Below are 111,440 nucleotides of genomic sequence, written 5' to 3'. Positions count from 1 at the left end.
TAACCGCCGGCGATCCAGCCGATCTCGGCCGCCCCGGACAGGGTGCGGCGCAGCCGGGACAGGTAGGTGCGCACGGTGCTGACCGCGGAGTCCGGTGGCGCGTCCGGCCACAGCGCGTCGACCAGGTCCTCGGTGGTGGTGATCCGGCTGCCGCGCAGCAGCAGGACGGCCAGCGTGGTGCGCTGCTGCGGGCTGCCCAGTTGCAGCTCGACCCCGTCCCGCCAGGCCCGCACCGGCCCGAGCAGGGAGAACGCCAGGGTGTTCACGAGGTCGCGCCGCGCAGCTCGTCGACGTACCGCCGGTACTGCCGGCGGCCGACGAGCTGCCACAGCACGCGGCCGGGGGCCGGCACCTTGCCGAGGAAGTAGCGCTGCTCCTCGGGGGTGGCGTCCTCCAGGATCGCGCCGAGGGCCAGCATCACCTTGCTCTTCGGAATGGTCTCCAGCCCCCGCCGGCCGACCTCGTCCCACTCGTCGACGGTGAGGTGGTCGGCGATCAGCGGCAGGATCTGCGCCTCCTCGTCGTCGAGGTGCTCGGTGAGCACGCAGATGTGGTCGTGCAGGGCCTCGACCAGCGCGGCCCGGACGTGCGCGGCGGCCCCGGCCTCCCACCGCGGCAGGATCCCCCCGATCACCGTCAGCGTGCCGTCGAGCAGTTTGTGCTGCGTTTCCATCCGTTCGACGAGGTCGTCGTAGAGGCGGGCCCGCTGGTACAGCTTGGGCCAGATCAGCTCGTCCTCGAGCTGGTGATGGTGGTGCAGGCCGCCGGTGTACTCGCGGACCGCGTCGGCGATCCGGGCGGCCCGGACGGTGTCGCCGGTGCGCACCGCATCGGCCAGGCGCGGCAGGATGGCGGCCTCGCGGCGGAACACCCGGTGGATGATCACCATTTCGTGTGTGTACGGCGTAGTCATGACAGGCACAGACTCCCCCTCGGGTCTTGGTCGGGTCAGGACGCCCGGGAGTCTGTCGGAGCCCACTTGCTCGCCACTTGCACGGCGGTCGTCAGTGTCCTGGCCGGCGGTCGACGAATGATCGACGACTGCAAACTTCCTGCGTCGTTTCGAGCATTGACTGCGGGCGATCTCCGTGTGACGGTAGCCAGGCAAGCGCTTTCCTGATGCTTTCACGGAGCCAGCCATGCCCAAGACTCGTTCTGCCGCCGCCGTCCTCATCGCTGTCGCCGCGCTGGGAGTGGCCGGCGCCGCCCCGGCGGACGCTGCCACAGTGTCCGCCGGGGCCCTGGTCCTCGGTCAGCAGGTGCTCCCACCGAACGACGGCTGGGCCGCGTCCGGCGCCGGCACGACCGGAGGCGCCGCGGCCACCGCCGGCGTCGTCGTGCACAACCGGGACGAACTGGTGGCCGCGGTCGCCGGTAACGACCCGAAGATCGTCTACGTGAGTGGCCGGATCGACATGCTCGAGGGGCAGCCGTGCTCCGCCTTCGCCGACCCGGCGTACACCCTCGACACGTTCCTGGCCACGTACGACCCGGCCGTGTGGGGCCGGGCCGCGAAGCCGACCGGTCCGGTCGAGGAAGCCCGGGTGCGGTCGGCCAAGGCGCAGGGTGACCAGATCAAGGCGATCGTCGGCAGCAACACCACGATCATCGGCATCAACAACGGCCGGATCAGCCACGGCAGCCTCGTGCTCACCAACGTCAGCAACGTGATCGTGCGCAACCTCGAGGTCGTCGACGCGGCCGACTGCTTCCCGGCCTGGGACCCGACCGACGGCGCGGCCGGCAACTGGAACTCCCTTTACGACCTGGTGTCGCTGTCCGGCGCGACAAACGTGTGGATCGACCACAACACGTTCAGCGACGGCAACAACCACGACGCGGACCAGCCGCTCTACTTCGGCCGGCCGTACCAGGTGCACGACGGCGCCTCCGACATCATCCGGGGCTCGGACCTGGTCACCGTGTCGTACAACGACTACTACGACCACGACAAGACGATGCTGATCGGCTCGACCGACACCCCCGGCGTCGACGTGGGCAAGCTGCGGGTCACCGTGCACCACAACCGTTTCGGCAACGTCGGCCAGCGCGCGCCGCGGGTCCGGTTCGGCCAGGTCGACGTGTACGACAACCTGTTCGTCGCCACCGACGAGGACACGTATCAGTACTCGTTGGGCGTCGGCGTCGAGTCGGCCATCTACGCCGAGAACAACTACTTCAAGCTCAGCGCGGACGTGCCCACCGCCGACGTGATCCACTACTGGAAGGGCACGAAGATCACCGCGATCGGCTCGCTCGTCCAGTACGGCAGCCGCCGCCCCCAGCCGGTCGACCTGGTCGCCGACTACAACCTGGCCTACGACCCCGACCTGACCGCCGACGCCGGCTGGACCCCCACCCTGCGTCCCCGGGTCGACCCGGCCGCCGCGGTGCCCGGCATCGTCGCCGCGAATGTCGGGATTCGGCACTTGGGCTGCTGAAGTTTGGCACGCTGACTACATGCACATCGGCGTCATCGGAGCAGGACAGCTAGGCGCGACCCTGGCCGGGTGGTGCGCGCAGAGCGGTCACGACGTGGCGGTCACCTCGCGGCATCCGGAGCAGCTGGCCGACCTGGCCGGCCGCCTCGGTGACCACGTGACCGCCATGCCGGTGGCGGACGCGGCGGCGTACGCGGATGCCGTCCTGTTCGCCCCGACCTGGGAGTCGGCGCACGAGGCGATCGACCTGACCGCCGGGAACCTGGCCGGCAAGGTCGTGATCGACGCGACCAACCCGCCGGAGGCCACCCCGGACGGCCGCAGCGGCCTCGAGCAGCTGATGGAGTGGGCGCCGGACGCGTTCTGGGCCAAGGCGTTCAACACCCTGCCCACCGGCGTGCTGTCCCGGCGCCGCGGCCACGACCCGCTGCTGGCCGAGTTCGTCTGCACCGACCGGCCGGCCGCCCGGCTGACCGCCGCCCGCCTGATCAAGGACCTCGGCTTCGCCCCGTACTACGCGGGCGGCGCGGAGAACGCCCGCCTCACCGAGACGGGCGGTCCGCTGCAGCTGGCCGAGTGCGACGTCATCGACGCCAAGGACATCCTGGCCCAGGCGCTCAGTCTTTGAGCAGCCGGCCGAGCCACTCCGTGCGGGTGCGGCGGGCCGCGACGGAGATCGGCGCGGCCGGGAACAGGGCGTCGAAGCCGTGGAACCCGCCGGTCCACACGTGCAGGTCGGCGCGGCCACCGGCGGCCCAGATCCGGCTGGCGTAGGCGACGTTCTCGTCCCGGAACAGCTCGGCCGACCCGGCATCGAGGTAGGCGGGCGGCAGGCCGGACAGATCCTCGGCCAGCGCGGGGGAGACGTAGGTGCCGTCCAGCACGCTGCGCCAGCCGAACTCGTTCATCTCCCGGGTCCAGACCACCGCGTCACCACGGGCCTCGTTGCGCTGATCGAGCATGGCCCCGATCAGCACCTGACCGGCGATCGCCAGGTCCCCGCGGTCGCGAGCCAGCAGCGTCACCCCGGCGGCCAGCCCACCACCGGCACTGGCCCCGGCCACGACCACCCGGGCCGGGTCGATCCCCAGGTTCTCGACCGCCCAGGCCAGCCCGCGGTAGCAGTCCTCGACCAGCTCGGTGCCCCGGGCCTCGGGCGCCAGCCGGTATTCGACCGAGGCCACCGTGACCCCGAGTTCCGTGAGCCACTCCAGGGGGATGTCGAGCTGCGAGTAACGATTCCCCATGACCATGCCGCCGCCGTGGATCCAGAACACCAGCGCCGGGGCCGGCCCGGCCGGGCGCAGCACCGTCAGCGGCACCGGCCCGTCGATCTCCTGCCGTTCCACTCCGGGGTGGTCCAGCGGCGGCGGCGCGGCATAGGGCCGGATCTGCGCGAGGGTCTCGTCGTTGAGCGGCGGCATCGCCGGCATGGCGGCGAGCAGGGCCTTCAGGTCGGCATCGAGTTCCATCTCAGAACGCCTTTCCACCGACGGGAACCTCATCCGAGTACGCCGAGCCGGCCAGCAGCGGCTGCAGCGCCGCGACCAGGGCCTGGGCCGGCGCGGTGGCGAAGAACGCGGCGTGCGCCTCCGGGCTGGTCCAGCCCTCGGTGACGTGCACGACGTCGGGGTCGCCGGCCGAGCGGCCGACCAGGAAGACAACGCAGTCGGGGTGCGGCAGCGAGGGTGCGTCCAGCAGCAGCGCGACCACCTCGTCGCCCTTGCCGGGTTGCGCATTCATCGTGGCGTGGAAACCGTGGTTGATTCTCATGAGAAGAATTCAACCGCCCTGAGCTGCCCAATCGTTAGAACGATCGCGTCGAGGTCTTGCCCGATCCTCTCAGCAGCGGGAGGATCGGGTCATGAGCCTCGACGAGCTGCGCAGCCTGTGCAACCGCCACGCCCGGCCCGACCAGCGCACGCCCATCGAGGACGTGCTCATCTCGAAGACCGACCACAGCACCCCGCCCGCGCCGGCCATGTCCGGGGCGATCCTCGCCGTCATCGCGCAGGGCTCGAAGCGCATCGCCCTCGGCGACCGCGTCTACGAATACGGCGCGGGTCAATATCTGATCGCCTCGGTCGACATGCCGGTCACCGGCGAGTTCCTGCAGGCCAGCCCCGACCTCCCGGCGCTCGGCGTCGGCCTGCTGCTGCGCCCGGCCGCCATCGCCGAGCTGCTGCTCCAAGCCGGTCCCGGCGACCTGCCGGCCGCGCCCGGGGGCACACCCAGCGGCCTTGCGGTCAGCGACGCCCCGGCCGAGCTGCTCGACGCGGTGGTCCGGCTGCTGCGCCTGATCGAGCGCCCGCGGGACATCGCCGTGCTGGCCCCGCTGATCAAACGCGAGATCCTCTGGCGGGTCCTGACCGGCGAGCAGAGCGCCCCGGTGCGCCAGCTCGGCCTGGCCGACAGCAGCCTCACCCACGTGGCCCGGGTGATCCACTGGATCCGCGACCACTACAACGAGCCGTTCCGGGTGGAAGACCTGGCCCAGCTGGCCGGGATGAGCGTCTCCGCCTTCTACCGCAACTTCCAGGGCGTCACCGCGACCAGCCCACTGCAGTTCCAGAAGCAGATCCGCCTGCAGCAGGCGCGGCTGTTGCTGGCCGCCCGGCCCGGCGACGTCACCGGCGTCGGCCGCACCGTCGGTTACGACAGCCCGTCGCAGTTCAGCCGCGAATACCACCGCCAGTTCGGCGCCCCGCCCAGCCAGGACGCGAGCCGGCTCCGCGACCCGGAGCCGGCCCTGCCCTAGCTTCTTACTGCTGAGCGGTTGCGGTGAAGGTTGCCGAGGCGAGGGCGTTGTGCCCGATGACGTAACCGACCACCGCCTGCGACGTGTCGGCCGGCAGCTCCAGGGTGGGCACGCTCAGCGCCACGACGGTGAACTCGTAGCGGTGGGTGATGTCACCGGTCGGCGGGCACGGCCCGGTGTAGCCGATCCCGCCACCGTCGTTGGTGCCGTTCACGGCGCCGGCCGGGAGCACCGCACCGGTCGCCAGGGACGTCGTGGTGGCCGGGATGTCCCAGGCCTGCCAGTGCCAGAAGCCGCTGCCGGTGGGCGCATCCGGATCAAAAAGCGTCACCGCGAAACTGCGAGTGCCGGCCGGCGCACCCCGCCAGGACAGCTGCGGGGAGAGGCCGGCGTCGTCACAACCCCAGAACGGCGCCGGGATGGGCTTGCCGGACCGCAGGTCGGTGCTGGTGAGCTTGAAGTACCTGATGCCACTGGGCAGCCCACTGCGGATCTCTTTGAAGCCGAAGTGCAGGACGGTGGCCGCGGACGCGCCGGCGGCGGCCCCCACCACGACCAGGACGACCGCGAGGAGCACGGCCAGGCGACGGGAAATACGGTTCATGATCGACCCCCATGAATCTTCGATTGCTCGAGATTCTTCTCCCGGGGGTCGATCTACTTCAATCGGATGATCAGACGTCCACGTCGACGTACTGCTTGCCGGCCATGTTGACCACCCGCACCGAGGCCACCTCGGCCGGATCGATCAGGGCGCTGCCGTTCAGCGTCGTACCGTTCGCCTCGCCGGCGTCGGAGACCAGCCAGCTGCCGGCCAGGATCGGCTCGCCGTTCTTGCCGACCACCTCGAGCCGGCAGCGCTCACCGGCCGGGACGCCACCGACGGTGGCGGTCAGCCGCACCCACCCGGCCGCCGGGATCACGGTCGCGTCGATGCTGGCCCCGGTGCCCGAGTCCACCGCCGACACGACCCGCGTACCCGGCGCGACCGAGGCCGGGGCCGACGTGCCCTGAGCCTGCGGCGTACCGGTCGGAGCCGTACCCCGCCCGAGAATGACCCCGCCGCCGATCGCCACCGCGACCACCGCGGCCGCGGCCGTGGTCAGCACGGCCAGGCGGCGCAGCCGGCCGCCGCTGGATTCCTGCCGCACCTGGCGCAGCGTGCGCTGCAACAGCAGGTCGGCGTCCTCCGGCGGGCCGTCCAGCAGCATCTCGTCGGGGATCTCGCGCAGCGCCGACGACCACTCGGTCAGCGACTCGATCTCGTCCCGGCAGGCGGCACAGGACGCCAGGTGCTCGTCGGCCCGGCGCTTCTCGCCGGGGGTGAGCATCTCCATCAGGTACCCGGCCATGTCGACGTGGTCGTTGGTCGGGTTCGTGCTCTCGGGCGTGCTCATGATGCCAACCGTTCTCTGCCGCCGGCCTCGCGTAGGGCCCGCAATGCGTAGTAGGACCGGGACTTCACCGTTCCCGGCGGGATGCCGAGCACCTCGGCCGCCTCGGAGACCGTGCTGCCCCGCAGGTAGACCTGCTCGAGCACGGCTCGATGTTCGTCGGAGAGAGTGCTGAGCGCGTCGACCACGATCATCGAGTTGACCACCTGATCGGCGTGGTCGCCCTCGACCGCGGCGTCCGGCGGTGACTCACGCACCTCGGGCGGCCGGCGATTGCGGGCGCGGATCTGATCCAGCACGATGTTGCGCACGACGGTGAGCAGCCAGCCGCGCACCGATCCCTTGCCGCTGTCCAGGCTCTCCGGGTGCCGCCAGGCACGCAGCAGAGCCTCCTGGACGACGTCCTCGGCGGCCGGGCGGTCGCGGGTCAGCTGGGTCGCGTACGCCAGCATGGCCCGTCCGTGCTCCTGGAACAACGATCTGACCAGTGCCTCATCGGCCACCTCCCGGCGGGGTCTGCTGCTAGTCGACGGCATCGCGTCTCTCTTTGTCCGCGGCACTTGGTAGTCGCGCCGATCCGGTCTGACATCGACGAACGTACTGTGCTGCGGCTACTTGAGATACGTGCAGGTAGCCCACCCGGATCAAAGATCTTGGCAAAGTGGCACGCCCGGGTGAACCACCCTTGCGCCGGCGTCGTGTGGATGACACCAGCGAAGAGAGGGACGGCCATGACGACGCTCAGCAGGACGACGAAGGTAGTGGTCGGGCTGACCGGCCTGGCGTTCCTGGCAGCCTGCGGCAGCCAGTCGAATTCCCCGGACGACCTGATCGCGAAGCAGCTCCCGGTGGCCGAAACCAGGACGGTAGCCCCCTCGCCCACCAGCACCCCCGCCGACCTGGCCGGGGTAGCGGAACCGTCCGCGTCCGGCCAGGGCGCCGAACAGCAGGCCCCCGACGCCAAGCCCACCGTCGCCAAGACCCAGAAGTGGGTCAAGATCTTCAGCGGCCCGTCCGACAAGGACATCAAGCCCAACGAGGACAAGGCCAAGGGCAGCAACACGGTAGAGCTGAACGCGACCCTGAACGAGCAGATCGGCACCTACGTGACGGACGGCGCCGGCCGCACCCTTTACCGCTTCGACAACGACAACGCCAAGCCGCCCAAGGCGACCTGCAACGGCTCGTGCGCCACCGCGTGGCCCCCGCTGCTGATCAAGTCCCCCGGCAAGATCTTCCCGAAGGGCATCGACCCGAAGATCATCGGCTACGTCGAACGCGCCGACGGCCACTGCCAGGTAACCATCGGCGGCTGGCCGGTCTATTACTTCATCGCCGACGCGAAACCCGGCGACATCAACGGCCAGGGCGTCAACGGCAAGTGGTTCGCCATCGCCCCCACCGGCGGCAAGACCAAGCCCATCCCCGGCTTCCCGCTGACCAGCCCCACCAACTGAAAAACCATCGGGGGTCCACCCGGTTGCCTTCCCGGCAGCCGGGTGGGTCATTTATAAATACGGCCATCGAAGAGGGTCCCGTGCGAAGAGGCCCGGCCAGACGGTGGTCCGGCCGATCACCCGGCTTCCGGCCCGCCCCCGCTGGTCACCCTCCCAAACCCGCCCGCCGCGGCACCGGCCGCGTCGCCCGCCGGCCGCCGGCCGCGCGACCTTCCGCGATCTTGTTGACGTCCCGTTCTCTGCTGACGGGAATTCAACAGCCTCGGGGAGTCGCGGGCGGACGGGCGCCCCACGCGCCAGGCCGACCCGTAGGCTGCGCTGGTGGTGACCGAAGTCGACGTCCGCGCGAGCGACGGGCGCACCCTGCACACCTACTCCCGCGGCGACGGCGACCGGGTAGTCATGTGGCATCACGGCACCCCGAACATCGGATCCCCGCCGGCGCCGCTGTTCGCCGCGGCCGACCGGCTCGGCATCCGGTTCATCGGCTACGACCGCCCCGGCTACGGCGGCTCGACCCCACGCCCCGGCCGCGACATCGCCTCCGCCGCCGGCGACGCCGAGGCGGTAGCCGACGCGCTGGGCGTCGGCGAGTTCGCGGTGTTCGGCCACTCCGGCGGCGGCCCGTGCGCGCTGGCCTGCGCCGCCCTGCTACCCGGCCGGGTAACCGCCGCGGTATCGATCTCCGGCCTGGCCCCCTACGACGCGGCCGACCTGGACTGGTTCGCCGGAACAGGCCCGGCCGGCCAGGCCGGTCTGCGCGCCGCCACGGCCGGCCGCGCAGCCAAGGAGCTGCACGAGAAGGCGAACACCGACACCGCCCCCGACTTCCAGCCCGCCGACTGGGCCGCTCTGGAGGGGGAGTGGGGCTGGTTCGGCAGCGTCGTCGAGCCGGCCCTGGCCGCCGGCCCGGCCCCACTGATCGACGACGACCTCAGCTACGTGACCCCGTGGGGCTTCGCCCCGGCGTCGATCACCGCCCGGGTGCTGCTGGCCCACGGCACCGCCGACCGCGTGGTCCCGCCCGCCCACAGCTCCTGGCTGGCCACCCACATCCCCAACGCCACGTTGCGCCTGATCGAAGACGCCGGCCACATCTCAGTCCTGCCTTCCACGGCCGTACCAGCCCTGGAATGGATTTGACCTGGTAGTTGCGGTGCGGCCGGGTGGCCCGGGCACCCGCATGCCTGGGCCACCCGGCCGCAACTCGCGCCCCGTGGGGTTAGGGCCTGTCCTGCCGATCACGCGGGGCTGCGGCGTGGCCCAGCCGCCGCCTGGCCGCACGGCGCGAACACCCAGATACAACACCGGTATCCGGGCGCCCGCGCCGCGCACCCAGACGACACCTGGACCTCGCCTCGCTCCCACGCGATCGGCAGGACAGGCCCTAATCGTTGTCGCGGTCGGTGGAGAACGCGCGGGCCAGCATCGCCGCCACCGCTACGCCGATGATGGCGATGCCTACCTGGACCGCTACCACCAGCCAGTCGAAGCTGCGGCCGGTCACCTCGAACAGGTGACCACTGTGCCAGTCCCAGCGGTCGGCCGCCCAGGTGCCGGCGACCGCCGCGCCCATGCCGATCAGCACGGTCAGGATCACCCCGATCCGCTGGCGGCCCGGCAACAGGAGACGGGCCACCACGCCGATCAGCGCGCCGAAGATGATTGCCACCACATAGTCCTGTGCCTGCACGGCTGCCTCCCCACACCCTGGTGAGATCGACTTGCCCGTTCGGCGGGCCCGCTCAAACACCCCGCCAGGCGTTGCGCAGCGCCCGTGCGAAACGGGACGGCCGGTCGTTCTGCCAGCCGGAATCGCGCCACACCAGGGCCGGCAGGTGGCCGTGCTCGAAGATCTCGGCCTCGTCGTCAAGCAGCATGCGCAGGCTGGCCACCGCCGCGTTGACCGGTTCTATGTTCGGTGTGTCCATCACTGTCACCCCCGGTCAGCTGTCGCAGGCGATGCCGTCGCCGTCCCGGTCCAGGTCGTAGATGTCGTCGCCGATCACCCGGATCGGTCCGTCCACGAAGGCCGGGCCGTTGCCCCGGCCGCGCGCGCAGTCGACGTCGCTGGCAATCGGGACGCAGGGCTCGTAGTTGGGGTCGCAGCTGTCGCCGGCCGTCTTGGTGCCGATCGCGACCACCTTGGCCACCGGCTTGGTGGTGACGACGTCGCTGACCAGCTTGCGGCCCGTCTCCTTACCGCCCGAGAGAGTGACCTGGTAGGTGCGGGTGCGGACGCCGGTGACGCCGTTCGTCCGTACCCGTGTCTTGCCTTCTTCCAGGTTCTCGTCCTCGACGGTCTTGGTCGAGAAACCGATCGCCTTGGTGACCTTGACGGTCTTGGTCGTGGCGGCCGCGACGGTGGCCACCGGGGCGGTCGCCGGAGTGGCCGTGGCCGCCTCGGTGGTCGGCGTGGCCGGCGCGGCGGCCGGCGTGGTCAGCGTGTCGTACGCCCCGGCTCGGGTGTCGTCCGGCGGGGCGGACGGCTCGCCGGACAGTTGCTCGGCGACCGGCACGTCGATCGTGCCCGGGTTCGACGAGTCGGTCAGCGCGCCGATCGCGACCAGCCCGCCGCAACATGGCAGGATCAGGGCCGCCGCGATCAGCCCGACTCGCTGGACCCGCTGGACCGGCGTGAGCCGCGACCAGAAGCCACGCTTTTGCGGTGGCATCCAGATCGGTGTCTGATTCATCACCGGGCCAGTTTGGAAGCCCGAGCCGTGGACGAGAACCAGCCGTTCGGCCGAAAGATGCAAAACCTCTATGCCTATTACGGCCGTAGGGTGGTCAGCGGCACGATTGCGGGCGCCACCCGTCGGTGCCGCGCAGGAACGCCGCGACCGTGTAGGTGTCCGCCTCGGCCTTGGACAGTTGCGGCCGGTCGGCGGTGACGGCAGCGCCCGGCCCGCGGTTGCGGAATTCGCCGAATCGGGCGTCCTGCCAGGGCCAAGTCCCGAAATCCGACCAGGGGGTGGCGCCGATGTGCGACCCGATCCACGACTCCCGGATGATCGTCTGCCCGATCGCGTTCGGGTCGTTGCTGGGATGCCAGGGCCGGCCGAGGAAGACCGTTCCGGCCGGTGCGTCCGAGGTGAGCATGCAGCGGTGGAAGAGCAGCCCGTACGGGTTGGTGATGTCGGTGCTGGGTGCCGTCACGTACCCGTTCGGGGTACTTCCGCGGTTGAGCGAGTGGATCCGGCAGCCGTCGAGCACGGCGGTGGCCCGCCCGAAGATGAAATCGACGTCGCCTTCGACGTAGCAGTCCCGGAAGTACGCGCGGGCGACAACGCCGGCCGCCTTGCTGTTGATGTAGAGCGTGTCCTGATTGGCCAGGAACCGCACCCGGTCGAACTCGATCCGGTCGGCCCGGGTCAGGATCGCCACCGCCTGCTTCGAGGTGATCTCCGGGTGCGCCGCCTCGTCGAAGAGATTGGCGAAGGTGAGGTTCCGGGCCCGGAACCCGGCCCCGTCGACGGTGACCGACGCGCTGCCGGAGGTGCCCCAGGTGCCGCTGCCGTCCGGCTTGGGCGTCCCGTTGGCCCGGTCGTCGGCGATCACCACGGAGTGCGGCGTGCCACCCAGCCCGGCGAGGGTGATGAACGGCTTGGCGGTCGGCACGATCACCTGCCCGCGATAGACGCCCGGCTTGACCGCGATGGTCAGCGGCTCGGTGTTGCCGTCCGGCACCGCGTCGACGGCCGCCTGGATCGAGGCGAAGTCCCCGCTGCCGTCCCCGGCGACGACCGCGAACGGGGGAGCGGCGGCCCGGGCGGGCGACGCCACGGTAGCGGTGAGGACGGCGCCGGCGGCCCCGCCACCGGCAAGTTCGAGAAACCTACGACGGCGCATCGGAACTCCTTGGGAAAGGCCTTTCCCGGCGACGCTAGAGCCACCCATCGCCGATAGTCAATGCCCAATCGGAGTCTTGTTTCCGGGCGATACACCGCACGCTGAATACAGGATCCGGTGTACTGTCCGGCTGTGGAGACCATGACCCATGGACAGGTTCTCGCTCGCTTCGGCCACGCGCTGTCCGACGCCACCCGGGCCCGGCTGCTGCTCGCCCTGCGTGCGGCGCCCGGATATCCGGCCGAGCTGGCCGACCTGCTCGGGGTCACCCGGCAGAACCTGTCCAACCATCTCGCCTGCCTGCGCGGCTGCGGCCTGGTCGTCGCCGTCCCGGAAGGGCGGCGCACCCGCTACGAGCTCGCCGACACCCGGATCCGGCACGCGCTGGACGACCTGCTCGGCCTGGTCCTGGCGGTCGACCCGGCCGGGTGCCCGGACGCCGCCGAGAAGGGCTGCTGCTGATGAACCTGCCGCTGATCGCGCTGACCCCGGCCGGCCCGGCCGCGGCGCGCCGGGCGGTTCTCGGCCGCCGGATCCGGCTGCTGGTGGCCGCGACCATCGCCTACAACGTGATCGAGGCCGTGGTCGCGATCAGCGCGGGCCGGGCGGCCGGCTCGACCGCGCTGATCGGCTTCGGCCTGGACTCGATCATCGAGGTCTCGTCGGCCGCCGCCGTCGCGTGGCAGTTCGCCGGCCGGGACCCCGAGGCCCGGGAGAGGACCGCGCTGCGGATCATCGCGGTCTCGTTCTTCGCGCTGGCCGCCTACGTCACCGTCGCCTCCGTCCGCGCCCTGTTCGGCGGCGGCGAGGCCGGTCACTCGACCGCCGGCATCGTCCTGGCGGCGATCTCGCTCGCGATCATGCCCGGCCTGTCCTGGGCCCAGCGCCGGGCCGGCCGGGAACTCGGCTCCCGCACCGCGGTCGCCGACTCGAAGCAGACTCTGCTGTGCACGTACCTGTCCGCGGTCCTGCTGGTCGGCCTGGTGCTCAACAGTCTTTTCGGGTGGAGCTGGGCCGACCCGATCGCCGCGCTGGTCATCGCCGCGGTCGCGGTGAAGGAGGGCCGGGAGGCCTGGCGTGGTGACAGCTGCTGCGTGCCGGCCTTTGCCGCGGGGTGCGAGGACGGGTGCTGCCCGGCCGGTTCAGTCAGTGGCTCGGGGCGCATACATGATCACGGCGACGCCGATCAGGCAGATCGCCGCGCCGATGATGTCCCAGCGGTCGGGGCGAAACTTGTCGACGGCCATGCCCCAGGCGAGTGAGCCGGCGACGAAGATCCCGCCGTACGCGGCCAGGATGCGCCCGAAATTCGCATCCGGCTGCAGCGTGGCGACGAAACCGTAGGCGCCCAGCGCGACGACCCCGGCGGCGATCCACCACAGGCCGCGGCTCTCCCGCCAGCCCTGCCAGATGAGCCAGCAGCCGCCGATCTCGGCCAGCGCGGCCAGCACGAACAGCAGGATGGAACGGGCGACGGTCATCGGGCTTCGTGGGGCCAGGTGCTCTCGCGGACCACCAGTTCGGCCTCCACGTGTTCGACTCGTGGGCTCTCGCCGGCCGCGCCCAGGGCCAGGGTCATCGCTCGCTCGCCCAGCTCGGTCAGGGGCAGGCGGACCGAGGTCAGGGACGGTGTCACGTCGCGGGCGATCGGCATGTCGTCGAAGCCGATCACGGCTACCCGCCGGTCGGCGGAGGTGCGCAGCGCGGCCAGGGCGCCCACGGCCATCGAGTCGTTCAGGGCGGCGATCGCGGTCACCTCCGGCTCCTCGGCCAGCACCCGGGTGGCCAGGTCCTCGCCGCCGTCGCGGGTGAAGTCGGCGTGGTAGACCCGCTTCTTGGGCAGCTTGATGCCGTATTTCTTGGCGGCTCGCTGCAGGCCCTTCAGGCGGTCGGCGGTCGTCGTCAGGTAGGACGGGCCGGCTATCACCGCGATCTCGGTGTGGCCCAGCGTGAACAGGTGTTCGCCGGCCAGGAAGCCGCCCTGCTCGTTGTCGGGCAACACCGCGTCGCCGGTGTGTTCGTGCCGGCCGATCACCGCGATCCGGCCGCCGGTGGCCTCGAAGGCTCGCAGCCGATCGTCCAGCCGGGCGGCGGTGGCCGGGTCGAGGTAGCCCGAGCCGGCAATCACGATCGCCGCCACCTGGTGGGCGTGCAGCAGGTCGATGTACTCCAGCTCGCGGTCCGGCTCGCGGAAGCTGTTGCAGATGATGACCAGCCGGCCGTCGGCGGTGGCGACCCGTTGCAGGCCGCGGGTGATCTCGGCGAAGTACGGGTCGGAGACGTCGTGCACGATCACCCCGACCGCGCTGCGGTGCGAACGGGCCAGCATCTGGGCGTGCGCGTTGGGCACGTATTTTAGCTCGGCCACGGCGGCGAGCACCCGGGTGCGTAACGCGTCCGCTACCGGCTTGGAGCTGCCGTTGATGATCCGGGACGCGGTCGCGGTGGAAACTCCGGCGTGCCGCGCGACGTCCGCCAATGTGGCCATGACCGGGGAGGATACCGTCGTCGCTCTTGCCCGGGGGGTGACGCGCCCGTTACGGTCTAGGAAAGCGCTTACCTCAAGCGTTCAGACCATCGTGGGAGGACCTCCAGCATGGGCCGGACGACCATCGGAATCGTGCTCAACGGCGTCACCGGGCGGATGGGGCTGCGTCAGCACCTGCTCCGCTCGGTGCTCGCCATCCGCCAGGACGGCGGCCTGCCGCTACGCGACGGGTCGGTGCTCTGGCCCGAGCCGGTGCTGGTCGGCCGCAGCGAGACCAAGCTGCGCGACATCGCCGAGCGGCACGGCCTCACCGACTGGACCACTGACCTGCCGGCCGCGCTCGCCCGGCCCGACGTGCAGGTCTACTTCGACGCCCAGGTCACCTCGGCCCGGGTCAAGGCACTGCAGATGGCGATCGACGCCGGCAAGCACATCTACACCGAGAAGCCGGTCGCCGAGACTCTCGAGCAGGCGATCGACCTGGCCCGGCTGGCCGACGCGGCGGGCGTGAAGCACGGCGTGGTGCAGGACAAGCTGTTCCTGCCGGGACTGCGCAAACTCGCCCGTCTGGTGCAGGGTGGATTTTTCGGCAAGATTCTCTCCGTACGCGGGGAATTCGGTTATTGGGTGTTTGAAGGCAATTGGCAGGCGGCCCAGCGTCCGAGCTGGAACTACCGGGCGGCCGACGGCGGCGGCATCGTGCTCGACATGTTCCCGCACTGGCACTACGTGCTGGAGCAGCTGTTCGGGCCGGTCCGGGCGGTGACCGCGCGGGCGGTCACGCACATCGACCGGCGCTGGGACGAGGAAAACACGGCCTACGACGCGACCGCCGACGACGCCGCCTACGGCATTTTCGAGCTGGACAACGGCATCGTCGCGCAGATCAACTCGTCGTGGGCGGTGCGGGTCAACCGCGACGAACTGGTCGAGTTCCAGGTCGACGGCACGCACGGCAGCGCCGTGGCCGGCCTGCACCACTGCCGCATCCAGCCGCGGGCCGCCACCCCGAAGCCGGTCTGGGACCCGGACGTGCCCACCACCCAGCGTTTCCGCGAGCAGTGGCAGGAGGTGCCGGACAACGACACCTTCCCCAACGGCTTCCGTGCGCAGTGGGAGCAGTTCCTGCGCTACGTCGCCGCCGACGAGCCCTACGCGGGTGACCTGTGGGCCGGCGCCCGCGGTGTGCAGGTGGCCGAGCTCGGCCTGCAGTCGTCGCGGGAGGGCCGCCGCCTCGAGATCCCGGAGCTGGACCGATGATCACCTTCAGCGGGCGGGGTTCCGAGTTCGTCACCGAGGCCGGCTTCAGCAGCCGGATCGCCTACGCGGCGGCGCCGGTCACCGCCGACCAGCACGCCGAGAACATCCCCGGCGCGCCGGCCGCCCTCGACTGGGACGCCACGCTGCGTTTCCGGCACCACCTCTGGTCGTACGGGTTCGGCGTGGCCGAGGCGATGGACACCGCCCAGCGCGGGGCCGGCCTCGACTACGCCGCCACCCGGGAACTGATCCGCCGCAGCGCGGCCGAGGCGACCGGCCCGATCGTGGCCGGCGTGGCCACCGATCAGTTGCCGCCGGGCCCGGCGACGATCGACGACATCCGCAAGGCGTACGCCGAACAGCTGGCCGATGTGCAGGAAGCCGGCGCCCAGCCGGTTCTGATGTGTTCGCGGCATCTCGCGGCGGCCGCCCGCGACGCCGACGACTACCGCCAGGTCTACGGCGAACTGCTGACCCAGGCGGATGGGCCGGTGCTGCTGCACTGGCTGGGGGAGGCCTTCGATCCGCTGCTGGCCGGCTATTGGGGCGGTGATGATGTCGTGCTCGACATCATCCGATCGCACCCCGACAAGGTCGACGGGATCAAAATGTCCCTTCTGGACGCGTCCCGGGAGATCTCGATGCGCCAGTCGTTGCCGCCGGGCGTCCGGATGTACACGGGTGACGACTTCAACTACCCGACCCTGATCAAGGGCGACGCGTCGGGTTATTCGGACGCGCTGCTCGGTGTTTTTGCGGTGATCGCGCCGCCGGCCGGTGCCGCCCTGCGAGCTCTCGACGCCGGTGACATCTCGACATATGACCGCATCATGGATGCCACGGTGCCGCTCGCCCGGCACCTGTTCGCCGCGCCGACCTACCACTACAAGACCGGCATCGTGTTCCTGAACTGGCTGGCCGGCCACCAGGACCACCTGACCATGGTGGCCGGTGCCCAGGCCGGCCGCTCGCCGAGCCACCTGCTCACCCTCATGCGCCTGGCCGACGAGGCCGGCATCCTCCCCGACGCCGACCTGGCCGCGGCCCGCGCCCGGGCCTGGCTCACCACGGTTGGACTGGACAAATGACCCGCTTCTCGCTCAACCAGGCCACCACCAAGCGCTGGCCGCTGGACGAACTGGTAGCCGGCTGCGTCGCGGCCGGCGTCCCCGCGGTCGGCCTGTGGCGCGAGGAGGTGGCCGAGTACGGCCTGGACAAGGCGGCCACCCTGGTCCGCGACGCCGGCCTGACGGTGTCGTCGCTGTGCCGCAGCGGCTTCTTCCACGAGCCCGACTGGTACGACAACAACCGCCGTGCCATCGACGAGGCCGCCGCCCTGGGCACCGACACCCTGGTCCTGGTCAGCGGCGGCCTGCCCGGCAAATCCCGGGACATCGACGGCGCCCGCCGGCACGTGTCCGACGCGATCGGCGCCCTGGTGCCGGACGCCCAGGCGGCCGGCGTACGCCTGGCGATCGAGGCCCTGCACCCGATGTTCGCCTCGGACCGCTGCGTGGTCTCCACCCTCGGCCAGGCCTTGCAGATCGCCGCGCCCCATCCGGCCGACGCGGTCGGCGTCGTGATCGACACCTACCACCTGTGGTGGGACGACCAGGTCTGGCACCAGATCGAGCAGGCCGGTGAACAGGGCCGGATCGCCGCCTTCCAGCTGGCCGACTGGATCACCCCGCTGCCCGAGGGCGTCCTGCTGGGCCGCGGCCTGCCCGGCACCGGCTGCGTGGACCTGCGCCGTTTCGCCACCGCCGTGGGCGAGGCCGGCTACCAGGGTTGGGTCGAGGTGGAGGTCTTCCACGAGGACGTCTGGTCCCGCCCCGGCGCCGAGGTCCTGGCCGAGGCGTTCGCCGGCTACCGGAAGTACGCGGAATGAGCACCCTCCGCGTCGGCGGCGTACCAGTCGTCACCTACGTCGAGGACCCGGACCTGGACATTCGCCTGGCGCCCCGCCCCTACCTGCACCCCGTCCGCACCCTCTCCGGCGTGGTGGTCACCGACGCCCTCTGCCAGGACCACCCGTGGCATATGGGCGCCTCGGTGACCATGTCGGACGTGTCCGGCTACAACCTGTGGGGCGGCCGCACCTACGTCCGCGACGAGGGCTACGTCTGGCTGGACGACCACGGTCGAGTCCGCCCGATCTCCACGGTTCTTGCCGCCGGCGGTTTCACCGAGGACCTGGAATGGCGCGCCGCCGACGGCGCCGCACTGCTGCGCGAGCATCGTTCGGTGACCGCCAGTGCCGCGGCGCATGGTTGGGAGCTTTCCTTCGCGTACGCCCTGAGCGCCCCCGCCACGGCCGAAGTCACCCTGGGGAGCCCGGCCACCCACGGCCGTCCCGGGGACGCCGGCTACGGCGGCTTCTTCTGGCGGGCCACCCCCGGCCCCGCGGTCGCTTTCACCGCCACCTCCGACAGCCCGCACGGTTCCGCCGACCCATGGCTGGCCTTGGTCGTAGCCGACCGCTACACCCTGGTCTTCCGCGGCCTGGCCGACGCGGACCGCTGGTTCGTCCGCACCGACGATTACGTGGGCGTGTGCGCCGCACTGGCCTTCACCGACCCGCTGACGATAAAGCCCGCCGAGCCGCTGACCAGACACCTCCGGGTCCTGGTAGCAGACGGCGCCCTGACCCGAGCCCAGATAACCGAAGCCCTGTCCTGACCGCAGCGTTCGCCGAGCGCGACGGCGGGCGTCGCCCCGACCGGGCCGAACGCGGGGGCTTACGCGGGGCGTGGCTCTCGCGGTTTGAGGTGCCGCTGTGCCGGACCGAGGCGAATGCGGGGGTAAACGCGGGGTGTGTTCCTCGCGGTTTGAGGTGCCGCTGTGCCGGACCGAGGCGAATGTGGGGCGGACGCGGGGCGTGGCCCTCGCGGCTCGAGCCGCCGCCGTGCTCGACCGGGCTCTGCTCGATCTTGCGGGCTTGTTGCGCGGGCCGAGCAGCAAGCCCGCAAGATCGGAAGCGGGGCGACGGACGGGCGCAAGGCGCGGCGTCGACCTACGTCGTGGGCTGCGCGAAGCGCGAGACAGCATCTGCCGGCGCCGTCAGGCAAGCAGGGTTGCCAGAGGGCCCTGCAGGCACAGGAAGCCCAGGGCAGCCGCGGTGGCGGAGCCCAGGCCGATGGCGGCAGCCTGGGCGCCCAAACCCGCGGTCGTGCGGGCGTTGCCGGGCTTGCGGGCCACCCAGATGCCGGCGCCGAGCAGGGCGATCGGCAGCAGGATGGCCGCCCAGATCAGGATGACCAGGATGACGAGGCCGGGGCTGCCGAACATCCCCGGGCTCTCGTGCGGGTCGCTCTCCGGGAGCAGCACCACCAGGGCGAGGAGGCCGGCCAGCGAGCCGAGCGCGAGCACGATCCAGCCGCAGGCGATGGCGAAGGCCCGGCTCCGGCTGACCATGCCGCGATCCTCCCAGCCCGACCGAGCCAGGTCCAGAGTGGACGATCAGAACACTGACCGGCCCGCATGCCTGCTGGCCCTGGTTCGAAGCGGGCGATCGGAGCGCTGACCTGCCGCGTGCCTGCCGCCCTTGTCCAAGGCGGGCGGTCAGAACGCTGAGCGGCCGAGTGCCTGTTCCAGGACTGCCAGCAGGAGCACTGCGACCAGCACGCCGGCCAGGCCGAACAGGGCCGCCTGGCCGCCGAGCGACGCCGACGAGCGGGCGTTGCGGGCGCCGAGCGCCACCCACAGGCCGGCCACGATCAGGCTGCCGAGCAGGAAGACGGTGATGGACGGCAGGCTGCTGAGCAGGGTGCCGCGGAAGTCGGTGTTGCCGGTGGCGGCGGCGAGGCCGAGGACACCGGCCAGCAGCCCGGCCACAAGCCAGGCGACGGCGATCGTCATGGCGCGCGGTCGGCTCACCATGGCGGGCAGACTACCCCGAGGGCTGCGGCTCCGACGCCAACGAATCGATATCGATCGTTGGGTGAGCGCGGGTGACCAGGGCGGCGGCCACGAGTCCGAACAGTGTGATGGCCACGCCGCAGGCCAGCATCGCGTGCCGGGCGCCGAGCAGCCCGACCAGCGGGCCGCCGAGGATCGTTCCGGCCGGCACCGCGACGACGGTGACGGCGCCGTTGGCGGCCAGCACCGGCGCCCGGTTGCCGGGAGTGGTGCTGCGCTGGAACAGTGCCATCGCGGTCGGCATGTACGGCGCCCAGATCGCCCCGCCCGCGGCCAGCGCGGCCAGCGACACCACCACCGGCGCGCCGAGGCCGATCGGCATCAGGCTGAGCCCGAACGCGATGACCACCCCGATGGTGACCGGCCACAGCGGCAGCCGGCGCAGGTAACCGGTGAACAGCGCCCCGCCCAGCGCGCCCGCCCCGAACGCGGTGAAGAACCAGCCGAGCAGCGCCGCCGAGCCACCCAGGTCGTCGGCCACGTACAGCGGGAGCGCCACGTAGACCGGGCCGAACAGGAAGAAGAACCCGAAGCTGAGGGCGAGCAGCCCGAGCAGCCGCCGCTGACGCAGGATCACCCGGAAACCGGCGGTCCGGGAGGCGGTGGCCGGCGGGGGAGCGGCCCGGACCGCGCGCGGCACCGCGAACCGGTAGCTGACCGCCAGTACCGCGAAGGTGGCCGCGTCGGCCGCGATCACCCACACCGGGCCGGCCGTGGCGGTGAGGAACCCGGCCAGCGGCGGGCCGCCGATCGCCGCGGCCTCGGCGATCGCACCGATCAGGGCGTTGCCGGCGAGGTGATGCTTGGCCGGCAGCAGCTCGGCGATCAGCGTGTAGCGGCCGGCCGAGCCCCACGAGTGCAGCAGCGACGAGCAGGCGAGCAGCACGACGTAGAGGAGCGGCGTGAGCGCGCCCACGGCGTACGCCAGGGGAATCGCCGCCAGGCTGGCGGCGCGCAGCGTGGCGTCCCAACCGGCCAGCCTCGCGCCGTCCCGATGGCCGAGCCAGCGGGCGAGGACGATCGTGCCGAGCACGCTGGGCAGCGTGTAGGCGGCCACCGCGACGGCCACCCAGGTGCCGCGGGTGCCGGGCGCGGCCAGTTGCAGCGCCAGCCAGCTGACCGCGACGATCGCCATGCCGTCGCCGAGCGCGGAGACGGCCAGACCGGGCAGCAGCCGGCGCAGCACCGGGTTGCTGATCACGGGCCAGTAGGGCGTCATGCGACCACCAGACACCAGACCGGCCCCGAAGATCCAGGGGGATCTGCTCTACGCAGAAAACCTAGGTGACCGGGAGGCGCTGGGTGAAGGGGCGGACCCCCCAGGGAACCCCCATCTCGGACGGCAGGGCGAGGGTCTCGACGACCTTGCGGATTAGGTCGTTGATGCCGGGGATGGTCCGTTTCGGTCCCTCGATCACCACCACGCTGTCGTCGAGCAGGTGCGGCTCGGGCACGTCGGGCACGGTGAGCGCCTCGAGAACCGCGGTGAAGTCGGCGGTCACCGAGAGCGGCACGAGCAGCGGCGTCCGCGAGGAGCGGTGGTCGAGCAGGTTGGTCAGCAGGTCGGTGCGCCCCGGCACCTCCTGGAGGGGGGATCCGCCCAGTGCCAGCCGGTCGGTCGGGTATTCGAGCAGGGCGCTGCCGTTCGCGCCGCGCGCCCCGATCTCGCCGGCGATGAAGTCCTCGCCGGCCAGGGTGACCGCGATCATCACCTGCAGCCCGTCGTCGAAGGTGATCCGGGCGAACGCGGTGTCCTCGACCTCGATCGGCCGCACCCGGTACCGCTCGGCGACCAGCTGCCGCGGCCGCCCGGCGCCGAGTGCCTGCGCGCTCGCGATGGCCTGCATGACCGCGTGCGCGAGCGGATTGACCAGGGCGCCGTCGATCACCGGACGGCCGCCGACGACGCGCCGGCCGGCCCACGGCGACCGCGCGTAGTAGATGTCGTCGCGCTGCCAGGACGCGGTCGCGGTGATGCCGTTCACCGGCCCGAGACCGGGCAGGGCGTCCCGGAACCGCTGCCACGCCACCGATCCGAGCGCCTGGAACCCGACCTGGCAGGACCTTCCGGCCGAGTCCAGCGCGGCGGCCAGGGTGCGGTGCGCGGCGAGCGACGCCACCGGCGGTTTCTCCAGCATCAGGTCGCTGCCGGCGGCGATCGCGTCGAGCGCGATCTGCAGGTGGGTGTGCGGCGGGGTGCAGATCACCACCACGTCGGGGGCGCTCTCGGCGAGAAGGTCGCGGTGGTCGGTGAAAATCGGCACCCCGGCGGGTACGGGCGGGTCCGGCTCGAGTGGCCGCAGGTCGACGAGGCCGGTCAGCCGTACCCGGCCGGTTGCCTCCAGTTCGGCGATGCGCCGCCGGTGCCACCGGCCGTGCCCGTTCGCGCCGACCAGCGCGATGGTCGGGGTCATCGCACACCGGCCAGGGTCGCTTCCACGCCGTGCTTGTCCAATTCGGTCAGCCAATCCACGAGCAGTTGCCGGACGACGTCGTCGCCGGCCAGCTCGGGCGCGAAGATCGTGTCCAGTCCGAGCAGCGCGTCCACGGTGCCGGCCGGGGTGGCCGGGGAGGCGGCCAGCCGCTGCCGGATCCGGTCGGCAAGAGGGTCGTCGAGGGGCAACGGGCACCCGTCGTCGGTGCTGCCCCGCACGAAGCGCATCCATGCGGCCACCGCGAGGGTCGCCCACTGCGGGGTGGCGCCGGCCCGGCGCCGGTCGAGGATGGTGTGCAGGATCCGCTGCGGCAGCTTCTGCGAGCCGTCCATCGCGACCTGCACGGTGCGGTGCCCGATGGCCGGGTTGGCGAAGCGATGCAGCACCTGTTCGCCGTACTCGACGGTGGTGGTTCCGGGTGGGGGTTGGAAGCTGGGTGCGACGTCCTCGGCGATGAACCGCCGCATGGCGGTGGCCAGCCCGGGGATGGTGAGGGCTTCGTTGATGGTCGGTTTGCCGGCCACCGCGCCGAGGTAGGCGATCGCCGAGTGCACGCCGTTGAGGGTGCGCAGCTTGAGGTGTTCCCAGGGGCGGGGGTCGCCGGTGAGGACGGCGCCGGCCTGGTCCCAGGCGGGCCGGCCGGCGGGGAAGTCGTCCTCGATGATCCACTGCCGGAACGGCTCGCCGTGCACGCCGGCCTCGTCGCGGACCCCGAGCTCGGCGGCGGCGATGGCCAGGGTCTCGGCCGTGCTCGCCGGGACGATCCGGTCGACCATGGTTCCCGGGAACGTCACGTTCGCGTGTACCCAGGCGGTCAGGCCGGTCGCGGTCGCGAGGTAGTCGACCAGGCCGCGTAGCCGATGGCCGTTGGACGGCAGGTTGTCGCAGCTCACCAGGGCGATCGGGCCGCCGTCGGCCCGACGGCGGGCGGCCAGGCCGCGAATCAGAAGACCGGGGACGGTACGGGGATCCCGGTCGGTCTCCAGGTCGCCGCGCAGGTCGTCGTCGAGCAGCAGGCGGCCGGTGGCCGGGTCGAGCCGGTAGGCCTTCTCGGTCACGGTGAGCGTGACGATCTTGATAGCCGGATCGGCCAGCAGGGCTACCACGGCGGCCGGGTCGGCGGCGGCGTGCCGCAACCCGGCGAGTGCGCCGATCACCCGGGTGGACCGGCCCTCGGCGGCGAGCGTGGTGACGCTGTAGAGGGCGTCCTGGGCGCGCAACTGCTCGATGACCGTGGCCGAGCGGGGCGCGACGCCGATGATGCCCCAGTCGCCGCCGGCCGCCGCCATCGCGTCCTCGGTGTAGATGGCCTGGTGGGCCCGGTGGAACGCGCCGAGGCCGAGGTGCACGATCCCGGCGCCGGCCGCGCCGGGGGTGATCCGGGGACGGCTCGCCTCGGGGATGCGGGGGAGGGTGGCCAGGCCCAGGCGATCGCTCACTGCCACACCGGCCCGTCCGGGAAGGAGTATTCGGCGATCGACTCCGCCTTGAGGTCGGAGCTGTAGCCGGGGGCCTCGGGCACCAGGTAGCGGCCGTTCCGGGTGCGCACCGGGTCGGTGAAGTGCTCGTGCAGGTGATCGACGTACTCGACCATCCGGCCGTCCAGCGACGTGCCAACCCGCAGGTAGTCGAAGATCGCCAGGTGCTGGACCAGTTCGCAGAGGCCGACGCCGCCGGAGTGCGGGCAGACCGGCACCCCGAACTTGGCCGCGAGGAGCAGTTCGGCGAGCACCTCGGGAACGCCGGCGACCCGGCAGGAGTCGATCTGCATCACCCGGATCGCGTCGGCCTGCAGCAGCTGCTTGAAGATCACCCGGTTGGCCGCGACCTCGCCGGTGGCGACCCGGATCGGCGCGACCGCCTGCTGGATGCGAGCGTGTCCGAGGATGTCGTCGGGGTGCGTCGGCTCCTCGATCCAGTAGGGATCGAATTCGGCCAGCCGGGCCATGTTGTCGATCGACTCGCCGACCCCCCAGATCTGGTTGGCGTCCATCATCAGCAGCGCGTCGGGGCCGATCTCGTCGCGGATGATCCGGGCCCGCCGGACGTCGTCCTCGATCGGGCCGCCGACCTTCATCTTCATCGCCCGCCAGCCCTGGGCGTACGCCTCGCGGGTCAGCGCCCGGACCTTGTCGTCCGGGTAGCCGAGCCAGCCCACACTGGTGGTGTACGACGGGAAGCCATCGCTCCGCAACTGCGCGAGGCGGTCCTCGAGGCCGACCCGGCCCTTGTCGAGGATGGCGGCCGCGTCCTCCGGGGTGAGCGCGTCGTCGATGTGCCGGAAGTCGATGGCGGCGACCAGTTCGGCGGTCGGCAGCTCGGCGAGGAGCTGCCACATCGGCTTGCCCTCGACCTTCGCCCGCAGGTCCCAGACGGCGTTGAGGATCGCGCCGGTGGCCATCTGGATGACCCCCTTCTCCGGGCCCAGCCAGCGCAGTTGCACGTCGGCGGTGAGGCTGCGCAGGGCGTTCACGTCGAACAGCTCGCCGAGGTTCTTGCCCTCGACGTGGTGGGCGAGGGCTCGCACGGCCGCGCAGGTGATCTCGTTGCCGCGGCCGTTGGTGAAGGTGAAGCCGGTGCCGGTGTGCGGCCCGTCGGTGGTCAGCTCGACGTAGGTGGCCGAGTAGTCGCCCTTGTTGATCGAGTCGGATCCATCGCCGGCGGCTGCGGTCGGGAACCGTACGTCGTGGACCTTGACGCTGTTGATCGTTGTCATTTCGTTGCCCCGTCGAATTTGGTCCCGTCGAGCTTGAAGATGCGCTTCGGCAGGTGGTAGGCGAGGTCGGCCATGGTCTCGGCGGCCTCGTCCAGCGGCAGCCGGTCCTGCGCGACAAGCGACGCCAGGTAGGCGGCGTCGGAGCGGCGGGCCACGTCGTGCCGCACCGGGATCGAGCAGAACGCCCGGGTGTCGTCGACGAACCCGGCCGTGTTGTAGAAGCCGGCCGCGTCGGTGACCGCCTCCCGGAAGCGGCGCATCGCGTCGGGGGTGTCCAGGAACCACCACGGCGCGCCCAGGAAGAGAGCCGGGTAACCACCGGCCAGCGGGGCCAGCTCGCGGCTGAACGTGTACTCGTCCAGGGTGTAGACCACCAGCCGCAACTTCGGATCCATGCCGTACGCGTCCAGCAGCGGCCGCAGCGCGTGCACGTAATCGGTGGCCTGCGGGATGTCGCCGCCCACGTCCAGGCCGTGCTCGGCGTACAGCCGGCGGTTGTGGTTGCGGTTCGCGCCCGGGTGGATCTGCATGACCAGGCCGTCGTCGAGCGACATCCGGGCGAACTCCAGCAGCATGTGCGCCCGGAACGTCTCGGCGTCCTCGGCCGTGGCCGTCCCGTGCAGACCGCGTTCGTAGAGGGCCGCAGCCTCGGCCGGGGTCAGCGACAGGGTTCGGGCCGTCGGGTGGCCGTGGTCGGTGCAGGTGGTGCCGGCCGCGATGAATGCCTCTCGGCGGCTGCGCAGCGCGTCCAGATAACCCGGGTAGGTGCCGGTGTCCTCGCCGGCGATCTCGCCGAGTGCATCGATCGCGTCGCGCCAGTCCGGGCGCTCCATGTCGACCACGTTGTCCGGCCGGAACGTCGAGATCACCCGGCCGCCCGGGCCGCCCCAGCCGTCGGCCGCCAGCTTGGCGTGCTGGGCCAGGTCGTCGGTCGGCGACTCGGTGGTGGCCAGGACCTCGATGCCGAACCGCTCGAACAGTGCCCGCGGCCGGAAGCTCGGCTCGGCGAGCTTGGCGGCGATCGCGTCGTACACCTCGTCGGCGGTCTCCGCCCGCAGCCGCGTCTCCACCCCGAAGACCGTGCGGAAGGTCTGCTCCAGCCAGAGCCGCGAGGGGGTGCCGCGGAACAGGTGCCAGTTGTCGGCGAGCAGCCGCCAGATCGTCCGCCCGTCCGACTCCACCGGGCCGCCGTCCCGCCGGGGGACGCCCAGGCGGGACGGCGGAATGCCCTGGCTGAGCAGCATCCGGGTGACGTAGTGATCGGGCACGATGAGCAGTCGCGCCGGATCGGGGAACGGCTCGTCGTCGGCGAGCAGGCGGGGATCGACATGGCCGTGCGGCGAGAGCAACGGCATTTCCCGTACGGCTTCGTAGAGCTCGCGGGCGATGCCGGCCTGGCGCGTGTCGATGGCGAACGTCGGGTCGGACACGGTCACCTCGGTGATCAGTTCAGGTCGAGCAGGTCGGAGACCCGTACCGGCTCGGCGGTCTGCAGGGAGCGGTTGGCGGCGAGGCCGGTGAGCAGCGCCAGGGCGCCGTCGCGGGCGGTCGCGGAACGGTTCATCGGGTCGGTCTGCCCGCCGAGCAGGACCGCGGTCATCCGGTGGTCGGCGCCCCCGTGTCCCTCGCGGCGGTGCGGTTGCAGCTCGACCTTGTACGGCGGGGCCCAGTACGGCCGGATGGTCAGGGTTACGCCGCCCTGCTCGGGTGCGGCCTCGATGCCGTGCACGGCGGCCCCTTTCAGCTCCCCGGCGGCGGCCGGGCTGACGTGGTCGGACTCGACGACCTCGAGCTCGAGCCGGCCCTTGCTGCCGTTGACCATGAGCCGGTAGCCCTCCCACGGCGCGTAGGCCGTCAGGTGGTAGGTCATCCGCGCCCCGGTGTCGTAGCGGACCAGCACCGACAGGTCGTCCTCGATCGTGATGCCGGGCGCGAAGACGTTGCGGTCGCGCAGGTAGCCGTCCTCGGACTCGGCGTCGAGATAGAGCTCGCGCAGCCGGTCGTTGGCGGCCAGGTCGAGGGCGAACGGGTCGCCCTGCGCCGCGGGACTGCCGTGCACCCGATCGTAGTCGCGGGCGTACCCGTGCCGCTGGCCGTTCTCGCCGTAGAAGAAGAGCCGGCCGGACGCGTACACCTCCTCGGGTGCCGCTCCGAGCCACCAGTTGACCAGGTCGAAGTGGTGCCCGGACTTGTGCACCAGCAGGCCGCCGGAGTTGGCCTTGTCGCGGTGCCAGCGGCGGAAGTAGTCGGCGCCGTGCCGCACGTCGAGCAGCCACTCGAAGTGCACCGAGCCGATCTCGCCGATCTCACCGCCGGCCAGGAGGGTGCGCACCATCTCGTGCACCGGGTTGTAGCGGTAGTTGAACGTCACTTGCACTCGTTTGCCGCTGCGCTTCTGCGCGTCGAGGATGCGCCGTGCGCTCTCGGCGTCGACGGTCATCGGCTTCTCGGTGATCACGTCGCAGCCGGCGTCGAGGGCGGTGACCATGTGCCCGGCATGGGTGCTGTCCATGCTGGTCACGATCACCTCGTCGACGCGCTCCTCGGCGATCAGGCTGGCCAGGTCGGCGGCCTGGTAGGTGGGGACGGGCGTTTTCAGCCAGCGGTTGTGTGCGTCCATCCGGTGCTGGTTGACGTCGGCCAGCGCCACCAGCGTGGTGGTGTCGGCGTGGTCCTCGGTGATCGCTCGGACGAACATCTCGGCGCGGGCGCCGGCGCCGACCAGGGCGATCCGGCGGCGCTGATCTCGGGACACGTCTCCTCCAGCCGGCTGACTACAAAGGTTTGCAGCGAAGTTAGGCGGATCGATGCGTAGCAGTCAATGACTGAGGCGATTATCGTCCGGATTTGCCCGGCTAAGAGCGCCTTTCGGGTGCCCGTCTGCAATCTTTATGCAACACAACGACATTGACAGTTGTGCAACCGCTTGCATTAATTGTGGCTGCCAGTGACCGCGGCCACATCGTCCACAGTGCTTTGAAAGAGGAGGCCCGCAGCGTGTCCGTCACCATTCGCGACGTCGCTCGGGCGTCCGGTGTGCACATCTCCACCGTGTCGCGCACGTTCTCGGCGCCCCACCTGGTCAACCCGAACACCCGCAGTCGTGTGCTGGCGTGCGCCGAACAGCTGGGCTACCGGCCCAACCGGGCGGCCCGCGCGCTGATCACCGGCCGCACGTACAACATCGGCCTGATCGTGGCCGACATCGCCAACCCGTTCTTCCCCCCGCTCATCAAGGCCGCCGAGAGCCAGGCCCGCAAGCACGACCACCACATCTTCGTCGCCGACACCAACGAGGACCCGGCGCTCGAGGAAGAGGTGGTGCGAGCCCTGGCCAAGCAGGTCGACGGCGTCCTGTTGTGCAGCCCCCGCATGAGCAACACGCTGATCGAGCAGCTCAGCCGCGAGGTGCCGCTCGTCGTCGTCAACCGCCAGATCACCGGCATCCCCGCCGTCGTGATGGACGTGGCCCAGGGCGCGAGGCTCGCCATCGAGCACCTCACCGCCCGGGGCCACCGCGAGATCGCACTACTGAGTGGGCCGCGCGGCTCGTGGACCAGCCGGGAGATCCGGCGCTCCGCGACCGCCACGGCCCGGGCCGGCCACGCCGAGCTGACCGTCATCGGGCCCAACCCGCCCACCGAGACCGGCGGCCTCAGCGTCGCCGAGGACGTGTTGCGGGCCGGGGCCACCGCCGTGCTCGCCTACAACGACCTGATGGCGATCGGCCTCATCGAGGGGCTGCTCACCGCGGGGGCTCGTGTCCCCGAGGACGTCAGCGTCATCGGCATCGACGACATCATGCTCAGCCGGCTCACCCGTCCGAAGCTGACCACGGTGGCGACACCCACCGCCGCCGCGGGTCGGGCGGCCGTCGACATGCTCCTCGCGCATGGCGACGACCGCCGTTCCACCGCACACCTACACCTGCAGACCGAGTTGGTCATTCGCGACTCGACGGGGCCGGGCCCGGGTCCGCACAGCCCTGCGGACCCGGGCGACGTGATCGTCCCCGGAGGTGTCGCTTCCTAAAAAGGAGCCACACGACATGAATCCCATCACGAGGAGCGCCACGCCAGATCAACCTACCCCGGCACCCCACCGGACTCGCCGCCGCCTGCTCGCCGCCGCCCTGGCGCTGCCCCTGATCCTCGGGGCCGCCGCCTGTGGCGACGACTCCAGTGAAGGTGGCAGCAGTGACAAGGTCGAGCTCTCCATCTTCTGGTGGGGCGCCGACAAGCGCGCCGAGCTGACCGATAAAGCGCTCGCTCTCTACACCACGAAGCACCCGAACGTGACGTTCAAGAAGACCTGGCAGGCCAACCAGGGCTACTTCGACAAGCTCGCCACGCTGACCGCCGGCGGCAACGCGCCGGACGTCTTCCAGATCGACGACAACTTCATCGCGGAGTACGCGCAACGCGGCGTCACCCTCGACCTGACCTCGTACGCCAGCAGCGGCAAGCTCGACGTCAGCAAGTTCCCGAAGAGCCTCAAGGAGTACGGCGAGGTCGACGGAAAGCTGGCCGGCGTCGCCATGGGCGAGAACACCCAGGGCCTGGTGTACGACAAGACCCTGCTCGACAAGTTCAAGCTGCCCGCGCCGACCACCGGCATGAGCTGGGAGGACTTCGTCGCGTGGGCGGCCAACGTCTCCAAGGTCTCGAAGGTGCCCGGCACCCAGGACCCGAGTGCCGTCTACCAGGCCCTCTGGGTCTACCTGCGGCAGAACGGCAAGGACCTCTACAAGGACAACAAGCTCGCGTTCGACGAGGCCGACATCGCCAAGTGGTTCACGCTGTGGAAGAACGCCCGCGCGGCCGGGGCCACCCCGACCCCGGACGTCATCCACGAGGGCAACGACTCCAGCGTCGCCAAGCAGTTGGTGGTGACCGGCAAGGCGGGCACCTCCTGGGTCTGGGTCAACCAGATGCCCGAACTGAAGAAGAACACCAAGAGCGAGCTCGGCGTCATCGCCTACCCCGGTGACCCGAGTGCCCAGTGGGCGCGCGCCTCGATGTACTTCTCGGTCTTCAAGGGCAGCCCCAAGAAGGACGCCGCGGTCGACGTGGTCAACTTCCTGGCCAACGACCCGGAGGCCGGCAAGATCCTCGGCACCGACCGGGGCCTGCCGCCCAACCTCGACGTCCGCAAGCAGGTGTCCGAGTCGGTGACCGACCCGAGCATGAAGCAGACCATCCAGGTGCAGGACGAACTCGGCACCAAATTCGGCCCGACCTCACCGAGCGTGCCGCCCAAGGGCCACAGCAAGGTGAAGTCCGAGCTGATCCGGATCGCTGAAGAGGTCACCTACGGCCGATCGACCCCCGAGGCAGGTGCCACGGCGTTCGTCACCGCCGCCAAGGCGGCCATCGGGCAGAGCTGAGGAACATTTCCGTGACAATGGCTCAGATGCCGGTCCGTCCGACCGAGCCCGCCCCGCCCGTCCCCGCCGCACATCGGCGGGGCCGGGCGGTCCGCCGGCGACGACGCGAGGACCTGGCCGGATACGTATTTCTCTCCCCGTGGCTGCTCGGCCTCCTGGGGATCACCGCGATCCCGATGCTGCTCTCGCTGTATCTCAGCTTCACCGACTACAGCCCGCTCATCCCGGTCACCGAGGCCAACTGGATCGGCCTGGAGAACTACCGGCGGATGTTCACCGCCGACCCGCAGTACTGGCACGCGGTGCGGGTCACCGCGACCTTCGCGCTGATCGCGGTGCCGCTGAAGCTGGCCGCCGCACTCGGTGTCGCGCTGCTGCTCAACAAGGCGATGCGTGGCATCGCCGCGTTCCGTGGCCTGTTCTACCTGCCGTCGCTGCTGGGCGGCAGCGTGGCGGTGGCGATCGTCTGGCGCAGCATGTTCAACGGTGACGGCGCCGTGAACTCGTTCCTGTCGCTGTTCGGGATCGAGGGCAAGGCCTGGGTCAACGACCCGACCTGGGCGCTGCCCACCCTGATGCTGCTGGCCATCTGGCAGTTCGGCGCACCGATGGTGATCTTCCTGGCCGGCCTGAAACAGGTGCCGATCGAGCTGTACGAGGCCGCGTCGGTGGACGGTGCCAGCGCCTGGCGCCGGTTCGTGCACATCACGCTGCCGATGCTGTCGCCGGTCATCTTCTTCAACCTGGTCCTGGAGACCATCCACGGCTTCCAGGGCTTCACGTCGGCGTTCGTGCTGAGCAACGGCACCGGCGGACCGGTCGACTCCACGCTGATGTACACCCTGCGGCTCTACAACGCGGGCTTCGTGGAACTGAACATGGGTTACGCGTCCGCGATGGCCTGGGTCTTCCTGGTGGTGATCGGCACGATCACCGTTCTGCTGTTCAGCACCGGGCGGTTCTGGGTCCACTACTCCGACTCCGAGGCGAAGTGATGCGCTCGAAGGTGCGCCTGCTGGCGCTGATCGTGATCCTGGCGGTCGTCCTCTACCCGCTGGTCTGGATGGTCGGCACGTCGTTCAAATCGCCCGAGGAGATCGCGAGCAACATCGGGCTGTTCCCGACCGAGTTCACGCCGGGAAACTTCGCCGAGGGCTGGCAGAAGTTCGATGTGGCGTTCGGGCGGTTCTTCCTGAACAGCGCGATGGTGGCGGTCCTGACCGTGCTCGGCAACACGCTCTCGTGCTTGCTCGCCGCCTACGCTCTCGGCCGTTTGCGTTTCCGCCTGCGCGGTGTCTGGTTCGCCGTCATGATCGGCACCCTGCTGCTGCCCGGGCACGTGCTGATCATCCCGCAGTACATCCTGTTCCGGACCCTCGGCTGGGTCGGCGGCGAATGGCCGTACCTCCCGCTGCTCGTGCCACACTTCCTGGCCACCGAGGCGTTCTTCGTGTTCCTGATGGTCCAGTTCATGCGGGGCATCCCGCGCGAGCTGGACGAGGCCGCGGTGATCGACGGCGCTTCGCCGTACGGCGTGTTCCGGCATGTCGTGCTGCCGCTGAGCCGGCCCGCCCTGGTCACCACGGCGATCTTCTCGTTCATCTGGACCTGGAACGACTTCTTCCGGCAACTGGTGTACCTCTCCGACCTCAAGGACTACACCGCGCCGGTGGCGCTGACCCTGTTCATCGACTCGACAAGCGAGAGCTCGGTCGGCCCGATGTTCGCCATGAGCCTGCTGTCGCTGGTTCCGGTGTTCCTCTTCTTCGTCGCCTTCCAGCGACTGCTCGTCGAGGGCATCAACACCAGCGGCCTGAAGGGGTGACCCGATGCCACACTCCGTCCGCCTGGCCGCCGATCTGGCGCTGCTCGGCATCGTCGTGACGCTGCTGTCGCTCCCGCTGTTCACAGCGGGAGCGGCGGTGGCGGCCGGCAGCTACGCGATCGGCTTTTTCATTGCTGAAGGCCGGTGGCCGTCGTTCGCCGACCTGTGGGCGGTCTTCCGCCGCCGCCTGTTACCCGGCCTCGTCGCCGGTCCGGTGGTGGCCGCCGCCATCGTCCTGGTCGTCATCGACGTGGCGGCCCTCCGCCGGGGCGCCGTCCCCGGCGGTGCCCCGGTGCTGACCGCGGTGCTGGCCGCCGCGGCCCTGGTGGCCGGTTACACCGCCCTGGTCGCGGTGCGCGCGGGCCTCGCGGACGGCGGGGACCCGGGTGATGCGGCTTCGAACAGGGGAGCGGCGCGGTCGGCGCTGACCATCGCGATGGCCCGCCCGGCCGTTCCGCTCGTCGCGGCCGGGGTGCTGGGGCTCGGGGGCTTGCTCGCCTGGTTCGTGCACCCGGTGCTGGTGCCGGTGCTCACGGGTTACGTCCTGTTCGCCCTGCACGTGGTGACACCCCGGGTGTCCGGCCGATCGCCACGGCCTGAAGCTCACACTGTGTAGTTGTCAAGAAACGACGGTTCGGGCCGGTCAGACGCCGGCCGTGCGGGCGGCGGCCAGTAGGTTTTCGGCGGCCTGGCGCAGGCCCTCGATCTGGTCGAGTTCGGTGTCCTCGTGTTCGATGTTCACTGCCATGTCGGGGTCGATGGCGTGCAGCGCGCGCAGGAACGGCACCCAGAACTCCTCGCCGTGGCCGCGGCCGACCGCGACGAACTGCCAGGACGGGCGGGACGGCCACTCGTTGAGGGTGTTCTTGCCGCCCAGGTTGAGTGGGTTGCGGTCGGCCGGGACGCGGGTGAACCGGTCGTCGAGGACGCCGAAGCGGCGGACGTTGTCGTCGTTGATGCGGGTGTCCTTGGCGGCGGCGTGGAAGACCAGGTCGCCCAGGTGTTCGACGGCGGCGACCGGGTCGATGCCCTGCCAGAAGAGGTGGCTCGGGTCCATCTCGGCGCCGATGTGGGTGGCGTTGGTCTGCTCGGCCAGCCGCTGCATGGTTGGCGGGTTGAAGACCAGGTTGTGCGGGTGCATCTCGATACAGATCTTGACGTCGGCGTCGGCGGCGCGGGCCTGGATGTCCTTCCAGAACGGCACGGCCACCTCGGTCCACTGGTAGTCGAGGATGTCCAGCCATTGGCTGTCCCACGGGTTGACCACCCAGTTGGCCGTCGTGCAGCCGGGGTGACCGCCGGGCAGGCCGGACATGGTGACGACCCGCTTGACCCCGAGCAGCGCGGCCAGGTCGATGGTGCGATGCAGATCGGCCGCGTGCCGGGGGCCGACCAGTGGGTCGGGGTTGAGCGGATTGCCGTTGACGTTGAGGCCGGTCAGTGTGATGCCGGCCTGGGCGAAGCGGCCGAGGTAGTCCTCGCGGGCGGCGGGGCTGGTCAGGATGTCGTCGATCGGGAGGTGCGGCGCGCCGATGAAGCCGCCGGTGTTGATCTCGGCGCTGTTCAGGCCCAGTTCGCCGAGGATCTTCAGGGTCTCGTCGAGGGAACGGTCGTGCAGGCAGGCGGTGTAGGCACCGAGTTTCATCAGGGGTCTCTCCTCAGAGCTGGACGGGCTTGTCGGTGGCGGACACGACCGCCTCGAGGACGCGCAGGTTGTGCAGGCCGTGGGCCATGTCGGGGCAGGGCGGCAGGGTGGTGTCGCCGGCGATCTGGTCGAGGAACGCGCGGGCCTGGTAGACGAAGAAGTCGTTCTGCCCGTGGCCGACGGTGGGGAAATCCATCGGCAGGCCCTGCGCGATGTAGGGGTGCCAGGGGCCGACGAAGACCGTGCGCACGCCGTTGACCTCCGGGGCCGGCGCGGCGTCGGCGATGGTGAACTCGGCCGGCCTGGTCAGGTCGAACGACGCCGTGCCGTTCTCGCAGAACAGGTCGATACGCAGGGTGTTGGCGTGCCCGAAGGCGATGCGCGACAGCGAGAACGTGCCGACGGCGCCGTCGCCGTAGGAGGTCGTGAAGGTGCACACGTCCTCGTTCTCCACCGGGGTGCGCTCGGTGCTCACCTGCACGCCACCGGCGTGGCCGACGGCCACCCCGAGCGGTTTCGGCCGGTCGGTGACCACCGTGGTCAGTGTTGTGCCCTGCACGCCGGCGGTCGGGCCGCAGAAGAACTCGGCCAGGTCGACCATGTGGCTGCCGATGTCGGCGAGCACACCGCTGCCGGGGCCACCGAGGTAGCGCCAGCTCATCGGGCGCTGCGGGTCGTAGCCGTAGTCGCACCAGTAGTTGCCGACGAAGTGCCGGACCCGGCCGAGCCGGCCCTCGACCTGCTGTTTGATCGCGTTGATGGCGGGGGAGCGACGGAACGTGAAGCCGACCGCGTTGACCTGGCCGGGCGCGTCGGCGGCAGCCTCCACCATGGACTGCGCCTCGGCGACGGTCGGCGCGAGCGGTTTCTCGCAGAGCACGTGCTTGCCGGCGGCCAGGGCGGCCTCGGTGATCTCGCGGTGCAGGCTGTTGGCGACGGCCACGCTGACCGCGTCGACGTCGGGCGCCTCGACGACCGCGCGCCAGTCGGTCTCGGCGCGGGCGAAGCCGTAGCGGGCGGCGGCGTCGGCCGCGAACGGCTCGTGCAGGTCGGCGATGGCGACCAGGCGGGGGGCGGGACGGCCGAGGCCGAAGACGGTGGCGGCGCTGCGGTAGGCGTTGGCGTGAGCGCTGCCGACCATGCCTGCTCCGATGACTGCCACGCCGATTTGCGGCTGGGACATGGGGATTACCTCCGAGGGGTGGCGCTCGGCTTAAAGCGCTTTAAGTCCCTGTACTATCTGAGTCGATCTCGATGTGTGTCAAGGGTGTTACCGGGAGTCATTTAGTGGATCAGCGACCGCGTCTGGCCGACGTCGCGGCCCGAGCCGGCGTCTCGACCGCATCGGTGTCCCTCGTTCTGCGCGGGGCGCCGGGGCCGGGCGCCGAGACGCGCGAGCGCGTCCTCGAGGCGGCCGCCGCGCTGGGTTACCGCGCCGACCGCACGGCCAGCCTGCTCGCCCGCCGCCGCCGTCACCTGCTCGGTGTGCTGCTCGACGTGCGCAACCCGTTCCACGCCGAGCTGGTCGAGGAGGTGCACGCCGAGGCCGACAAGTCGGGTTACGAGGTGGTGCTGTCCACGCTGACCCGCGACCGCGACGAGGACCGCGCGATCGAGACACTTCTCGACTTCCGGTGCGAGGCGCTGATCCTGCTCGGCCCCGACTCGTCCGAGGACACGCTCGATCGGCTGGCGGCGCAGGTTCCGTGCGTGGTGGTCGGCCGCACGGTGGGCACGGCCCAGGTCGACGTGGTCCGCCCGGCCGACGACGTGGGTGTCGACGCGGCACTGCTGCACCTGATCGGTCTCGGCCACGAGCGGATCGCGTTTGTGGACGGTGGGCAGGGCGCGGTGGCGGCGATCCGGCGCCGCGGCTATCGCCGCGCGATGCGCCGGGCCGGCCTGGTTCCGCTGATCGTCGCGGGCGATCACACCGAGGAGGGTGGCGTCCGGGCCGGGCGCCGGCTCCTCGCCGGGCACGACCTGCCCACGGCGGTGATGGCCTCGAACGACCGGCTCGCGGTCGGCCTGATGGACGCGTTCGTCCGGGCCGGCGTCGAGATCCCGGACCGGATCTCGGTGGTCGGTTACGACGACAGCACCCTCGCCCGCCTCGCCCACGTCGACCTGACCTCGGTCAACCAGGACGCCCCGGCGCAGGCCCGCAACGCCGTGCTGGCCGCCGTCTCCCGGCTCGACGACGGCCGCACCCAGCGGGTCGAGACCGTGCTGGTCCCGCACCTGGTGGTGCGGGGCAGCACCGCCCCGCCCTTCAGTCTGCGCAGCTGAGCAGGCCGGCCCGCTCCTTGGCCGCCAGCACGTGCCGGGCGGCATCCGCCAGCCGGGTGCGGAACGCCGGGTCGGCGGCGGCCCGGTCGATCAGCGCGTCCGCCATCGGCGCCGCGTCGGCCGGCCGGATGGTGAGCACCAGATCGCCGCCGGCCGCCACGAACCGGACGGCCCGCTGCCCGGTCGGCACCGAGCCGAGCGCCACCGCGGCACCCAGGTCGTCCGACATGATCAGCCCCTGGTAACCGAGCCGCTGGCGCAGCAGCCCCGTCACGATCGGCGCGGAGAACGCGGCGATCGCTGACGGATCGAGCCGGGGATAGCGCGCCGACGAGATCATCACCCCGCCCGAGCCGGCCTTGATGCCCGCGACGAACGGGCCGAGATAGGGATCGTCTACGGTCGCGGTGTTGTCGACGGCCTTGGCCGAGGTGTCCGTGTTGGCGGTGACCCGGCCGAGCCCCGGGAAGTGTTTGACCACGGTGAGAACACCGGCGTCCTGGCTGGCCGGCACGATCGTGCGGATGCTCGCGGCGACCTTGACCGGGTCGGAGCCGTACTGCCGGTGCCAGAAACCGATGGGCGGGTTCTTCTCGCCCAGCGAGGCCGGCACGGTGTCGGCGACCGGGGCCAGGTTGATGGTCACGCCGATCGCGGCGAGGCGCCGGGAGCTGTCCTTCGTGGTGTCCCGCAGCTTCGTGGCCGAGCCGGCGCCGAGTTTCTCCGCCGTCGGGATCAGCGGGAAGCCGGGGCCCTTGAGCGTCTGCACGTTGCCGCCCTCCTGGTCGAGCGAGACCAGCAGCGGCAGCCGCGCCTGTTTCTGCAGCCCGGCGATGTCGGAGCGCAGCTGCCCGGCGGTGTGCGTGCTGCGGCCGTGCAGGAACACCCCGCCCAGGTGGTAGCGCCGCACGGTGTCGCCGAGGCCGCTGGGTGCGTTGACCGAGGTGCCGATCATCAGCACCTGGCCGGCGAGCTCGGCCGGGCCGAGCCGGTCGAGGGTGCGCGTCACGCAGTCGGCCGGAGCCGACGGGGTGGGCGACGGCGGCAGCGAGGGCGTCGGGGAAGGCGGCGGTGACGGTGACGGCGACGGCGACGCTGACGGGGAGGCCGGTGGCGCGGACGAGGTTGCCGGCGGGTCTGTCGAGCAGCCCGCCAGGACCAGGGACAGCGTCACGGCAAGTGGGGTAACGATCCGGCTGAGCATCGGCGATCACGCTAGCCTCTCGGCGCACCCCGTCACGAGGCACTCCGCAGGTCGACGATCCGCCGTGCCTTGCCCATCGACCGCTCGACCCCATCGGGTTCGATGACTTCCACCCGTACCGAAACGCCTATGTTGTTCTTGATCTTGGCGGCCAGATCGTGGCCCGCCTGGGTGACCACCTCGGGGTTTGACCCGGCCCGGCGTTCCACCCGGACCGCGAGGGCGTCGAGGCGGCCGTCGCGGGTCAGCACGCACTGGAAATGCGGTGCGAGCGCGGGGGTGCGCAGGATCAGTTCCTCGATCTGGGTGGGGAAGACGTTGACGCCGCGGACGATCATCATGTCGTCGGTGCGGCCGGTGATCTTCTCGATCCGGCGCATCGGGCGGGCGGTGCCGGGCAGCAGGCGGGTGAGGTCGCGGGTGCGGTAGCGGATGACCGGCATGGCCTGCTTGGTGAGGGAGGTGAAGACCAGCTCGCCGAGCTCGCCGTCGGGTAGCACCTCGCCGGTGTCCGGGTCGATGATCTCGGGCAGGAAGTGGTCTTCCCAGACGTGCGGGCCGTCCTTGGTCTCGATGCACTCGGTCGCCACGCCCGGGCCCATCACCTCGGAGAGGCCGTAGATGTCGACCGCGTGGATGTCGAGGCGGTCCTCGATCTCGCGGCGCAGATCCTGCGTCCACGGTTCGGCGCCGAAGATGCCGACCTGCAAGGATGTGGCCCGCGGGTCGAGGCCCTGCCGTTCCATCTCGTCGACGATCGCCAGCAGATAGCTCGGCGTGACCATGATGATCTCCGGCTCGAAGTCCTTGATCAGCATGACCTGGCGCTCGGTCATCCCGCCGGAGACCGGGATGACGGTGCAACCCAGTTCCTCGGCACCGTAGTGCGCGCCGAGCCCACCGGTGAACAGGCCGTAACCGTAGGCGACGTGCACCCGGTCACCGGGCCGGCCACCCGAGGCACGGATCGAGCGGGCCATCAGCCGGGCCCAGACGTGCAGGTCGTCCTTTGTGTAACCGACCACGGTGGGCCGGCCGGTCGTGCCGGAGGACGCGTGCACCCGGGCTATTCGCTCGCGCGGCACGGCGAACATGCCGAACGGGTAGTTGGCCCGCAGGGTGGCCTTGTCGGTGAACGGAAACTTCGCCAGATCGGCGAGATCGCGCAGGTCACCGGGGTGCACCTGGCGCTCGTCGAACAGCTTGCGGTACTGCGGCACGTTCTCGTACGCGTGCTGAAGTGACCATTTCAGCCGGCTCAGTTGCAGGTCGCGCAGCTCGTCGACGGAGGCGCGCTCGATCGGGTCGAGATCTTCGGGGCGGGGGGAGCGATCCTGCACTTTCCATTACCTCCTACATACGCAATCCCTCGAAGGCGACGTTGCTGACGGCGTCGGCGATGGCCTCCGCGCCGCCGGGCCGCGGTTTGTACCACTCGGTCAGTGAATTGACCATGCCGAGCAGCAGGCGCGCGGCGGTGGCCGGATCGACGTCCGGCCGCACGTCTCCCTCGGCCTGCGCCTGTTTGACCAGCTCGGTCACGACCGCGTCGAATTCGCGCCGCCGGGTCAGCGCGTGTTGCTCAACCTCCGTGTTGCCCCGTACCCGCAGGAGGACGGTGACGAACTCGAAACGTTCCGCGAGCACGAGCACGCTGAGTCTGATCAGTCGCTCGAGCCGCTCGATGGCGGGGAGGTCTGCCTCACGGACATCTTCGGCCGCTTCGAACAGTCCGTCGAGTGCCCGGTCCATCGCCATCTGCAGCAACTGCTCCTTGCCGCTGATGTGGTGATAAACGCTCGACTTGGTGATGCCGAGTGACTCGGCGATGTCGAACATGCTTGTCGCGTCATACCCCTGCTCGTTGAACAGGCGGACCGCCGCGTTGAGCACGGCGTCCTGGTCGTGGCCGGGCCGGCCCCGGCGCCGCGGCGCCGTCATCCCGGCCGTCCCGGGCTGATCACGCGGCTGCGGCCGCGGAACTCGGCGACTACGTCGCCATCGCAGGTCACGGTCACGTCGTAGATCCCGCTGCGACCGCTTGTCACTCTCTCCTGGGCGTACGCCGTGAGCACGTCACCGGGTGCCGTCGGTCGCAGGAACGAAATGTCGGCCCCGGCCGCTACGGTGACCGGGCCGTGGCTGTTACAGGCACACGCGAAGGCCGTGTCGGCGAGCATGAAGACATAACCGCCGTGGGTCATTGCGTGCCCGTTGACCATCTCGCCGGTGACCAGCATGCGCACCGTGGCCTGCCCGTCGCCGGCGTCGAGCAGCTCGATGCCGAGGGCCTTGGACGCGGGGTCGCGATCGAACATCTCGTGCGCCGGAGTCCGTGCCACCTTCACTCCCACCCCTTGATAACCAACCGAACGTTCGGTAGAGATTTAAGACACAGCCAACCGCAATGGAGCGCAGATGACAACCCCCACCGAGTTGTACGAGACGCATCGCGAGCTGCTCGATCGGGCCGTCCAGGCCGCCCACGAGCGCGACTACTGGTCCGCCTTCCCGGAGTCGCCCAGCAAGTCCGTCTACGGTGAGGACGCCGCTCCGGCCGGCGAGCGGGCGTTCACCGCCCTGCTCGGCAAACAGTTCCCGATCGACGTGCCCGGCGCCGTCGGCACGGTGTCGACCGAGCGTTCCCCGTTCGGCATCGAGCTCGGCGTGAGCTACCCGAAAGCCGACCCGCTCGCCCTGGTCGCGGCGGCCCGGGCGGCCACCCCGGCGTGGCGGGCCGCCGGGCCCGAGGGCCGGGCCGGGGTCGCCGCCGAGATCATCAAGCGGATCAACGCGCGCAGCTTCGAGCTCGCCCACGCCGTGCAGCACACCACCGGCCAGGCGTTCGTGATGGCGTTCCAGGCCGGCGGCGCGCACGCGCAGGACCGCGCGCTCGAGGCGGTGGCCTACGCCCTGGCCGCCTCCACCCGGATGCCGGCCGGCGCCACCTGGGCCAAGCCGCAGCGCGGCACCGACCCGCTGCGCCTGGCCAAGACCACCACCGTGGTCGGCCGCGGCGTCGCGCTGGTCATCGGCTGCACCACGTTCCCCACCTGGAACAGCTACCCCGGCCTGTTCGCCAGCCTGGTCACCGGCAACCCGGTCATCGTCAAGCCGCACCCCGGCGCCGTCCTGCCGCTGGCCATCTCGGTGCAGATCTGCCGCGAGGTGCTCGCCGAGGCCGGCCAGAATCCCGACCTGGTCACCCTCGCCGTCGAGCAGCCCGGCGACGGCATCGCGGCCACCCTGGCCACCCACCCCGACGTGCGCATCGTCGATTTCACCGGCTCCAGCGAGTTCGGCAACTGGCTCGAGGCCAACGCGCGGCAGGCCGTCGTCTACACCGAGAAGTCCGGTCTCAACACGGTCGTGGTCGACTCGACCGACGACTACCGGGGCCTGCTGCGCAACCTCTCGTTCTCGCTGTCGCTCTACAGCGGCCAGATGTGCACCACCCCGCAAAACCTGCTCGTCCCGCGGGACGGCATCGAAACCGACGCCGGTCACAAGAGCGCCGACGAGTTCGGCGCCGACCTGGCCGCCGCGCTCGACAAGCTGCTCGGTGACCCGAAACGCGCGGCCGGCACGCTCGGCGCCATCGTCAACGACGGCGTGCGCGGCCGGCTCGCCGAGGCCGGCGACCTGCCGTCGGTGGTCCACCCGTCCGCCGAGGTCGCCGAGGAGCAGTTCCCCAACGCCACGATTCGCACCCCGGTGGTGGTCCGCCTCGACGCGGCCGACGAGAAGACCTACACCCGCGAGTGGTTCGGCCCGGTTTCGTTCCTCATCACCACCGACTCCACCCGGCACAGCCTCGAGATCTTCGTGGAGACCGTCCGGGCGCACGGCGCGCTCACCGCGGCGGTCTACTCGACCTCACCCGAGGTCCTGGCCGCCGCCAGGGAGGCCGCGCTCGACGCCGGCGTCCATCTCTCCGAAAACCTCACCGGCGGCGTCTTCGTCAACCAGACCGCGGCCTTCAGCGACCTGCACGGCACCGGCGCCAACCCGGCCGCCACCGCGTCGCTCACCGACGACTACTTCGTCACCGGCCGCTTCTTCGCGCTGCAGTCCCGGCACCACGTTCCGGCCCCGGAGGAGTCGCATGCCTGAGGCCTGCCTCACCGTCGAGGAGCTCGACGACCGGGTGGTGGTGACGTTGCGCCGGCCTGAGGCGCGCAACGCGATCAACGCCGCCATGGTCCGGGAGTTGCACGACGTGTGCGCGGACCTGGAGGAGCGGCCCCGGCTGCTCCTGCTGACCGGTGGCGGCGGTGTGTTCGCCGCCGGCGCCGACATCGGTGAGCTGCGTGAGCGCGGTCGCGATCAGGCGTTGCAGGGCATCAACAGCCGCCTGTTCGACCGCATTGCCCGGCTGCCGATGCCCACCGTCGCGGCCGTCGACGGCTACGCCCTCGGTGGCGGAGCCGAGCTGGCCTACGCGTGCGACATCCGGCTCGCCTCGCCTGCGGCGGTCTTCGGCAACCCCGAGCCGGGCCTCGGCATCCTCGCCGCGGCCGGTGCCTGCTGGCGACTGCGTGACCTGGTCGGCGCGTCCGTCGCCAAGCAGGTGCTGCTGGCCGGCCGCCGCCTGGACGCCGGCGACGCCCTGCGCCTCGGCCTGGTCGCCGAGGTGGTTTCGGCCGGTGAACTGGTCAAACAGGCCCACGCCCTGCTCGACCGGATGGCAAGGTCCGGCCCGCTCGCGCTGCGCCTGACCAAGCTGGTCGCCGACGCCCCCGGCGGCCACCCGGTCACCGACGACCTGGCCCAGGCGATCCTCTTCGAGTCCGCCGACAAGCAGGTCCGGATGGACGCTTTCCTGGCTGGGGGCCGCGCATGAGCGATCTGATCCAACCCGCGGTGCCCAAGACGGTGGGCGTCATCGGTGGCGGGCGGATGGGTGCGGGCATCGCCCAGGTCTTCGCCGTGGCCGGGTCCGTCGTCTGCCTCGCCGAGCGGGACCCGGCCGCGGCCGTCGCCTCCCGCGACCGGGTCGCGATGGGGCTGCTGCGGGCCGCCGAGAAGGGCAAGCTGACCGAGTCGGCCGACGCCGTCCTGGAACGGCTCGTCCTGGTCGACGACGTGGCGGCGCTGCCGCCCGGCGCTGACCTGGTCGTCGAGGCCGTTCCGGAGAACGTCGCGCTGAAGGTGCGGGTCCTCGCCGCGGCGGAAAACGCGGTCGGTGAGCAGACCGTGCTGGCCAGCAACACCAGCTCGCTCTCCGTCGCCGGCATCGCCGACGGTCTGCGCCGGCCCGAGCGTTTCCTCGGCATGCACTTCTTCAACCCGGTGCCGGCCAGCACCCTCGTCGAGGTGGTCGTCGGCCCGCAGACCGGCGACGGGGCGCGGGATACCGCGCGGTCCTGGGTGGCCGGCCTCGGCAAGATCGAGGTGATGGTGCGCGACTCGCCGGGCTTCGCCACCAGCCGGCTCGGCGTGCTGCTCGGCCTCGAAGCGATCCGCATGCTGGAGGAGGGCGTCGCCGACGCGATGGCGATCGACCGGGCCATGGAACTCGGCTACCGGCATCCGATGGGTCCGCTGCGCTCGACCGACCTGGTCGGGCTCGACGTGCGGCTGGCCATCGCCGAGCACCTGCACTCCGAGCTGGGCGACCGGTTCGCCCCGCCGAAGCTGCTGCGCGACAAGGTGGCCCGCGGTGAACTGGGCCGTAAGACCGGGCAAGGGTTCTTCACCTGGGAGGCATCATGACCGGCGAGCAGGTCTTCGAGGAGACCATCGCGAAGGACCAGCGGGTCGAACCCCGTGACTGGATGCCCGACGGCTACCGCAAGACGATGATCCGGCAGATCGCCCAGCACGCGCACTCCGAGATCATCGGCATGCAGCCGGAGGGTGCGTGGATCACCCGGGCGCCGACGCTGCGCCGCAAGGCGATTCTGCTGGCCAAGGTGCAGGACGAGGCCGGCCACGGGCTCTACCTCTACTCCGCGGCCGAGACTCTCGGCGCCGACCGGGGCGATCTCACCCGGCGGCTCATCGACGGCCGCCAGAAGTACTCGTCGATCTTCAACTATCCGACGCTGACCTTCGCCGACGTCGGGGTGATCGGCTGGCTGGTCGACGGTGCCGCGATCTGCAACCAGGTTCCGCTCTGCCGCAGTTCCTACGGCCCGTACGCGCGAGCGATGATCCGCATCTGCAAGGAGGAGTCCTTCCATCAGCGGCAGGGCTACGAGCTGCTGATGACCATGATGCGAGGCACCGCCGCGCAGCGGGAGATGGTGCAGGACGCCACCGATCGCTGGTGGTGGCCGTCGCTGATGATGTTCGGGCCGCCCGACGACGAATCGCCCAACAGCGCCCAGTCGATGGCCTGGAAGATCAAACGGCACAGCAACGACGACCTGCGGCAGCGGTTCGTGGACATGAGCGTCCCGCAGGCCGAGGCGCTCGGGGTCACCCTGCCCGATCCGGCGCTGCGCTGGAACGCCGACCGGGAGCACTACGACTTCGGCGAGATCGACTGGGTCGAGTTCAAGCGGGTCATCTCCGGCGGCGGCCCGATGAACGCCGAACGCATCGCCCACCGGCGGCGCGCGGACGAGGACGGCGCCTGGGTGCGGGAAGCCGCCGCGGCACACGCGGCGAAGCGAGCGAAGGTGGGCGCGGCATGAGCGACGAGATTCGGCACGAGTGGCCCCTGTTCGAGGTGTTCGTGCGGGCCAAGCGCGGCCTCAACCACGTGCACGTCGGGTCGTTGCGGGCGGCCGACCACCCGATGGCGCTGCACCACGCGCGCGACCTCTACACCCGGCGCAACGAGGGCGTCAGCATCTGGGTGGTGCGTTCCGACGACGTCGTCTCGTCCGGTCCTGACGACAAGGACGCGTTCTTCGCACCCAGCGGCGACAAGGCCTACCGACACCCGACGTACTACTCCATTCCCGACTCGGTTCCGCACATCTGAGGCCGGCCATGTCTTTCGACGACGCGTACGACGCGCTCACCGACCACGACGACGACACCCGATGGGCGTACGGGACGGGCTTTGCCGACCCGCTCGCCGGGGTGCCGACCATCGTGCCCGACGGGGTGGAACCGGCCGACCTCGTGGCCTACTGCCTGATGCTCGGCGACGACGCACTGGTCATGTCGCACCGGTTGCAGCAGTGGGTGACCCGGGCACCCGAACTCGAGGACGAGATGGCCCTCGCCAACATCGGCCTCGACCTGCTCGGCCAGGCCCGCCTCCTGCTGAGTCGCGCCGGCGAGGTCGAGCAGGCCGGGTTCGAGCAGGCCGGAGTCGCGCAGGGCGGCGGCACGGCCCGCGACGAGGACGCGCTGGCCTACCTGCGAGACCCGGGCGACTTCCGCAACGTGCGGCTGGCCGAACGCGCCGACGAGGACTTCGCCCACCTGGTCGCCCGGCTGCTGGTCTTCGCGACCTGGCGGCTCGCCTTGCTCGACCGGCTCACCGGCTCGCGCGACCCGATCCTGGCCGCGATCGGTGCCAAGGGCGTGAAGGAGGCGACCTACCACCGGGAGTACGCGGCGGGCTGGGTGGTCCGCCTCGGCGACGGCACCGACCTGTCCCACACCCGGATGCGCGCCGCGGTGGACGCGGTCGAACCGCTGGCCGGCGAACTGTTCGTACCGCATGCGATCGAGCTCCGACTCACCGCGGCCGGTGTCGCGGTCGACCCGTCGGCCCTGCGCGAGGAGTACGACGCCGTCCTCGCCGAGGTCCACCGGGTGGCGGCCCTCCCGCCGCCACCGCCGATCGAGGCCGCGACCGGCGGCGCCGGCCGGGATGGCGTGCACGGCCCGGAACTCGTCGAGATCCTCACCGAGATGCAGGAACTCGCCCGAGCCGTCCCCGGCGGTGTGTGGTGAACGCCGCCGAGGCGGCCCCGAGGCCGGTCCGAACTCCACGCCGGTCGGCGGGCAGGAGTCTGGCTGCGGCCACGAGCGCGGCTGCGGGTGCGGCTCGCGCGGCTGAGGTGGTCGGGGCCGTCGTTGATCCGGAGCTGCCGGTGGTCACGCTTGCTGAGCTGGGGATCGTGCGGGACGTGGCGATGGCCGATGACGGGGTTGTCGTGACGATTACGCCTACCTACTCCGGGTGTCCGGCCATGGAAGCCATTCGCGACGACATCGTTCGGGCGCTCGACCGGGCGGGATTTGGGCGGGCGACCGTCCGTACCGTGCTGGCGCCGGCCTGGACCACCGACTGGATCAGCGAAAGCGGGCGGGCCAAGCTCGCCGCCGCCGGGATCGCGCCACCCGGCGCGGCTCCCCGGCGTGGCGCCGGACCTGTTCCGCTCCTGCTCGGGGTCCGTCCGAATGCGGTGGCGTGCCCGCAGTGCGGGCACGCGGAGACCGAGCAGCTGGCGGCGTTCTCCGCCACCGCGTGCCGTGAGCTGCGCCGATGCCTGGCCTGCCGGGAACCGTTCGAGCACGTGAAGGAGATCTGACGTGGTCGTGCGTGACTTTCATCCGCTGCGGGTGGCCGGCATCGAACGGCTCTGCGACGACGCGGTCGCCGTCACCTTCGCGGTGCCGGACGAGCTGGCCTCGGTCTATGCGTTCCGGGCGGGGCAATCACTGACCGTGCGCCGGCCGGGCGGGGACGACGAGCGGCGCAGCTATTCGATCTGTGCGCCGGAAGGGGCGCGGCCGCGCATCGGGGTTCGGGAGGTGCCGGGCGGGCTCGTGTCCGGGTGGCTCGTGCGGGAGCTGCGGGTGGGGGACGCGGTCGAGGTGGCGCCGCCTACCGGGAGCTTCACGCCCGATCTGGACGCCGGCGGGCGGCACGTGATGATCGCGGCGGGGTCGGGGATCACGCCGGTGCTGTCCATCGCGGCGTCGCTTTTGCGGAGCAAAGAGGCACAGGTCAGCATCCTGTACGGGAATCGGCGGGCGGCCACCGTGATGTTCGCCGAGGAACTGGCCGACCTCAAGGACAGCCATCCGTCGCGGCTGGAGCTCGTGCATCTGCTGTCGCGGGAGGCTCGGGAGGTCGATCTGCTCAGCGGGCGGCTCGACGCGGCGAAGATCCGGGAGCTGCTTCCGGTGCTGATCGACGTTCGCTCCGTTGAGCACTGGTGGTTGTGCGGGCCGTTCGGGATGGTGGTCGACGCCACCGAGGTGCTGAGCGAGGCGGGGGTGCCGCCGGAGCGCATCCACCGGGAGCTGTTCTGGGTCGACGAGGTCCCGCCGGCGCCGCGGCGGGCCGACGACCGGGCGGACGGGCCGTCGAGCGAGGTCACCGTGGTGCTCGACGGACGGTCCACCGTGGTCGCGGTGCCCGACGGCGACACCGTGCTGGAAGGGGCGCAGCGGGCCCGGCCCGATCTGCCGTTCGCCTGCAAGGGAGGAGTCTGCGGGACCTGCCGGGCGCGGGTTCTGGAGGGGGAGGTGACGATGCGGCGGAACTTTGCGTTGGAGCCGAAGGAACTGGCCGCCGGGTTCGTGCTGACCTGCCAGTCAACCCCGGTCACCCCGAAGCTGGTCGTGACCTTCGACGACTGAGGCGGCCAGACACCCCGCGCGCCGGCCGCGATGGCTGCGCTGACCGCGATGGCTGCGCCGGCCGCGACAATCGTGACGGCCGCGCGACGGTGACTACTCGACGCTGAGTACTCGGGTGACGGCCTCTGCGGCGACCCGGTCGTCCAGGCGGGAGCTGTCCAGGTTGGCGCACAGCACGATGGACGCGCCTGCCGCCAGCGGCGCCACCAGCCACATCAGTGGCTGCTCGCTGCCGGCTGCGTTCAGGAGCACCCGGTCGCCGGGGCCGATTCCGTACCTCGCGGCCACGCCGGCCGCTACCTCCTCGTACTCTCCGAAGGTCGTATCGCTCACCGCCAGGTCCTCCGCACCGACCGGCGAAGCCGGCGGTGCCGCGCCCAGATAGGGGCGCACCTCGGCCGGGAAGTCGCGATAGTCCTCGGGAACCTCCGGGGTGGGCGCGCCCGCCGGCTCCAGGCCCAGCACGAACTGATGCCGGGCCGCGGGCACCTCGTCCAGCCAGCTGCCGGCCCGGCGGCGTTCCACGAACGTGGCGTCCACCGGGTCACCGGCGGGGGAGAGGCCGGCCGTCGCCCAGCCGCGATAGGACACCTCGAAGCCGGCCGACCAGGCGCCCAGCAGCACCGCCGCGGTCTGCCAGTGCGGCGGCAGCAGCACCGCCACCCGGCTGCCCTTCCCGAGGCCGCAACCCTCGGTGAGCAGCGCCGCCGTCGCCGCCGACCAGCCGCCGAGCTCGGCCGCGGTCAGGCCGGTGCGCTCGCCGGTGGCGTCGTCGTAGTAGGTGAACAACTCGCCCATGCCGGGCACGATAACGGGACCGGGTCAGGCCGCCATACCCAGGTGACGCTCGCGTACCTCGTTCGCGTAACGGACGAGCAGGTGCACCGTGTGCGGTCCGGCGACGCCGTCGACGTCGAGGCCGACTCGGGCCTGGAACGCGCGGACCATCTCGGCCAGCTCCTCGTCGCTGTCGCCGATCGTCACACCCAGATCGGCGAACAACTCACGCAGGGTGTCCGGGTCGGCGGGCGGAGGCGTCTCCGGCCAGCCGATCAGGCCACCGACGGCGGTGCCGACCGCGTTGAACATCTCTCGAGCTGACATGTCTGCCTCCTGCCGGGGACCCTGGGGGCGGGTTACCTCCAGAATCCGCAGGAAGCCTGTGCGGCACATCGGACCTTGGTCCTTAGCTTGCTGTGTGAATCTCAGACTTTCGGCCGAGAATGGCAGACGGTGGTCCGGGCCAGCGCGACCAGCTTCGCGGCATCGGCCGATTTCACACCTTGCGCGCTGAGCTCACCAGCCACGGCCGTCGCCTTCCGGCCGCCGGCCAGCGCGGCGCAGGCTTGCGATCCGAGCGCCTCCACCTCCTCGTCCCGCCGGTCGAGCGCGACCGCCGGGAGCTGGTTCTGCACGGCCGCCACGAATCGATCAAGACCGCCGTCGCCGGTGCCGGCCCCGGCCGGCTTCGGCGCCTTCGTCGCCTTTGGCGAGCGAGGGGCCGGCGATTCGGCCACCAACGGTGGCTGCGTGGTGGTCACTCCCGGTGCGGGAGACGCATCACTCTCCGGATGTACGGCGGGGAGAGCGCTCGGTTCGTCGGCACAACCACCCAGCGCGACGATCATCGCGACCGCAACGAGCAGGCGCTTCATCGGGCATCAGTCCCGTCCGCGGCGACCGCCCCGAACGGCTTCCACTCCGCAACGACCTTCGGCCATCCGACCAGCCCGGCCGGCGGCGGCGTCCGCCACCCGGAAGCAAGACCGGGAGAGGAGACGGGAGCGGAGACAGGAGCGGAGATCGGCGGCTCCGGCGGCCAGGCCCGTAGCCCGGCGGCGGTCTGCTCCGACCCGGACGACGAGCCTTCAGCCGGGGCGAACGACGGCCGACCGGCCTCGGCGGAGGAGTTGGGCGCGGCCGGCCCGACAGGCGGCATCAACGGCTCGGCGACCGACACCGGGACCGTTGCAGCGGCGGCGTTGCGCCCGGGCCCGGACAACGAGCCTTCTGCGCGGGCAGACGGCGGCCGGGCGGCCGAGGCGGATGGGGTGGCGGCTGAGGCGGTGAGGCTGGGCGCGGTCGGTTCGGTGGCCGAGGCCGGGGTCGTTGCGGCGGCGGCGTTGTGCTCGGGCTCGGACAACGAGCCCTCCGCCCGGGCATTCGATGGCCGGCCGTGATCGGCACAGCGGCCGGGCGTGCCCGGCCCGACGGCCGACATCGCGACCGTTGCGGCGGTCAGGGCCGTGTGCGTTGCGGCGGCGAGCGGTGCCGGCGGCGTCGGTGGGTGGAGTGGGCGAGGGGGCAAAGGCACCTGGATGGTCGAAAAACGGGCGAATGGCACTCGGAGAGGCTAGGGGCTGGATCGGCGGGGGAGCGGCGGCGCGCCCACCCGCGAGTGGTGACGCGACCCGGTCGAGTGATCGGCGGCATACAGGCAACCCACAGACCGCTCACCGCTGCCGAACAACTTTCCGGGCAACTGTTGGCGTACCAGCCGAACGAAGCGAGGCGTCGCCATGACCGATCTGATGAGCCGGCCCCCCTACTACCAAGGCGGCCACGAGGCGTACTCCGATGACCGCATCACGCCCCCGCCGCCGCCGGATCCGCCGTACGTCATGCCGCCCTCGTCCGGCGGTCGGCGCTGGCCGCGTCGCGTTGCCGGTGGGGCTGCGGTGCTCGCGCTGGTCGCCGGGGGCGGCACCGCCGGCGGGGTGCTCGCCGAGCGCTACCTCATCGACCACCCGACCTCGGCCGATACGACCAGCAGCAGCACCGCCGCTACCGCGACGAGCACGGCCACCGTCACCGAGGGCGACGACCTGGCGTCGGTGGTCAAGGCCGTGCAGCCGAGCATCGTGACGGTGATGGTGGACGGTCAGCAGTCGTCGGCTATCGGGTCCGGGGTGATCATCAGCTCGGACGGGCTGATCGTCACCAACAACCACGTGATCTCCGAGGACGGCACGGTGAGTGTCCGGCTGTCGTCGGGCAAGACGGTGCCGGCCAAGGTCGTCGCCACCGACACCACCCACGACCTGGCCCTGGTGCAGGCGACCGGGCTATCGGGGCTGACCCCGGCCACGTTCGCCACCAACGACTCCGTCGCGGTCGGTGACACCGTGCTTGCCTTCGGGGCGCCGCTCGGCCTGGAGAACACGGTCACCTCCGGCATCGTGTCGGCCCTCGACCGCAGCGTCGACACCGGCACCGAGAAGCTGTCCGGGCTCTTCCAGACCGACGCGGCGATCAACCAGGGCAACTCCGGTGGCGCCCTGGTCGACACGTCCGGTCACGTCATCGGCATCAACGTCGCGATCGCTACCGCGAGTGAGACCGACAGCGGCAGCATCGGGGTGGGTTTCGCGATCCCGGCCGACACCGTCACCAGCGTGATCAAGCAGCTGGAAAGCCAGATCAACTGACCGCGGCAGGTTCGCCGAACCAGCGAGTGAGCGCCGAGCGCAGGGCTTCCGCGCCCGGCGCCGCGCCCGCGCCCGCGTCCGCGCCTGCATCCGGGGAAGCGCCGAGGTCGGGGGATGCGCCCGCGTCCGGGGCGGGCAATGGGGCCGCGGCCGTCGGCAGGGCCCACGCGACGTAACTGTCGGGGCGGACCAACATCGCGGCGGGGCCCTCGACCGGCACCGACACGACGTCGACCCGATCGCGCCATGGCGCCGCGACCGAGCCGAGCAGGCCGGTGTTGTCGACAAGCAGCGGCCGCCCCGACCGGGTGACCGGTCCGAGGTCGGGCGCGAACCGGCCGACCACCGGCTCGTCCGAACCGGTCGGATAGGTGATGTCGGAACCGGCGATGAGCGCGGCGATGTGCCGCAGCACCGCCGGTTCCCGGAGCAGTTCGCCGAAGAGCGTGCGCAGCGCGGTCACCTCGGGTCCCGGCCCGACCAGCGTCCGCTGCGCCAGCGTGTGCATGGTGACGCGTTCACCGGCCGGCCGACGCTCGGTCTCGTAGGTGTCGAGCAGCCCGTCCGGCGCCCACCCGCGGACGGTTGCGGCGAGTTTCCAGCCGAGGTTCACCGCGTCCTGCAGGCCGAGGTTGAGGCCCGGCCCGCCCATCGCCGAGTGCACGTGCGCCGCGTCACCGACCAGCAGCACCCGCCCGTCGCGGTAACGCTCCGCCAGCCGGGTGTTGCCGGCCTCCAAACGGCGCAGCAGGTGCGGCCCGTCGCCGTCGGGCGGCCCGAGCGGCACCTCGATGCCGCCGAGCACGTGGGTGAGGGCCTCCTGAAGCTCGGCGAGAGTGAAGTCCGAGGCCGGAGCCGGCATGTCGTACGTGTTCACGCTGAGCAGCGTCCGCCCGTCCGGGAACGGTGCGTAGGCGATCAACCCGAACTCGGTGCGATGGTGCAGGAACGGCGGGATCACCCCGTAACCGGGCACCCGCAGACCGCCGGTGACCGCGTCGCGATAGGAGGCGGGGACGGTGACGTGCGCGGTGCGACTGACCGTGCGGTCGGTGGTCACGCCGGGAAAGCCGATGCCCGCCAGCTTGCGGGTGACGCTCCGGCCGCCGTCCGCGCCGACCAGGTAACGCGCCTCGATCCGGTAAGGCCCGTCCGGCCCGTCGACGTCGACGAGCACACGGTCGTCCTTCTGCGCCAGCCCGGAAAGCGCATGCCCGAGCCGAATGGTGACACCCAGTTCGGCGGCCCGCTCCGCGAGCGTTTCCTCGATCTTCCGCTGCGGCACCATCACCAGATAAACCGGATTATCGGAAAGCGACTGCAACGGCAGCGGAAACGCGGCGAACATGAATTGTGCCGCCGGCACGGGTGCGGAAGGGCTGAGTCGTTCGTACAATCCGCGCCGGTCGAGCAGCCGAATGACCTGCCCGACCATGCCGTTGGCGCGCTGCTCGTCCGACGGCCCGGTGCGTTGCTCCAGCACCAGCGGTTTCACTCCGGCGAGTGCCAATTCGCAGGCCAGCATGAGCCCATTGGGTCCAGCCCCGGAAATAACAACATCGAAAATCATGTCAACCCCTTCATTCGTACGAAAGGGTGGGGTTTTTATGCGGGTGGTGGCAGGCCCTTGGTGATTTGGTGGAGGGCCTCGACAAGCAAAGTGCGCATGGTGTCACTGCCGGCCATGAAATTGCGGCTGGCCACGTTCTGCGCGGCGACCATCGTCGCCGCGACCAGCTGTGGATAGATATTGGTGGCGGCGTCGGTCCCGGTGCGGTCGCCCACCGCCTCGGCCAGCGCGGCCTCGGCCATCGCCCCGGCCCGCAGATATTCCGCCTGCAGCGCCGGGACGGCGAGCATCCGGTGCAGACCTGCGGCCCAGGCCTCCCGGTCGGGGCGGGGGTGTGCGGTCACCTCGGGCCCGGGTTTGAACGTCTCGAGCATGACGTGCTCGATCGACTCCCACAGCGGCTCGCCGGCCGGGCGCGCGCGCAGCGCCTCGGCCATCCGCTCGCAGCGGTCGAGGTGCCGGAACGCGACGGCCTCGGCCTTGCTGCCGAAGTAGTTGTTGAACGTGCGGGGGGAGACACCGACTTCGGCGGCGATGTCCTCGACCAGCACCTTCTCGTAACCCCGCGCGACGATGAGCCGGATGGCCGCCCAGCTCAACGCCGTACGCGTGGCCTGTTTCTTTTCTTCCCGCAACCCCACCGCCGCAACGCTACCAAAAACTGCGGGCCACGCAAAGATGCGTGGCCCGCAGTTTTCTCAGCGTGCGCTCAGGTCGGCGCTCAGCCGGCCAGATGACCCCAGCGGTCGGCCAGCTCCGGCCAGGTGCCCTGGTCCTCGACCCGGCCACCGATCAGGATCACCACTTTGTCGGCCTGGGCCAGCGCTGCCCGCTTCGAGGTCGAGCCGACCACCGTGACGCCGTGCGCGCGCAGCGCCCGCCACAGCTCCAGCTCGGTCGTCACGTCCAGCGCCGAGGACACGTCGTCGGCGATCAGCAGCTCGGTGCGCGGCGCGAGGGCCCGGGCCAGCGCCAGCCGTTGCAGCTGACCGCCGGAGAGCCGGGTGCCCTTGTGCCCGATCAGCAGCTGCAGGCCACCGCCGGAGGCCGTCAGGTCGTGCTCCAGCTGGGCCGTCGACACCGCGTCGGCCGCGTCCAGCTCGTGGCCGAGCTGGATGTTCTCGGCGACCGTGCCGGACAGCACCCGGGGGAGCTGCGCGACGTAGCCGACCTGGTTGGGCCGCAGGAACAGCTCCGGCTCGTCGACCACGTTGCCGTTCCAGCGCAGCTCACCGGTGTGGTGCACGATGCCGGCGAGGGACCGCAGCAGCGACGACTTGCCGGCCCCGACCGGGCCGACCACCAGCACCAGCTGACCGCGGTCGACCGTGAGGTCGACATCTTGTGCGCCCACCGTGCCGTTCTCGTGGACCGCGCTGAAGTGGCGCAGTTCGAGGTGGCGCAGCGGGTTGCGGGCCGCGGTCGGCGGGGCCGGCGCCGTGCCGGCCGAGATGTCCACGCCGGGCACGTCCGCCGTGTACTCCGAGATGCCGGTCATGGCCACCGTCCGCCGGGTCCACACCCGGGCCGACGGCATCTGCGACACCAGCGACGCGGTGGTCCAGGCGAACCATCGGGCCGCGCCCAGGGTGGACACGGCGACCAGCGTCGCCGCCGCCGTGAGGTGCCCGCCCAGGTAGAGCGACCACGCCGCGATCGGCAGCAGGCCGCTCGCGAGCGCCGGGGTCGACCGGGCCCACACCTGGATGACGATCTCGCGGCGCTGGCGGTCGCTGCGGGTCGCGTCCAGTTCGGCCAGGTGGGCCAGCACCGGCACGGTCGCGCCGGCCAGCTTCACCGTGCGGGCCGCGGACAGCGTCGACACCAGCGCGGTGGCGAACGCCGCCCGGGACGCGACGGTGCGCCGGGCCGCTTTCTCCAGCCGCGGGCCGAACATGGTCGCGGCCAGGCCGGACAGCACCATCGTGCCGAGGAAGAACAGGCCCGGCACGATCGACTGGGACGCGGCCGTCATGATCGCGATGAGGATCAGGCTGCTCACGTTGTCGATCAGGTTGTCGGCCAGGAACACCACCCGCTCGGTGTCGCCACCCTGGGCCACCACCTCGGCCGGGGTGTGCTTGCTGACCCGGCGCGGGCCGACCTGCCCGTGCACCAGGCGCAGGCTGATCCGCAGCATCTGCCGCACCCACCACTCCGGGAACCAGGCCCCGGTGTAATAGAGGGCGGGGACGGCCACGATCAGGCCGGCCGCGATCCCGGCCGCCGGATAGAGCGGGTTGCCGACGCCGTCGACCACGTTCACCCACAGCAGCGGCAGGACCGCGCCGTCCAGACCCAGGACCATCAGTACGACGTACAGCGCGACGGCGCCCATGCCGTACCGCGGATCGTTGGTGGCCAGGCGCACGATCTCCCGCATGGTGCGGGCCGGGGGTTCCTCCGGCAGCGGCGGCGGTTCGACCGCCGGCAGCGTGTTGGCCAGCGCGTCGGCACCCAGCTCGACCCGGGCCGCGGTGTCCCAGTCGCGCTCGGCGACCGCCACCCCGCCACTGCCCGGCACGGTGGCCGGGACGGTCACCGAGCTGCTGGCCAGCAGCTCGGCGAAGCGGCGTGACTCGCTCAACGGGCCGGCCTCGAGCACCTCGCCGTCGGCCAGCACGACCACCTCGTCGCAGCGCTGCACGCTGGACAGGCGGTGCGCCACGATCACGCCGATCCGGCCGTCGAGCAGCCGGTCGGTGGCCCGCTGCACCCAGGTCTCGGTGACCGGGTCCATCCGCGCGGTGGCCTCGTCGAGGATCACCACGTGCGGATCGCGAACCAGGATGCGGGCGAACGCGACAAGCTGTTCCTGACCGGCCGACAGCTTGTAGCCGCCCTCGCCGAGCTTGGTGTCGATGCCGTCGGGCAGGCTCTGCGCCCACACCGTCAGGCCCAGCTCCTCGAGCGCGCCGGCGGCCTTGGGCAGCAGGTCGTGGTCGAACAGCGCGATGTTCTCGGCCAGGGTGCCGGCCAGGATCTCGGTGCGCTGCGGGACGATCGCCGTCCAGCGGCGCAGCCCCTCGACGTCGAGGTCGTTGAGGTCGACGTCGCCGAGGAACACCGTGCCGCGCGGCACGTCGACCGCCCGGGTGAGGACCTTGGCCAGGGTGGACTTGCCGGAACCGGTGCGGCCGATCAATGCGTACGACCTACCCCGTGCGAACGACAGGCTCACGTCGCGCAGCGCGGCCGGCCGGGCGCTGTCCGACTCGCCGTAGCGGAAGGTCAGGTCACGGACGGTCAGGTCGCCGTCGACCGGCGGAAGCCCGCCGGTGGGTTCCTGCGGCACGTCGCTCAGCAACTGCACCCGGCTCCAGGCGCCGAGAGCGTTCTGCAGCTCGGGAACCATCCGGGTGACGTGCTCCAGAGTGCCGCCGAAACCGAGCGCGAGCAGCCAGACCGCGGTCAGCCGGGCACCGCTGATGTGCCCGCTGAGCAGCCCCCACGCGCCCGCCACGACCAGGATCGCGATCAGCGACCGGGTGATCGTGCCGGCCGCCATGGTGATCCTCGACGAGGACCGCCAGACCAGCCGGCCGCGGCGCAGCACCTCGCTGGACCGCTGCGCGTAGAGCCGGCGGACATAGGGCGCGGCCAGGCTGGTGCGCACGTCGTCCTGCCCGTGGATGGATTCCTCCATCACGGCGGCCAGGTCGCTCCAGGACTCCTCCTCGCTGATCCGCAGCGGGGAGATGCGCTGGATCGGCTTGTTCATCGTGAAGTAGAGCAGGATCGACACCAGGACCATGCCGACGCCGGCCGGCCACCAGGCGAAGAACGCGGTGACGATGGACAGCGTGGCGACCGCCACCGACTGGGCGATCCGCACGCCGCTGCCGCGCAGCTCGGAACCGACCTGCGAGACGTCCGAGTCGATCCGGTCGAGCAACTCGCCGACCGGGGTGTTCTCCAGCGTGGGCAGGTCTTGCCCGAGAGCGACCCGGTTGAGGCCGCGCCGCACATGCGCGGCCCAGTCGGCGGTCAGGCCGGCCGAGACGAGACCGACGACGACGTCGCTGAGCACGGAGACCACCAGGGCGGCGGCGAGCACGGTGAACAGCGGAAACGATCGATTGACGAGGACGGCGCCGGCCAGCGCGAGTGCGCCGGCCTGCCCGGCGGCGCCGAGCAGGATGAGCAGGGCCACGAGGCCCGTGCGTCTCCGGGACGTGGCCCACAGGTCGCGAAGCAAGCGCATGAAACACCCCTGGGGCTTGGAACGATTAGGCGGTGACCCCATCCTCCGGATGTGCCGGAGACTCTTCAACGCAATTACGTGGCCGCCGGATATCACGTATGTCACCATCGGCTTCCGTGGGAGATATTCCGGCGGCGGTGCGGGCCAAGGCCCGCGACGCCGGCGCTGCCGCCTGGCTGAAAAACCTTCCCCAGCTGGTCGGTGATCTCTGCCGGGCGTGGGGGCTGCGGCCGGGCGTCGTCTTCAGCGACGCCACCGAGGCGTACGTCGTGAGCGTGACCAGAAAAGATGGCACGCCCGCGGTTCTCAAACTGCTGATGCCCCGCCCCGGCGCGGCTTTCGCCGCTTTCGCCGCCGAGCTGGCCGTCCTGCGGTTGGCGGCGGGGGAGGGTTGCTGCCGCCTTTACGAGTACGACGTGAGCCGGAGCGCCCTGCTTCTCGAACACCTCGGTCCCGCCATGTCCGAACTGAACCTCCCGCAGCCCCGCCGCCTGGCGATCCTCACCGACCTGGCCGCGGCCCTGTGGCAGCGCACCGACGCGGACCTGCCGACCGCCCTGACCCGCCTTGACTGGCAGATCGCTTATATCCGCCGAAAGTGGACGGATCTCGGCGAACCATGCAGCCGAGCCGCCGTCGACCAGGCCTTGGCGGCCGCCGAGAGTCGGCGCCGCGCGTGGAACCCGGACCGGGCCGTGCTGATCCACGGCGACGTGCATCAGTGGAACGCGCTGAGCGTCCATGGGGGTCCGCACCCGGCCGTCGCGCACCCCGCCGGGCATGCGGCGCCGGGCGATGGACCTAGCCTCCTAGGATGCCCTGCGAGGGGTGCGGACGCCCACGCCGACGCCCACGGCGGTTGCGACGACGGCGGTTGCGACGACGGCGGTTGCGACTACGGCGGCTGCGACGACGGCGGCTGCGCCGGCCGGTCGGGCAGGTTTCGGCTGGTCGACCCGGATGGGCTGATCGCCGAGCCGGAGGCCGACCTCGGGGTGCTGATGCGCGAGGACCCGGTCGAGCTCCTGGACGGCGATCCCTGGGATCGGGCGCGGTGGCTGGCCGCGCGGACCGGGACCGACGCGACGGCGATCTGGGAGTGGGGCCTGGTCGAGCGGGTGGCGACCGGGCTGGTGCTGACCGTGGCCGGAGTGCAGCCGGTCGCGGCGCAAATGCTGGCAGCAGCCGACGAAATCAGCCGCCGCGGCTGACGGCGCCGTGAGATGCACGGCGCCGTAGGTTTACCGGATTGGCGCGGCGGCACGGCGGTCGGTGGTCGAGCCGTGACGCTGGTGCGGCGCGCTTGGCTCAGCCGGCGTGCAGGGTCAGCAGGGTGATCTCGCTCGGGGCGAAGATGCGGAACGGCGGCCCCCAGAAACCGGTGCCTCGGCTGGTGTAGAGCTGGGTGCGGTCGGAGTGCCGGGACAGGCCCTGCAGGACCGGCTGGTCGAGGCGGACCAGGTAGTGGAACGGCCACATCTGGCCGCCGTGGGTGTGGCCGGAGATCTGCAGGTCGACGCCGTGCGCGACCGCCCCGCCGATCTGGGCGGGCTGGTGGGCCAGTAGCAGGATCGGCAGCTCGGGGTTGCTGCCGGCGAGGGCGGCCTCGTGGTCGGCGTGGTGGCCGGGGACGCCGGAACCGGCCGCGGTGCGGTCGTCGACGCCGGCGATGATCAGCGAGTCGTCGCCGCGGGTGACCACCAGGTGGCGGTTGTGCAGGGCCTCCCAGCCCAGCGACGCCATGTGTTCCACCCAGCGCTGGGCGCCGCTGAAGTACTCGTGGTTGCCGGTGACGTACACCCGGGCCATCGACGCCCGGATGTCGCCCAGCGGGGCGGCCTGCTCGCGGCGCTGGGACACCTCGCCGTCGGCGATGTCGCCGGTGTGCGCGACCACGTCCGGGTCGAGCGCGTTCACCGCCACCGTCACCCCGCGCGACCAGCGGGCCCGGTCGAGCGGGCCGTAGTGGGTGTCGGTGATCAGGACCAGGCGCAGCCCGTCCAGGCCGGGTCCGAGCCGCGGCATGGTGACGTCGATGCGCCGGATCCTCGGAACACGCATCGCCTCGGCGTACCCCCAAAGGAGCAGGACCAAGGCGATCAGGGTGACCACCGCGGTGGCGATGCGATAGCGAGCCGGGGAATCCACCCCGGCCAGGGCGAGGACGGCCGCGAGGACCTGCCCGATGATCGACCAGACGAACAGGACCCAGACCACGCCGAGCATGGTGTCGGCGATCTTGGCGGGGCCGTCCCGGTGATGGCGGCCGTGGCCGCTGAACATCAGCGCCGGGAACGCGGCGACCGCCAGCACGACCACGATCGTGCCGGTCAGGAAGACCGGGGTGGGCCAGTGGTTGCCGCCCGCGACCAGCGTCCACCAGGGCACGCCGAACAGCAGCAACAGCACGACACCGACGATGAACGCGAACCGCACGACGCGGCCACCACGCCGGCGCGGCTCAGTCTCGACCTCTTCACCCACAGACACGCTCTGAAGCATGCCACTCAGGCCGGCGGGGTGCCGACGCGGTGGATCAAAGAGGGTGGGATGAGAAGGTCGGCGCGGTCGCGGGTCGCCCGGATCACCTCGGCGTTCTGCTCGTCGGTGCCGGTGGCCCAGGCGGTCGCGGCCGACTCGTCCTTGCCGAAGCGCAGGTGCCGGGCGATCAGCCGGCCCAGGCGGGTGTCCTGGTCGAGGTCGGCGTACCAGACCTCGGTCAGCATCGGCCGGACCGTACGCCAGTGCGGGGTGTCCAGCAGCAGGTAGTTGCCCTCGCTGACGATCAGCCGGGCGGTTCGCTCGATCGGGATGGCGCCGGCGATCGGCTGCTCGATGACCCGTTCGAAGCCGGGCGCGTAGACGATCTCGTCCTCGTCCTCGTGCAGACGGCGCAGCAGGGCCGTGTAGCCGAGGGCGTCGAACGTGTCCGGTGCGCCCTTGCGGCCGCGCAGCCCGAGCCGGTCGAGTTCGACGTCGGCCAGGTGGTAACCGTCCATCGGGACGTGCGCGATCCAGCGGCCGGCCTCGAGCCCGGCCGGTGGGTTGGGGGCGAGGGCGGCGACCAACTCCTCGGCCAGTGTGGTCTTGCCGGCCGCGGGTGGGCCGGCGATGCCGAGCACCGCACGGCCGCCGCCGGCGACCAGGGCTCGCGCCCGGTCGGCCAGCGCGTCGAACGTGATGGTCATGGTCCCGAACGGTACCGGCCGGTCACCCGGTCGGGGTCGGATCGAGGACGGATCGGCGCCTGGGGCCGTTCGGGCCATGGGCCTTGACCTTCCCATGGGGTGAGGGTGCTGAATGTTCGTCAAGCACTGAGGGAGATCAGATGATCACGAAACGTATCGCTCTCACCGCCGTCCTCGCGGCCGGTGCCGTGCTCGTTTCCTCGGCACCGGCCGTGGCTGCCGGCCCCAGCTCACCGGTTCGGGTGGCGTCCGGGCTCGATGATCCGCGCGGCCTGGCCTTCGGGCCGGACGGCGCGCTCTACGTCGCCGAGGCCGGCCGGGGTGGTTCCGGGCCGTGCCAGAAGGAGGGACCCGAGGGCGGACCGGTGTGCTTCGGCCGGTCCGCGGCGATCACCCGGGTGGCGCACGGGAAGCAGAAACGGATCCTGCGCGGGCTGCCGTCGCTGGCGTCGCCGGAAGGCACCGAGGCCGGTGGCGTCTCCGATGTGGCCTTCGACCGGCGGGGCACGCTCTACTTCACGGTCGGGCTGGGCGGAAGCCCCGACCTGCGGTCGCAGATGAAAGAACTGTCCGGCATGGCGAAGCTCTATCGGGCGGGCCGGCACGGGCCGTCCGTGGTCGCCGACCTCGGGGCGTACGAGAAACGGGTCAACCCCGATCGCGTGCAACCGCCGGACACCAATCCCAACTCGGTGGCCGTGGTGCGCGACGGTCAGGTGGTCGCCGACGCGGGCGGCAACTCACTGGTGCGGGTGGGCTCGCACGGCCGGCTGTCGACGCTGGCGGTGTTCCCGTCGCGCACGGTCCCGGCACCCGCCATCCCGGGTGGGCCGCCGGCCGGCACGCCGATCCCGATGCAGGCCGTGCCGACCTCGGTGGTGCAGGGTCCGGACGGGGCCTACTACGTGGGTGAGCTGACCGGTTTCCCGTTCCTGGTGGGCAAGGCGCGGGTGTGGCGGGTTCGGCCGGGCCACCAGCCGACGGTCTACGCGTCCGGCTTCACCAACATCATCGACCTGGCGTTCGGGCCCGACCGGAAGCTCTACGTGCTGGAGATCGCCAAGAAGGGCCTGCTCTCCGGGGACCAGACCGGCGCGCTGATCCGGGTCGACCGGCACGGCCGGCAGAAGGAGATCGCGTCCAAGGGCCTGACCGTGCCGGGCGGGCTCGCGTTCCGCGGCGACTCCGCGTTCGTCAGCAACTGCAGCGTCTGCAAGGGCACCGGCTCGGTGCTCCGCATCTCACTGCGGTGACCGGCTCCCTGCGGTGACCGGCTCCCTGCGGTGACGGGCTCGCTGCGGTGACGGGCTCGGCTGGGTGACCGGCTCACCTGGGTGACCGGCTCACTTCGGTGATCGGGTCACTTCGTGGCGGGTGACAGGCCCATACGGAGTCCGGCCACGCCCGCGGGGGACAGCGGGCGGGCGGTGGCCCGGGAGAGTTCCTCGCGCACGCTTGCCGGCAGCTCGTCGGCGAGCGTCCGCAACCGGGGATACAGGTCGAGCACGTCGCGGTGGGTCAGCGCGCCGACGCCGATCAGCAGGCCGTTGACCGAGCCGCCGTCGCGGGCCAGTTCGGCGCAGAGTTCGAGGCGCCAGATCGGGTCGTGCACGTGCGAGGCGAACTCGCGGGCGATCCGGTTGCCGGCCGGCGAGGCGATCTCGAGGCGGGCGTGCCGGCCGGAGCGGGCCAGCACCGGGGCCAGGCGGCAGGCGATGCCGAGCATCCGGGCCAGTTCGGGCACGGTCAGCACCTCGAGGCCGAGCGAGCAGGTGGCGCACAGCCGCTGGTAGGTGCGGGCGTGCACGACGGACGCCGGGCGCGGGCAATCGCCGAGGGGCCCGCACAGCCGGTCCAGGATGATCTCGGCGAGGGTGCCTTCGTGGTCGAAGCGGCCCACGCCGAAGTAAGCGGCCGGGCGGCTGCGGTAGTGGGCCAGCGCGGTGCGGGCGCTGACATAGCCGTCGGCCTCGACACCGATGCGCGGAACGCCGGTCTCGGTGTGCAGTTGGATCAGTCGGAACATCTTCGTCGCTCCCGGTGGTTGAAGCGCCAACGTCTTGCCGGGGATTACGGTCGCGGCGAAAAAACGGTTCACCGTCTACTGCGGGTGAGCGAAAAATTCCGCCGACGCTGCTGACCAGTGAGCCGGAAGTAGTCGAAGGTCACGGCGTGTAGTGCATAGACACCGGCTGTGATGATCATCCACATCGTGGCGAGCACCATGCCGATCGTCGGGTCGAGCGCGTTCCAGGCGGCGGGCAGCGTCGTGGTGCCGAGAATGAGGGCTGCCGCGACGCCGGCCTCGGCCAGCCTCAGAGGATCGATGGACATGGCCGTAGCCTTCCGGTTCGCGGGCCGCCGCCGCTTCGGTCCGGAGCGGGATCTGAATCTACGACTTTCGGCAGAGGCTCCAAAACGGAGAAACCCCGCAAAGGTGACTATTTACCCCACTCGGAGGACGCCGCCCTACCTCCACCGAGCGCACCGTCCATCTGTCACGTCATCCGTCACGCGAGGACAGCCGAGACAAGGCCGGTCACCGGGGAGAGCGGCGATGGATCATCCGTCTTTCGGGGTGCCTAGAGGTGGCTTCGTACGAGGGGGTTGTCCGCGGTGGTGCGCTTGGCTTGGCGGCGGCCCTTCAGGTAGGCGCTGGGGCCCGACAGCATTCCTCGGCGTTCGGCTCGGCGTAGGTCTCGGGGGAACTCGTCGAGGGGGGTTTCGGCCGGTGGGGGCCGGCGGGCGGCCAGGTCGCGCAAGGCGCGGGGGATCAGGCTCAGCGCTCGCCAGAGCAGGGTGGGCCGGGAGAGCAGCAGGCCGGTGCAGGCGGCGGCCAGGCCCGTGCCGTGGCCGGCTATCTGGTGGCGCAGGCCGTTCAGGTCGCGGTCGTGGTAGCGGTAGGTCAGCGCGGTGGGCTGGTAGACGATCGTGCCGCCGGCCAGCAGGACCCGGGTGAAGGCGAGGGTGTCCTCGGCGGCCCGGGCGGGGGTGCCGGCGCCCAGTGCGGTGTCGAACAGGCCGATTCGCTCCAGCACGCCGGGGCGGAAAACCATGTTGGCGCCGGTGGCGAACGGGGGCACCGGGTAGAGCGGGCTCTGCCGGCGTGCGGTGTGCGGGCCGAAGATGTCGGGGGTGAAGCCGCGGCGTTTGCTGTGGCCGCCGAACTGCTCGAACCACAGCTGGGCGCGGGTCTCCAGCTCGGCCGGGAGGGCTACGCCGGCCACCACGTCGGCCTCGGGGTGGGCGGCCAGGGCCCGGGCCACCTCGGCCAGCCAGTGCGGGTCGGCCACCTCGTCGTCGTCGAGCCAGGCGAGGATCCGGCCGGGGGCGGCGCGGACCGCGGCGTTGCGGGCGTGGGACAGGCCGGGGGTGGGCTCGCGCAGGTAGTCGACCGGGCCGCGGCGGGCGGCGGAGCGCACCACCTCGGCGGTGGCATCGCTGGTCGGGGCGTTGTCGACGACCAGCACCCGGTAGGCCGGATAGTCCTGCACGAGCAGGCTGTCCAGGCAGCGGGCCAGCGCGCCCGGACGGTCCCGGGTGCAGACCACCACGGTCAGGTGCGGGGCGGTGGCCAGGATCGCTCGGCGGCCGGCCAGGAACGCGGGCTCGGTCGCGGGGACGTGGCCGTCGATCGGCAGGGGCAGGTCGCCCAGGCGGTCGCGCAGGGCGGGGCCGAGGGCGGCCTCGATGGCGATGCCGAGCGCGGCGGGGCGCAGGCCGGTGCCGGGCACGTCGACCAGGACGGTGCCGAGCGGCTCGGTGAACAGCCGGACCAGGGCCCACGCCTGGCGGACCCGGCGGCCGTCGGTGTGCACGGCCGGCACCGAGGGCAGCGGATCGGCCAGGTCGAGGTCGAGCACGACGGCCGGCAGGTCCGCCGCGGTCGGGGTGATCGGGGGAGCGGTGAGCAGCGCCTCGGCCCGCCGGACCGGCCGCCAGGGTCGCCCGAGTCCGCCGTCGCTCACCGCACCGGGCCGGCCCACGCCGCGGTCACTCACCGCGCCGGCCTGACGCAGGCGCTACCGGGCCGGCTGGCGCCGGGGGTGGTCACCGGGCCGGCTCTAGCACCCGGTGCGGGGCGCGGCGGGCGGTTACCGACTCGACTACGGTGCCGAGGCCGGCGGCGGCTACGCCGGCCAGGACGCTGCCGGCTCGCAGGACGTGGGTGGTGCGTTCGCCGCGCAGGGCGGCCGACAGGTTGCGGGTCAGGGCTCGGGGGAGCGCTCGCAGGTCGGCGGCGCCGGGGGCCAGCAGGGTGGCCATCCGGACGGTGCTGCGGCCCTCGGTGTAGCAGCGGCGCAGGAACGCGCCGAACGTCGTGGTGCGGGCCGGGACCTGGTGGCGGACCAGGGCGTCGGGGATGAACGTCCAGCGGCCGTCGGTCAGGTCGGTCATCCGGGTGTAGAGCGGGTTGCCGGTTCCGGTGCCGAAGCCGCCTACCTGGCGGAACGGGTCGCGGCGGATCACCATGCCGGCCGGGCGGGCGCCGCGGGCCGCGGTGGCGCCGCCGGCCGCCCAGAGGAACTCGTCGGGCAGCCAGCGCGGGCGGGTGCCGGGCCACTCGGGCCGGACGCCGGCGCCGGTGCCGATGACCTCGGGGTCGCCGAACGGGGCGAGCAGGTGGCTCAGCCACTCGGGGTCGGCAACCGTGTCGTCGTCCAGGAAGGCGATCAGCGACGTCTGGGCGTGGAAGGCGCCGGTGTTGCGGGTGCCGGCCATGCCGGGGAGGTAACTGCTCTCCAGGACGGTGATGCCGGCCAGGTCGCGGCGGATCCGGTGGAACAGCTTGGGGTTGTGGTCGACGACCACCACCACCTCGGCCGGGGCGACGGTCTGCGAGCGGGCCGAGGCCACGGCGCGGACCAGGGTGTGCCAGCGTTCGGCGGAGTGGGCGGGGATGACCACGGTGACGGCGGGGCGCTGCTTTTCCACGGAGTTGCTCCAGGGGGTGTTGCACGGGATGGCCGGAGCCGGATCCGCGGTGGGGGAGACGGGGAGACCGGGGAGGGGTCAGTCCTCGACGGAGGAGGGCATCGGCAGCGGCTTGATGTCGCCGGTGCGGGTGCCTACCTCGCGGGTGGACTGGTTGATCGGGGCGGTCGCCGGGGTCGGGCGGGTGATCGCCGGGCGGTTGACCATCTGGCCGTAGCCGCGGGACTCGGCGCTGGTGCGCTGCTGGTGCACGATCACTCCGCCGGGGCGGCGGATGCCCTTGCGGCGCTGGCTCTTCATCCGGCCGTACTCGCTGAAGATGGTGCGCAGCACGCGGAAGCCGTCGCGGAAGGTGTTGAGGTTGCTCTCGCCGTGGATGCGGGCGTGCTCGATGCTGCCGACCTCGCCGACCTTCATGCCGTCGGCGGCCGCCCGGATGTTGATCATCGTCTCGATCTCGAAGCCGTCGCCCCACAGCTTGCTGCCGTCGGCCGGCTGCGGCAGGCGGGTGTCGGGCAGGTCGAGGACCGGCACGACGCTGCGCCAGAAGGCGTTGTAGCCGTAGCAGAGGTCGGTGAAGCGGGTCCCGAACAGGACGTTGACCACGATGTTGAGGCCGTCGTTGCCGAGCTTGCGCAGCGAGGTGATGTCGTGGCTGTGGCCGCCGTTGGAGAACCGCGAGCCCTTCACGAAGTCGGCGCCGTCGATCAGCTGCTGCACGAACAGCGGGATCTCGCCCGGGTCGGTCGAGCCGTCGGCGTCGATCATCACGATGATGTCGCCCGAGCAGGCGGCGAAGCCACAGGCCAGCGCGTTGCCCTTGCCCTTGCGGGTCTGGTGCACGACCTTCACGTCGGGGCGCAGCTCGAGGGCCACCGCGACGGTCCGGTCCACCGAGCCGCCGTCGACCAGGATCACCTCGGTCACGCCTTCGGGGAGGGCGGCGAACACGTGCGGAAGGTTCCGCTCCTCGTTCATGGCCGGGATCACGACGCTTACCGTGGGTGACAAGCTGTCGTTACCGTGCGTGTTGTCGGCGTTGTGCGAACGCTTCATGTTGGTCCCTCCCGGGGATCAGCAAAGCAACTTCTCGGCCGGTTCCGGGAGCAGAACCGCAGGTCGTTTGCTTCAGGAGACCAACCTAGCAACTCACTACGCTGCGTCAACTGACCAAAGGGCCAGCGTGACGACGTCCGGGTGGTTTCTCCCGACCAACCGGATGACCTGGACAGTTCACCTTCGGCTCCGGAAGTAGAGCCACGTCACAGGAGTCACGCTCGGTAACGGATAGGTTCGCTGTTTATCGCTCTAAGCACTCAAAACCGCCAGAACCGGCCTTTGCCATAAAACCGCAATGAAAACGTGCAAGGTTTATATGACCGACTTGCCGTAGTGAACCCGGTCACCGCACGCCGACATCACGAAGAGTTAAGGATCGTGTACCGGATCGGGTGACGCATAGAGATTGCGACCAATGGATACTTACCGGGTATGGCGAGCCTGACAAAACGGGCCCGTAGCTTTCGGGCGCCCTTACCGTTGGTGAAGCGATGAATGCCGAGGAAGCGCTCTGTGTGTGCGGGCATCAGCGTCGTGCCCACGAACACCACCGCCGGGGAACCGACTGCGCGCTCTGCGGGCCGGGCGAATGCCCGCGGTACCGCCGGGCCAGTTGGTGGCGCCGGCTCGTTCCGTTGCGCTGAGGTTTCCGGGACGGCGGTGCGGTTTCCGGGACGTCTCAGCACGTGGAGTGGGCTCGCGAAAACCTACTAGATCTGTAGGCTTACCCTCACTTTCGGGCGGAGGGAGCCCCCATGTCACTGCCTGACTTCCTGATCGCCGGGGTGCCGAAGGCCGGCACCACGGCGCTGCATGCCGCACTGCAGCCGCACCCCGAGCTGTTCCTGTCGGCGGTCAAGGAGCCGAAGTTCTTCCTCTCCGACGGCCCGCCACCGCGCCACGGCGGCCCCGGCGACGTGCAGACATACCAGGAACACGTCTGGCGCCGGGAGGATTACGAGGCGCTGTTCGCGCCGGCCCCGGCCGGGGCCCTCCGGGGCGAGGCAACACCCTTCTATCTGTACGACGAGCAGGCCCACGAACGCATCGCGGCGCTGATCCCGGACGCGAAGATCATCCTGCTGCTGCGTGACCCGGTCGACCGGGCCCACTCGAACTGGACCCACCTGTGGATCGCCGGCCTGGAACCGGAGGCCGACTTCCTGGCCGCCTGCCGCGCCGAGGAGTCCCGGATCGCGGCCGGCTGGGCCGACTTCTGGCACTACACCCGCCAGGGCCTGTACGGCCGGCAGCTCCAGAACCTGTACAAGCACTTCCCGCGCGAGCAGGTGCTGGTCCTGCGCTACCGCGAGCTCAAGGACGATCCGGCCGTCACGCTCGACCGGGTCTGCGCGTTCCTGGGAGTGGAGACGGGGGTGCTCTCGGCGATTCCGAAGGAGAACGTGAACCGCCATGTCGTCGAGGACAACCGGGTCAACGGGGTGCTGCGGTGGCTGCTGCGCTCCGGCGGCGAGTTCGGGCACCACTTCCCGGTGCCGCTCCGGCTCGCCGCGCGCGGGCCGCTGCTGACCCTGCTGCACCGCAAGCAGGGGACCAGGCCGGTCACCACGCCGGCCGAGCGGGCCGAGCTGCTGCCGTTGTTCGCCGAGGACATCGCGTTGCTGCAGGATGTCACGGGTGCCAGTTACGACGACTGGCTGTCCGTGGACCGACACGCCAACGCCCGGTAATCCCACTTTGCCGATAGCTGATGCATCCTTGTCCGGATATTGTTCCGCCGTGCCTGCCTGACGAAGCACTGCCTGCCGATTAGGAGCCGCCTTGTCCACCGGGATCTCTACGCTGCCGCTGCCCCGCTGGGAGGAGTCCGCCGTGGTGGTCCCGCCGCCCGGCGACGAACCCGGTGCGTGGTCCGGCGCCCCCAGCTCGGTCGCCGCCGATGACGCGATCTACCTGGCGTACCGGGTGCGGTTGCCGATCGGGGAGGGCCGGGGCATCTCCAACGTGGTGGCCCGCTCGACCGACGGGGTGACCTTCACGACGGTCACCGAGGTGCACAAGGATCAGTTCGGCGCGGAATCCCTGGAGCGGCCGGCTCTGGTGCGCACGCCGGGCGGCCGCTGGCGGCTGTATGTCAGTGCCGCCACCCCGGGCACCAAGCACTGGCGGGTCGACCTGCTCGAGGCCGACACCGTCGAGGGTCTGCCGTCCGCGCCGGCCCGGACCGTGCTGGCCGGCGACGAGACCGTCGGCGTCAAGGACCCGGTGCTGCACCACGACGAGCACGGCTGGCACCTGTGGGCGTCGGTGCACCCCCTGGAGAGCTGGGACGACGCGGACCGGATGACCACCGAGTACGCGACCAGCCCGGACGGCGTGGAGTGGACCTGGCAGGGCACCGCGCTGGCCGGGCGGCCCGGCGAGTGGGACGCGCGCGGGGTGCGGGTCTCCTCGGTCCAGGTCGACGGGGACGAGATCACCGTCGCCTACGACGGGCGGGCCACGGCCGCCGAGAACTGGGAGGAGCGCACCGGGGTGGCTCGCGGGCGGCGGCTTCCCGACGGCAGCTTCGGCCCGCTGACCGCGGACCGGTCCGGGCCGGTGGGCAGCCCGAACGCGCCGCACGGCCTGCGCTACCTGAGCATCGTCGAGCTGCCGGCCGGCGGCCGGCGGATCTACTACGAGGCCACCCGGGCCGACGGCGCCCACGACCTGCGCAGCGAGCTTGCCTGACCGGGAAAGAGAAAATGGCGGAGCTTGTCCTTGTGGGACTGGCTCCGCCATCGGCAGTGCGGCCGTTTACCGCGCACACATGCTTCAGACAGAACGCTAGGCGACCCGGGCGCGGGGCACACGCCGGACCCACCCGATCGTGATCGCGCTCTCAGTACCCGGCACCGTGGGTCAAGAGCAGGTTACCCGTGAGTTAATTCGCGACCGCGACCGAAGGGACGAAGCGGCGGATAGCCCCTTTGCCCGCTGATTTCGCCGCATACATGGCGGCGTCGGCCTTGCGCACCAGCGAGTCCAGGGTTTCGCCGGGCCGGCTCACCGTCAGGCCGACGCTGCCGCCGATCTTCACGGTGGTGCCCAGCACCGGGATCGGGTCGCCGATCGAGTCGAGGATGCGGTGGGCCACCGCGAGGCCGGTCTCCTCCGCGTCGAGGTCGGCCAGGATCAGCACGAACTCGTCGCCGCCCAGCCGGGCCACCAGGTCGGCCGGCCGGATCGCGGCGCGCAGCCGGGCCGCCACCGCGATCAGCACCTCGTCGCCGGCCGCGTGCCCGAGCTCGTCGTTCACCGGCTTGAAGCCGTCCAGGTCGAGCAGCAGCACCATGCTCGAGGCGGGCCCGGCGACCACCAGTTCGGCGCCGGCCCGGTGGAAGTACGACCGGTTCGGCAGGCCGGTCAGGGCATCGTGGTCGGCCTGGTGGGCCAGCTCGGCCTGTTTGCGTTCCAGGGTCACCGCGAGCCGGCCGACGATCGCGACCGTGATGAACTGCCGCACCAGTACCAGCAGGAACGTCACCAGCAGGACCCACACCAGCACCGCGTCCAGCCGGCCGAGGCGGATCTGCTCCAGCGCGCTGGCGCCGACCGCGAGCAGGATCGGCACGTACGGCAGGAAGGCCCAGCCGCCGGAGATCATCCGCTTGGTGCCGGCCGGTTCCGACTTCGGCGTCGCCATCCGGCTGGCCACCGCGATCATGGCCGCGGCCAGCAGGTAACCGGCGCCGGCGCCCAGGTTGTACCAGGGCCGGCCGTCCGCGTTGCTGCGCAGCGACAGCATCGCGGTCAGGGCCAGCACCACCGCGGCCGCCCCCAGCATGCGCGGCGCCCGGCCGGCCCGGGTCGGCAGGTTGCGCGACATGGTGACCAGGGCCACCGAGGCCGCGACGACCTCCGGCGCGACAAGGAGTGTGGCGAACCCGTAGGTCATCCCGTCGGAGCCCTGGTCCCGGGTCGGGGCCAGGACGTACAGCCAGGTCAGGGCGTAGACGGCACCGGAGACGGCGGCCACGTCGATCAGCCGGCGGTAGCGCTCGGCGCCGGGCACCGGCGGGGCCATCAGGTGTACGCCCAGCGGCAGCAGCAGGGCGGCGACCACCGACAGGACGCTGGCCGGGGTGATCAGGAAGGTCGGCGTGGTCAGCTCGTCGATCAGGAACAGGAGGTTGGCCAGCGACCACGAGGCGGCCGACACCGCACCCACGGTCACCGCGATCCGGGCCCGCCGGGACTCCTCGATGCGGATCCGCCGGAGGTAGGTGACGGCCGCGAAGCCCAGGGCGAGCGCGATCAGCGAGTCGGAGATGGTGCGGCCGAGCCACTCGGGCAGGGCCGGCACGACGGCCTGGAAGACGACGGCGACGACCGCTGTCACCGCCAGGACCCCGCGCGAGCGCATCATCACGCTCCCCGCAACGGCGGGGGCGGCGCGGACCTGGGCTTCTTCGCACCCGTTGTGCAACGGACGTTCTTCTGCCGCCCGGGGCCGGGCCGCCGATCTTCCACGCGCTTGAACCGAACGAACCACATCCCGGTCAGGAGTACGCAGTGGTAGTAGCCGCGCCGTCCACCGTTCCCACCTTCACCGTGCCGTCCCTGTCTCTGGTGTCGCCGGTCGCCGACTGGGCCACCGACGTCGCCGAGCCCACCATCCTGGTCGCGGACGACGACGAGGGCGTTCGCGACCTGGTCGCCTTCAAGCTCAGCGCGGCCGGTTACAACGCCATCACCGCGGGGGACGGCACCTCCGCGCTGAACCTGGTCCACCGCGAGCTGCCCGACATGGTCATCCTGGACGTCGCGATGCCGGGCCTGGACGGGCTGAGCGTCTGTTACGAGCTGCACTCCTCGGCCGCGACTGCGCAGATCCCGGTGCTGATGCTCAGCGGGCGCGACCGGCAGGTGGACATCGACCTTGGGCTCACCGTGGGCGCCGACGACTACCTGGTCAAGCCGTTCAGCCCGGCCGAGTTGATCCGGCGGGTGCGCTGGCTCTTGCTGGCCAACGGTGACTGACGTCATGATCGCATTCTGTGGCCGGCGCCTGACCACGCGTCATCCGCCGAAGGTCTGCAAGAAGGCGACCAACGCGTCGTGATACGGCCGTAACGTCGGAATGTCGAGGTACTCGGCCGGGCCGTGCTGGCCGTCGCCGCCGGGGCCGAAGATCACCGCGTCGATGCCCAGCGCGTGGTAGTACCGGCCGTCGGCGGCACCGTGCTTGCGTAACAGGCTCGCCGGATGGCCGGTGGTGCGGATCGCGTCGCGCAGCGCGAGCACTCCCGGGCCGGCCGGGTCGGCCCGGTGCGGCGGGCCGAGCGCGTCGATCTGGGCCGGGGCGCCGGCCACCCGGGTCAGGTGCGCGGCGACCTGCTCGGCGGTGCGGCCCGCGAAGTCCGGATCGGACGGCGGGTAGCGGATGTCCAGCCAGGCGGTGGCCTCGGCGGGCACCTGGTTGTACGCACGGTTCGGGGTGTCGAGGCGGGCCACGTTGATGGTGGTGGTCCACGCCTCGGCTCCCGGGACCGGATAGGCGTTCAACAGCCGCGTCACCGCCTCGGTGAGCGTCAGCACCGCGTTGTGGCCGAGCCACGGATAGGCCGCGTGCGCCGCCCGGCCGGTCGTCGTCAGGCGCGCGTGGCAGATCCCCTTGGACTCGGTCACCACCCGCAGGCCGCTCTGCTCGCCGATGATCACGAAGTCGGCGCGGACGCCCGCGGCGAGCTGGTGGGCGGTGCCGTCGGCGCCGCCCACCTCCTCGTCGGTCACCAGCTGCAGCGCGATCGGGTAGGGCAGGTCGGCGGCCAGCTCGCGGAACACGCCGGCGAGGACCAGGGCGGCGGCCTTCATGTCGTGGGCGCCACGGGCGTAGAGGCGGTCGCCCTCGCGCCGGGGGACGAACTGTTCCGGTGGGGCCGGGACGACGTCGAGGTGGGCGTTGAGCACGACCCGGAACGGGCCGTCCTGGCCGGGCGCGTGCAACAGGGCGCTGGGCTTGCCGTTCGACTCGAACTCGCGGACCTTCCAGCCGGGGCCGGCCTCCTCGAGAACCAGGTCGAGGGCGCGGCGCAATTCGGTGGGACGGTCGGCGGTGGACGGGATGGAGACCAGCTCGGTAATGCGGTCGGTGATCCGGTCCGTCCACGTGGTCACCCGATCAGGATCACTCGGTTTGGGGGTTTGGGCAACGTCGATCTTCCGGCCGGAAGCCGGGTATGGCCGCAAGGGTGCAGCGAGCCGGTCCCCGATCCCGGGACTGTTCGATGCCCGTATTTATATGGTCGTGATAGACATGCGCCGTGAGTGACGTGACCAGGAACGGCGGGCGTCGCGCCGCGCGAAAGCGCGCCGACGTCCTGGCCGCCGCCTGCGCGGTCGTCGCGGAACGCGGCGCCGATGCCACCCGCTTCACCGACGTCACCGCGGCCACCGGGGTCGGGGTTTCGACGTTGCAGTACTACTTCGGCAGTCGCGAGGACATGCTGATCGCGGTGTTCCGGTTCGCGGCGCAGAGCGACTTCGACGCGGTGACGCCGCGGCTCGTCGGGATCGGCGACGCGTGGGAGAAGCTGCTGGTCATCGCCTCGCATCTGACCGGCGCGGTGGGCAGCGACGCGGGCTGGCGGCTGTGGGTCGAATCGTGGCGGTGGGCGCTGCGCGACCCGGAGTTGCGGGCCGAGGTTCTCGGCGATTACACGCGCTGGCATTCGCTGCTCGCCTCGGTCATCACGTCTGGTGTCGCCGACGAGCGCTTTGGCATCGACACGGCACCGCTGGTGGTGGCCCGGCAGGCGCTTGCCCTGATCGACGGGCTCGCGTTGCCGGTGGCCCTCGGTGATCCGCAGGTCACCGCGGTGGTGGCCGGTGACCTGCTGGCCGATGCGCTAGGCCGGCTCGTCCTTTTGCGTCCCCCGGCCCGCTAGGAGCGGAGTCGCCCGGTTCCACGGCGGGCCGCCGGCGTCCTTGCGACGGCGGGCCATGCCGGACAACGCCTCCAGGACCACCCGGTTGCCGAGCATCGCGGTGATCTCGGCGTGGTCGAACGGCGGCGAGACCTCGACGATGTCCATGCCGACCACCGGCAGTTCGTGGCAGATCCGGGAGACCGCGTCGAGCAGCTGTCGGCTGGTGAGGCCGCCCGGCTCGGGGGTGCCGGTGCCGGGGGCGTGGCCGGGGTCGCAGACGTCGATGTCGACCGAGAGGAAGACGCCCTCGCAGCCGTCCAGGGCGATCTCGAAGGCCCGGTCGAGGATGGTGTCCAGGCCCTGGACGACGATCTCGCTCATGTGGAACGAGTTCATGCCCTGGTCGGCCATCCAGTCCAGGGTCTCCGGTCCGGGCCAGTAACCGCGCAGGCCGACCTGGAGGAAGCGGTCGCCGCGGACCGCGCCGGACTCGATCAGCCGGCGCATCGGCTGGCCGTGCCCATAGAGCGAGCCGAACTCGATGTCGCCGGTGTCGGCGTGCGCGTCGAAGTGGATGACCGAGATGTTTTTATAGTTTTTCGCGACTCCGGCCACGTCCGGCCAGGTCACGGTGTGGTCGCCGCCGAGGATCACGGGGATCGCCCCGTTTTTCGCGATGAAGGCCACGGCGTCCTCGATGATTCCGCAGCTGCGCTGGATCTCGCCGGAGTAGACCTCCAGGTCGCCGGCGTCCTTGACGTTTTCCAGGGCATCCACCCGCATCGACATGTGCGGGCGGGAACCGTCGTGCGGCAGATAGTCGGTGCCCCGGATGACCTGCGGGCCGAACCGGGCGCCGGGCCGGTGCGAGGTGCCGCCGTCGAAGGGCGCGCCGACGATGACGACGTCGGCGTCCGCGTAGGTGGCCGGCTCCTGCCAGTCACAGGCCGGAACGCCGAGGAAGGTGTAGTCGGGGCCGAACATCGGGCCGTAGCGGGTCATGCTGTCGGACTGTATCGCCATACAGTATTGGAGTACAGCGTTTGTGCTCGATCTCGGGCGGGTACGGGGCGGCTCATGCGGACACTGGGTGGGCGGTACCAGCTCGTTCGGCGCATCGGCGTCGGCGGGATGTCCGAGGTGTGGTGCGGCCATGACGAGGTTCTCGATCGGCCGGTGGCGGTGAAGGTGATGGCGCCACACCAGCAGACCACAGCCGACATCGTGCAGCGGGAGGCCCGCAGTGCGGCCCGGCTCGCGCACCCGAACGTGGCCGGCGTGCACGACTTCGGAACCTCGGCCGAGCAGCCGTACATCGTGATGGAGCTGGTCGAGGGGCGCACCCTCAGCGAGCACCTGGCGACCGGGCCGCTCGACTGGCGGATCGCGGTGCGGATCTGCGCCGAGGTGGCCGCCGGGCTGGCCGCCGCGCACGGCGAGAACGTGGTGCACCGCGACATCAAGCCGGGCAACATCATGCTCACCCCGTCCGGCGCGAAGGTGCTCGACTTCGGCATCGCCGCCGCGATCGGCGAGGCCGACGAGGACCCGGACGGGCCGGTGATGGGCACCCCGGCGTACGTGGCGCCGGAACGGTTCGCCGGGCACCCGGCCACCGCGGCCAGCGACATGTTCGGCCTCGGCACCCTGCTCTACCAGTGCCTGAGCGGACGGCTGCCGTGGCTGCGGGCCACCCCCACCGAGCTGGTGCACGCCGAATGTCACGACGACCCGGACCCGTTGCCGGACATCGACGGCCTGCCCGGCGAGGTGGTCGACCTGCTGTCCCGCTGCCTGGCCAAGAACCCGGCCGAGCGGCCCACCGCGCTGGTCGCGGCGCTGCTGCTGGCCGAGGCCGTCGACGCCCGGGTGTACGTGCCGATCAGTGACCTGGAACCGGTGCCGGTGTCGCCCCGCTGGATCGACGAGCCGACCGGGCGACACCGGGCCTAGTTCTCTAGCCGCTGCGCGGGACCACCACCACCGGGCGGCGGGCCCGGCGCAGCAGCCGGGTGGACACGCCGCCGAGCAGCACCCGGCGGGCCGGGCCGTAACCGCGCGAGCCGCAGAACAGCACGTCCACCTCGTCCAGCCCGGCCAGGGTGTCGACCACGTCGCCGCTGATGATCCGCCAATCCGCCTCCACCTCGGGCACGCTGCGCGCCGCGGTGGCCAGCGAGTGCTCGTAGGTCTCCCGGGCGGTCTCGTGGAACACCCGCTCGGCGTCGTGCAGGAACGGCAACGGGCTGCGGCCCTCGGCGACCACCGTGTAGAGCCGCAGCCTCGCGCCGGCGCCCGCGGCCAGCCTCGCCGCCTCCTGCAGGGCGGCCCGCCCGTCCGGGGTGTCCACGTACGCCACACCGATCAGCCCCAGCGTGCCGGGCTGCTCGACCAGATCGCCGGGGACGACCGCGACCGGGCAGGCGTTGCCGGACAGCAGCCGTTCCGCGGTGCTGCCCAGTGCCTCCTGCCCGGAACCGATCACCACCAGGGCGGCGCCGGTCTGCTCGGCCAGGTCGTGCAGGCCGTGGGCGGCTGACGAGGACGCGACCAGGCGGTATTCGATGCTTCCGGTCTCGGGCAGGGACTCCCTGGCCTCGTCGAGCACCTGCTGGGCGGCCCGATGGCGGTCGGCCACCCACTCGGCGTCGACCCGGCCCGAGCCGAGCGCGGCCGGGGCCGGGTGCACCACCGCGACGATCAGCGGCACGCCGAGCGTCTCGGCGGTCCACCGGCCCAGGGTCAGCGCGCCCGGGCCGGGTGCGCCCGCGATCACCGGGCCGCTCATGGCTGGTTCTCCTCGGGATCCTTGTCCGAATCCGGGTCCTTGGCCCAGGCCGGGGTGCTCTGCGGCTCGGTGCGCAGTCGCGAGTTGCGGTAGCCGTAGAGCACGTAGATCACGATGCCGAGGACCAGCCACACGCCGAACCGCATCCAGGTCTCCCAGGGCAGGTCGCTCATCAGGTAGAGCGCGAACAGCACGCCGATGATCGGCAGCACCGGCGACCACGGCACCCGGTACGGCCGCGGCATCTCCGGCCGGGTCCGGCGCAGGATGATCACACCGATGTTGACCAGCACGAACGCGAACAGCGTGCCGATGTTGACCAGCTCCACGATGGTGCCCAGCGGCACCAGCGCGGCCAGGATCGCGATCAGCACGCCGAGGCCGATGGTGAGCCGGGCCGGCGTGCCGTACCGCTGGTTGACCGTGGCCAGCCGCCTCGGCATCAGGCCGTCGCGGCACATGGCGAAGAAGATGCGGGTCTGGCCGTAGAAGATGACAAGCACGACGCTGGTGATCGCGACGACCGCGCCGAGCGCCAGGATGCCGGCCGCCCAGCTGATGCCGGCGCCCTGGTCGAGCGCGGCGGCCAGCGGAGCGTCGCTGCCCTTCATCTGGTCGGGTGTGGCGATGCCGATCGCGCCGACCGCGGTGAGCACGTAGAACAGCGTGCAGATGCCCAGCGAGGCGAGGATGGCGATGGGCAGGTCCCGGCCCGGCTTCTTGGCCTCCTCACTGCCGGTGGAGACCGCGTCGAAGCCGATGTACGCGAAGAAGATGATCGCCGCGGCCGCGGTCACCCCGTCCACCCCGTCCGGCGCGAACGGCTTGAAGTTGCCGGTGCCGAAGTTCGCGAACGCCACCACCAGGAAGAAGATGAGTACGGCCAGCTTGATCACGACCATCACCAGGTTGGCGCGGGCGCTTTCGGTGACGCCCCGGACCAGCAGGAGCGTGATCGCCAGGACGATGAAGACGGCCGGCAGGTTGAACACGCCGCCCTCGGAGGGGCTCTTGGCGATCGCATCCGGCAGCTGATAGCCGAACGCGGCGTCCAGGAACGCGTTCAGGTTGCCGCCCCAGCCGACCGCGATGCCGGCCACCGAGACGCCGTATTCCAGGATCAGGTCCCAGCCGATGATCCAGGCGACGATCTCGCCCAGCGTCGCGTACGTGTAGGTGTATGCGCTGCCGGATACCGGGATGGACGAGGCCAGCTCGGCGTAGGACAGCGCGGAGAACGCGCAGGCCACCGCGGCCAGGACGAAGGAGAGGATGACGGCCGGACCGGCGATGCCGGCGCCCTTGCCGATCACCACGAAGATGCCGGTGCCGATGATCGCGCCCACACCCATGGCGGTCAGCTGGACCACGCCGACCGACTTCTTCAGCCCCTGACCTTCCTCGGCCGTCTCGGAGATCAGCGATCGGACGTCCCGGATGGCGAAGATCCCGGGTTTTCCTGATGTCGTTGCCACCGCCCACCACCTTGGCTTGATTGGCGACTACCGATCTCACTCTGTGCACGGTCGTGGATACTCCGCAAGTCGAGAGTGGTACCGAAACTCCTGGCTGCCTGCGAGGCGTCCGATCGTCGTTGTACGGTGTGGCGAACGGGCAGGATGCGGAGGTCGGTGATGGGCGAGGCGGTGATGACCACGCGCACCCAGGCCGACGGGGCGATCGTGGTGGACGTCCGCGGCAGCCTCGACGCCGCCACCGTGGACGCGTTGCGCGAGTCCCTGCTCGGCACGCTGGCCCGGGAACGCCCGATAACCCTCATCGTCGACCTGACGTTCGTGGTCTTCATGGACTCGATGGGCATCGGTGCCCTGGTCACCGGCTACCACGCGGCCCGCGAGACGGGCACCCGGTTCGTGCTGCGCAATCCCAGCGAGTTCGTGCACCGCCAGCTGCGAGTCACCGGCCTGGCCGAGATGTTCGGGCTGCCGCCGGCCTCGCCGTCGGCCCAGTCGTTCACCGGTTGACACTGGCTGATCGCGATAGCGCGCGGGCCGGGCCTCCGGCGGTTAATGTTCGGACATGGAACGGGTGGCGGAGGCTGACTGGCGTCATCTGCCCCGTGCCGACGGGGACTGGCAGGACGTGCGGCTGCCGGCGCCGGTGCTGCGGGTCGAGCTGACCGCCCGGGTGTGGTCCCCGGCCGTGCCCACCGACCGGGTGCTCGTCGCGCACGACGGGCCCGACTACGACCAGCACGCCTTCCTGGGCCAGTTCGTGGCCGCGATGGTGGCGGCCGGGCGGGTCGAGCCGTTCCGCCTGGTGCTGCTGCCGGCCGGTGACCGCCTGGAGTGGTACGCGGCCAACCCGGCCTACGCGAAAGCCCTGACCGCCGAGATCCTGCCGCGCGTCGCCGACGACCGGCCGGTGGTCGGGATCGGGGCCAGCCTCGGTGCCCTCGCCATGCTGCACGCCCAGCGCCACGACCCGACCCGGTTCGCCGGGCTGTTCCTGCAGTCCGGCAGCTTCTTCCAGCACCGTTACGACTCGCAGGAATCGGGTTTCGCCCGCTACCAGCGGATCATCCGGTTCGTCTCCGCGGTGCGCCGGGCCTCGTCGGGCCCCGCGGTGCCGGCCGTGCTCACCTGCGGCACCGTCGAGGAAAACCTGGCCAACAACCGAAGCATGGCCGACGCCCTGCGAGGGCAGGGATACGACGTGGCCTTCGCAGAGAACCGCGAGGGGCACAACTGGACCAACTGGCGGGACGCCCTCGATCCGCATCTGACCACGCTGCTGCGGCGGGTGTGGTCGTAACTCTCGAATCCCCGGGGAGGACGACGTGGCCGACGTCGAGCACACCATCGGACTGTTGCTGGGCACCGAGGACGACTGGCCCCGGGCCTACGAGGCGCTGCTGCGCCGGCTCGGGATCGTCACCGGGCCGGACGGGCGCACCCACCGGGCCGTCACCGAGCGGGTCACCATCGAACCGTTCAACCTGCGTGACAAACCGCGGCACGACCTGGTCATCGACCGGCTCGCGTACTGGTACTACCACCCCCGCGAGTGGCTCAAGAAGATCTCGCTGATGGACGACGTGTACCTGCTGAACAGCCCGTTCACGTTCCAGTCGATGGAGAAGCACGCCGCGTACTGCGCGATGATGCGGCTCGGGCTCAAGGTGCCGGAGACGGTCCTGGTGCCGTACAAGAACCCGCTCGACAACAGTCGCTACGCGTACACCGCGGCCCGCTACAACAAGGAGTTCGACCTGGACGCGGCGGCCGCGCAGGTGGGATATCCGCTCTACATGAAGCCGTACGACGGTGGCGCCTGGGTCGGTGTCTCCAAGATCCGGAACTCGGACGAGCTGCACGCCGCCTACGACGCTTCCGGCGAGCGGCTCATGCACCTGCAGGCCGCCGTCGAGAACTACGACGTGTTCGCCCGCTCGCTGACCATCGGGCCGGAGACGATGGTGATGAAGTTCCGCCCCGAGCAGCCGATGCACGCCCGCTACGAGGTCGACCACGGGTTCCTCACCGCCGACGTCGGGCACGAGGTGGTGACCATCTCGCGGCTGGTCAACGCGTTCTTCCGATGGGAATTCAACAGCTGCGAGTCATTGGTACGGGGCACCGACGTGCACCCGATCGACTACGCCAACGCCTGTCCCGACGTCGCGGTCACCTCGCTGCACTACTACTTCCCGTGGGCGATGTCGGCGCTGCTGCGCTGGACGGTGTTCTGCGTGGTCACCGGCCGCAAACCGCGGCTCGACACCGACACGTCGCGCTATTTCGCCATCGGCGACGACCCATCCCTGTCGTACGCCGAGAAGCTGGGGGAGTACCGGCGGCTCGCCGACGAGTACTTCGAGACCGAGAAGTACGAGGAGTTCTGCGAGAAGCACCTGCGCAACGTGGACGCGATCGTCTACGAGTGGGTGACCTCGGAGGAGTTCCGGTCGCTGCTGCGCGAGACGGTCCGGGCCACCTACCCGGTGCACGAGCACGAGAAGTTCCTCGCACACTTCGGCGGGTTGATCGACGCCTGGGTGCGGGATCACTCCTGAGGCGTTTTTGTCGTAGGCCCGGCCTAGAGTCGGTCGGGTGCGGATCCGGATCGAGGGACAGGATCTGCCGGGGAGCCGTTCGGGCCCGGCAGCCGATGAGTTGCGCCTGCGTAACGTGCATGTCGGGGTGCAGCGGAAGTCGGCGGTCGTGTCCTGGGTGCCGGCCTCGGCGCCGTCGGCGGTCTGGGATCTCGACGTCGACGCCCGCGAGGTCGACGAGCTGCTCGACGTCGGCGGGCCGTTCGTGCACGGCCGGCCGGGGGCGCGGTTCCTCTATCTGAGCTGGGGAAACGTCGACGGTTCTACGTTCGTGATGTTCCGGCGGGCCAAACTGATGTTTTCGGACATTCCGACCGCGTTGCTGCGGGCGGCTTTCGAGTCGGACGCGGTTTTAGGTGGCACGCTGGGTTTGACCGACTCCTTTGGTGACCCGCGCTGTGCCCGGGTCCGGCCGCCCGACATCGTCTGGGCCGTGCGATGAGCACCTCGCTGGTCCAGGCGTCGGTCCGGGTTCTCCACGGGCTCGTCGCGCGCGACGGGGCGCTGGTGCTGTGGGCCGAGTCGGATAAATCCGATTCTTCGATTATCCGGGGCGGGCATCCTTTCGCGCTTCCGGAGTCGCGGCTGCCGGCCGGGTCGGCGCGCGGGCCGGCGACCGTGATGCTGCCCTCGACCAGCGCCGGGCCGATGCCGTCGCCGCAGCTCGGGCTCCCGCCCCGGCGTGGCACACCCCGGCTGCGGCCGTGGCTGGTGCCGGTCGTCGAGGTGCCGTTCGTCGACGACGAGCTGGCCGACGAGTTCGACGGGCGGCTCGGGCCGTCGGTGGCCTGGCTGATCGAGCTGTGCGAGTTCGCCGCCGACCTGGTGCGGCGGGGCCGGGTGCTGCCGGCGGTGCTCCCCGGCGGGCCGGTCGCCCGGTGGCGGCCGGTGCTCACCGGCTTCGACGCCGTGCACCACGCCGACCTGCAGCGCCGCATGCCCCCGGCCTGCCGGGCCGAACGCGCCCGGCCCGGTGACGTGGCCGGGCTGCCCGCCGCCGATACCCTCGCCGCCGCGCTGAACCGCCTGGTCGACGGCCTGGTCCGCACCCGCCTCGCCCTGGCCGGCGTGCAGATCGGCGACGGCTGGCTGGCCGCCCTTACCGGCTTCGACGCGGAGTTCACCGCGGCCCCGGCGCTCGCCGACGACCTCGCCGACCGGCTCGACGCCTGGCACGCCGACGCGCGATCCGGCGCGGCCGTGCGACTGTGCTTCCGGCTCAGCCACCTGACCGAGCTGGAGGAGGAACCGGACGCCACCGACCAGGGTCCGCGGCCGCCCGGCCGGGACGTCTGGTTGCTGGAATTCCTGCTCCAGGCGGTCGACGAACCCAGCGCCCTGGTCACCGCGGCCGACATCTGGCGCGACGAGTACGCCCCGCTGCGCCGCTGGACCCGGCACCCGCAGGAACGCCTGCTCGGTGGCCTCGGCCGGGCCGCCCGGCTCTACCCCGACCTGCAGGCCGCGCTGCGGGTGCCGCGGCCGATCGACATGGTCCTCGACACCGCCGAGGCACACACCTTCCTCAGCCACGCCGCGATGCTCGAGGAAGCCGGCTACGGCGTGCTGCTGCCCACCTGGTGGCGCCAGCGGCAGAGCCTCGGACTCGCCCTCGAGCTGCGCGAACGCGACCCGGTCGCGCCGGTGCTGCGCGACCAGGCCGCCGACCTCGCCCACCTGGTCGACTACCAGTGGGGGCTGGCCCTGGGCGGGCGGCCGCTCACCGAGACCGAGTTGACCGACCTGGCCCGGGCCAAGGTGCCGCTGGTCCGGCTGCGTGGGCAGTGGGTCCACCTCGACCCCGAACGCCTGGCCGCCGGGCTCACCTTCCTGGAACGCGGCGGCGGGTCGATGACCGCCGGGAACGCGCTGCGGATGATCCGGCTGCTGCCGCCCGAGGAACTGCCGATGCCGGTCACCGCGGTCGGCGGCAAGGGCTGGCTGGCCGACCTGCTCGGCGGGGACCTCGACCAGAACCTCGAACTGCTGCCACCGCCGCCGGGTCTGCGGGGCGAGCTCCGGCCGTACCAGATCCGGGGTTTCTCCTGGCTCTCGTTCCTCGACTCGCTCGGGCTGGGCGCCTGCCTCGCCGATGACATGGGCCTCGGCAAGACCGTGCAGCTGCTCACCCTGCTGCTGCACCGCCGGTCCGGGCCGGCGCTGCTGATCTGCCCGCTGTCGGTGCTCGGCAACTGGCAGCGGGAGGCGGCCCGGTTCGCGCCGTCGCTGACCGTCCGGGTCCTGCACGGCGCCTCGCAACCGTCGTTCGAGGGCGCTGATCTGCTGCTCACCACCTATGCGACCGCGCTGCGGATGGCCGACGACCTGGCCGCGTTCACCTGGGACCGGGTGGTGCTCGACGAGGCGCAGCACGTCAAGAACAGCGCCGGGGCGATGGCCAAGGCGGTGCGCCGGTTCCCGGCGCGGACGAGGATCGCCCTGACGGGTACGCCGGTGGAGAACCGGCTCGCCGAGTTGTGGTCGATCCTCGACTTCGTCAACCCGGGGCTGCTCGCGTCGGCGCACACCTTCCGGGCCCGGTTCGCCGTCCCGATCGAGCGCTACGCCGACGAGGAGGCCGCGGCCCGGCTGCGCACCGCCACCCGGCCGTTCCTGCTGCGCCGGGTCAAGTCCGACCCGGCCGTCATCACCGACCTGCCCGACAAGCGGCACGTCCGGCACCTGTGCGGGCTCACCACCGAACAGGCCACGCTCTACCAGGCGATCCTCCAGGACATGACGACCCGGCTGACCGAGAGCACCGACAAGTGGAACAAGGGCATCGTGCTGGCCGCGATGACCAAGCTCAAACAGGCGTGCGTGCACCCGGCGCTGCTGCTCGGCGACGGTTCGCCGCTGCCCGGCCGGTCCGGCAAGCTGGAACGCCTGGAGGAGATCGTCGACGGCGCGCTCGCCGACGGGGAGAGCGTGCTCTGCTTCACCCAGTTCGCCAAGTTCGGGGCCATGCTCACGCCGCACCTCGCGGCCCGGTTCGGTGTGCCGGTCCGCTTCCTGCACGGCGGCACCACCCGGGCCGAGCGCGACGACCTGGTCGCCGCCTTCCAGGAGGACCAGCGGCCCGGCGTCTTCGTGCTGTCGTTGAAGGCCGGCGGCACCGGGCTCAACCTGACCGCCGCCAACCACGTCGTGCACGTCGACCGGTGGTGGAACCCGGCCACCGAGGCGCAGGCCACCGACCGGGCGTTCCGGATCGGACAGCGCCGCGACGTCCAGGTGCACACCCTGGTCTGCCTGGGCACCCTCGAGGAACGCATCGACCGGATGCTTGTCGACAAGGGTGTGCTCGCGTCGCGGGTCGTCGGCAACGGTGAGGCCTGGCTGACCGCGCTCGACACCGTCGAGCTCCGCGCTCTGCTGCGACTGGAACCGGAGGCCGTCGTTGACTGACTCCGGCATGGCGATCGAGTTCCTCGGCACCTTCGAGTCGCTGCGGATGGGGCCGACCTTCGCCCGCGGCCGGCGCGACGAGCGCGCCGGGCACGTCCGGCAGCTGACCATCTCCGGCAGCCTGGTGGTGGCGCTCGTTCGCGGGCCGGAAGACGCGACGGCGTTCCGGGCGCGGATCGCGGTGCGGTCGTTCGGCGCCTCCGAGTGGGCCCGGGTCGAACAGGACCTGGTCACCGAGGCTCGGTACGCGGCCGACCTGCTCGGCGGGCGGATGCCGGCCGGGATCGGTGCGGTGTTCGCGGCGGCCGGGCTCAGCCTGGTGCCGCTGTCGCTGGACGAGGTCGCGATGGACTGCGGCTGCGAGCGGTGGCCGATGCCCTGCGTGCACCTGGCGGCGACCTGTTACGCCCTCGCCCGGTCGTTCGAGGAGGACCCGTTCGGCGTTTTCGCGTGGCGCGGCCGGTCCCGGGACGAGCTGTTGCTGCATCTGCGAGAACTGCGCGCTGCCGCTATTCCGAAATCAGCAAATTCTTCAGCTGATTCCGAAGTTTATTCGGCCAATGATTCGGAGATCCCTTCGGGTGACCTTGGCGATCCGGCCGATTTCTGGGGCGATCAATCAGCGCCGATTGCGCCGATTGGCGGGCGCCCCGGGGCGGTGACCAGGCCGGATGCGCTTCTGGATCAACTGGATCCGCCGCGCATAACACAACAGGGCCGCCCGATTGTCGACCTTCTGCGTCCGGCGTACCGCGCAATGCCTGATGCATAATCCGAGTCAATTCTTCCACCATCGGGTTACACGTAGCGAAATCAGCCCTTGACTTTCGGCGCACGTGTTCTCCTTGTCAGGACATTTCGTTTGTCAGGAGAAGGTGTGACATGAACCGATTTACCCGGATTCTCACCATGGCCGGCCTCGGGCTGGTGACGGGCGTGACGATGGCGGCCGGACCGGCGATGGCGTCGACCAGCAGCGACCAGGGCGCCTCGAAGTCCGGTTCCAACGCCAACGAGAACCGCCGCAACGGCGACCGGCTCGTCAAGGTGTTCCGCACGTGGAGTGCCTGTGACCGCGCCGGCGAGTACGGCGAGGACAGGGGTTACTGGGAGGACTACGACTGCCAGCGCATCGGCGGCTTCAGTGGCCGTCGGGGCTTCGCTCTGGTCGTGGACTACGACAACTGGGGCCACGGCTGGAGCGGCAACTTCCCGAGCAGCTGGGGTAACTCCTGGCGCCCGTACCCGGGCAACTGGGGCCCCGGCTGGGGTGGCGGTAGCTGGGGCGGCGGCGGCTGGGGTGGCGGCGGCTGGGGTGGCGGCGGCTGGGGCGGCGGCATTCGCCCGCCGTTCGGCGGCGGCATCCGTCCGCCGTTCGGCGGCGGCGTCCGTCCGCCGTTCGTTGCTCCGACCGGCGTTGGTGCCGGCACCGCGGGACAGTTCGGCGGCGCGCCGGGCGTGGGAACCACTCCCACCCGCTAGAACCATCTCGTAACGGCAAGTCGAGCCGCACTCCCGCATCGGGGGTGCGGCTCGCACCGTTACCAGGCGACCGGGGCGTAGTCCTTGAGGAAGCAGCCGTAGACGTCCTCGCCGGCCTCGCCGCGCACGATCGGGTCGTAGACCCGGGCCGCGCCGTCGACCAGGTCGAGGGGGGCGTGGAACCCCTCCTCGTGCAGCCGCATCTTGGTCGGATGCGGGCGCTCGTCGGTGATCCAGCCGGTGTCGACGCTGGTCATCAGGATGCCGTCGGCGAACATGTCGACGCCGCTGGTGCGGGTCAGCATGTTCAGCGCGGCCTTCGCCATGTTGGTGTGCGGATGCCCGGCACCCTTGTAGCCGCGGGCGAAGATGCCCTCCATGGCCGACACGTTCACCACGTACCGGCGCGGGAACTTCGACGCCTTCATCGCTTCGCGCAGGCGGCTGACCAGCACGAACGGCGCCGTCACGTTGCACAGCTGCACTTCCAGCAGCTCCAGCGGGTCGACCTCGTGGACCCGGTCGCTCCAGCTGTTGGTCGGCGTCGTGTCCGGCACCAGGCCGCCGGCGTCGATCGCCACCGAGCGGGCGGTCAGCGCCATCTCGGTGATCTGCTGCGGGGTCAGCACCGTGCCACCCGTGGTGAGAACGGCCGCGGGGGAGGCGCCGGCGGTCCCGAAGTACTCCAACTCCGGCATGGGCCCGTCCGGCAACGCCTCCTTCTCGGCGGCCGCGATCGCCGAGTACGACCCGGGCGTACGCCGTACCGTCTGGGCTGCGTTGTTGATCAGAATGTCCAGCGGCCCGCGGGCCGCCACCGAATCGGCCAGCGCGACCACCTGCGCGGGATCGCGCAGATCCAGCCCGACCACCCGCAGCCGGTGCAGCCAGTCGCCGCTGTCCGGCATCGCCGTGAAGCGGCGGACCGCATCGTGCGGGAAGCGCGTGGTGATCGTCAGATCCGCGCCGTCGCGCAGCAGCCGCAGCGCGATGTACATGCCGATCTTGGCCCGCCCGCCGGTGAGCAGCGCCCGGCGCCCGGTCAGATCGGTGCGGGCGTCCCGTTTCGCGTGGTTCGTGGCCGCACAGTTCGGGCAGAGCTGGTGGTAGAACGCGTCCACCACGGTGAAGCGCTGCTTGCACACGTAACAGCCGCGCGCCTGCCGCAGCACCCCCGCGGTGGCGCCCCGGGTGCTGGACTTCAGCGGGATGCCCGCGGTCTCGTCGTCGATCCGGCCCGGCGCGCCGGTCGCGGTCGACTCGGTGACCTCCCGGTCGGCCGACAGGATCGCGTCCCGGCGCTCCCGGCGGCGCTGCATCTTGGCCGTTTTGAACAGCCCGGCCGTGGCCCGGCGGACGGCGACCGCGTCCGGGTGCTCGGGCGGAAGCTGCTCCACCTCGGCCATCACGGTCAGGCAGACCGCCAGCCGTTCCGGGTCCACTCCGCCGGTGCCGGCCGTTCCCGCGTCCCCGCCCGTCATCCCCTGCTCTTCCCTCTCGCCACACCAAACCCACCGAAGACTGTACTGAGCCGTACTCATCGGCCGGGCGGTCCCCGCCCAAAGCGTTCCGGTCCGGCTCTGTCGGCGGGTGGTCCCGGGCCGGCTCTTGTTGCCGGGCAAGGACTCGGGGTGGGGGCGGATTGCCTATTCCGGCGGCCGCGAATTTCCGGGAATTCAGCATCGAGGATGCAGAAACCGCGAATACTTGATCGTCGCGGTGCAATTTCGTAAACGTCGATATCGCCGGCCGAGGGTGCGCTTTCCGGTGCTGCCTTGTTGGTTCGGCCTTGCCTGGCGGGGGTTGGGCCTGGGGCCGGAGTGGCGGCTCCGGCGGTCCGAGCGTTTCGCCCTTCGGTGGCGGCCGGTCGTCGGTGACGTCGGCCGGTGGGCGGGCCGGGAGCGCCGAGGGGATATCGCTCCGGCTTCGGCGGCGTGAGCCGGGGATCTCACGCCGTGCGGTGGCCGGCCGTCAGCGGGCGGCCACCCGTGCGACCAGGCGGGGACGGGTGGCCCGGCGCGCATTCATGCGCTTGGGGACGATCTCGATGCGGGGCTCGCGTTGCGGGTCGAGCTGGCTCATCGAGGACACGACGATGACGGTGGCCAAACCGTCCTTCAACATCTGCAGGGCGGCGTTCCAATCGCCGCAGATCAGACCGGCCACGTCGTAGCGCATGGATGCGCAGTAGTCGAGGCATCGCGCCGCATGGACGTCGAACCTCTCCGTCTGCACGAAAATTACCGCATTGGGCACCGTGACCATCTCCCTCACCCGGGTCGCCTCTGCGTGAGCGCAATCACCTAATCGTGTTGCGCGCAAGTTGCACAACGGCCGATCCGGACAGCACCGGTCCGCCAATCCCGCCGATCGACCGCCATCTGTCGTATTTGGACCACCCGTCCGGGCATAATCGCGAAACTGTCGGCTACCTGACTGCTGGCCGCTCGATAATTCGATCTCGGAAATGTCGGCACGGGATCTTGACTCTCCCCCCGGGGGAAGGCCGAGGCTTGTTCCACGGGAGACGGTGACATCCGGTGATAGTGAGTAGTGACTCATCTTGCTCGGAGGGGAGCGGCTTATTGACGAGCTTCGTGATGACCGGCAGTGTTGGGGCGTTCGCCCATTGTGGAGATGCCGATGAAGATCGCCGTGGACACCAGCCTCTGCATCGGGTCGGGGACCTGTGCGCTCACCGCGCCCGGCGTCTTCGATCAGGACCTGGATGAGGCGGTGGTGGTCGTGCTCGACAGTTCGCCGCCGGAGTCGGAACGGGACGCGGTCGAGCTCGCGGTCAAGAGCTGTCCGGCCGCGGTGATCCAGCTACTCAAATGAGAGTGCGCGGTAACCGTTCGCATTCATCCAGGGACTTCGATAGGTTCGTGGTCATGGCGCATGCGGGGGAGACCGAGATCTCGCTGGTTCTCAGGGCGGCGGAGATGTTCGGGCGGGACGGCTATGCGACCACCTCGCTCGATGAGGTCGCCAAGGCTGCGGGGCTGAGCCGGGGCGCGGTCTATCACCACTTCGGAAGCAAGGCGACGCTCTTCCGGTACGCGCTGATCCACCAGGAGCGGCGGCTGGCCGAGCGGTTCGTGGCGGCCTCGTCGGTCCGGGTCGGGTGGGACGCGGTGCGGGCCGGCTGTGCGGTGGTGCTAGACGCCTATCTCGATCCGGGCGTGCGGCGCATCCTGCTCATCGACGGGCCCGCGGTGCTGGGGTGGCGTGAGGTCCGCTCGATCGAGGACGGATTCGTCGGCGAGCTGCTCCGGCGCGGCCTCCAGCGAGCCGCCGAGGAGCGAGCCACCGAGGAGCGGGTGACCGAGGAGCGGGTGACCGAGGGGCGGGTGACCGAGGGGCGGGTGACCGGGCCGCCGGCCGCCGACGAGCGGGGTGCCGGGGAGCGGGACGTCGAGGCTCGGCTGTCGGTGTTGCGGGGTGCGCTGGCTGAGGCGGGGCTGCTGCTGGCCCGCGATGAGGACTCGCTGCCCGCGCTGACTCGGGAGATCGAGCTGTTGATCAGTGTGTATGAGCGGAACCCGGTGCGCGCATAGCTTTTCATCTCCTCGAAACAAAACTACAGTCGTCGATGTATGGGAGCGCTCCCAACGCTCCGTTCCCCCAAACATCCCCATGGGAGTACCGATGCGCCGACGAGGAATTGCTCTGGTGGTGTCCGGCCTGGTGGCCGGCGCCGGGATGATCGTGGCGGGGGCCTCGGCCGCCACCGCGGCCACCGCCTGTGCCGTCACCTACACGGCCAACTCGTGGTCCAACGGCTTCACCGCCGACGTGAAGGTGACGAACAACGGGGCGGCCGTCTCGTCCTGGACCGTCACCTGGTCGTTCGCCGGCGACCAGCGGGTCACCAACGCCTGGAACGCCACCGTCACCCAGGCCGGCACCGCGGTCAGTGCCGCCTCGGTGGCCTGGAACGGCAGCCTCGCCACCGGGGCGTCGACCAGTTTCGGGTTCCAGGGCACCTACTCGGGCACCAACGCGACGCCGGCCTCGTTCGCCCTCAACGGCGCGGCGTGCGGGCCGCAGACCACGCCGACCACGACCGCCCCGACCACGACGGCCCCGACCACGGCACCCACGACGACGCCGACCACGGCACCCACGACCAGCCCGACGACGGCCCCGACCACGAGCCCGACCACGGCGCCGACGACCGCCCCGACCACCAGCCCGACGACTCCGCCGACGGAGAACTGTGTGGCCACGGCGGTCTGTGACGGGTTCGAGCAGCAGACCGGGACGGCGCCGGGTGGGAACTGGGCGGTCACCTACCCGGACTGCTCGGGGGCCGGCACCGCCACGATCGACAAGACGGCGGCGCACTCGGGTGGCACCTCACTCAAGGTCAGCGGGGCCGAGGGCTACTGCAACCACGTCTTCGTGCGGAACACCGCGATTCTCGCTACGACGAGCAACGTCTGGTACGTGCGGTACTGGGTTCGGCACACCACCGCCCTGCCGGCCTCGCACGTCACCGCGGTCGCCCTGACCGACGCCAACGACGGGGGCAAGGACCTGCGGTTCGGCGGGCAGAACGGCGCCCTCCAGTTCAACCGGGCCTCCGACGACGCGACGCTGCCGGAGCAGAGCCCGGCCGGGGTCGCGCTCTCCGCGCCGCTGCCGGTGAACACCTGGAACTGCGTCGAGTTCAAGGTGGACGGGCGGGACGGCACCATGGAGACCTGGCTCAACGGGACGTCCGTGCCCGGTCTGCTGGAGGACGGCGTGGCGACCCACGACATCGACAGCCAGTGGCTCAACAAGACCTGGCGGCCCGCTCTCACCGACCTCAAACTCGGGTGGGAGAGCTACGGGCAGGGGGCCGACACCCTCTGGTACGACGACGTGGCGGTGAGCGCGATGCGCAACGGCTGCTGAGTTTGGTTGCCGGGGCGGCGGGCGGAACCCACGATGGAAACCATGCGGATCGTGCACCTGGGCCTCGGGAACTTCTTCCGGGCGCACCAGGCCTGGTACACGTCGGTCGCCCCGGATGCCGGTGACTGGTCGATCGCGGCGTTCACCGGCCGGTCACCGGAGGCGGCCCGGCAACTGGCCGCCCAACATGGGCGATACACCCTGCTGGTACGCGGGCCGGAACACGATGAGGCGCAGGTCATCGGTTCGGTGCGGGCGGCGTACCCGGCGGATGACCACCAGGCGTGGCGGGACCACCTGGCCGCACCACGCACCGGCCTGGTGACGTTGACCGTGACCGAGGCGGCCTACCTGCGGGCGCCCGGCGGCGGCCTGGACGAGAGCCGGGCCGCCGCCGACGTCGCCGGGTGGCTGCGCGGCGACCCGGCGCGCAGCGTGCCGGGGCGGCTGATGGCGGGGCTGGCCGAGCGGCGGTTGTTCGGCGGGGGACCGATTGCGATCGTGTCGTGCGACAACCTGCCGGGCAACGGGGAGGCGACCGCGCGGGTGGTTCTCGACTTCGCCACGCTCGCCGAGCCGGCCCTGGTGCCGTGGATCCGGGACAACGTCGCGTTCGTGACCACCATGGTCGACCGGATCACCCCGCGAACGACCGCCGCGGACGTACAGGTCGCGGCCTCGCTGACCGGTTTCGACGATGCGGTGCCGGTGGTCACCGAGCCGTACACCGAATGGGTCCTGGACGGCGTCTTCCCGGCCGGCCGCCCGGCCTGGGAGGCCGGCGGAGCGCGGTTCGTCTCCGACATCACCGCGCACGAGCAGCGGAAACTCTTGCTGCTCAACGGTGGTCACTCGCTTCTGGCGTACGCCGGGAGCGCTCGCGGGCATGTGACCGTCGCCGACGCGGTGGCGGATCCGGAGTGCCGGGCCTGGCTGGAGCAGTGGTGGGACGAGGCGGCCCGGTACGTGCCGTTGGCGCCGGGGGAGATCGCCGCCTACCGGGCGGCGTTGCTGACCCGGTTCGGCAACACGCGGATCCGGCACACGCTCGCCCAGATCGCCGCGGACGGTTCGCAGAAGATCCCGATCCGGGTGGTGCCGGTGCTGCGGGCCGAGGTCGCCGCGGGCCGGCTACCGGTCGGCGCGATCCGGATCCTGGCCGCCTGGATCGACCACCTGCGCGGACTCGGCGCCCCGGTCGACGACGCGGGCGCGGGGCCGTTCGCGTCGCGGGCGGGGAGCGTCCGTGACGTGCTCGCGCTCTTAGCCCCCGACCTGGCCGCCGACGAGGCCCTGGTCTCCGCCGTCGGCAAAGCAACTCACGAGGGCACCTGGTAGCCCGCCGCCCGCAGCCGGGCGGGTCGCCCTCAGCCCGACTGGGTTGTCAGGTTGACGGCGGTGAAGGCCCGAAGCACGAACGTCGGGCGGTGGACCGGGTCGGTGGCCAGGACCAGCGTCGGGCTGTGGTCCAGCAACGCAGACAGGGCGGCCTGCAGCTCGATGCGGGCCAGCGGGGCGCCCAGGCAGAAGTGCAGGCCGGCGCCGAAGCCCAGGTGGGGGTTCGGGTCGCGGGTGATGTCGAAGCGGCCGGGGTCGGCGAACACGGCGGGGTCGTGGTTGGCCGCGCCGAGCAGGGCGGCGATCTCGCCGCCTTCCGGGATGGTCACGCCGCCGATCGTCACGGGAGCCGCCGCGGTGCGCACGAACAGGTGCAGCGGCGGGTCGTAGCGGATCATCTCCTCGATCGCGGCCGGGACCAGGGAGCGGTCGTCGCGCAGGCGGGCCAGCTGGTCGGGGTGGTGCAGCAGGGCGACCACGCCGCCGCCCAGGGCGTTCACCGAGGCCTCGTGACCGGCGTTGAGCAGCAGGATCGCGGACGCCACCAGCTCGTCGCCGGAGAGGCGGTCGGAGCCGTCGCGCACCGCGGCCAGGTGGCTGATCAGGTCGTTCTCGGGGCGGGCGGTGCGCTCGGCGGCCAGGGCGCGGATGTAGTCGGCGAACTCCTGGCAGGCGGCCAGGGCCTCCCGCTCGGCTTCGGGAGTGCGGGACACCTCGTACATCCGCACGATCGCGGCCGACCACGGGCGCAGCCGGTGCCGGTCGGCGGCGGGGACGCCCAGCAGCTCGGCGATCACCGTGACGGCGAGCGGCTCGGCCAGGTCGGTCAGCAGGTCGAAGGGGTCGCCGGCGGCGGCCAGCAGGGACGCGGCCGAGGCGGCGACGGCGGGGCGCAGGCGTTCCACGTGGCCGCGGCCGAACGCCTTCGCCACCAGGGTGCGCAGCCGGGTGTGGTCGGGTGGTTCGTTCTCCATCATCTGGTTGCGGTGCAGCATGTTGAACGGCGCCCACCACTCGGACGGCTCGCGGTCCTGCCAGAAACGCCCCAGCCGCCGGTCGCGCAGCACCGCGCCGGCGGTGGCGTGGCTCGCCGCCAGCCACTTGCCGGTCGGCTCGTGCCAGCTCACCGCGGCGTGTTCGCGCAGGCGGGCCAGCGCCGGGTAGGGGTCGCGGATGAAGTCCGGGTCCTCGAAGTCGATCACCACTTGGACCACGGTAGTGCCGGCCGGGCGCGCTGCTTCCGGCGCGCGCCCGGCCGGGGTCGTCACGCGGCGGAGCCCACCCAGACGTACGTCTGCGGGGCGACCGTCACCGAGGTGCGGAACAGGCGCTCGACGGCGGCCTTCTCGGCGGCGCTCGGGACCGCGTTCTTGCAGGCCACCGGGGCGCTACTGCCGGACATCAGGTCGGTGCAGAGGCCGGTGCGGTTGTCCGGCAGGCCGAGGATGTGGCCGAACTCGTGGGCCGCGATCCGGGGTGGGTAGTAGCCGTCGACCACCGCCTCGCGGCCCATGTACCAGCGGCCGTTGCCCAGCGACGTCGAGTAGGTGCGCGGCCAGCCGTTGTCGGCGTAGACCCGGATGTTCGGGGTGCGGCCCGCGGGGACCGGCTGCAGCTGCACGTTGGCGACCGCGCTGTTCCAGATCTGGGCGCCTTGGTTGACCACCGCGATGAACTCCTGCGCCTGGCTGGCGTCGTAGTACAGGATTCGCGCGGCGGCCTGCGCGGGGGTGGCCGCGACGACCTGAACACCGGCCAGTGCGAGCGCGGCGACCAGTGCGGCCGCCCACCTTCGTAGAAGCATCGTTGTCCTCCAGGGTGGTCGGAATGTCTGTCCGCCACCCTAGAGAGACAAAGAAGATCATCGATTTAGTACGGGCATATCACTTGCCCTCTCACGTGCGTGCGATGCCACGCCTCCGCGAGCTTCCCGGGACGGCCACCCTGCGGTTGGGGCGGCCGTCACGCGTACCTATGGGATGGGGTTTGGTTCTAGGGTGTCCATGAACGAACTCACCGAGAAGACCGCGTTGCCGGGGCCGGGCGGGCCGTAGCCGGGCGGGCTGGACAGGCCGTTCGCCTCCATCACCGCGCGGTAGGTCTGCAGCAGCCGCACGTGGTATTCCAGCGGCGCGCCCGCCGGGTTCATCTTGCCGAGCGGCGTGGTCGGCTCCGGGCACCAGGTGGTGAAGCGGGGCGTGATGCCGCGGGACATGAAGTATTGGAGGCCCTCGGCGGTCGAGTCGATGGCTTCGCTGATGCTGGTGAAGCCGAACGGCGCGGCCATCTCGATGCCGGCCACGAAGTTCGGGATGACGTTGCGCGGGCCGAACACCTCGGCCGACTCGAGGATGCGGCGGTGCCACTCCTCGCGGCCGACGTAACGCTCCTTGCCGGGGCAGTAGCGCTCGAACAGATATTTGTCCCACACCTCGTAGTTCGGGTGGTAGATCTGGATCCCGTAGTCCTTGAAGCGCTGCACGTCCTCGCGCGGGAGCGCCTGGGCGACCACCTTGCCGATCCAGCGGCCGGGGAAACGCTCCTCGATCGCCTGCGCGTAACGCCCGTAGAAGTCGGCCTCGGCCAGCCCGTCGACCTTGCGGGTGATGCTGCCGCCGGTGAGGGTGTAGGCCGTGGAGGTGCGCGCCGTGTCGTACTTGTCGATGATCGCGAGCGCTTCGAGCACCTCGTCGACCGGCTTCACGGCGGTGTAGGGGCGCCCGGCCGCCTTGTTCTGGCGGTAATTGTGGTTGATGTCGCAGTACTGGCACTCTTCGGTCGCACCGAAGTACTGGCAGAGGCGGTACGCCGTCAGATAGATCAGATAGCCCCACTGGATGGTCGGGGCGACCTCCATGACCTGCTTGCCGTTCTCGAGGGTGTGCCGGTAGTACTCCGGCATCGGCGGGAGGCCGACCTCGGCGATCTCACGGTCCTCGAGGTAGAGCTTCAGGCGGCCGTCCGCGTCGGCCTTCACCCGGTACGGCGAATCGGGATTTGTCCGGACCGACACCACCGTGCGCCGCAACTCGTACGGCCCGCCGGTGAGCACGATCTCCTCCGGCGGCCGGCGCAGCGCGGCGGTGCCCAGCTCGGGCAGGGTGCGGTGGTCGAACGAGAAGATGAAGTACGACTTCGGCTTGACGTCGCCGCCCTCGTTGTCGGACAACGCCGAGTCGTCGAAGGCGAGCCCGCCGCGCAGCAGGTCTTCCTTGATGACCGCTTCCCGCGGCACGCTCGGGAAGCGGCCCATCAGGTCTTCGACCAGATCGGTGCGCGATTGCATACGCCCTCCGGAACTAATGGTTGGATCAGGTTTCCCACAATAACTTCGCTGTGCCGAACCGCCGGTCGCGATGGATGAGAGGTCCGTCATGAACTCGGTGGTTGCCGGCTTCCTCGCCGGTCTGGTCATCTCGGTCGTGACCTCGCCGGTCGGTGTCTCCGGGGCGGTGTTTCTGCTGCCGGTCCAGCTCAGCGTGCTGCATGTGCCCAGCCCGGCGGTCACCCCGACCAACCTGCTGTTCAACGTCGTGTCCGGGCCGGGGGCGCTGGCCCGGTATCGGCGTAATGGGCAGTTCGGTGGGCCGCTCGTTCGGCTGCTGATCGCCGGGACCCTCCCGGGAGTGATCCTCGGAGCGGTCATCCGGGTGTTCTTCATCCCGGGACCGCAGGTCTTCCGGGTGGTGGCGGGGGCGGTTCTGTTGCCGCTCGGGGTCTGGTTGTGTGCCCGTGCGCTGCGGCCCGGAGAGTCTGATCGGCCGGCGCTGTCCCGGCGTGTCGTGCTCGGGCTGAGCGTGGCTACCGGGGCGGTCGGCGGGGTTTACGGCATCGGCGGTGGGTCGATCCTCGGGCCCTTGCTGGCCGGGCGGGGGATTCCGATGGCTCAGCTCGCGCCGGCCGCGCTGGCCGCCACCTTTGTCACGTCTCTCGTGGGGGCCGGGACCTATGGCGTGCTCGCGCTGACCACGGCGGGGGACATCGCGCCGCACTGGGTGCTCGGGCTGTCCTGCGGGGTGGGCGGGCTGGTCGGGGGTTATCTGGGGGCCCGGCTGCAGCCCTATCTGCCCGAGCGGAAGTTGCGGCTGCTCCTCGGGGTGCTGGCCATGGGGGTGGCGGTGCTTTATCTGCTCCGGGCTTGAGGTGGTGTGCGCTCCAGCTTTTACGGTGGTTCGTAGGAGCTAGGGAAGGAATCCACTGTGGAACTCAGGGACTTCGGGCGGCTTGGCCGGATCAGCGCGCTCACCCTCGGTGGCGGCGGGATCGCCGGGGTGTGGGGGCGGACCGATCGGGCCGAGGCCATCGCGACCGTGCACGCGGCCGTCGACGCCGGCGTCACGATGCTCGACCTGGCGCCCAGCTACGGGGTGGACGCCGAGTCGGAGCTGGCGGTGGGGGAGGCGCTGCGGCAGCGGCCCGCCGACCACGTGCTGATCACCTCCAAGGTGCAGTTGGAGGTCGACGGGGATGACTTCGCCGGGCGGATGCGGAGCAGCCTGCGGGCCAGCCTCGACCGGATCGGGCGCGACCACCTCGACCTGTTCCTGCTGCACACGCAGCTGCAGCCGGTCGACGGCGCGCAGGTGCCACGGAACCTGCGGTGGCGGGACTACCGCGACTCGGTGGTGCCGGAGTTCGAGCGGCTGCGCGACGCCGGGCTGATCCGGGCGTGGGGGATCACGGCGGTCGGGCACCCGGAGAGCACGCTCGCGGCGCTGCGGGAGGCGCCGCGGCCGGACGCGGGGCAGGTCGTGGTGAACGCCCTTGACATGGCCGGGGACATCTTCCCGTGGGGTGACGTGCCGTCCGCCAATCACGAGATCCGGCAGGTCGCGAACGACAACGGGGTGGCGGTGATCGGGATCCGGGCGGTGGCGGCTGGGTCGTTGACCTCGGCGCTTGATCGGGAGGTCCCGCCGGAGCACCCGGCGGCGGTCGACTTCGCGCGGGCCGAGCCGTTCCGGAAGCTGGCCGCGGAGATGGGGGAGACGCCGGCCGCGCTCGCGCACCGTTATGCGCTCAGCGTGCCGGGCGTGGCGACCGTCGTGCTCGGCGTGAAGAACCGTTCGGAACTGGCCGAATGCCTTGCCGCCGAGGCGCGCGGGCCGCTCACCGACGAGGAGATGCGGGCGATTGCCGGTTGATCGCACGGGGGCCTCGCCTTTTGGCGCGCATTCGCGGGGCCGGAGGCGAGGCCCCTGCGGCCCGTTGGTCTGGCGCGCCGGCCGTCAGGCGTTGACCAGATCTCGGATGACGTCCATGGCGCGCAGACGGTCCGTGCCCTTGCCCAGGAGGTCGTCCGGGATGATCAACTCGTCCAGGCCGATCGCGCGGTACTCCGCGAACGCGTCGGCCAGCGCCGCGCGGGAACCGCCGATCACCGGTGGGCGCCCGCCGGTGTCCGGGAGGTCGCCGTCCAGGACGACCAGGGCCTGCGCCGTGCGTTCGATGGACGCCGGGTCGCGGCCGATGGCGGCGCAGCGCTGGTCGAGCACCGCCGACTTGTGGGCGATCAGGGCCGGCAGACCCCAACAATTCCACATGTCCGCATATTTCGCGACAATGCCGAGCATGCGTTTCTCACCCTTGCCGCCGATCAGGATCGGCAGCGGGGACTGGATCGGCTTGGGCTCACTCACCGCGTCCACCAACTGGTAGTACTTGCCGTTCAGCGTGGTGCGCGGCTGCCGCAGCAGGCCGGTCATGACCTGCAGCGCCTCCTCGAACTGGTCGAGCAACGGGCCGGGCGGGGGCAGCTCGATCCCGTACTCCCGGTGTTCGGTCTTCTGCCAGCCGGCCCCGACCCCGAGGATGAACCGGCCGCCGCTGATGTGGTCGACGGTCGCGGCCATGTTGGCCAGCACCGCCGGGTGCCGGTAGGTGTTCCCGTACACCAGCGTGCCGATCCGCACCCGCGGGATCAGCGCGCCGAGCGCCGCCACCAGCGAACCGGCCTCGAGCATCGGTGATTCCATGTCGTCGCCGTCCGGCATGAAGTGGTCGGCCATGTAGACCGTGTCCCACCCGCTGTCGGCGGCGTGCCGCGACACCTCGATGATCTCCGAGTATGGCTGTTCGGCCCCGGGCCAGATCGCGATCCGCATGATCGGAGCCTACGACCGCACGGCCAGCGAGAGTAGAGCGAGGGCATCGGCGGACGGCGATCCCGGCACGGCCTGGAAGACCACCAGCCGCTGTCCGTCTGCGACGGTCAGAACTTCGGAATTCAAATCCAGGCGGCCCACGGCCGGGTGCTGAAACGAGCGCTGGGTGCCGCTTTTGACGCGTACGTCGTAATGCGCCCACAAATCCGCGAACTCCCCGCTCACCGCGACCAGCTCCTCGACTATCGCCGCGGTCTGCTCGGGCGGAGCCGTCCGCAGATGCGCCACGCAGTCCTCGGCCATCCGCCGCCAGGGCGACACGACGGTCCGCGCGGCTGGGTGCCGGAAGATGTAGCGAACGATGTTGCGCCGCCCGCGGGGCCACTCGGCGAGCCCGTCCAGCAGGGCGAGCCCTTCCGGGTTCTCGGCCAGGATGTCGCTGCCCGGCGTAAGCACGAAGGCCGGCGCCGGCCGCACGGTCTCCAGCAGCTGCCGCAGCCCCGGCCGCGCGACCACCGGAGCCGGCCGGCCCGGCCCGCGCCGGTTCGGCCCTCGCCGCGGTTCGGCGAGCCGGCGCAGGTGATCCCGCTCGTCGTCGTCGAGCCGCAGCGCCCCGGCGAGCGCGTCGAGCACCGCCGCGCTCGGATTACCGTCCCGCCCCTGCTCGAGCCGGATGTAGTAGTCGACGCTGACCCCGGCCACGGCGGCCAGTTCCTCACGCCGGAGCCCGGGTGTCTGCCGCCGCCCGTTCCCGGCGGGGAGCCCGACGTCCCCCGGCGCGACCCGCCCACGCCGGCTGCGCAAGAATTGCCCCAGCTCACTCATGACCCGTGCCGCCCGCGCTAGCCGTGCCGCCCGCGCTAACCGCGACGGCCGCGAGGGCCGGGCCGCCCGCGCTAACCGCGACGGCCGGGCTGGCCGCGCTAGCCGTGCCGCCCGCGACGGCCGTGCCGCCCGCGACGGCCGTGCCGCCCGCGACGGCCGTGCCGCCCGCGACGGCGATCGGGCGCAGGCTCGTCATGTTGACTGAATCAACATTGACGCAAGGCCTACGTGTTGACGTGTTGATGTCGTGTTGACGGTCAACATGAGGAGTCACCGGTCGAGTCTCTCACCAGGGCCGGATCTGCGGCCTGGCCCTGCGAGGGCCAGGCCCGGCGCGGCCTTCCCGGCCGAGGCGACCGGAACCACGCTGGGAGCATGCAGAACGAACGAGTGCTCATCATCGGCGGCGGCTCCGGCATGGGGCTGGCGCTCGCCCGGCAGCTTCTCGACGCGGGGAGCGAGGTGACCATCGCCGGCCGGTCGGCGGACCGGCTCGCCGCGGCGGCCCGCGAGCTCGGCGACCCGAAGCAGCTGACCACCAGCACGGTGGACATCGCCGACGAGGACGGCGTGCGGGACCTGACCGCCGCCGAGCGCGACCACGTCGTGGTCACCGCGGCCGACGCGGCCGGCTCCTACCACCCGATTCGCGACTTCCCGCTGGCCGACGCCCAGAACGTCCTGGCGACCAAGGTGCTCGGCCCCTGGCTGGTCGCCAAGCACGCGGCGCCGCACCTGCGCGCCGGCGGTTCGATCACCTTCACCTCGGGGGTGGCCGCCTACCGGCCCGGCCCGGGTTCATCGGTGCTGGCCACGGCGAACGGCGCGCTGGAGTCCTTGGCCCGCACGCTGGCGATCGAGCTGGCTCCGATCCGGGTCAACGTCGTCTCGCCCGGCTGGGTCGACACCGAGATCTGGGACACCCTGGCCGGCCCGGCCAAGAACGAACGCCTGGCCGCGATGGCCGCAAAACTCCCGGCCGGCCGGGTAGGCCACCCCGACGACATCGCCGCCGCCTTCCGCGCAGCGATGACCAACGGCTTCATGACCGGAACCGTCCTGCACGTCGACGGCGGCCACCGCCTGGTCTGACGGCCGCCGTCAGCGCGGCCGGGTGGGCACAGCGACCGCGTCCGCCAACGCGGTGGTGCGGGCACAGCGACGGCGTCCCCCGACGCGGCCGGGTGGGCACAGCGACTGCGTCTCCCAGCGCGGCCGGGTGGGCACAGCGACCGCGTCCGCCAACGCGGTGGTGCGGGCACAGCGACGGCGTCCCGCAGCGTGGTCGGGTGGGCGCAGTGACCGCGTCCCCCAGCGCGGTGGGACGGGCATGGGGGATGCGTCCCCTGACGATGCGTGTGTCGGCGTGCAACTCTTGGTGCATGTCTGACGCGAGCTTCGCACGACAGCGCGGTGAGAGTTTTGAGTACGCGGGGGCCACGGTGGAGCTGGTTGACGCGGCTACCGCCCTGGCTGCGGCCCGGGTCAACCCGGTTGAGCTGATCCGGCAGGCGGTCTGGCCGGCGCCGGTGCGGCGGGTCGACCTGACCGTGTCCAGCGCCGATCGGGCCGACGGGCCGGTGCATGTCTTCGCCGCCACCGTCAGCACCGCTGACGAGCCGCTGTCCAAGGAACGCATCCGCAAGCTGGTGCTCGGCAACGACCCGGTCGGGCTGCTGCTCGCGAAGCGGATCGAACAGGGCGACCCGGTCACCACGCGCATCGTGGACGGGGTGGGTGCGGCGGCGGCCGCCGCGTACAAAAAGCTTGGTCTGGACAAACCCACCCAGCAGGCGGCGAACCGCCGGCCGGAAACCCTCGCCGATGCCGTCGTGGGCCTGCAGGCCAGCGTGACGTACGACGAGAGCGGCACCGCCGTCCGGCTGACCGCCGAGGTGGCGCGGGACGACGTCAGCCCGGCCCACCTGCAGGCCTTCGTCGGGTTGATCCTGCAGACCGTGCTCGAGCTGGCCGGGCCCGACGCGCTGCGCGGCCGTCGTTACGTGGTTAGCCGCGAGCAGCTGTCGCGCACCCCGGCGACCACCCAGACGGTCACCCTCGACATGGTGGGCGGGCTCGCCGAGGTGGTGGCCGAGCTGCGGCAGATCGCCGTGTCGTTCCGGCATCCGGAGGCGATGGCCCGGTGGGGAGCGCGACGGCCGCAGGGCCTTTTGATGTACGGGCCGCCCGGCACCGGCAAGACCATGCTGTCCCGGGCCCTGGCCAACGAGATCGGCGCCGACTTCCGGGAGATCCGCACGCCGGAGATCCTCGACAAGTGGCTGGGCGGGTCGGAACGCAACATCAAGCAGATCTTCCGGGACGCCCGCCGCTACCGGGTGCCGACGCTGATGCTGTTCGACGAGTTCGACTCGATCGTCAGTTATGCGGGGGCCGGCGGTGATGCGGCCAGCCAGGCGCTCAACGCGGTGGCCGGCATCTTCAAGCAGGAGATGAACGACCTGATCGAGGAGAACCCGAACGTCATCGTGGTGGCGACCACGAACTTCCCGCACCGGGTGGACGACTCGCTGATCCGGTCGGGCCGGTTCGACGTCAAGATCAGCGTGCCGAAGCCGGACGAGCCGAGCCGGGCCGAGATCTTCCGCAAGATGATCCAGGGGCTGATCGCGGCGCACGAGGAGCCCGGGTTCACCATGTTCGCCGAGGACATCGACCTGGCCGCGCTGGCGCACGCCAGCCACGGCATGACCGGGGCGGACATCAAGGAGGTGCTCCGGCGGGTGCAATTGACCAAGGCCATGCAAGATGCGCGTACGGGCGGGAACGCCACGCCGATCTCGCAGGAAGAGTTGCTCGCCAGCGTGCGGGAGCTGCTGGCGCCACGCTGACCTGCCCGGACGGAGCGGCGAGCTCAGGCGGGAGCGGTGACCTGCGCAGGGGCCCGCCACGGCAGGAACAGTGAGCTCGCCGCCACGACCAAGCCGCACGCCAGCAGCGCGAAACGCACGCTGGTGGCGGCAGCGAGCGCACCGCCGAGCAGGATCGCGATCGGCTGGGTGGTGCGCGAGGTGACCGACCAGCCGGCCAGGACCCGGGAGAGATAGCCGTCCTCGGTGTGGGTCATCCGGTAGGTGGCGAACGCGGGGTTGAAAGCGCCGGTGAAGAACAGCGCCAGGAACTCCACAGCGATGAGCAGGACCAGACCGGGCGTCCCGGCCGGCATCGCGGCCAGCAACGGCAGCCACACCGCCCGGCCGACCCCGGTGATCAGCAAGATCCGGTGCGAGCCGAACCGGCTGGTCAACGGCTTGAGAGCCAGTGCGCCGAGAACACCGGCGGCGCACGGCACGCCCCAGCCCACGCCGTACTGCCAGGCGGAGAAGTGCAGCTCGCCGAGCATCAGCACGGTCAGCAGCGGGGTGGCGGCCATCATCGCGGCCCCGAAGACCTGCGAGTTGACGTAAAGAATGCGCAGGCCGCGGTGGGTCACGATGTACCGCCACCCGGCGACGATCTCCGCCCACTTCCCACGGTCCGGCGCACGCAAAGGTGGCGGTGGCTCCGGCGAGCGCAGGCGGCGCACGTTGACCGCGGATAGGACGAAGCTGAGCGCGTCGGCCGACAGCGTCCACCACACGCCGAGCCAGGAGGTCAGTGCTCCACCGGCGGCCGGCCCGGCGCTGTAGGCGGTCCAGAAGGTGGCCTCGAAGCGCCCGGTCGCCGCCGCCCGGTCAACCGGCGAGACCAGGGCCTTGAGGTGTGATCCGCTGGCCGCGCCGAACGCCAGGGCCCCGACCGCCTGCACCACCGAGACGACGCAGAGCTGGGCGAACGACAGCAGCCCACAGGTCCACGCGATCGGCACACTGATGATCGCCAGCGCCCGCGCGAGGTCGGCCGCGACCATCACCGGCCGCTTGCGGCGGAACTCGATCCACGGCCCGGCCGGCAGCCCGATGACCGCGGCGGCCAGTCCGCCGAGCGCCGCGAGCAGCGACACCTGAAACTCGGGCACTTTCAGGACGACCACCGCCACCAGGGGAATCGCCCCGAAGCTCAGACCGGTGCCGGCCTCACTGATCGCGTACGCCGTCCAGAGCCGCCGGAAGTCGGAACCGAGTGCCACCCGGGCACCCTAGACGACCGCCACCGCCGAGCCGTGGAAGTCCGGTTCCGCCGCGGGTTTGCCGAAATGGAAGCCTTGGGCGTACTGGTATCCGAGCCGGTGCAGTTCGGCCGCCTGCTCGGCGGTCTCCACACCCTCGGCCACCGCGGTCAGCCCGAGACCGTTGCTGACCTGGATCAGCGCGGTCGCGATCACCGCGTGCCGGCCGGCCATGGTGAGGTTGTCGACGAACGACTTGTCCACCTTGAGCACGTCCACCGGCACGGTCTGCAGCAGGCCCAGGGACGAGTGCCCGGTGCCGAAATCGTCCAGGGCGATCCGTACGCCCAGGGCGCTGAGGTCCTTGACCGCCTGCACCGCCGTGCCACCGCCGAACACCGCGGTCTCGGTGACCTCGACGATCAGGTGGTCGGCCGGCATGCCGCTGCACTCCAGGACCTCGGCCACGACCGCGGCGAAACCGGGCTCGTTGAGCTGCCGGGCCGACACGTTCACGCTGATCCGCTGGGGTGCGTGCACGCCGTGCTGGTCGCGCCACACCACGAACTGGGCGCAGGCGGTCCTCAGGATCCACTCGCCGAGCTCGACGATGAGGCCGTTCTGCTCGGCCACCGGCACGAACTCGGCCGGGCTGACGAACCCGCGCTCCGGGTGCTGCCACCGCACCAGGGACTCGACGTAGCGGGTGCGGCCCTCGGGCAGCGCCACGATCGGCTGGTAGACCATCCGGAACTGGCCGGTGTCCATGCCCGTGCGCATCTCCACGCCGAGGCGCGCGGCCTCGCCGGCCCGGTCGTCCAGGTCGGCCGAGTACCGGCGGTGCTGGCGGCTGCCGCCCTCCTTGGCCGCGTACATCGCGACATCGGCCCGGCGCAGCAGCTCGATCGGGTCACCGGTGCCGGCCGTGTCGGCGATGCCGAAGGTGGCCGCGACCAGCAGCTCGTGGCCGCTGACCGAGATCGGCTCGCGCAGCGCCTCGGCCAGCCGGCGGCAGATCACGTCGCCGTCCTCGGCGTCGGCGCCCGGCATCAGTACCGCGAACTCGTCGCCGCCCATCCGGGCCACCACGTCCTGGTCGCGCAGGGCTCCGCTGAGGCGCTCGGCGACGGCCACCAAAAGGCGGTCGCCGACGGTGTGCCCGTACAGGTCATTGACGGTTTTGAAGCCGTTGAGGTCCAGCAGGCAGACCTGCGCCTCGCCGGCGGCGACCGCCGCGGTGACCGACTGCTCGAAGAGCCGGCGGTTGGCCAGGCCGGTCAGTTCGTCGCGCATGGCGAGGTCCTCGAGCTTGACCGACTGCTCGCGCACCTGGCCGGCGAACCCGGCCACCCGGGCCAGCACCAGCAGGAACAGGGCGACCGCGCCGATACCCACGGCCATCCAGTTGATCTCGTCGCGCCGGACACCCTGGATGAACAGGACGGCCGGGACCAGCAGGGTGCAGGCGGCGAGCAGGCTGAGCCGGCCGCGGCCGAAGTCGTTTCCGCCCGGGCTGAGGGCGGCCGTGTGCGGGCGCACCGACGGGTGCAGCGCGGCGGCGGCCCAGGCCACGTAGCCGAGCAGAAAGCCCGAGTTGATGATGCCGCCGGAGTACTCGGAGAACGACTCGGTCAGCGTCCAGACCACGTCGCAGGCCAGGTTGAGCAGGCAGCCGGCGGCCAGCAGCAGGACGCTTGGGCTGCGGCTGCCGGCCCGGGTCAGCATCCGGGTGACGACCGTGCACATCAGCACGTCGAACGTCGGGTAGGCGACCGTGACCAGGCGGGTCAGCATCGGGGTGCCGTTGTCGCTGAGCGTCGGCTGGATGATGAAGACCCAGTAGACCAGGCCCACCCCGACGGCGATCACGGCGGCGTCGATCGCGCCGGCCAGGTCGCGCGGGCGGTCGTAGCGGCGGCGGCCCCGGGAGGCGCCGAGCAGGCCGGCCCACAGCATCGGGTAGGCGAGGAAGTAGAGGGCGTCGTCCCAGTACGGGTACGGGTGGTTGCCCAGGATCAGGCCGCTCACCTCGTAGACCACGTCGGCGACGACGAAGGTGAGCACCCCGGCCGCGAACAGGTACCAGGAGCCGGGGTTGGGCGGCCGGTTGCGGCGCACCCCGAGCGCGATGACCAGGACCGAGACGAAGCCGAGGCCGTTGTACACGACCGTGGACTGGACGCTGCCCTCGGGCAGCAGCGGATAGCCGAGGGATACCAGCACCCCGACCGTCAGCCACGTCCACCAAGCCCTCACGACCAGCGAGATCGACAATCCGACCGGCCGGATGAGTCATGCCTGGTTGCTAAGCGGGTGCCGCTCGGTCCACGAGCGCGGCGGTGTCCACCGAAGCGGGCAGCGTGCCGAACGTGTGGCCCCAGTCGCCGTCCAGCCGGGAGGCGCAGAACGCGTCGGCGACCTCCGGCGGGGAGTGCCGGACCAGCAGCGACGCCTGCAGCACCAGGGCCATTCGCTCGACCACCCGGCGGGCGTTGCTCTCGTCGGCCGGGATCTTCTGCAGCGCGATCACGGCCTGGTCGATCCGCCGGTCGACGCCGGTCACCTCGGCCAGCAGGGCCGCCTGGCTGTCCGGGTCGCGCTGCAGGGTGCGCAGCACGTCGAGGGCCTGGACGTTGCCGGAACCCTCCCAGATCGAGTTGAGCGGGGCGTCGCGGTAGAGGCGGGGCAGGCCGGAGTCCTCGACGTAGCCGTTGCCGCCGAGGCATTCCAGGGCCTCGCCGACCACCGCCGGCTGCCGTTTGCACACCCAGAACTTGCCGATCGCGATGGCCAGGCGTTTGAAGTGCTGTTCGCGCCGGTCGACCGCGCCGGCCAGCCGCATCGCCAGCACGGTGGCCGCCTCGGACTCCAGGGCCAGGTCGGCCAGCACGTTGGTCATCGCGGGCTGGTCGGCGAGGAGCTTGCCGAAGGCGCTGCGGTGCCGGGTGTGGTGGATGGCCTGGCTGAGGGCGGCGCGCATGCCGGAGGCGGAGCCGGTGACGCAGTCCAGGCGGGTCATCGCGACCATCTCGATGATGGTGCGGACGCCGCGGCCCTCCTCGCCGACCAGCCAGGCGACGGTGTCGTCGAATTCCGGCTCGGAGCTGGCGTTGCTCCGGTTGCCCAGTTTGTCCTTGAGGCGCTGGATGCGGAAAACGTTCCGCGAACCGTCCGGCAGCACCCTCGGCACCATAAAACACGACAATCCGGACTTCGACTGTGCCAGCACCAGGAACAAATCGCACATAGGTGCGCTGGTGAACCATTTGTGCCCGCGAAGACGCCACGTGCCGTCCCTGGCCGGCGTCGCCACGGTGGAATTGGCCCGCACATCCGAGCCACCCTGCTTCTCGGTCATGCCCATCCCGGCGAGCAGACCACGCTTGGTGGCCGGCGTCCGCAGCCCGGGGTCATAGTCGCGCGAGGCAAGCAGCGGCTCAAACATTCCCGACAAATCCGAATTGTTCCGCAATGCGGGCACAACCGCATAGGTCATCGAGATCGGGCACGAATGCCCCGCTTCGACCTGGGACCACACGAAGAGGCCCGCGGCCCGCGCCACGTGCGCCCCACGCCGAGAAGAAGCCCAGGCCGAACCCGCGAGCCCTTCCGAAACCGCGACCGCCATCAGCTGATGCCACGACGGGTGAAACTCCACCTCGTCAATACGGTGGCCATAGCGGTCGTGGGTAAGAAGGCGGGGCGGATAACGGTTGGACGAGTCGGCCCAGAGCTGCGGCTCGGCGGTACCGGCGAGCTTGCCGAGCCGGTGCAGATCGCCCACCGCCCACGGTGCGCCCTCGCGCGCCACACCGGCCAGCAGCGCGGCGTCGGCGGACACGTCGTAGTCGACCAGCGGGGGCGGCTGGTTGAACACCTCATGCGTCACGAACCGAAATGTACTCGCCAGTAGCTTGGGGTACGACGGCCGGAATGGCCGAGAAGATCAGACAATCAGGGCATGGCTTTCCCGCGGCAGGCGCTGCTGCCGGTGGTGGCCGTGGTGACGGTGATGGTGCTGTTCATCTTCGTGCCGCTCTGGATGCTGGCGCTGCGCGCCTTCGACCAGTTGGAGCAGCGGGAGGCCACCACCGAGGCCGACGAACTTCGGGTGTCACTCGACCAGCACGCCCAGCGCCTGCAGGACTTCGGCATCACCAACTCGATCTGGACCAGCTCGTACGACGACATCCGGCACGGCGACCAGCCCGGATTCGCCGGCGACCTGCCCGGCGACGTGCTGCTCGGGAAGTACGGCATCACCGCCGCGATCGGCGTCGACCACGACGGCAACCCGCAGGTCGGCGGCCTGGTGACGATGAACGGCTACCAGGACCTGCCGGACGCCCTCGCCGACCCCGCGGTGCTCGGCAAGATGTTCACCAGTGGTGCCTCTCCCGGCACGTACACCTGCGGTTTGGTCAGCGTGACCGGCACGCCCACCGAATTCTGCGGTTTTCCGGCCTTCCCCGACGACCGCAGCCGGTCGGCCGGCGCCCTGATCCTGATGCGGGCTCTGGACGACGCCGCGATAGCCGGTCTGGCCGACCAGACGAACGACGCGGTGACCACCCGCTCCGGCGCCCGCACCGACGCGGTCACCCACCCCGAGCAGCAGACCATGTTCGGCGGGATGAGCGTGACCACCAGCTTCGTCGGTAACCACTTGGCCGTGGACACCACCATCGTCGGCGTGGACGGAACCCCGGTGACGCTGGAGGTGACGGTCGACCGCCCGATTCGCGCGCTGGCCGAGAAGACCATGCTGCGGATCCTGGTGGTGCTGATCGTCGCGGTGGCCGCGGTAGCCATCCTGATCGTGGTGGTGATCCGCCGGGGCGTCCGCCGCGAGATCAAACCGCTGCGCCGCACCACCGAGAACATCATCCGCTCCGGCGACCTGACCCACCGCGTACCGGCCGGCTCCGGCGAGCCGGAGATCCGCGCCCTGGGCGCCACCATCAACGACATGCTCGACGCCCTTTCCGCCAACCGGGCCGAGCTGGCCGAGGGTCACCGCCGCGAGGAACAGGAACGCCACGAACACCGAGCCGCCGAGGAACGCACCCGCCACGAGACCGAACAACGAGTCCAGGCCGAGTCTCAGCAGGCCATCAACGGCGTAGCGGAACAGCTGGCCGAAGCGGTCCGCGAGGTCGATGCGGCCCGAGCGTCGGTCCAGGACATCAACACGGGCGCGGCCACCGCCCAGACCGCCACGGAGGAACTCTCCGGCCACGCCACCCAGGCCGACCGGGCCGCCGAGGCCCTGACGGTCTCCCTGCCCGCAACCAGGGAGATGGTCGCGCTGATCGCGTCGATAGCCGGCCAGACCAGAATGCTGGCCCTGAACGCGACAATCGAAGCGGCCCGAGCAGGCGAGGCCGGCACCGGCTTCGCGGTAGTCGCAGGCGAGGTGAAGAAGCTGGCCGACGACACCGCCGACTCAGCCGACCGCATCACCGCGACGCTGGGCACGCTGACAACAACAGCGACGGACGTATCAGAGGCGGTGGCGACCATGAACGACACGATTGGCGCAGTCCGGCAGGCGATAGACCAGGTCCGAGCGGTAGCAGGCAACCAACAGCACACTTTCGGAGACCTGATAGACCAGGTCCAGGCGGCAATCCGCCGCATAGACAACTTGCGCTAATTCTCCCGTACGGGGATAGCCCCAGCCCACTGAGAGCAACGAGGCCGCCTGCACCCTTACGGCCGCAGGCGACCACCGGCCTATTAGCCTGCCGTCACCCATAAAGCTCCGCACGGATCTCGCGGGGTGCCGTACCGCGAGGTCCGTGCGGAGGGTCTGGAGATAGACCGATGTTAGTGGTCCTGTGGGTTGCTCGCACATGTCTGATGGGCGACCTATCCGAGTTGCAGCTTGCTTCGAATCTTCTGTGGGCCGGGTCGCGCTGGTCAGGCTGTGAGCGGGGCGCGTAGGGTTTCGGGCGCCGGGATTGCGTGATGAAAGTGGGGGCAGGGCGGTTGGTCACGGGCGTGCTCGCCGAGCTTGCCGACGCCCGCGCCCTGGCCGAAGCGGCGCAACGCTCCGATCTGGTGCAGCGGCTCGATCAGGCGGTCGAACGGCTTCGTGGGGACGACGCCACCGTTGCCGTGGTGGGGGAGTTCAAGCAGGGCAAGAGCACCCTGGTCAATGCCCTCGTGCGCACCGACATCTGCCCGGTCGACTCGGACATCGTCACGGCGGTGCCGACGATTTTGCGTTATGGCCGGCCACCGGCGGCGTTTCTGCAGGTGCCGCAGGAAGACGGTGGGCTCGCTTCGGTGCCGGTCGGCTTCGAGGAACTGCCGCGGCACATCGCCGAAGGAGACCGGGCCGGCGTGCGGGCGGTCGAGGTGCGGCTGGATCGGCGGCTGCTCGGGGCCGGACTGTCGATCATCGACACGCCGGGGGTGGGCGGGCTCGACTCGGCGCAGGGCAACCTCACGCTGGGTGCGCTCGCGCTGGCCGGGGCGGCGCTGTTCGTGACCGACTCGGCGCAGGAGCTGACCGCGCCCGAGGTGGAGTTTCTGCGGCGGGCGATGGAGCGGTGCCCGCGTGCGTTCTGCGTGATGACCAAGACCGACCTCTACCCGGAGTGGCGCCGGATGGTCGAGATCAACCAGGGTCACCTGCGGCAGGCCGGCTTGGACGTACCGATCGTGGCCGTCTCGTCGTTCCTGCGGATGCGGGCGCAGGCCCGCGACGACACCTCGCTGAATGACGAGTCGGGCTTCCCGAAGCTGGTCGAGGTGTTGCGCCGGGACGTGCTCGGCGCCTCGGCCGAGAACAAGCTGGCGGCGGCCCGGAACGAGTTGCGGTTCGTGGTCGGCCAGCTGCGTGAGCGGATCGACGCCGAGCAGGCGGTGGCGGCGGCCCCGGAGGCCGCGCCCGAGGTGGTGCGGCGCTACGCCGAGAAGTCGAAGCGCAGCGCCGTGCTGGCCGGTGGTTCGTGGCAGACCGTGCTGGGTGACGGGATTCAGGACCTGAGCGCCGACGTCGAGCACGACCTGCGGGAACGCCTGCGGATCATGGTGCGGCGCGGCGAGGACCTGCTCGGCGAGTCCGATCCGCGGGAGACCTGGCGGGACTTCCAGGCCTGGGCGCAGCGCGAGGCGGCGGCCGCGGCGGTGGACAACCTGATGCTGCTTGTCACCCGCACCGAGCAGCTCGCCCACGACGTGGCCGAGCGGTTCGGCCTCGAATACGACAGCCTCGACGTCGACCTGCCCGCCCCCGAACTGGCCCTGCGCAAGGTCGACGAGCTCGACGTGAGCTTCCAGAAGTCGGGCCTGCAGCAGTTCCTGGGCGCGTTCACCGCGGCCCGGGTCACCTACGGCGGGTTCTACATGCTCGGTGCGGTCGGCACGTTCTTCAGCTTCGCCTTCGCGGCGCCGCTCGGCCTGCTGGCCGGCATGACCCTCGGCCGCCGCATGATCAAAAGCGAGCGGGAACGCCAGGTGCAGCAGCGCCGGCTTCAGGCCAAGGCCGAACTGCGACGGTACGTCGATGACGTCGGTTTCCATGTCGGCCGGGACTGCCGCGAGGCGACCCGGCGCACCCAGCGTTTCCTGCGGGACGAGTTCTCGGCCCGCGCCCAGGCCGTCGAACGCTCGGCCGCCTCGACCGCGGCCGCCGTCCGCGAGATCGCCGAGCTGCCCCCGGACCAGCGCCGCGAGCGGGCCGGCGTTTTGGCCGAGCAGCGGCGCCGGTTGGACAGGTTGGCGGCATGACTCTTCTTGACCAGGTCCGCAGGCTGCTGGACCAGGCCATCGCGGCGAGCCGGGACGAGCGGCTCATCGACGCCCGGCGGCGGGTCGACGAGCCGCTGCGGGTGGCCATCGCCGGCAAGGTCAAGGCCGGCAAGTCCACCCTGCTCAACGCCCTGGTCGGCGAGGAACTCGCGCCCACCGACGCGGGCGAGTGCACCCGTATCGTCACCTGGTACGCGGACGGCCGCACCTACGCGGTCACCGCCTACCTCAACGACGGCACCGCCGAGCCGCGCCCGTTCACCCGCCGTGGCGGGGCGATCGAGATCTCCCTGGGCCGCCCGGCCGATCAGGTCGAGCACCTCGAGGTGCGGGTGCCCAGCAGCCGGCTCCGCCAGCACACCCTGATCGACACGCCCGGCATCGCGTCACTGTCCACCGACGTGTCGCTGCGCACGATGGCGTTCCTGGAGGCCGAGGGGGAGCGGGCCGCGCAGACCGACGCGGTCATCTACCTGCTGCGGCACATGCACGGCAGCGACGTCCGGTTCCTCGAGTCGTTCCACGGTGACGGCCTGTCCAGCGGCACCCCGGTCAACGCGGTCGGGGTGCTGTCCCGCGCCGACGAGATCGGCGGCTGCCGGCTCGACGCGATGGAGGCGGCCGGCCGGGTCGCCACCCGGTACGCCTCCGACGAACGACTCCGCCGGCTGTGCCCGGTGGTGGTGCCGGTGGCCGGCCTGCTCGGGGCGGCCGGCGCGACCCTGCGCGAGGAGGAGTACCGGATCCTCGCCGCCATCGCCGCCGAGCCGATGGACCAGGTGGTGGAGTTGCTGCTCACCGCCGACCGGTTCGCCGCGTCCGGCGCGCAGCGGGCGCACGTACTCCAGCGGCTTGGTCTTTTCGGGGTGCGGCTTTCCATCCGGTTGATTCGCGAGAAATCGGTGACCGACTCGGCCGCGCTGGCCAAGGCGCTCACCGACCACAGTGGCATCGACCGGCTCCGCGAGGTTTTCGCCGCCCAGTTCGTCGGCCGCAGCGAGGTCCTTAAGGCCCGGTCGGCGCTCGCCGTGCTCGACGAGTGCCTGCCGCCCGGCTCGGTGCTCGCCGCCGAGGCGGAACGGATCCGGGCCAGCGCCCACGAATTCGTCGAGCTGCGCCTGCTGCATCAGCTCCGCTCGGGCCGGCTGCCCGGGACCGACGAACAGCTGGCCGAGATGGACCTGCTGCTCGGCGGGGCCGGCGGGGCCGCGTACAGCCGCCTGGGTCTTCCCTCCGACGCGGCCGGGGGCCGGATCGCCGCGGCCGCGCAGGAGGCCCTGGTGCGCTGGCAAAATATCGCCGAGCATCCGTTCTCGCCGCGCGAGCTGAAGACCGCGGCGCGGGCCGCGGCCCGCAGCTGCGAGGGCATCCTCGTTCAGAACCAGCAGGGATGACCCTCGCGGGCCCCGTTCTTGGTCAGCACCTTCTCGCCGGAGCCGTCCAGCCGTTGCACCACTACGGTCGGCTTGGCGTAGTCGCCGCGCACGAACGCGAACCACTTCCCATCCGGTGACCAGGTCGGATCCATGTCCCGGGCCGGGTTCGAGGTGACCCGGCGCGGGTCCGACCCGTCGATGTTGACCAGCCAGATGTCCGACGGGTTGGCGTCGTTCCCTTCGCGGGTGAACAGCACCTGGGAACCGTCGGGGGAGTAGACCGGGTCGTTGGCCGGGCCCACGTTCGGCCCGGTGACCTGCCGGCCCGGTTCCTTCGGGTTGGCCACGGTCAGCTCGTAGATCTGCTTGACCCCGTCCTTCTCCAGCCAATAAAGAATGTGTGCGCCGTCCGGCGACCACATCGCGTCGTCCTTCAGCGTCTTGGAGTAGGTGAGCTGTTTCAGCTCGCTGGTCTCCAGGTTGAGCACGGCGATCTGGTTGACCCCGTCGAACTCCTTCATGAACGCGAGCTTCTTGTCGTCGGCCGACCACGCCACCCGCCCACCGGCCTCGTCGGCGACCTCGTGCCGGTCCCCGCCGTCCGCGTTCACGATGTCGATCGAGCTGTGGTCACCGTTGACGTGCGTGATCGCGATCTGCTCCCGCGAGTGCGACCACTTGGGCAGCACATCGCCCGGCCCCGAGCCCGGCAGCAGCGTGCGGGCGTCCTCGCCCGGCGTGAACTCGTAGATCTTCGAGTTCTTGTCCGGAAAGCCGGACCCCGGCGTATCGACGCGGATCAGCATCTTGTCGGTCGGCACGGCGAGCGGATCGACGGCCGCCTGCGACACGGCCTGACTCGGCTCGGTCGGCGCCCCGCCGGTCGTCTCCTTGTCCTTGTTCTTGTTGATCAACACGAGCGCGGTCGTCGTGCCGCCGGCCAGAACGGCCACGGCCAGGGCGACAATCATCAAGATCTTGCCGAGGTTGCGCTTGGGCGCACCGGGCAGGGGAGGCGGCGGCCAAGGCCGAGACTCCTGCGGTACGCCGGGAGCACCGCCCCCAAAAGCCGCATTCACCGCCCCCGCGCCGGAGATCGGAGCCGCCCCCGCCTGCGGCGCAGTGCTGGTAGCCGCACCCGAGAACGCCGGTCCCGAGGTGGGCGCGTTCCCGGGAACCGTCGCCGCCCCACGAGAGAAAGCCACCGTCCCGCCGGGCGCGCCATTGGCCGGTGCGCCACCGCCGAACGCCGAGCCGCCGCCGTAGGCCGGCGAGTCGCCTGCGGGCGCGGCTCCGCCATATGGCGGGCTGCTGACCTGCGGGCCACCGGCCTGCGCGGCGCCGCCGTAGGCCGGCGAGCCGGCCGGAGCGTTGCCGGTAGGCGTGGCGCCGCCGTAAGGCGGACTGGCAGCCTGCGTGCTGCCGCCGTAGGGCGGGCTGCTGCCGGCTGCGTTTCCGCTGATCGGCGTGGCGAGCGGGCTTCCGCC

General features: G+C 71.1%; 109 protein-coding genes (2 of these 109 cut by a window edge). 51 read left to right on the top strand and 58 right to left on the bottom strand.

Annotated elements, in window-relative coordinates:
- Together Ate02nite_RS43755 and Ate02nite_RS43750 are read right to left on the bottom strand one after the other, a co-directional pair.
- On the bottom strand, window positions 1–266 hold the 5' end (the start) of the coding sequence (locus Ate02nite_RS43755) for an AfsR/SARP family transcriptional regulator (RefSeq protein ID WP_203813856.1). 511 nt of this gene lie to the left of the window's left edge; only the first 266 of its 777 coding nucleotides appear in the window; the start codon lies at window positions 264–266; its stop codon lies off the left edge, out of view.
- Entirely contained in the window at window positions 263–889 is a 627-nt protein-coding gene (locus tag Ate02nite_RS43750) for a hemerythrin domain-containing protein (RefSeq protein WP_203813855.1), read from the bottom strand. The genes Ate02nite_RS43755 and Ate02nite_RS43750 overlap by 4 nt, the downstream gene beginning before the upstream one ends.
- A 250-nt stretch (window positions 890–1,139) precedes the next feature.
- On the opposite strand from Ate02nite_RS43750, the gene Ate02nite_RS43745 reads away from it, so the two are divergent.
- Window positions 1,140–2,441, top strand: coding sequence for a pectate lyase family protein (locus tag Ate02nite_RS43745; protein WP_203813854.1), 1,302 nt, complete (start codon window positions 1,140–1,142; stop codon window positions 2,439–2,441).
- 19 nt (window positions 2,442–2,460) lie between these two features.
- Window positions 2,461–3,069, top strand: a complete 609-nt coding sequence (locus tag Ate02nite_RS43740) for an NADPH-dependent F420 reductase (protein WP_203813853.1) — start codon at window positions 2,461–2,463, stop codon at window positions 3,067–3,069.
- Here Ate02nite_RS43740 and Ate02nite_RS43735 read toward each other — a convergent pair.
- Complete coding sequence (locus Ate02nite_RS43735; RefSeq protein ID WP_203813852.1) at window positions 3,059–3,913, bottom strand: alpha/beta hydrolase; 855 nt, start codon at window positions 3,911–3,913, stop codon at window positions 3,059–3,061. The genes Ate02nite_RS43740 and Ate02nite_RS43735 overlap by 11 nt on opposite strands.
- A 1-nt stretch (window position 3,914) precedes the next feature.
- The gene (locus tag Ate02nite_RS43730; RefSeq protein ID WP_203813851.1) at window positions 3,915–4,214 is read right to left on the bottom strand and encodes a putative quinol monooxygenase; all 300 of its coding nucleotides are present in this window, start codon (window positions 4,212–4,214) and stop codon (window positions 3,915–3,917) included.
- Window positions 4,215–4,305: 91 nt separating this feature from the next.
- Between Ate02nite_RS43730 and Ate02nite_RS43725 the strand changes: the two genes are divergently transcribed.
- Window positions 4,306–5,199: an AraC family transcriptional regulator gene (locus tag Ate02nite_RS43725; protein ID WP_203813850.1), complete on the top strand. Its 894-nt coding sequence runs from the start codon at window positions 4,306–4,308 to the stop codon at window positions 5,197–5,199.
- Window positions 5,200–5,203: 4 nt separating this feature from the next.
- Here Ate02nite_RS43725 and Ate02nite_RS43720 read toward each other — a convergent pair whose 3' ends face one another.
- The 3 genes from Ate02nite_RS43720 to Ate02nite_RS43710 form a co-directional block, all read right to left on the bottom strand.
- Complete coding sequence (locus tag Ate02nite_RS43720; RefSeq protein ID WP_203813849.1) at window positions 5,204–5,803, bottom strand: YbhB/YbcL family Raf kinase inhibitor-like protein; 600 nt, start codon at window positions 5,801–5,803, stop codon at window positions 5,204–5,206.
- Between the two features lie 70 nt (window positions 5,804–5,873).
- Window positions 5,874–6,596: an anti-sigma factor family protein gene (locus Ate02nite_RS43715; protein ID WP_203813848.1), complete on the bottom strand. Its 723-nt coding sequence runs from the start codon at window positions 6,594–6,596 to the stop codon at window positions 5,874–5,876.
- The gene (locus Ate02nite_RS43710; protein ID WP_203813847.1) at window positions 6,593–7,129 is read right to left on the bottom strand and encodes a sigma-70 family RNA polymerase sigma factor; all 537 of its coding nucleotides are present in this window, start codon (window positions 7,127–7,129) and stop codon (window positions 6,593–6,595) included. The genes Ate02nite_RS43715 and Ate02nite_RS43710 overlap by 4 nt, the downstream gene beginning before the upstream one ends.
- Before the next feature lie 195 nt (window positions 7,130–7,324).
- Here Ate02nite_RS43710 and Ate02nite_RS43705 point away from each other — a divergent pair, with 195 nt between their 5' ends.
- Together Ate02nite_RS43705 and Ate02nite_RS43700 are read left to right on the top strand one after the other, a co-directional pair.
- Window positions 7,325–8,050, top strand: a complete 726-nt coding sequence (locus Ate02nite_RS43705; RefSeq protein ID WP_239148147.1) for a hypothetical protein — start codon at window positions 7,325–7,327, stop codon at window positions 8,048–8,050.
- Window positions 8,051–8,371: 321 nt separating this feature from the next.
- Window positions 8,372–9,193, top strand: coding sequence for an alpha/beta fold hydrolase (locus Ate02nite_RS43700; RefSeq protein WP_239148146.1), 822 nt, complete (start codon window positions 8,372–8,374; stop codon window positions 9,191–9,193).
- A 244-nt stretch (window positions 9,194–9,437) separates the two neighbouring features.
- On the opposite strand, the gene Ate02nite_RS43695 is transcribed toward Ate02nite_RS43700, so the two are convergent.
- From Ate02nite_RS43695 to Ate02nite_RS43680, 4 genes are all read right to left on the bottom strand, one after another.
- Window positions 9,438–9,743, bottom strand: a complete 306-nt coding sequence (locus Ate02nite_RS43695) for a GlsB/YeaQ/YmgE family stress response membrane protein (RefSeq protein ID WP_239148145.1) — start codon at window positions 9,741–9,743, stop codon at window positions 9,438–9,440.
- Window positions 9,744–9,795: 52 nt separating this feature from the next.
- The gene (locus Ate02nite_RS43690; RefSeq protein WP_203813846.1) at window positions 9,796–9,981 is read right to left on the bottom strand and encodes a hypothetical protein; all 186 of its coding nucleotides are present in this window, start codon (window positions 9,979–9,981) and stop codon (window positions 9,796–9,798) included.
- A 15-nt stretch (window positions 9,982–9,996) separates the two neighbouring features.
- Entirely contained in the window at window positions 9,997–10,746 is a 750-nt protein-coding gene (locus Ate02nite_RS43685; RefSeq protein ID WP_203813996.1) for a G5 domain-containing protein, read from the bottom strand.
- A 94-nt stretch (window positions 10,747–10,840) separates the two neighbouring features.
- On the bottom strand, window positions 10,841–11,902 hold the full coding sequence (locus Ate02nite_RS43680) for a pectinesterase family protein (protein WP_203813845.1): 1,062 nt from the start codon (window positions 11,900–11,902) through the stop codon (window positions 10,841–10,843).
- Window positions 11,903–12,043: 141 nt separating this feature from the next.
- On the opposite strand from Ate02nite_RS43680, the gene Ate02nite_RS43675 reads away from it, so the two are divergent.
- Window positions 12,044–12,364 carry a helix-turn-helix domain-containing protein gene (locus tag Ate02nite_RS43675; RefSeq protein WP_203813995.1) on the top strand — a complete coding sequence of 107 codons (321 nt, stop codon included), beginning with the start codon at window positions 12,044–12,046 and terminating at the stop codon, window positions 12,362–12,364.
- On the top strand, window positions 12,364–13,164 hold the full coding sequence (locus Ate02nite_RS43670; protein WP_203813844.1) for a cation efflux transmembrane domain-containing protein: 801 nt from the start codon (window positions 12,364–12,366) through the stop codon (window positions 13,162–13,164). The genes Ate02nite_RS43675 and Ate02nite_RS43670 overlap by 1 nt, the downstream gene beginning before the upstream one ends.
- Here the strand turns inward: Ate02nite_RS43670 and Ate02nite_RS43665 are convergent.
- Window positions 13,045–13,383, bottom strand: coding sequence for a YnfA family protein (locus Ate02nite_RS43665; RefSeq protein WP_203813843.1), 339 nt, complete (start codon window positions 13,381–13,383; stop codon window positions 13,045–13,047). The genes Ate02nite_RS43670 and Ate02nite_RS43665 overlap by 120 nt on opposite strands.
- Window positions 13,380–14,390, bottom strand: coding sequence for a LacI family DNA-binding transcriptional regulator (locus Ate02nite_RS43660; RefSeq protein ID WP_203813842.1), 1,011 nt, complete (start codon window positions 14,388–14,390; stop codon window positions 13,380–13,382). Before Ate02nite_RS43660 ends, Ate02nite_RS43665 begins: the two co-directional genes overlap by 4 nt.
- 108 nt (window positions 14,391–14,498) lie before the next feature.
- Between Ate02nite_RS43660 and Ate02nite_RS43655 the strand changes: the two genes are divergently transcribed.
- Genes Ate02nite_RS43655 through Ate02nite_RS43640 form a run of 4 tightly spaced genes read left to right on the top strand, consistent with a single transcriptional unit; the run spans window position 14,499 to window position 18,329 of the window.
- Window positions 14,499–15,650 (top strand): Gfo/Idh/MocA family protein, encoded by a 1,152-nt coding sequence (locus Ate02nite_RS43655; RefSeq protein WP_203813841.1) that lies wholly within the window; start codon window positions 14,499–14,501, stop codon window positions 15,648–15,650.
- Complete coding sequence (locus Ate02nite_RS43650) at window positions 15,647–16,738, top strand: DUF993 family protein (protein ID WP_203813840.1); 1,092 nt, start codon at window positions 15,647–15,649, stop codon at window positions 16,736–16,738. Before Ate02nite_RS43655 ends, Ate02nite_RS43650 begins: the two co-directional genes overlap by 4 nt.
- Window positions 16,735–17,538, top strand: coding sequence for a sugar phosphate isomerase/epimerase family protein (locus tag Ate02nite_RS43645; RefSeq protein ID WP_203813839.1), 804 nt, complete (start codon window positions 16,735–16,737; stop codon window positions 17,536–17,538). The genes Ate02nite_RS43650 and Ate02nite_RS43645 overlap by 4 nt, the downstream gene beginning before the upstream one ends.
- A complete protein-coding gene (locus tag Ate02nite_RS43640; protein WP_203813838.1) occupies window positions 17,535–18,329 on the top strand; it encodes a DUF6807 domain-containing protein in 795 nt (264 codons plus the stop codon). Before Ate02nite_RS43645 ends, Ate02nite_RS43640 begins: the two co-directional genes overlap by 4 nt.
- Before the next feature lie 381 nt (window positions 18,330–18,710).
- Here Ate02nite_RS43640 and Ate02nite_RS43635 read toward each other — a convergent pair whose 3' ends face one another.
- The 8 genes from Ate02nite_RS43635 to Ate02nite_RS43600 form a co-directional block, all read right to left on the bottom strand.
- Entirely contained in the window at window positions 18,711–19,064 is a 354-nt protein-coding gene (locus tag Ate02nite_RS43635; RefSeq protein ID WP_203813837.1) for a hypothetical protein, read from the bottom strand.
- Window positions 19,065–19,211: 147 nt separating this feature from the next.
- Window positions 19,212–19,529: a hypothetical protein gene (locus tag Ate02nite_RS43630; protein ID WP_203813836.1), complete on the bottom strand. Its 318-nt coding sequence runs from the start codon at window positions 19,527–19,529 to the stop codon at window positions 19,212–19,214.
- A 10-nt stretch (window positions 19,530–19,539) separates the two neighbouring features.
- Window positions 19,540–20,787 carry an MFS transporter gene (locus tag Ate02nite_RS43625; RefSeq protein ID WP_203813835.1) on the bottom strand — a complete coding sequence of 416 codons (1,248 nt, stop codon included), beginning with the start codon at window positions 20,785–20,787 and terminating at the stop codon, window positions 19,540–19,542.
- A 61-nt stretch (window positions 20,788–20,848) separates the two neighbouring features.
- Window positions 20,849–21,982 (bottom strand): Gfo/Idh/MocA family protein, encoded by a 1,134-nt coding sequence (locus Ate02nite_RS43620; RefSeq protein WP_203813834.1) that lies wholly within the window; start codon window positions 21,980–21,982, stop codon window positions 20,849–20,851.
- Window positions 21,979–23,442: a mannitol dehydrogenase family protein gene (locus Ate02nite_RS43615; RefSeq protein ID WP_438871326.1), complete on the bottom strand. Its 1,464-nt coding sequence runs from the start codon at window positions 23,440–23,442 to the stop codon at window positions 21,979–21,981. Before Ate02nite_RS43615 ends, Ate02nite_RS43620 begins: the two co-directional genes overlap by 4 nt.
- Entirely contained in the window at window positions 23,439–24,719 is a 1,281-nt protein-coding gene (locus Ate02nite_RS43610; protein ID WP_203813832.1) for an enolase C-terminal domain-like protein, read from the bottom strand. Before Ate02nite_RS43610 ends, Ate02nite_RS43615 begins: the two co-directional genes overlap by 4 nt.
- On the bottom strand, window positions 24,716–26,155 hold the full coding sequence (gene uxaC, locus Ate02nite_RS43605) for a glucuronate isomerase (RefSeq protein WP_203813831.1): 1,440 nt from the start codon (window positions 26,153–26,155) through the stop codon (window positions 24,716–24,718). Before uxaC ends, Ate02nite_RS43610 begins: the two co-directional genes overlap by 4 nt.
- 8 nt (window positions 26,156–26,163) lie before the next feature.
- The gene (locus Ate02nite_RS43600) at window positions 26,164–27,474 is read right to left on the bottom strand and encodes a Gfo/Idh/MocA family protein (RefSeq protein ID WP_203813830.1); all 1,311 of its coding nucleotides are present in this window, start codon (window positions 27,472–27,474) and stop codon (window positions 26,164–26,166) included.
- Between the two features lie 242 nt (window positions 27,475–27,716).
- On the opposite strand from Ate02nite_RS43600, the gene Ate02nite_RS43595 reads away from it, so the two are divergent.
- The 5 genes from Ate02nite_RS43595 to Ate02nite_RS43575 are packed head-to-tail and all read left to right on the top strand — an operon-like array spanning window position 27,717 to window position 32,546.
- Window positions 27,717–28,751 carry a LacI family DNA-binding transcriptional regulator gene (locus tag Ate02nite_RS43595; RefSeq protein WP_203813829.1) on the top strand — a complete coding sequence of 345 codons (1,035 nt, stop codon included), beginning with the start codon at window positions 27,717–27,719 and terminating at the stop codon, window positions 28,749–28,751.
- Window positions 28,752–28,767: 16 nt separating this feature from the next.
- Window positions 28,768–30,105, top strand: a complete 1,338-nt coding sequence (locus Ate02nite_RS43590; protein ID WP_203813828.1) for an ABC transporter substrate-binding protein — start codon at window positions 28,768–28,770, stop codon at window positions 30,103–30,105.
- A 26-nt stretch (window positions 30,106–30,131) separates the two neighbouring features.
- Window positions 30,132–31,100, top strand: a complete 969-nt coding sequence (locus Ate02nite_RS43585) for a carbohydrate ABC transporter permease (RefSeq protein WP_239148144.1) — start codon at window positions 30,132–30,134, stop codon at window positions 31,098–31,100.
- Window positions 31,100–31,930, top strand: coding sequence for a carbohydrate ABC transporter permease (locus tag Ate02nite_RS43580; protein ID WP_203813827.1), 831 nt, complete (start codon window positions 31,100–31,102; stop codon window positions 31,928–31,930). The genes Ate02nite_RS43585 and Ate02nite_RS43580 overlap by 1 nt, the downstream gene beginning before the upstream one ends.
- A gap of 4 nt (window positions 31,931–31,934) precedes the next feature.
- On the top strand, window positions 31,935–32,546 hold the full coding sequence (locus tag Ate02nite_RS43575; RefSeq protein WP_203813826.1) for a hypothetical protein: 612 nt from the start codon (window positions 31,935–31,937) through the stop codon (window positions 32,544–32,546).
- Window positions 32,547–32,573: 27 nt separating this feature from the next.
- Here the strand turns inward: Ate02nite_RS43575 and Ate02nite_RS43570 are convergent, their stop codons facing one another.
- Window positions 32,574–33,575 (bottom strand): sugar phosphate isomerase/epimerase family protein, encoded by a 1,002-nt coding sequence (locus tag Ate02nite_RS43570; protein WP_203813825.1) that lies wholly within the window; start codon window positions 33,573–33,575, stop codon window positions 32,574–32,576.
- Window positions 33,576–33,588: 13 nt separating this feature from the next.
- Window positions 33,589–34,758 (bottom strand): Gfo/Idh/MocA family protein, encoded by a 1,170-nt coding sequence (locus Ate02nite_RS43565; RefSeq protein ID WP_203813824.1) that lies wholly within the window; start codon window positions 34,756–34,758, stop codon window positions 33,589–33,591.
- Between the two features lie 104 nt (window positions 34,759–34,862).
- On the opposite strand from Ate02nite_RS43565, the gene Ate02nite_RS43560 reads away from it, so the two are divergent.
- Window positions 34,863–35,864 carry a LacI family DNA-binding transcriptional regulator gene (locus Ate02nite_RS43560; RefSeq protein WP_203813823.1) on the top strand — a complete coding sequence of 334 codons (1,002 nt, stop codon included), beginning with the start codon at window positions 34,863–34,865 and terminating at the stop codon, window positions 35,862–35,864.
- Here Ate02nite_RS43560 and Ate02nite_RS43555 read toward each other — a convergent pair.
- The 4 genes from Ate02nite_RS43555 to paaI are packed head-to-tail and all read right to left on the bottom strand — an operon-like array spanning window position 35,848 to window position 39,386.
- A complete protein-coding gene (locus tag Ate02nite_RS43555) occupies window positions 35,848–37,068 on the bottom strand; it encodes a glycoside hydrolase family 3 N-terminal domain-containing protein (RefSeq protein ID WP_239148143.1) in 1,221 nt (406 codons plus the stop codon). The two genes, Ate02nite_RS43560 and Ate02nite_RS43555, sit on opposite strands and share 17 nt — an antisense overlap.
- A gap of 32 nt (window positions 37,069–37,100) precedes the next feature.
- Window positions 37,101–38,408: a phenylacetate--CoA ligase PaaK gene (gene paaK / locus Ate02nite_RS43550; protein ID WP_203813822.1), complete on the bottom strand. Its 1,308-nt coding sequence runs from the start codon at window positions 38,406–38,408 to the stop codon at window positions 37,101–37,103.
- A gap of 13 nt (window positions 38,409–38,421) precedes the next feature.
- Entirely contained in the window at window positions 38,422–38,961 is a 540-nt protein-coding gene (locus tag Ate02nite_RS43545; RefSeq protein WP_239148142.1) for a TetR/AcrR family transcriptional regulator, read from the bottom strand.
- 44 nt (window positions 38,962–39,005) lie between these two features.
- Entirely contained in the window at window positions 39,006–39,386 is a 381-nt protein-coding gene (paaI, locus tag Ate02nite_RS43540) for a hydroxyphenylacetyl-CoA thioesterase PaaI (RefSeq protein ID WP_203813992.1), read from the bottom strand.
- 100 nt (window positions 39,387–39,486) lie between these two features.
- Here paaI and paaN point away from each other — a divergent pair, with 100 nt between their 5' ends.
- The 8 genes from paaN to paaE all read left to right on the top strand — a co-directional run bounded on the left by paaN (window position 39,487) and on the right by paaE (window position 46,566).
- Complete coding sequence (paaN, locus tag Ate02nite_RS43535; RefSeq protein WP_203813820.1) at window positions 39,487–41,181, top strand: phenylacetic acid degradation protein PaaN; 1,695 nt, start codon at window positions 39,487–39,489, stop codon at window positions 41,179–41,181.
- Window positions 41,174–41,911, top strand: a complete 738-nt coding sequence (locus Ate02nite_RS43530) for an enoyl-CoA hydratase/isomerase family protein (protein ID WP_203813819.1) — start codon at window positions 41,174–41,176, stop codon at window positions 41,909–41,911. Before paaN ends, Ate02nite_RS43530 begins: the two co-directional genes overlap by 8 nt.
- Window positions 41,908–42,783, top strand: a complete 876-nt coding sequence (locus tag Ate02nite_RS43525; protein ID WP_203813818.1) for a 3-hydroxyacyl-CoA dehydrogenase family protein — start codon at window positions 41,908–41,910, stop codon at window positions 42,781–42,783. The genes Ate02nite_RS43530 and Ate02nite_RS43525 overlap by 4 nt, the downstream gene beginning before the upstream one ends.
- Window positions 42,780–43,709, top strand: coding sequence for a 1,2-phenylacetyl-CoA epoxidase subunit PaaA (paaA, locus tag Ate02nite_RS43520; RefSeq protein WP_203813817.1), 930 nt, complete (start codon window positions 42,780–42,782; stop codon window positions 43,707–43,709). Before Ate02nite_RS43525 ends, paaA begins: the two co-directional genes overlap by 4 nt.
- Entirely contained in the window at window positions 43,706–44,002 is a 297-nt protein-coding gene (paaB, locus tag Ate02nite_RS43515; RefSeq protein WP_203813816.1) for a 1,2-phenylacetyl-CoA epoxidase subunit PaaB, read from the top strand. Before paaA ends, paaB begins: the two co-directional genes overlap by 4 nt.
- A gap of 8 nt (window positions 44,003–44,010) precedes the next feature.
- A complete protein-coding gene (gene paaC, locus Ate02nite_RS43510) occupies window positions 44,011–44,928 on the top strand; it encodes a 1,2-phenylacetyl-CoA epoxidase subunit PaaC (protein ID WP_203813815.1) in 918 nt (305 codons plus the stop codon).
- Between the two features lie 107 nt (window positions 44,929–45,035).
- Window positions 45,036–45,509 (top strand): 1,2-phenylacetyl-CoA epoxidase subunit PaaD, encoded by a 474-nt coding sequence (gene paaD, locus Ate02nite_RS43505; protein WP_203813814.1) that lies wholly within the window; start codon window positions 45,036–45,038, stop codon window positions 45,507–45,509.
- 1 nt (window position 45,510) lies between these two features.
- The gene (paaE, locus tag Ate02nite_RS43500) at window positions 45,511–46,566 is read left to right on the top strand and encodes a 1,2-phenylacetyl-CoA epoxidase subunit PaaE (RefSeq protein WP_203813813.1); all 1,056 of its coding nucleotides are present in this window, start codon (window positions 45,511–45,513) and stop codon (window positions 46,564–46,566) included.
- Window positions 46,567–46,659: 93 nt separating this feature from the next.
- Here paaE and Ate02nite_RS43495 read toward each other — a convergent pair whose 3' ends face one another.
- The 4 genes from Ate02nite_RS43495 to Ate02nite_RS43480 form a co-directional block, all read right to left on the bottom strand.
- On the bottom strand, window positions 46,660–47,364 hold the full coding sequence (locus tag Ate02nite_RS43495; RefSeq protein WP_203813812.1) for a TIGR03089 family protein: 705 nt from the start codon (window positions 47,362–47,364) through the stop codon (window positions 46,660–46,662).
- 24 nt (window positions 47,365–47,388) lie between these two features.
- The gene (locus Ate02nite_RS43490) at window positions 47,389–47,670 is read right to left on the bottom strand and encodes a peptidoglycan-binding protein (RefSeq protein ID WP_203813811.1); all 282 of its coding nucleotides are present in this window, start codon (window positions 47,668–47,670) and stop codon (window positions 47,389–47,391) included.
- A gap of 101 nt (window positions 47,671–47,771) precedes the next feature.
- Entirely contained in the window at window positions 47,772–48,221 is a 450-nt protein-coding gene (locus Ate02nite_RS43485; protein ID WP_203813810.1) for a DUF732 domain-containing protein, read from the bottom strand.
- Entirely contained in the window at window positions 48,218–48,709 is a 492-nt protein-coding gene (locus tag Ate02nite_RS43480; RefSeq protein ID WP_203813809.1) for a hypothetical protein, read from the bottom strand. The genes Ate02nite_RS43485 and Ate02nite_RS43480 overlap by 4 nt, the downstream gene beginning before the upstream one ends.
- A 376-nt stretch (window positions 48,710–49,085) precedes the next feature.
- On the opposite strand from Ate02nite_RS43480, the gene Ate02nite_RS43475 reads away from it, so the two are divergent.
- The gene (locus Ate02nite_RS43475; protein ID WP_203813808.1) at window positions 49,086–49,994 is read left to right on the top strand and encodes a S1C family serine protease; all 909 of its coding nucleotides are present in this window, start codon (window positions 49,086–49,088) and stop codon (window positions 49,992–49,994) included.
- On the opposite strand, the gene Ate02nite_RS43470 is transcribed toward Ate02nite_RS43475, so the two are convergent.
- From Ate02nite_RS43470 to Ate02nite_RS43460, 3 genes are all read right to left on the bottom strand, one after another.
- Entirely contained in the window at window positions 49,987–51,564 is a 1,578-nt protein-coding gene (locus tag Ate02nite_RS43470) for an FAD-dependent monooxygenase (RefSeq protein WP_239148141.1), read from the bottom strand. The genes Ate02nite_RS43475 and Ate02nite_RS43470 overlap by 8 nt on opposite strands.
- Window positions 51,565–51,599: 35 nt before the next feature.
- A complete protein-coding gene (locus tag Ate02nite_RS43465; protein ID WP_239148140.1) occupies window positions 51,600–52,205 on the bottom strand; it encodes a TetR/AcrR family transcriptional regulator in 606 nt (201 codons plus the stop codon).
- An 80-nt stretch (window positions 52,206–52,285) separates the two neighbouring features.
- Window positions 52,286–55,768: an ATP-binding cassette domain-containing protein gene (locus tag Ate02nite_RS43460; protein WP_203813807.1), complete on the bottom strand. Its 3,483-nt coding sequence runs from the start codon at window positions 55,766–55,768 to the stop codon at window positions 52,286–52,288.
- Between the two features lie 116 nt (window positions 55,769–55,884).
- On the opposite strand from Ate02nite_RS43460, the gene Ate02nite_RS49285 reads away from it, so the two are divergent.
- Window positions 55,885–56,979 carry an aminoglycoside phosphotransferase family protein gene (locus tag Ate02nite_RS49285; protein WP_239148139.1) on the top strand — a complete coding sequence of 365 codons (1,095 nt, stop codon included), beginning with the start codon at window positions 55,885–55,887 and terminating at the stop codon, window positions 56,977–56,979.
- A gap of 97 nt (window positions 56,980–57,076) precedes the next feature.
- On the opposite strand, the gene Ate02nite_RS43445 is transcribed toward Ate02nite_RS49285, so the two are convergent.
- Complete coding sequence (locus Ate02nite_RS43445; RefSeq protein WP_239148138.1) at window positions 57,077–58,258, bottom strand: metallophosphoesterase; 1,182 nt, start codon at window positions 58,256–58,258, stop codon at window positions 57,077–57,079.
- A 17-nt stretch (window positions 58,259–58,275) separates the two neighbouring features.
- Window positions 58,276–58,956, bottom strand: a complete 681-nt coding sequence (locus Ate02nite_RS43440; RefSeq protein WP_203813805.1) for a nucleoside/nucleotide kinase family protein — start codon at window positions 58,954–58,956, stop codon at window positions 58,276–58,278.
- Between the two features lie 140 nt (window positions 58,957–59,096).
- Between Ate02nite_RS43440 and Ate02nite_RS43435 the strand changes: the two genes are divergently transcribed.
- Window positions 59,097–60,209 carry a ScyD/ScyE family protein gene (locus Ate02nite_RS43435; RefSeq protein ID WP_203813804.1) on the top strand — a complete coding sequence of 371 codons (1,113 nt, stop codon included), beginning with the start codon at window positions 59,097–59,099 and terminating at the stop codon, window positions 60,207–60,209.
- 107 nt (window positions 60,210–60,316) lie between these two features.
- Here Ate02nite_RS43435 and Ate02nite_RS43430 read toward each other — a convergent pair whose 3' ends face one another.
- From Ate02nite_RS43430 to Ate02nite_RS43410, 5 genes are all read right to left on the bottom strand, one after another.
- Window positions 60,317–60,982 carry a hypothetical protein gene (locus Ate02nite_RS43430; RefSeq protein ID WP_203813803.1) on the bottom strand — a complete coding sequence of 222 codons (666 nt, stop codon included), beginning with the start codon at window positions 60,980–60,982 and terminating at the stop codon, window positions 60,317–60,319.
- Window positions 60,983–61,050: 68 nt separating this feature from the next.
- On the bottom strand, window positions 61,051–61,290 hold the full coding sequence (locus tag Ate02nite_RS43425) for a hypothetical protein (RefSeq protein WP_203813802.1): 240 nt from the start codon (window positions 61,288–61,290) through the stop codon (window positions 61,051–61,053).
- Between the two features lie 248 nt (window positions 61,291–61,538).
- Window positions 61,539–62,957, bottom strand: coding sequence for a glycosyltransferase family 2 protein (locus Ate02nite_RS43420; protein WP_239148137.1), 1,419 nt, complete (start codon window positions 62,955–62,957; stop codon window positions 61,539–61,541).
- 49 nt (window positions 62,958–63,006) lie between these two features.
- Window positions 63,007–63,891, bottom strand: coding sequence for a glycosyltransferase family 2 protein (locus tag Ate02nite_RS43415; RefSeq protein WP_203813801.1), 885 nt, complete (start codon window positions 63,889–63,891; stop codon window positions 63,007–63,009).
- A gap of 78 nt (window positions 63,892–63,969) precedes the next feature.
- Window positions 63,970–64,947, bottom strand: coding sequence for a glycosyltransferase family 2 protein (locus tag Ate02nite_RS43410; RefSeq protein WP_203813800.1), 978 nt, complete (start codon window positions 64,945–64,947; stop codon window positions 63,970–63,972).
- 758 nt (window positions 64,948–65,705) lie between these two features.
- Between Ate02nite_RS43410 and Ate02nite_RS43405 the strand changes: the two genes are divergently transcribed.
- A complete protein-coding gene (locus Ate02nite_RS43405) occupies window positions 65,706–66,641 on the top strand; it encodes a sulfotransferase family protein (RefSeq protein ID WP_203813799.1) in 936 nt (311 codons plus the stop codon).
- 91 nt (window positions 66,642–66,732) lie between these two features.
- Window positions 66,733–67,644, top strand: a complete 912-nt coding sequence (locus Ate02nite_RS43400; RefSeq protein ID WP_203813798.1) for a glycoside hydrolase family protein — start codon at window positions 66,733–66,735, stop codon at window positions 67,642–67,644.
- Window positions 67,645–67,837: 193 nt separating this feature from the next.
- Here Ate02nite_RS43400 and Ate02nite_RS43395 read toward each other — a convergent pair whose 3' ends face one another.
- The gene (locus tag Ate02nite_RS43395; RefSeq protein ID WP_203813797.1) at window positions 67,838–69,319 is read right to left on the bottom strand and encodes a GGDEF domain-containing protein; all 1,482 of its coding nucleotides are present in this window, start codon (window positions 69,317–69,319) and stop codon (window positions 67,838–67,840) included.
- A 149-nt stretch (window positions 69,320–69,468) separates the two neighbouring features.
- Between Ate02nite_RS43395 and Ate02nite_RS43390 the strand changes: the two genes are divergently transcribed.
- Window positions 69,469–69,936 (top strand): response regulator transcription factor, encoded by a 468-nt coding sequence (locus Ate02nite_RS43390; protein WP_203813796.1) that lies wholly within the window; start codon window positions 69,469–69,471, stop codon window positions 69,934–69,936.
- A gap of 39 nt (window positions 69,937–69,975) precedes the next feature.
- Here Ate02nite_RS43390 and Ate02nite_RS43385 read toward each other — a convergent pair whose 3' ends face one another.
- Complete coding sequence (locus Ate02nite_RS43385; protein WP_239148136.1) at window positions 69,976–71,073, bottom strand: M20 family metallopeptidase; 1,098 nt, start codon at window positions 71,071–71,073, stop codon at window positions 69,976–69,978.
- A 146-nt stretch (window positions 71,074–71,219) separates the two neighbouring features.
- Here Ate02nite_RS43385 and Ate02nite_RS43380 point away from each other — a divergent pair, with 146 nt between their 5' ends.
- Window positions 71,220–71,843: a TetR/AcrR family transcriptional regulator gene (locus tag Ate02nite_RS43380; protein ID WP_203813795.1), complete on the top strand. Its 624-nt coding sequence runs from the start codon at window positions 71,220–71,222 to the stop codon at window positions 71,841–71,843.
- Here the strand turns inward: Ate02nite_RS43380 and speB are convergent.
- A complete protein-coding gene (gene speB / locus Ate02nite_RS43375) occupies window positions 71,805–72,827 on the bottom strand; it encodes an agmatinase (protein ID WP_203813794.1) in 1,023 nt (340 codons plus the stop codon). The two genes, Ate02nite_RS43380 and speB, sit on opposite strands and share 39 nt — an antisense overlap.
- A 75-nt stretch (window positions 72,828–72,902) precedes the next feature.
- Between speB and Ate02nite_RS43370 the strand changes: the two genes are divergently transcribed.
- The gene (locus Ate02nite_RS43370) at window positions 72,903–73,778 is read left to right on the top strand and encodes a serine/threonine-protein kinase (RefSeq protein ID WP_203813793.1); all 876 of its coding nucleotides are present in this window, start codon (window positions 72,903–72,905) and stop codon (window positions 73,776–73,778) included.
- Between the two features lie 4 nt (window positions 73,779–73,782).
- On the opposite strand, the gene Ate02nite_RS43365 is transcribed toward Ate02nite_RS43370, so the two are convergent.
- Window positions 73,783–74,613 carry a universal stress protein gene (locus tag Ate02nite_RS43365; protein WP_203813792.1) on the bottom strand — a complete coding sequence of 277 codons (831 nt, stop codon included), beginning with the start codon at window positions 74,611–74,613 and terminating at the stop codon, window positions 73,783–73,785.
- The gene (locus Ate02nite_RS43360; RefSeq protein WP_203813791.1) at window positions 74,610–76,088 is read right to left on the bottom strand and encodes an amino acid permease; all 1,479 of its coding nucleotides are present in this window, start codon (window positions 76,086–76,088) and stop codon (window positions 74,610–74,612) included. Before Ate02nite_RS43360 ends, Ate02nite_RS43365 begins: the two co-directional genes overlap by 4 nt.
- 174 nt (window positions 76,089–76,262) lie before the next feature.
- Between Ate02nite_RS43360 and Ate02nite_RS43355 the strand changes: the two genes are divergently transcribed.
- From Ate02nite_RS43355 to Ate02nite_RS43325, 7 genes are all read left to right on the top strand, one after another.
- On the top strand, window positions 76,263–76,598 hold the full coding sequence (locus Ate02nite_RS43355; protein ID WP_239148135.1) for an STAS domain-containing protein: 336 nt from the start codon (window positions 76,263–76,265) through the stop codon (window positions 76,596–76,598).
- A gap of 55 nt (window positions 76,599–76,653) precedes the next feature.
- Window positions 76,654–77,388, top strand: coding sequence for an alpha/beta hydrolase (locus Ate02nite_RS43350; RefSeq protein WP_203813789.1), 735 nt, complete (start codon window positions 76,654–76,656; stop codon window positions 77,386–77,388).
- 25 nt (window positions 77,389–77,413) lie between these two features.
- Window positions 77,414–78,649, top strand: a complete 1,236-nt coding sequence (locus Ate02nite_RS43345; RefSeq protein ID WP_203813788.1) for an ATP-grasp domain-containing protein — start codon at window positions 77,414–77,416, stop codon at window positions 78,647–78,649.
- A 37-nt stretch (window positions 78,650–78,686) separates the two neighbouring features.
- Window positions 78,687–79,130: a DUF5990 family protein gene (locus tag Ate02nite_RS43340; protein ID WP_203813787.1), complete on the top strand. Its 444-nt coding sequence runs from the start codon at window positions 78,687–78,689 to the stop codon at window positions 79,128–79,130.
- Complete coding sequence (locus Ate02nite_RS43335; protein ID WP_203813786.1) at window positions 79,127–82,096, top strand: DEAD/DEAH box helicase; 2,970 nt, start codon at window positions 79,127–79,129, stop codon at window positions 82,094–82,096. The genes Ate02nite_RS43340 and Ate02nite_RS43335 overlap by 4 nt, the downstream gene beginning before the upstream one ends.
- Window positions 82,089–82,868 (top strand): SWIM zinc finger family protein, encoded by a 780-nt coding sequence (locus Ate02nite_RS43330; protein ID WP_239148134.1) that lies wholly within the window; start codon window positions 82,089–82,091, stop codon window positions 82,866–82,868. The genes Ate02nite_RS43335 and Ate02nite_RS43330 overlap by 8 nt, the downstream gene beginning before the upstream one ends.
- A gap of 110 nt (window positions 82,869–82,978) precedes the next feature.
- Window positions 82,979–83,578 (top strand): hypothetical protein, encoded by a 600-nt coding sequence (locus Ate02nite_RS43325; protein ID WP_203813785.1) that lies wholly within the window; start codon window positions 82,979–82,981, stop codon window positions 83,576–83,578.
- Between the two features lie 59 nt (window positions 83,579–83,637).
- Here Ate02nite_RS43325 and Ate02nite_RS43320 read toward each other — a convergent pair whose 3' ends face one another.
- Complete coding sequence (locus tag Ate02nite_RS43320) at window positions 83,638–85,059, bottom strand: SDR family NAD(P)-dependent oxidoreductase (protein WP_203813784.1); 1,422 nt, start codon at window positions 85,057–85,059, stop codon at window positions 83,638–83,640.
- Window positions 85,060–85,549: 490 nt separating this feature from the next.
- Window positions 85,550–85,843 carry a hypothetical protein gene (locus Ate02nite_RS43315; RefSeq protein WP_203813783.1) on the bottom strand — a complete coding sequence of 98 codons (294 nt, stop codon included), beginning with the start codon at window positions 85,841–85,843 and terminating at the stop codon, window positions 85,550–85,552.
- 378 nt (window positions 85,844–86,221) lie between these two features.
- Between Ate02nite_RS43315 and Ate02nite_RS43310 the strand changes: the two genes are divergently transcribed.
- The 4 genes from Ate02nite_RS43310 to Ate02nite_RS43295 all read left to right on the top strand — a co-directional run bounded on the left by Ate02nite_RS43310 (window position 86,222) and on the right by Ate02nite_RS43295 (window position 89,818).
- Window positions 86,222–86,416, top strand: a complete 195-nt coding sequence (locus Ate02nite_RS43310; protein WP_239148133.1) for a ferredoxin — start codon at window positions 86,222–86,224, stop codon at window positions 86,414–86,416.
- A gap of 53 nt (window positions 86,417–86,469) precedes the next feature.
- Window positions 86,470–87,135 carry a TetR/AcrR family transcriptional regulator gene (locus Ate02nite_RS43305; protein WP_203813782.1) on the top strand — a complete coding sequence of 222 codons (666 nt, stop codon included), beginning with the start codon at window positions 86,470–86,472 and terminating at the stop codon, window positions 87,133–87,135.
- Window positions 87,136–87,226: 91 nt separating this feature from the next.
- Window positions 87,227–88,480 carry a cellulose-binding domain-containing protein gene (locus tag Ate02nite_RS43300; RefSeq protein WP_203813781.1) on the top strand — a complete coding sequence of 418 codons (1,254 nt, stop codon included), beginning with the start codon at window positions 87,227–87,229 and terminating at the stop codon, window positions 88,478–88,480.
- A gap of 42 nt (window positions 88,481–88,522) precedes the next feature.
- On the top strand, window positions 88,523–89,818 hold the full coding sequence (locus Ate02nite_RS43295; RefSeq protein ID WP_203813780.1) for a mannitol dehydrogenase family protein: 1,296 nt from the start codon (window positions 88,523–88,525) through the stop codon (window positions 89,816–89,818).
- Between the two features lie 29 nt (window positions 89,819–89,847).
- Here Ate02nite_RS43295 and Ate02nite_RS43290 read toward each other — a convergent pair whose 3' ends face one another.
- From Ate02nite_RS43290 to Ate02nite_RS43280, 3 genes are all read right to left on the bottom strand, one after another.
- Entirely contained in the window at window positions 89,848–91,023 is a 1,176-nt protein-coding gene (locus Ate02nite_RS43290; protein ID WP_203813779.1) for a cytochrome P450, read from the bottom strand.
- Between the two features lie 59 nt (window positions 91,024–91,082).
- Entirely contained in the window at window positions 91,083–91,622 is a 540-nt protein-coding gene (locus Ate02nite_RS43285) for a snapalysin family zinc-dependent metalloprotease (protein WP_203813778.1), read from the bottom strand.
- 168 nt (window positions 91,623–91,790) lie between these two features.
- On the bottom strand, window positions 91,791–93,104 hold the full coding sequence (locus Ate02nite_RS43280) for a radical SAM protein (RefSeq protein ID WP_203813777.1): 1,314 nt from the start codon (window positions 93,102–93,104) through the stop codon (window positions 91,791–91,793).
- 88 nt (window positions 93,105–93,192) lie between these two features.
- On the opposite strand from Ate02nite_RS43280, the gene Ate02nite_RS43275 reads away from it, so the two are divergent.
- Together Ate02nite_RS43275 and Ate02nite_RS43270 are read left to right on the top strand one after the other, a co-directional pair.
- The gene (locus Ate02nite_RS43275; protein WP_203813776.1) at window positions 93,193–93,960 is read left to right on the top strand and encodes a sulfite exporter TauE/SafE family protein; all 768 of its coding nucleotides are present in this window, start codon (window positions 93,193–93,195) and stop codon (window positions 93,958–93,960) included.
- A gap of 57 nt (window positions 93,961–94,017) precedes the next feature.
- Complete coding sequence (locus tag Ate02nite_RS43270) at window positions 94,018–94,962, top strand: aldo/keto reductase (protein WP_203813775.1); 945 nt, start codon at window positions 94,018–94,020, stop codon at window positions 94,960–94,962.
- 84 nt (window positions 94,963–95,046) lie between these two features.
- Here Ate02nite_RS43270 and Ate02nite_RS43265 read toward each other — a convergent pair whose 3' ends face one another.
- From Ate02nite_RS43265 to Ate02nite_RS43255, 3 genes are read right to left on the bottom strand one after another with little or no spacing between them, the layout of a single operon-like run.
- Window positions 95,047–95,922, bottom strand: a complete 876-nt coding sequence (locus Ate02nite_RS43265) for an LLM class flavin-dependent oxidoreductase (RefSeq protein ID WP_203813774.1) — start codon at window positions 95,920–95,922, stop codon at window positions 95,047–95,049.
- A 9-nt stretch (window positions 95,923–95,931) separates the two neighbouring features.
- Entirely contained in the window at window positions 95,932–96,747 is an 816-nt protein-coding gene (locus tag Ate02nite_RS43260; RefSeq protein ID WP_203813773.1) for a helix-turn-helix transcriptional regulator, read from the bottom strand.
- Window positions 96,740–96,943, bottom strand: a complete 204-nt coding sequence (locus Ate02nite_RS43255) for a hypothetical protein (RefSeq protein ID WP_203813772.1) — start codon at window positions 96,941–96,943, stop codon at window positions 96,740–96,742. The genes Ate02nite_RS43260 and Ate02nite_RS43255 overlap by 8 nt, the downstream gene beginning before the upstream one ends.
- 179 nt (window positions 96,944–97,122) lie before the next feature.
- Between Ate02nite_RS43255 and Ate02nite_RS43250 the strand changes: the two genes are divergently transcribed.
- Together Ate02nite_RS43250 and Ate02nite_RS43245 are read left to right on the top strand one after the other, a co-directional pair.
- The gene (locus tag Ate02nite_RS43250; RefSeq protein ID WP_203813771.1) at window positions 97,123–97,839 is read left to right on the top strand and encodes an SDR family oxidoreductase; all 717 of its coding nucleotides are present in this window, start codon (window positions 97,123–97,125) and stop codon (window positions 97,837–97,839) included.
- 290 nt (window positions 97,840–98,129) lie between these two features.
- Entirely contained in the window at window positions 98,130–99,599 is a 1,470-nt protein-coding gene (locus Ate02nite_RS43245) for an ATP-binding protein (RefSeq protein WP_203813770.1), read from the top strand.
- Window positions 99,600–99,622: 23 nt separating this feature from the next.
- Here Ate02nite_RS43245 and Ate02nite_RS43240 read toward each other — a convergent pair whose 3' ends face one another.
- From Ate02nite_RS43240 to Ate02nite_RS43230, 3 genes are read right to left on the bottom strand one after another with little or no spacing between them, the layout of a single operon-like run.
- Window positions 99,623–100,837 (bottom strand): MFS transporter, encoded by a 1,215-nt coding sequence (locus Ate02nite_RS43240; RefSeq protein WP_203813769.1) that lies wholly within the window; start codon window positions 100,835–100,837, stop codon window positions 99,623–99,625.
- Between the two features lie 9 nt (window positions 100,838–100,846).
- Entirely contained in the window at window positions 100,847–103,072 is a 2,226-nt protein-coding gene (locus Ate02nite_RS43235; protein WP_239148132.1) for a putative bifunctional diguanylate cyclase/phosphodiesterase, read from the bottom strand.
- Window positions 103,073–103,121: 49 nt separating this feature from the next.
- Entirely contained in the window at window positions 103,122–104,705 is a 1,584-nt protein-coding gene (locus Ate02nite_RS43230; RefSeq protein WP_203813768.1) for an acyl-CoA dehydrogenase family protein, read from the bottom strand.
- A 72-nt stretch (window positions 104,706–104,777) separates the two neighbouring features.
- Here Ate02nite_RS43230 and Ate02nite_RS43225 point away from each other — a divergent pair, with 72 nt between their 5' ends.
- From Ate02nite_RS43225 to Ate02nite_RS43215, 3 genes are all read left to right on the top strand, one after another.
- Window positions 104,778–106,472 (top strand): methyl-accepting chemotaxis protein, encoded by a 1,695-nt coding sequence (locus Ate02nite_RS43225; RefSeq protein WP_203813767.1) that lies wholly within the window; start codon window positions 104,778–104,780, stop codon window positions 106,470–106,472.
- A 347-nt stretch (window positions 106,473–106,819) separates the two neighbouring features.
- Entirely contained in the window at window positions 106,820–108,556 is a 1,737-nt protein-coding gene (locus Ate02nite_RS43220) for a dynamin family protein (protein WP_203813766.1), read from the top strand.
- Window positions 108,553–109,971 (top strand): dynamin family protein, encoded by a 1,419-nt coding sequence (locus Ate02nite_RS43215; protein ID WP_203813765.1) that lies wholly within the window; start codon window positions 108,553–108,555, stop codon window positions 109,969–109,971. The genes Ate02nite_RS43220 and Ate02nite_RS43215 overlap by 4 nt, the downstream gene beginning before the upstream one ends.
- On the opposite strand, the gene Ate02nite_RS43210 is transcribed toward Ate02nite_RS43215, so the two are convergent.
- Window positions 109,953–111,440 carry the 3' portion of an Hsp70 family protein gene (locus Ate02nite_RS43210; RefSeq protein WP_203813764.1) on the bottom strand. 1,197 nt of this gene lie beyond the right edge of the window, so only the last 1,488 of its 2,685 coding nucleotides appear in the window; its start codon lies beyond the right edge, outside the window; its stop codon occupies window positions 109,953–109,955. The genes Ate02nite_RS43215 and Ate02nite_RS43210 overlap by 19 nt on opposite strands.

Origin of the sequence: Paractinoplanes tereljensis (assembly GCF_016862435.1) — a bacterium.
GTDB lineage: Bacteria > Actinomycetota > Actinomycetes > Mycobacteriales > Micromonosporaceae > Actinoplanes > Actinoplanes tereljensis.
This window is presented reverse-complemented; position numbering and strand designations above follow the sequence as displayed.

Bases quoted from the DNA above. Each gene is read 5' to 3' on its own strand.
- Ate02nite_RS43750 (WP_203813855.1), bottom strand. From the start codon at position 889: ATGGTGATCATCCACCGGGTGTTCCGCCGCGAGGCCGCCATCCTGCCG.
- Ate02nite_RS43745 (WP_203813854.1), top strand. From the start codon at position 1,140: ATGCCCAAGACTCGTTCTGCCGCCGCCGTCCTCATCGCTGTCGCCGCG.
- Ate02nite_RS43740 (WP_203813853.1), top strand. From the start codon at position 2,461: ATGCACATCGGCGTCATCGGAGCAGGACAGCTAGGCGCGACCCTGGCC.
- Ate02nite_RS43735 (WP_203813852.1), bottom strand. From the start codon at position 3,913: ATGGAACTCGATGCCGACCTGAAGGCCCTGCTCGCCGCCATGCCGGCG.
- Ate02nite_RS43730 (WP_203813851.1), bottom strand. From the start codon at position 4,214: ATGAGAATCAACCACGGTTTCCACGCCACGATGAATGCGCAACCCGGC.
- Ate02nite_RS43725 (WP_203813850.1), top strand. From the start codon at position 4,306: ATGAGCCTCGACGAGCTGCGCAGCCTGTGCAACCGCCACGCCCGGCCC.
- Ate02nite_RS43720 (WP_203813849.1), bottom strand. From the start codon at position 5,803: ATGAACCGTATTTCCCGTCGCCTGGCCGTGCTCCTCGCGGTCGTCCTG.
- Ate02nite_RS43715 (WP_203813848.1), bottom strand. From the start codon at position 6,596: ATGAGCACGCCCGAGAGCACGAACCCGACCAACGACCACGTCGACATG.
- Ate02nite_RS43710 (WP_203813847.1), bottom strand. From the start codon at position 7,129: ATGCCGTCGACTAGCAGCAGACCCCGCCGGGAGGTGGCCGATGAGGCA.
- Ate02nite_RS43705 (WP_239148147.1), top strand. From the start codon at position 7,325: ATGACGACGCTCAGCAGGACGACGAAGGTAGTGGTCGGGCTGACCGGC.
- Ate02nite_RS43690 (WP_203813846.1), bottom strand. From the start codon at position 9,981: ATGGACACACCGAACATAGAACCGGTCAACGCGGCGGTGGCCAGCCTG.
- Ate02nite_RS43685 (WP_203813996.1), bottom strand. From the start codon at position 10,746: ATGAATCAGACACCGATCTGGATGCCACCGCAAAAGCGTGGCTTCTGG.
- Ate02nite_RS43680 (WP_203813845.1), bottom strand. From the start codon at position 11,902: ATGCGCCGTCGTAGGTTTCTCGAACTTGCCGGTGGCGGGGCCGCCGGC.
- Ate02nite_RS43675 (WP_203813995.1), top strand. From the start codon at position 12,044: ATGACCCATGGACAGGTTCTCGCTCGCTTCGGCCACGCGCTGTCCGAC.
- Ate02nite_RS43670 (WP_203813844.1), top strand. From the start codon at position 12,364: ATGAACCTGCCGCTGATCGCGCTGACCCCGGCCGGCCCGGCCGCGGCG.
- Ate02nite_RS43665 (WP_203813843.1), bottom strand. From the start codon at position 13,383: ATGACCGTCGCCCGTTCCATCCTGCTGTTCGTGCTGGCCGCGCTGGCC.
- Ate02nite_RS43660 (WP_203813842.1), bottom strand. From the start codon at position 14,390: ATGGCCACATTGGCGGACGTCGCGCGGCACGCCGGAGTTTCCACCGCG.
- Ate02nite_RS43655 (WP_203813841.1), top strand. From the start codon at position 14,499: ATGGGCCGGACGACCATCGGAATCGTGCTCAACGGCGTCACCGGGCGG.
- Ate02nite_RS43650 (WP_203813840.1), top strand. From the start codon at position 15,647: ATGATCACCTTCAGCGGGCGGGGTTCCGAGTTCGTCACCGAGGCCGGC.
- Ate02nite_RS43645 (WP_203813839.1), top strand. From the start codon at position 16,735: ATGACCCGCTTCTCGCTCAACCAGGCCACCACCAAGCGCTGGCCGCTG.
- Ate02nite_RS43640 (WP_203813838.1), top strand. From the start codon at position 17,535: ATGAGCACCCTCCGCGTCGGCGGCGTACCAGTCGTCACCTACGTCGAG.
- Ate02nite_RS43635 (WP_203813837.1), bottom strand. From the start codon at position 19,064: ATGGTCAGCCGGAGCCGGGCCTTCGCCATCGCCTGCGGCTGGATCGTG.
- Ate02nite_RS43630 (WP_203813836.1), bottom strand. From the start codon at position 19,529: ATGGTGAGCCGACCGCGCGCCATGACGATCGCCGTCGCCTGGCTTGTG.
- Ate02nite_RS43625 (WP_203813835.1), bottom strand. From the start codon at position 20,787: ATGACGCCCTACTGGCCCGTGATCAGCAACCCGGTGCTGCGCCGGCTG.
- Ate02nite_RS43620 (WP_203813834.1), bottom strand. From the start codon at position 21,982: ATGACCCCGACCATCGCGCTGGTCGGCGCGAACGGGCACGGCCGGTGG.
- Ate02nite_RS43610 (WP_203813832.1), bottom strand. From the start codon at position 24,719: ATGACAACGATCAACAGCGTCAAGGTCCACGACGTACGGTTCCCGACC.
- Ate02nite_RS43590 (WP_203813828.1), top strand. From the start codon at position 28,768: ATGAATCCCATCACGAGGAGCGCCACGCCAGATCAACCTACCCCGGCA.
- Ate02nite_RS43585 (WP_239148144.1), top strand. From the start codon at position 30,132: ATGCCGGTCCGTCCGACCGAGCCCGCCCCGCCCGTCCCCGCCGCACAT.
- Ate02nite_RS43580 (WP_203813827.1), top strand. From the start codon at position 31,100: ATGCGCTCGAAGGTGCGCCTGCTGGCGCTGATCGTGATCCTGGCGGTC.
- Ate02nite_RS43575 (WP_203813826.1), top strand. From the start codon at position 31,935: ATGCCACACTCCGTCCGCCTGGCCGCCGATCTGGCGCTGCTCGGCATC.
- Ate02nite_RS43570 (WP_203813825.1), bottom strand. From the start codon at position 33,575: ATGAAACTCGGTGCCTACACCGCCTGCCTGCACGACCGTTCCCTCGAC.
- Ate02nite_RS43565 (WP_203813824.1), bottom strand. From the start codon at position 34,758: ATGTCCCAGCCGCAAATCGGCGTGGCAGTCATCGGAGCAGGCATGGTC.
- Ate02nite_RS43555 (WP_239148143.1), bottom strand. From the start codon at position 37,068: ATGCTCAGCCGGATCGTTACCCCACTTGCCGTGACGCTGTCCCTGGTC.
- paaI (WP_203813992.1), bottom strand. From the start codon at position 39,386: ATGTTCGATCGCGACCCCGCGTCCAAGGCCCTCGGCATCGAGCTGCTC.
- paaN (WP_203813820.1), top strand. From the start codon at position 39,487: ATGACAACCCCCACCGAGTTGTACGAGACGCATCGCGAGCTGCTCGAT.
- Ate02nite_RS43530 (WP_203813819.1), top strand. From the start codon at position 41,174: ATGCCTGAGGCCTGCCTCACCGTCGAGGAGCTCGACGACCGGGTGGTG.
- Ate02nite_RS43525 (WP_203813818.1), top strand. From the start codon at position 41,908: ATGAGCGATCTGATCCAACCCGCGGTGCCCAAGACGGTGGGCGTCATC.
- paaA (WP_203813817.1), top strand. From the start codon at position 42,780: ATGACCGGCGAGCAGGTCTTCGAGGAGACCATCGCGAAGGACCAGCGG.
- paaB (WP_203813816.1), top strand. From the start codon at position 43,706: ATGAGCGACGAGATTCGGCACGAGTGGCCCCTGTTCGAGGTGTTCGTG.
- paaC (WP_203813815.1), top strand. From the start codon at position 44,011: ATGTCTTTCGACGACGCGTACGACGCGCTCACCGACCACGACGACGAC.
- Ate02nite_RS43495 (WP_203813812.1), bottom strand. From the start codon at position 47,364: ATGGGCGAGTTGTTCACCTACTACGACGACGCCACCGGCGAGCGCACC.
- Ate02nite_RS43490 (WP_203813811.1), bottom strand. From the start codon at position 47,670: ATGTCAGCTCGAGAGATGTTCAACGCGGTCGGCACCGCCGTCGGTGGC.
- Ate02nite_RS43485 (WP_203813810.1), bottom strand. From the start codon at position 48,221: ATGAAGCGCCTGCTCGTTGCGGTCGCGATGATCGTCGCGCTGGGTGGT.
- Ate02nite_RS43475 (WP_203813808.1), top strand. From the start codon at position 49,086: ATGACCGATCTGATGAGCCGGCCCCCCTACTACCAAGGCGGCCACGAG.
- Ate02nite_RS43470 (WP_239148141.1), bottom strand. From the start codon at position 51,564: ATGATTTTCGATGTTGTTATTTCCGGGGCTGGACCCAATGGGCTCATG.
- Ate02nite_RS43460 (WP_203813807.1), bottom strand. From the start codon at position 55,768: ATGCGCTTGCTTCGCGACCTGTGGGCCACGTCCCGGAGACGCACGGGC.
- Ate02nite_RS43440 (WP_203813805.1), bottom strand. From the start codon at position 58,956: ATGACCATCACGTTCGACGCGCTGGCCGACCGGGCGCGAGCCCTGGTC.
- Ate02nite_RS43435 (WP_203813804.1), top strand. From the start codon at position 59,097: ATGATCACGAAACGTATCGCTCTCACCGCCGTCCTCGCGGCCGGTGCC.
- Ate02nite_RS43430 (WP_203813803.1), bottom strand. From the start codon at position 60,982: ATGTTCCGACTGATCCAACTGCACACCGAGACCGGCGTTCCGCGCATC.
- Ate02nite_RS43425 (WP_203813802.1), bottom strand. From the start codon at position 61,290: ATGTCCATCGATCCTCTGAGGCTGGCCGAGGCCGGCGTCGCGGCAGCC.
- Ate02nite_RS43410 (WP_203813800.1), bottom strand. From the start codon at position 64,947: ATGAAGCGTTCGCACAACGCCGACAACACGCACGGTAACGACAGCTTG.
- Ate02nite_RS43405 (WP_203813799.1), top strand. From the start codon at position 65,706: ATGTCACTGCCTGACTTCCTGATCGCCGGGGTGCCGAAGGCCGGCACC.
- Ate02nite_RS43395 (WP_203813797.1), bottom strand. From the start codon at position 69,319: ATGCGCTCGCGCGGGGTCCTGGCGGTGACAGCGGTCGTCGCCGTCGTC.
- speB (WP_203813794.1), bottom strand. From the start codon at position 72,827: ATGACCCGCTACGGCCCGATGTTCGGCCCCGACTACACCTTCCTCGGC.
- Ate02nite_RS43370 (WP_203813793.1), top strand. From the start codon at position 72,903: ATGCGGACACTGGGTGGGCGGTACCAGCTCGTTCGGCGCATCGGCGTC.
- Ate02nite_RS43365 (WP_203813792.1), bottom strand. From the start codon at position 74,613: ATGAGCGGCCCGGTGATCGCGGGCGCACCCGGCCCGGGCGCGCTGACC.
- Ate02nite_RS43355 (WP_239148135.1), top strand. From the start codon at position 76,263: ATGACCACGCGCACCCAGGCCGACGGGGCGATCGTGGTGGACGTCCGC.
- Ate02nite_RS43350 (WP_203813789.1), top strand. From the start codon at position 76,654: ATGGAACGGGTGGCGGAGGCTGACTGGCGTCATCTGCCCCGTGCCGAC.
- Ate02nite_RS43335 (WP_203813786.1), top strand. From the start codon at position 79,127: ATGAGCACCTCGCTGGTCCAGGCGTCGGTCCGGGTTCTCCACGGGCTC.
- Ate02nite_RS43325 (WP_203813785.1), top strand. From the start codon at position 82,979: ATGAACCGATTTACCCGGATTCTCACCATGGCCGGCCTCGGGCTGGTG.
- Ate02nite_RS43320 (WP_203813784.1), bottom strand. From the start codon at position 85,059: ATGACGGGCGGGGACGCGGGAACGGCCGGCACCGGCGGAGTGGACCCG.
- Ate02nite_RS43315 (WP_203813783.1), bottom strand. From the start codon at position 85,843: ATGGTCACGGTGCCCAATGCGGTAATTTTCGTGCAGACGGAGAGGTTC.
- Ate02nite_RS43310 (WP_239148133.1), top strand. From the start codon at position 86,222: ATGAAGATCGCCGTGGACACCAGCCTCTGCATCGGGTCGGGGACCTGT.
- Ate02nite_RS43305 (WP_203813782.1), top strand. From the start codon at position 86,470: ATGGCGCATGCGGGGGAGACCGAGATCTCGCTGGTTCTCAGGGCGGCG.
- Ate02nite_RS43300 (WP_203813781.1), top strand. From the start codon at position 87,227: ATGCGCCGACGAGGAATTGCTCTGGTGGTGTCCGGCCTGGTGGCCGGC.
- Ate02nite_RS43295 (WP_203813780.1), top strand. From the start codon at position 88,523: ATGCGGATCGTGCACCTGGGCCTCGGGAACTTCTTCCGGGCGCACCAG.
- Ate02nite_RS43285 (WP_203813778.1), bottom strand. From the start codon at position 91,622: ATGCTTCTACGAAGGTGGGCGGCCGCACTGGTCGCCGCGCTCGCACTG.
- Ate02nite_RS43280 (WP_203813777.1), bottom strand. From the start codon at position 93,104: ATGCAATCGCGCACCGATCTGGTCGAAGACCTGATGGGCCGCTTCCCG.
- Ate02nite_RS43275 (WP_203813776.1), top strand. From the start codon at position 93,193: ATGAACTCGGTGGTTGCCGGCTTCCTCGCCGGTCTGGTCATCTCGGTC.
- Ate02nite_RS43265 (WP_203813774.1), bottom strand. From the start codon at position 95,922: ATGCGGATCGCGATCTGGCCCGGGGCCGAACAGCCATACTCGGAGATC.
- Ate02nite_RS43260 (WP_203813773.1), bottom strand. From the start codon at position 96,747: ATGAGTGAGCTGGGGCAATTCTTGCGCAGCCGGCGTGGGCGGGTCGCG.
- Ate02nite_RS43255 (WP_203813772.1), bottom strand. From the start codon at position 96,943: ATGACGAGCCTGCGCCCGATCGCCGTCGCGGGCGGCACGGCCGTCGCG.
- Ate02nite_RS43250 (WP_203813771.1), top strand. From the start codon at position 97,123: ATGCAGAACGAACGAGTGCTCATCATCGGCGGCGGCTCCGGCATGGGG.
- Ate02nite_RS43245 (WP_203813770.1), top strand. From the start codon at position 98,130: ATGTCTGACGCGAGCTTCGCACGACAGCGCGGTGAGAGTTTTGAGTAC.
- Ate02nite_RS43225 (WP_203813767.1), top strand. From the start codon at position 104,778: ATGGCTTTCCCGCGGCAGGCGCTGCTGCCGGTGGTGGCCGTGGTGACG.
- Ate02nite_RS43215 (WP_203813765.1), top strand. From the start codon at position 108,553: ATGACTCTTCTTGACCAGGTCCGCAGGCTGCTGGACCAGGCCATCGCG.